The sequence below is a fragment of the Streptomyces sp. NPDC048600 genome (assembly GCF_055587025.1).
In genome coordinates, this window is sequence record NZ_JBVJGZ010000010.1 from 132,939 (window position 1) to 248,281 (window position 115,343).

89 protein-coding genes and 1 riboswitch (1 of these 90 only partly in view) are annotated in these 115,343 nt (G+C 71.7%); of the genes, 29 read left to right on the forward strand and 60 right to left on the reverse strand.

Features of this window, described 5'->3' with window-relative positions; all coding sequences use genetic code 11:
- Nucleotides 1-165: 165 nt before the first annotated feature.
- Complete coding sequence (locus ACZ6SQ_RS16385; RefSeq protein ID WP_469561964.1) at nt 166-1,920, forward strand: DUF5691 domain-containing protein; 1,755 nt, start codon at nt 166-168, stop codon at nt 1,918-1,920.
- Nucleotides 1,921-2,081: 161 nt separating this feature from the next.
- On the opposite strand, the gene ACZ6SQ_RS16390 is transcribed toward ACZ6SQ_RS16385, so the two are convergent.
- Complete coding sequence (locus tag ACZ6SQ_RS16390; protein WP_386377400.1) at nt 2,082-2,498, reverse strand: cobalamin B12-binding domain-containing protein; 417 nt, start codon at nt 2,496-2,498, stop codon at nt 2,082-2,084.
- A gap of 529 nt (nt 2,499-3,027) precedes the next feature.
- On the opposite strand from ACZ6SQ_RS16390, the gene ACZ6SQ_RS16395 reads away from it, so the two are divergent.
- Both ACZ6SQ_RS16395 and ACZ6SQ_RS16400 read left to right on the forward strand, forming a co-directional pair.
- Nucleotides 3,028-3,915 (forward strand): esterase/lipase family protein, encoded by an 888-nt coding sequence (locus ACZ6SQ_RS16395; protein WP_469561968.1) that lies wholly within the window; start codon nt 3,028-3,030, stop codon nt 3,913-3,915.
- Between the two features lie 312 nt (nt 3,916-4,227).
- Entirely contained in the window at nt 4,228-5,793 is a 1,566-nt protein-coding gene (locus ACZ6SQ_RS16400; RefSeq protein ID WP_469561971.1) for a M23 family metallopeptidase, read from the forward strand.
- Between the two features lie 119 nt (nt 5,794-5,912).
- Here ACZ6SQ_RS16400 and pcrA read toward each other — a convergent pair whose 3' ends face one another.
- Nucleotides 5,913-8,393 (reverse strand): DNA helicase PcrA, encoded by a 2,481-nt coding sequence (gene pcrA / locus ACZ6SQ_RS16405; protein ID WP_469561973.1) that lies wholly within the window; start codon nt 8,391-8,393, stop codon nt 5,913-5,915.
- A gap of 229 nt (nt 8,394-8,622) precedes the next feature.
- Nucleotides 8,623-8,792: riboswitch (cyclic di-AMP (ydaO/yuaA leader) on the forward strand.
- Nucleotides 8,793-8,799: 7 nt separating this feature from the next.
- Here pcrA and ACZ6SQ_RS16410 point away from each other — a divergent pair.
- On the forward strand, nt 8,800-9,996 hold the full coding sequence (locus ACZ6SQ_RS16410; protein WP_469561975.1) for a C40 family peptidase: 1,197 nt from the start codon (nt 8,800-8,802) through the stop codon (nt 9,994-9,996).
- Nucleotides 9,997-10,230: 234 nt separating this feature from the next.
- Nucleotides 10,231-11,247 carry a tellurite resistance/C4-dicarboxylate transporter family protein gene (locus ACZ6SQ_RS16415; RefSeq protein WP_469561978.1) on the forward strand — a complete coding sequence of 339 codons (1,017 nt, stop codon included), beginning with the start codon at nt 10,231-10,233 and terminating at the stop codon, nt 11,245-11,247.
- On the opposite strand, the gene ACZ6SQ_RS16420 is transcribed toward ACZ6SQ_RS16415, so the two are convergent.
- Complete coding sequence (locus tag ACZ6SQ_RS16420) at nt 11,225-11,578, reverse strand: hypothetical protein (RefSeq protein WP_386377394.1); 354 nt, start codon at nt 11,576-11,578, stop codon at nt 11,225-11,227. The genes ACZ6SQ_RS16415 and ACZ6SQ_RS16420 overlap by 23 nt on opposite strands.
- Before the next feature lie 460 nt (nt 11,579-12,038).
- On the opposite strand from ACZ6SQ_RS16420, the gene ACZ6SQ_RS16425 reads away from it, so the two are divergent.
- Nucleotides 12,039-13,112: a C40 family peptidase gene (locus ACZ6SQ_RS16425; RefSeq protein ID WP_469561981.1), complete on the forward strand. Its 1,074-nt coding sequence runs from the start codon at nt 12,039-12,041 to the stop codon at nt 13,110-13,112.
- A 43-nt stretch (nt 13,113-13,155) separates the two neighbouring features.
- On the opposite strand, the gene ACZ6SQ_RS16430 is transcribed toward ACZ6SQ_RS16425, so the two are convergent.
- The 5 genes from ACZ6SQ_RS16430 to ACZ6SQ_RS16450 form a co-directional block, all read right to left on the reverse strand.
- A complete protein-coding gene (locus ACZ6SQ_RS16430) occupies nt 13,156-13,941 on the reverse strand; it encodes a M48 family metallopeptidase (protein WP_469561983.1) in 786 nt (261 codons plus the stop codon).
- A gap of 5 nt (nt 13,942-13,946) precedes the next feature.
- The gene (locus tag ACZ6SQ_RS16435; RefSeq protein ID WP_469561987.1) at nt 13,947-17,612 is read right to left on the reverse strand and encodes a type I restriction endonuclease subunit R; all 3,666 of its coding nucleotides are present in this window, start codon (nt 17,610-17,612) and stop codon (nt 13,947-13,949) included.
- A gap of 115 nt (nt 17,613-17,727) precedes the next feature.
- The gene (locus tag ACZ6SQ_RS16440) at nt 17,728-18,693 is read right to left on the reverse strand and encodes a MarR family transcriptional regulator (RefSeq protein ID WP_469561990.1); all 966 of its coding nucleotides are present in this window, start codon (nt 18,691-18,693) and stop codon (nt 17,728-17,730) included.
- A 311-nt stretch (nt 18,694-19,004) separates the two neighbouring features.
- Nucleotides 19,005-19,253 carry a DUF397 domain-containing protein gene (locus ACZ6SQ_RS16445; protein WP_469561993.1) on the reverse strand — a complete coding sequence of 83 codons (249 nt, stop codon included), beginning with the start codon at nt 19,251-19,253 and terminating at the stop codon, nt 19,005-19,007.
- A complete protein-coding gene (locus ACZ6SQ_RS16450; RefSeq protein WP_469561996.1) occupies nt 19,250-20,068 on the reverse strand; it encodes a helix-turn-helix domain-containing protein in 819 nt (272 codons plus the stop codon). The genes ACZ6SQ_RS16445 and ACZ6SQ_RS16450 overlap by 4 nt, the downstream gene beginning before the upstream one ends.
- Nucleotides 20,069-20,213: 145 nt before the next feature.
- Here ACZ6SQ_RS16450 and ACZ6SQ_RS16455 point away from each other — a divergent pair, with 145 nt between their 5' ends.
- Nucleotides 20,214-20,633 (forward strand): ATP-binding protein, encoded by a 420-nt coding sequence (locus ACZ6SQ_RS16455; RefSeq protein WP_469561999.1) that lies wholly within the window; start codon nt 20,214-20,216, stop codon nt 20,631-20,633.
- On the opposite strand, the gene ACZ6SQ_RS16460 is transcribed toward ACZ6SQ_RS16455, so the two are convergent.
- The 6 genes from ACZ6SQ_RS16460 to ACZ6SQ_RS16485 all read right to left on the reverse strand — a co-directional run bounded on the left by ACZ6SQ_RS16460 (nt 20,612) and on the right by ACZ6SQ_RS16485 (nt 28,841).
- Entirely contained in the window at nt 20,612-21,841 is a 1,230-nt protein-coding gene (locus ACZ6SQ_RS16460) for a restriction endonuclease subunit S (protein WP_469562001.1), read from the reverse strand. The genes ACZ6SQ_RS16455 and ACZ6SQ_RS16460 overlap by 22 nt on opposite strands.
- Nucleotides 21,831-24,596, reverse strand: coding sequence for a type I restriction-modification system subunit M (locus ACZ6SQ_RS16465; protein ID WP_469562004.1), 2,766 nt, complete (start codon nt 24,594-24,596; stop codon nt 21,831-21,833). Before ACZ6SQ_RS16465 ends, ACZ6SQ_RS16460 begins: the two co-directional genes overlap by 11 nt.
- Before the next feature lie 187 nt (nt 24,597-24,783).
- Nucleotides 24,784-25,497, reverse strand: a complete 714-nt coding sequence (locus tag ACZ6SQ_RS16470) for an RloB family protein (protein ID WP_469562008.1) — start codon at nt 25,495-25,497, stop codon at nt 24,784-24,786.
- Entirely contained in the window at nt 25,497-26,756 is a 1,260-nt protein-coding gene (locus ACZ6SQ_RS16475; RefSeq protein WP_469562010.1) for an AAA family ATPase, read from the reverse strand. Before ACZ6SQ_RS16475 ends, ACZ6SQ_RS16470 begins: the two co-directional genes overlap by 1 nt.
- A gap of 61 nt (nt 26,757-26,817) precedes the next feature.
- Nucleotides 26,818-27,552 (reverse strand): LuxR C-terminal-related transcriptional regulator, encoded by a 735-nt coding sequence (locus tag ACZ6SQ_RS16480; RefSeq protein WP_469562013.1) that lies wholly within the window; start codon nt 27,550-27,552, stop codon nt 26,818-26,820.
- The gene (locus ACZ6SQ_RS16485) at nt 27,549-28,841 is read right to left on the reverse strand and encodes an ATP-binding protein (protein WP_386377391.1); all 1,293 of its coding nucleotides are present in this window, start codon (nt 28,839-28,841) and stop codon (nt 27,549-27,551) included. The genes ACZ6SQ_RS16480 and ACZ6SQ_RS16485 overlap by 4 nt, the downstream gene beginning before the upstream one ends.
- A gap of 180 nt (nt 28,842-29,021) precedes the next feature.
- On the opposite strand from ACZ6SQ_RS16485, the gene ACZ6SQ_RS16490 reads away from it, so the two are divergent.
- Nucleotides 29,022-30,635, forward strand: coding sequence for a PspC domain-containing protein (locus ACZ6SQ_RS16490; RefSeq protein ID WP_469562017.1), 1,614 nt, complete (start codon nt 29,022-29,024; stop codon nt 30,633-30,635).
- Nucleotides 30,622-30,849 carry a hypothetical protein gene (locus tag ACZ6SQ_RS16495; RefSeq protein WP_469562019.1) on the forward strand — a complete coding sequence of 76 codons (228 nt, stop codon included), beginning with the start codon at nt 30,622-30,624 and terminating at the stop codon, nt 30,847-30,849. The genes ACZ6SQ_RS16490 and ACZ6SQ_RS16495 overlap by 14 nt, the downstream gene beginning before the upstream one ends.
- Nucleotides 30,850-30,869: 20 nt before the next feature.
- On the opposite strand, the gene ACZ6SQ_RS16500 is transcribed toward ACZ6SQ_RS16495, so the two are convergent.
- Nucleotides 30,870-31,385 (reverse strand): DoxX family protein, encoded by a 516-nt coding sequence (locus ACZ6SQ_RS16500; RefSeq protein ID WP_386377388.1) that lies wholly within the window; start codon nt 31,383-31,385, stop codon nt 30,870-30,872.
- A gap of 217 nt (nt 31,386-31,602) precedes the next feature.
- The gene (locus tag ACZ6SQ_RS16505) at nt 31,603-32,406 is read right to left on the reverse strand and encodes a class II aldolase/adducin family protein (RefSeq protein WP_469562022.1); all 804 of its coding nucleotides are present in this window, start codon (nt 32,404-32,406) and stop codon (nt 31,603-31,605) included.
- A gap of 189 nt (nt 32,407-32,595) precedes the next feature.
- Here ACZ6SQ_RS16505 and ACZ6SQ_RS16510 point away from each other — a divergent pair, with 189 nt between their 5' ends.
- Both ACZ6SQ_RS16510 and ACZ6SQ_RS16515 read left to right on the forward strand, forming a co-directional pair.
- The gene (locus ACZ6SQ_RS16510) at nt 32,596-33,222 is read left to right on the forward strand and encodes a hypothetical protein (RefSeq protein ID WP_469562025.1); all 627 of its coding nucleotides are present in this window, start codon (nt 32,596-32,598) and stop codon (nt 33,220-33,222) included.
- Between the two features lie 142 nt (nt 33,223-33,364).
- Entirely contained in the window at nt 33,365-33,838 is a 474-nt protein-coding gene (locus ACZ6SQ_RS16515) for a pyridoxamine 5'-phosphate oxidase family protein (RefSeq protein WP_469562027.1), read from the forward strand.
- A gap of 30 nt (nt 33,839-33,868) precedes the next feature.
- On the opposite strand, the gene guaA is transcribed toward ACZ6SQ_RS16515, so the two are convergent.
- Nucleotides 33,869-35,449 carry a glutamine-hydrolyzing GMP synthase gene (guaA, locus tag ACZ6SQ_RS16520; RefSeq protein WP_386377384.1) on the reverse strand — a complete coding sequence of 527 codons (1,581 nt, stop codon included), beginning with the start codon at nt 35,447-35,449 and terminating at the stop codon, nt 33,869-33,871.
- 410 nt (nt 35,450-35,859) lie between these two features.
- Here guaA and ACZ6SQ_RS16525 point away from each other — a divergent pair, with 410 nt between their 5' ends.
- Both ACZ6SQ_RS16525 and ACZ6SQ_RS16530 read left to right on the forward strand, forming a co-directional pair.
- On the forward strand, nt 35,860-36,213 hold the full coding sequence (locus ACZ6SQ_RS16525) for a chorismate mutase (protein WP_469562030.1): 354 nt from the start codon (nt 35,860-35,862) through the stop codon (nt 36,211-36,213).
- Nucleotides 36,214-36,615: 402 nt separating this feature from the next.
- Nucleotides 36,616-37,650, forward strand: a complete 1,035-nt coding sequence (locus ACZ6SQ_RS16530; RefSeq protein ID WP_469562033.1) for an LAETG motif-containing sortase-dependent surface protein — start codon at nt 36,616-36,618, stop codon at nt 37,648-37,650.
- Between the two features lie 105 nt (nt 37,651-37,755).
- Here the strand turns inward: ACZ6SQ_RS16530 and ACZ6SQ_RS16535 are convergent, their stop codons facing one another.
- The 8 genes from ACZ6SQ_RS16535 to ACZ6SQ_RS16570 form a co-directional block, all read right to left on the reverse strand.
- The gene (locus ACZ6SQ_RS16535; RefSeq protein ID WP_469562036.1) at nt 37,756-39,534 is read right to left on the reverse strand and encodes a GMC oxidoreductase; all 1,779 of its coding nucleotides are present in this window, start codon (nt 39,532-39,534) and stop codon (nt 37,756-37,758) included.
- A 95-nt stretch (nt 39,535-39,629) separates the two neighbouring features.
- The gene (locus ACZ6SQ_RS16540) at nt 39,630-41,249 is read right to left on the reverse strand and encodes a succinic semialdehyde dehydrogenase (RefSeq protein WP_469562039.1); all 1,620 of its coding nucleotides are present in this window, start codon (nt 41,247-41,249) and stop codon (nt 39,630-39,632) included.
- Between the two features lie 137 nt (nt 41,250-41,386).
- Entirely contained in the window at nt 41,387-43,072 is a 1,686-nt protein-coding gene (locus tag ACZ6SQ_RS16545) for a serine/threonine-protein kinase (RefSeq protein WP_469562042.1), read from the reverse strand.
- A 105-nt stretch (nt 43,073-43,177) separates the two neighbouring features.
- Nucleotides 43,178-44,224: a serine/threonine-protein kinase gene (locus ACZ6SQ_RS16550; RefSeq protein WP_469562045.1), complete on the reverse strand. Its 1,047-nt coding sequence runs from the start codon at nt 44,222-44,224 to the stop codon at nt 43,178-43,180.
- Nucleotides 44,225-44,312: 88 nt separating this feature from the next.
- Complete coding sequence (locus ACZ6SQ_RS16555; protein ID WP_469562048.1) at nt 44,313-45,917, reverse strand: serine/threonine-protein kinase; 1,605 nt, start codon at nt 45,915-45,917, stop codon at nt 44,313-44,315.
- 146 nt (nt 45,918-46,063) lie between these two features.
- Nucleotides 46,064-48,682, reverse strand: a complete 2,619-nt coding sequence (locus ACZ6SQ_RS16560) for a protein kinase (protein ID WP_469562051.1) — start codon at nt 48,680-48,682, stop codon at nt 46,064-46,066.
- A 189-nt stretch (nt 48,683-48,871) separates the two neighbouring features.
- Nucleotides 48,872-50,875, reverse strand: a complete 2,004-nt coding sequence (locus ACZ6SQ_RS16565; RefSeq protein ID WP_469562054.1) for a serine/threonine-protein kinase — start codon at nt 50,873-50,875, stop codon at nt 48,872-48,874.
- 195 nt (nt 50,876-51,070) lie between these two features.
- Nucleotides 51,071-52,777, reverse strand: coding sequence for a glycerol-3-phosphate dehydrogenase/oxidase (locus ACZ6SQ_RS16570; protein ID WP_469562057.1), 1,707 nt, complete (start codon nt 52,775-52,777; stop codon nt 51,071-51,073).
- Nucleotides 52,778-53,070: 293 nt separating this feature from the next.
- Between ACZ6SQ_RS16570 and ACZ6SQ_RS16575 the strand changes: the two genes are divergently transcribed.
- Entirely contained in the window at nt 53,071-54,279 is a 1,209-nt protein-coding gene (locus tag ACZ6SQ_RS16575; protein ID WP_469562059.1) for a nucleotide sugar dehydrogenase, read from the forward strand.
- A gap of 106 nt (nt 54,280-54,385) precedes the next feature.
- On the opposite strand, the gene ACZ6SQ_RS16580 is transcribed toward ACZ6SQ_RS16575, so the two are convergent.
- The 4 genes from ACZ6SQ_RS16580 to ACZ6SQ_RS16595 form a co-directional block, all read right to left on the reverse strand.
- A complete protein-coding gene (locus ACZ6SQ_RS16580) occupies nt 54,386-55,510 on the reverse strand; it encodes a GuaB3 family IMP dehydrogenase-related protein (protein WP_386377371.1) in 1,125 nt (374 codons plus the stop codon).
- A 106-nt stretch (nt 55,511-55,616) separates the two neighbouring features.
- Complete coding sequence (gene guaB / locus ACZ6SQ_RS16585; protein ID WP_469562062.1) at nt 55,617-57,125, reverse strand: IMP dehydrogenase; 1,509 nt, start codon at nt 57,123-57,125, stop codon at nt 55,617-55,619.
- Between the two features lie 163 nt (nt 57,126-57,288).
- Nucleotides 57,289-57,876: a sigma-70 family RNA polymerase sigma factor gene (locus ACZ6SQ_RS16590; protein ID WP_356693953.1), complete on the reverse strand. Its 588-nt coding sequence runs from the start codon at nt 57,874-57,876 to the stop codon at nt 57,289-57,291.
- Nucleotides 57,877-58,216: 340 nt separating this feature from the next.
- Nucleotides 58,217-58,828 (reverse strand): response regulator transcription factor, encoded by a 612-nt coding sequence (locus ACZ6SQ_RS16595; protein WP_003948568.1) that lies wholly within the window; start codon nt 58,826-58,828, stop codon nt 58,217-58,219.
- Between the two features lie 379 nt (nt 58,829-59,207).
- On the opposite strand from ACZ6SQ_RS16595, the gene ACZ6SQ_RS16600 reads away from it, so the two are divergent.
- Entirely contained in the window at nt 59,208-59,537 is a 330-nt protein-coding gene (locus tag ACZ6SQ_RS16600) for a WhiB family transcriptional regulator (protein WP_356693951.1), read from the forward strand.
- Nucleotides 59,538-59,879: 342 nt separating this feature from the next.
- Here the strand turns inward: ACZ6SQ_RS16600 and ACZ6SQ_RS16605 are convergent, their stop codons facing one another.
- Complete coding sequence (locus ACZ6SQ_RS16605) at nt 59,880-60,782, reverse strand: LysR family transcriptional regulator (protein ID WP_389319765.1); 903 nt, start codon at nt 60,780-60,782, stop codon at nt 59,880-59,882.
- Nucleotides 60,783-60,887: 105 nt separating this feature from the next.
- On the opposite strand from ACZ6SQ_RS16605, the gene ACZ6SQ_RS16610 reads away from it, so the two are divergent.
- From ACZ6SQ_RS16610 to ACZ6SQ_RS16620, 3 genes are all read left to right on the forward strand, one after another.
- Nucleotides 60,888-61,556 carry an MOSC domain-containing protein gene (locus ACZ6SQ_RS16610; RefSeq protein WP_469562066.1) on the forward strand — a complete coding sequence of 223 codons (669 nt, stop codon included), beginning with the start codon at nt 60,888-60,890 and terminating at the stop codon, nt 61,554-61,556.
- An 89-nt stretch (nt 61,557-61,645) separates the two neighbouring features.
- Complete coding sequence (locus ACZ6SQ_RS16615; protein ID WP_469562069.1) at nt 61,646-62,419, forward strand: SDR family NAD(P)-dependent oxidoreductase; 774 nt, start codon at nt 61,646-61,648, stop codon at nt 62,417-62,419.
- Nucleotides 62,420-62,632: 213 nt separating this feature from the next.
- Nucleotides 62,633-63,340: an ester cyclase gene (locus ACZ6SQ_RS16620; protein WP_469562072.1), complete on the forward strand. Its 708-nt coding sequence runs from the start codon at nt 62,633-62,635 to the stop codon at nt 63,338-63,340.
- Nucleotides 63,341-63,425: 85 nt separating this feature from the next.
- Here ACZ6SQ_RS16620 and groL read toward each other — a convergent pair whose 3' ends face one another.
- From groL to ACZ6SQ_RS16640, 4 genes are all read right to left on the reverse strand, one after another.
- A complete protein-coding gene (gene groL / locus ACZ6SQ_RS16625) occupies nt 63,426-65,042 on the reverse strand; it encodes a chaperonin GroEL (RefSeq protein WP_469562074.1) in 1,617 nt (538 codons plus the stop codon).
- 126 nt (nt 65,043-65,168) lie between these two features.
- Nucleotides 65,169-65,477 carry a co-chaperone GroES gene (groES, locus tag ACZ6SQ_RS16630; protein ID WP_356693929.1) on the reverse strand — a complete coding sequence of 103 codons (309 nt, stop codon included), beginning with the start codon at nt 65,475-65,477 and terminating at the stop codon, nt 65,169-65,171.
- A 207-nt stretch (nt 65,478-65,684) separates the two neighbouring features.
- Complete coding sequence (locus ACZ6SQ_RS16635) at nt 65,685-66,536, reverse strand: polysaccharide deacetylase family protein (protein WP_469562078.1); 852 nt, start codon at nt 66,534-66,536, stop codon at nt 65,685-65,687.
- Nucleotides 66,533-67,432 carry a polysaccharide deacetylase family protein gene (locus ACZ6SQ_RS16640; protein WP_469562081.1) on the reverse strand — a complete coding sequence of 300 codons (900 nt, stop codon included), beginning with the start codon at nt 67,430-67,432 and terminating at the stop codon, nt 66,533-66,535. Before ACZ6SQ_RS16640 ends, ACZ6SQ_RS16635 begins: the two co-directional genes overlap by 4 nt.
- 333 nt (nt 67,433-67,765) lie before the next feature.
- Between ACZ6SQ_RS16640 and ACZ6SQ_RS16645 the strand changes: the two genes are divergently transcribed.
- Complete coding sequence (locus ACZ6SQ_RS16645) at nt 67,766-68,929, forward strand: class I SAM-dependent methyltransferase (RefSeq protein ID WP_469562084.1); 1,164 nt, start codon at nt 67,766-67,768, stop codon at nt 68,927-68,929.
- A gap of 64 nt (nt 68,930-68,993) precedes the next feature.
- Here ACZ6SQ_RS16645 and ACZ6SQ_RS16650 read toward each other — a convergent pair whose 3' ends face one another.
- The 8 genes from ACZ6SQ_RS16650 to ACZ6SQ_RS16685 all read right to left on the reverse strand — a co-directional run bounded on the left by ACZ6SQ_RS16650 (nt 68,994) and on the right by ACZ6SQ_RS16685 (nt 86,152).
- Complete coding sequence (locus ACZ6SQ_RS16650; RefSeq protein WP_469562086.1) at nt 68,994-69,488, reverse strand: hypothetical protein; 495 nt, start codon at nt 69,486-69,488, stop codon at nt 68,994-68,996.
- Between the two features lie 13 nt (nt 69,489-69,501).
- Nucleotides 69,502-75,846, reverse strand: coding sequence for an RHS repeat domain-containing protein (locus ACZ6SQ_RS16655; protein ID WP_469562191.1), 6,345 nt, complete (start codon nt 75,844-75,846; stop codon nt 69,502-69,504).
- Between the two features lie 158 nt (nt 75,847-76,004).
- Nucleotides 76,005-80,324: a LamG-like jellyroll fold domain-containing protein gene (locus ACZ6SQ_RS16660; protein WP_469562090.1), complete on the reverse strand. Its 4,320-nt coding sequence runs from the start codon at nt 80,322-80,324 to the stop codon at nt 76,005-76,007.
- Between the two features lie 92 nt (nt 80,325-80,416).
- On the reverse strand, nt 80,417-81,691 hold the full coding sequence (locus ACZ6SQ_RS16665) for an RNA polymerase sigma factor (RefSeq protein WP_469562093.1): 1,275 nt from the start codon (nt 81,689-81,691) through the stop codon (nt 80,417-80,419).
- A 41-nt stretch (nt 81,692-81,732) separates the two neighbouring features.
- Nucleotides 81,733-82,095 (reverse strand): YciI family protein, encoded by a 363-nt coding sequence (locus tag ACZ6SQ_RS16670; protein WP_469562096.1) that lies wholly within the window; start codon nt 82,093-82,095, stop codon nt 81,733-81,735.
- A 180-nt stretch (nt 82,096-82,275) separates the two neighbouring features.
- Nucleotides 82,276-83,346, reverse strand: a complete 1,071-nt coding sequence (locus tag ACZ6SQ_RS16675) for an LCP family protein (protein WP_469562099.1) — start codon at nt 83,344-83,346, stop codon at nt 82,276-82,278.
- Between the two features lie 84 nt (nt 83,347-83,430).
- A complete protein-coding gene (locus tag ACZ6SQ_RS16680; protein ID WP_469562102.1) occupies nt 83,431-84,798 on the reverse strand; it encodes a glycoside hydrolase family 10 protein in 1,368 nt (455 codons plus the stop codon).
- 277 nt (nt 84,799-85,075) lie between these two features.
- Nucleotides 85,076-86,152 carry a LacI family DNA-binding transcriptional regulator gene (locus tag ACZ6SQ_RS16685; protein ID WP_469562105.1) on the reverse strand — a complete coding sequence of 359 codons (1,077 nt, stop codon included), beginning with the start codon at nt 86,150-86,152 and terminating at the stop codon, nt 85,076-85,078.
- A 129-nt stretch (nt 86,153-86,281) separates the two neighbouring features.
- Here ACZ6SQ_RS16685 and ACZ6SQ_RS16690 point away from each other — a divergent pair, with 129 nt between their 5' ends.
- Genes ACZ6SQ_RS16690 through ACZ6SQ_RS16705 form a run of 4 tightly spaced genes read left to right on the forward strand, consistent with a single transcriptional unit; the run spans nt 86,282 to nt 91,835 of the window.
- A complete protein-coding gene (locus tag ACZ6SQ_RS16690) occupies nt 86,282-87,619 on the forward strand; it encodes an ABC transporter substrate-binding protein (RefSeq protein WP_469562108.1) in 1,338 nt (445 codons plus the stop codon).
- Complete coding sequence (locus ACZ6SQ_RS16695; protein ID WP_469562112.1) at nt 87,616-88,587, forward strand: carbohydrate ABC transporter permease; 972 nt, start codon at nt 87,616-87,618, stop codon at nt 88,585-88,587. Before ACZ6SQ_RS16690 ends, ACZ6SQ_RS16695 begins: the two co-directional genes overlap by 4 nt.
- A gap of 4 nt (nt 88,588-88,591) precedes the next feature.
- Nucleotides 88,592-89,497 carry a carbohydrate ABC transporter permease gene (locus tag ACZ6SQ_RS16700; protein WP_469562115.1) on the forward strand — a complete coding sequence of 302 codons (906 nt, stop codon included), beginning with the start codon at nt 88,592-88,594 and terminating at the stop codon, nt 89,495-89,497.
- Nucleotides 89,498-89,522: 25 nt separating this feature from the next.
- Nucleotides 89,523-91,835: a beta-xylosidase/alpha-l-arabinosidase gene (locus ACZ6SQ_RS16705; RefSeq protein ID WP_469562118.1), complete on the forward strand. Its 2,313-nt coding sequence runs from the start codon at nt 89,523-89,525 to the stop codon at nt 91,833-91,835.
- A gap of 69 nt (nt 91,836-91,904) precedes the next feature.
- Here the strand turns inward: ACZ6SQ_RS16705 and ACZ6SQ_RS16710 are convergent, their stop codons facing one another.
- The 5 genes from ACZ6SQ_RS16710 to tsaB form a co-directional block, all read right to left on the reverse strand.
- Complete coding sequence (locus ACZ6SQ_RS16710; protein WP_469562120.1) at nt 91,905-92,387, reverse strand: hypothetical protein; 483 nt, start codon at nt 92,385-92,387, stop codon at nt 91,905-91,907.
- Between the two features lie 273 nt (nt 92,388-92,660).
- The gene (locus tag ACZ6SQ_RS16715; RefSeq protein WP_469562124.1) at nt 92,661-92,918 is read right to left on the reverse strand and encodes a hypothetical protein; all 258 of its coding nucleotides are present in this window, start codon (nt 92,916-92,918) and stop codon (nt 92,661-92,663) included.
- Nucleotides 92,915-94,006 (reverse strand): tRNA (adenosine(37)-N6)-threonylcarbamoyltransferase complex transferase subunit TsaD, encoded by a 1,092-nt coding sequence (gene tsaD, locus ACZ6SQ_RS16720; protein WP_386377342.1) that lies wholly within the window; start codon nt 94,004-94,006, stop codon nt 92,915-92,917. The genes ACZ6SQ_RS16715 and tsaD overlap by 4 nt, the downstream gene beginning before the upstream one ends.
- Entirely contained in the window at nt 93,999-94,526 is a 528-nt protein-coding gene (gene rimI / locus ACZ6SQ_RS16725) for a ribosomal protein S18-alanine N-acetyltransferase (protein WP_469562128.1), read from the reverse strand. The genes tsaD and rimI overlap by 8 nt, the downstream gene beginning before the upstream one ends.
- Nucleotides 94,523-95,176 carry a tRNA (adenosine(37)-N6)-threonylcarbamoyltransferase complex dimerization subunit type 1 TsaB gene (gene tsaB / locus ACZ6SQ_RS16730; RefSeq protein WP_469562130.1) on the reverse strand — a complete coding sequence of 218 codons (654 nt, stop codon included), beginning with the start codon at nt 95,174-95,176 and terminating at the stop codon, nt 94,523-94,525. Before tsaB ends, rimI begins: the two co-directional genes overlap by 4 nt.
- Nucleotides 95,177-95,284: 108 nt before the next feature.
- On the opposite strand from tsaB, the gene ACZ6SQ_RS16735 reads away from it, so the two are divergent.
- Nucleotides 95,285-95,839 carry a hypothetical protein gene (locus tag ACZ6SQ_RS16735; RefSeq protein ID WP_469562134.1) on the forward strand — a complete coding sequence of 185 codons (555 nt, stop codon included), beginning with the start codon at nt 95,285-95,287 and terminating at the stop codon, nt 95,837-95,839.
- A 24-nt stretch (nt 95,840-95,863) separates the two neighbouring features.
- On the opposite strand, the gene ACZ6SQ_RS16740 is transcribed toward ACZ6SQ_RS16735, so the two are convergent.
- From ACZ6SQ_RS16740 to ACZ6SQ_RS16760, 5 genes are all read right to left on the reverse strand, one after another.
- Nucleotides 95,864-96,016 carry a hypothetical protein gene (locus ACZ6SQ_RS16740; RefSeq protein WP_469562198.1) on the reverse strand — a complete coding sequence of 51 codons (153 nt, stop codon included), beginning with the start codon at nt 96,014-96,016 and terminating at the stop codon, nt 95,864-95,866.
- 228 nt (nt 96,017-96,244) lie between these two features.
- The gene (tsaE, locus tag ACZ6SQ_RS16745; protein WP_469562137.1) at nt 96,245-96,754 is read right to left on the reverse strand and encodes a tRNA (adenosine(37)-N6)-threonylcarbamoyltransferase complex ATPase subunit type 1 TsaE; all 510 of its coding nucleotides are present in this window, start codon (nt 96,752-96,754) and stop codon (nt 96,245-96,247) included.
- The gene (locus ACZ6SQ_RS16750) at nt 96,723-97,955 is read right to left on the reverse strand and encodes an alpha/beta fold hydrolase (RefSeq protein WP_469562140.1); all 1,233 of its coding nucleotides are present in this window, start codon (nt 97,953-97,955) and stop codon (nt 96,723-96,725) included. The genes tsaE and ACZ6SQ_RS16750 overlap by 32 nt, the downstream gene beginning before the upstream one ends.
- A 122-nt stretch (nt 97,956-98,077) precedes the next feature.
- Complete coding sequence (gene alr / locus ACZ6SQ_RS16755; protein ID WP_469562143.1) at nt 98,078-99,304, reverse strand: alanine racemase; 1,227 nt, start codon at nt 99,302-99,304, stop codon at nt 98,078-98,080.
- Between the two features lie 38 nt (nt 99,305-99,342).
- The gene (locus ACZ6SQ_RS16760) at nt 99,343-100,164 is read right to left on the reverse strand and encodes a L,D-transpeptidase family protein (RefSeq protein WP_469562193.1); all 822 of its coding nucleotides are present in this window, start codon (nt 100,162-100,164) and stop codon (nt 99,343-99,345) included.
- A gap of 184 nt (nt 100,165-100,348) precedes the next feature.
- Between ACZ6SQ_RS16760 and ACZ6SQ_RS16765 the strand changes: the two genes are divergently transcribed.
- Together ACZ6SQ_RS16765 and ACZ6SQ_RS16770 are read left to right on the forward strand one after the other, a co-directional pair.
- Nucleotides 100,349-100,720, forward strand: coding sequence for a holo-ACP synthase (locus ACZ6SQ_RS16765; RefSeq protein ID WP_386377333.1), 372 nt, complete (start codon nt 100,349-100,351; stop codon nt 100,718-100,720).
- Nucleotides 100,721-101,109: 389 nt separating this feature from the next.
- Nucleotides 101,110-102,537, forward strand: a complete 1,428-nt coding sequence (locus ACZ6SQ_RS16770; RefSeq protein WP_469562146.1) for an NAD(P)H-hydrate dehydratase — start codon at nt 101,110-101,112, stop codon at nt 102,535-102,537.
- 67 nt (nt 102,538-102,604) lie between these two features.
- On the opposite strand, the gene glmS is transcribed toward ACZ6SQ_RS16770, so the two are convergent.
- Nucleotides 102,605-104,452 (reverse strand): glutamine--fructose-6-phosphate transaminase (isomerizing), encoded by a 1,848-nt coding sequence (glmS, locus tag ACZ6SQ_RS16775; RefSeq protein WP_469562149.1) that lies wholly within the window; start codon nt 104,450-104,452, stop codon nt 102,605-102,607.
- 202 nt (nt 104,453-104,654) lie between these two features.
- Between glmS and coaA the strand changes: the two genes are divergently transcribed.
- The gene (gene coaA, locus ACZ6SQ_RS16780; RefSeq protein ID WP_469562195.1) at nt 104,655-105,623 is read left to right on the forward strand and encodes a type I pantothenate kinase; all 969 of its coding nucleotides are present in this window, start codon (nt 104,655-104,657) and stop codon (nt 105,621-105,623) included.
- 23 nt (nt 105,624-105,646) lie between these two features.
- Complete coding sequence (locus ACZ6SQ_RS16785; RefSeq protein WP_469562152.1) at nt 105,647-106,585, forward strand: DUF389 domain-containing protein; 939 nt, start codon at nt 105,647-105,649, stop codon at nt 106,583-106,585.
- A gap of 231 nt (nt 106,586-106,816) precedes the next feature.
- Here the strand turns inward: ACZ6SQ_RS16785 and glmM are convergent, their stop codons facing one another.
- The 3 genes from glmM to rplM form a co-directional block, all read right to left on the reverse strand.
- Nucleotides 106,817-108,175, reverse strand: coding sequence for a phosphoglucosamine mutase (gene glmM / locus ACZ6SQ_RS16790; RefSeq protein ID WP_469562156.1), 1,359 nt, complete (start codon nt 108,173-108,175; stop codon nt 106,817-106,819).
- A gap of 260 nt (nt 108,176-108,435) precedes the next feature.
- Nucleotides 108,436-108,948, reverse strand: coding sequence for a 30S ribosomal protein S9 (gene rpsI, locus ACZ6SQ_RS16795; RefSeq protein WP_103812805.1), 513 nt, complete (start codon nt 108,946-108,948; stop codon nt 108,436-108,438).
- A 42-nt stretch (nt 108,949-108,990) separates the two neighbouring features.
- Nucleotides 108,991-109,434 (reverse strand): 50S ribosomal protein L13, encoded by a 444-nt coding sequence (gene rplM / locus ACZ6SQ_RS16800; protein WP_019526965.1) that lies wholly within the window; start codon nt 109,432-109,434, stop codon nt 108,991-108,993.
- 295 nt (nt 109,435-109,729) lie between these two features.
- Between rplM and ACZ6SQ_RS16805 the strand changes: the two genes are divergently transcribed.
- Complete coding sequence (locus ACZ6SQ_RS16805; protein WP_469562159.1) at nt 109,730-110,611, forward strand: hypothetical protein; 882 nt, start codon at nt 109,730-109,732, stop codon at nt 110,609-110,611.
- A gap of 42 nt (nt 110,612-110,653) precedes the next feature.
- Here ACZ6SQ_RS16805 and ACZ6SQ_RS16810 read toward each other — a convergent pair whose 3' ends face one another.
- The 4 genes in view from ACZ6SQ_RS16810 to ACZ6SQ_RS16825 are tightly spaced (at most 56 nt apart) and all read right to left on the reverse strand, a layout consistent with a single transcriptional unit that may run on beyond the window.
- A complete protein-coding gene (locus ACZ6SQ_RS16810; protein ID WP_469562162.1) occupies nt 110,654-111,400 on the reverse strand; it encodes a polyprenol monophosphomannose synthase in 747 nt (248 codons plus the stop codon).
- 56 nt (nt 111,401-111,456) lie between these two features.
- Nucleotides 111,457-113,445, reverse strand: coding sequence for an ArnT family glycosyltransferase (locus tag ACZ6SQ_RS16815; RefSeq protein ID WP_469562164.1), 1,989 nt, complete (start codon nt 113,443-113,445; stop codon nt 111,457-111,459).
- The gene (locus tag ACZ6SQ_RS16820) at nt 113,445-114,485 is read right to left on the reverse strand and encodes a glycoside hydrolase family 26 protein (RefSeq protein WP_469562167.1); all 1,041 of its coding nucleotides are present in this window, start codon (nt 114,483-114,485) and stop codon (nt 113,445-113,447) included. Before ACZ6SQ_RS16820 ends, ACZ6SQ_RS16815 begins: the two co-directional genes overlap by 1 nt.
- Nucleotides 114,485-115,343, reverse strand: the 3' portion of a protein-coding gene (locus tag ACZ6SQ_RS16825) for a glycosyltransferase family 2 protein (RefSeq protein WP_469562170.1). 755 nt of this gene lie beyond the right edge of the window; only the last 859 of its 1,614 coding nucleotides appear in the window; its start codon lies beyond the right edge, outside the window — the gene reads right to left on this strand; its stop codon occupies nt 114,485-114,487. The genes ACZ6SQ_RS16820 and ACZ6SQ_RS16825 overlap by 1 nt, the downstream gene beginning before the upstream one ends.

Genomic DNA, 115,343 nt, shown 5'->3' on the forward strand with positions numbered 1-115,343 from the left:
CCCCGGCCCCGCCCAGGGCGCGGGGGCTTGCCGGGGGCGCCGAGCCCGCGTCCGCCTCTCACCCAGCCCTGGCGCACCCCCAGCCGTCCCCGGACCCGGCTCGCGCCCGCCCGAGCCCACTCCCACGCCCCACAAGCCCACCGGCCCGACGGAAGGAAGCAGCCCATGACCAGGCCTCCCGCTCCCGCGGACACGCCCGAGCCGGGTGTCTGGGAGGAGCTCGTCACCACGGCCCTGCTCGGCACGGACCGCCGTAGCCCGCCCGCCGAACCCGGCGACGACCGCCGTACACCCACGGCCGGACCCCGCGGCACCGGCCTTACACCCGCCGGAACCGGCGAAGACGGCCACGTGCCGACAGCCGGCCCCGGCGGCGACGGCCGTCCCGCCGTCTCCGCCCCGGCCGTCCTCCTGGACACGGCCGCCCGCGAGACCGTACGGCGACGTGCGGGGCTGCGGCCCGCGCGGGCGGCTCGGCGGCCGGAACCGGCTCCGGCGGACCCGCGCCCGGCGCTGCCCGCCGCCGCGGCCCGGCGGCTGGCGACGCTGCTGGCGGACCGGGCCGGCGCGGCGGGCGGCGGACGGCGGGGCGCGGCGCCCGACCTCATGGAACTGCTCCCCCAGTGGCTCACCCTGGCGAACGCCCACGGCTACGCGGCGCCCCCGGAGCTTCTGCCCGCCCTGCTGGACGCGGCGCGGGGCCGTACGGACCTGCGGCCCGCGGCGCTGGTCCTCGCCGGCGGGCGTGCCCTGTGGCTGGCGCGGCTCAATCCCGACTGGCGGTTCGCCCTGCGGGCGACGCCCGGAGGCGGCACCGCGACGGCCCGTACCGAGGACCCGGACCGTCTGCGGAGGCTGTGGCAGGAGGGGCTGTTCGCCGAGCGGGTGGCGCTGCTGGCGGCGATCAGGTCGCGGGAACCGGCCGCGGCGCGCGAGCTGCTCGCCTCGACCTGGGCGACGGAGCGGGCCGAGGACCGGCTGATGTTCCTGGACTCGCTGCGGGTCGGACTGGACGCGCGGGACGAGCCGTTCCTGGAGCGGGCGCTGGACGACCGGAGCCGCAATGTGCGGTCGACGGCGGCGGAGTTGCTGTCGGCACTGCCCCTGTCGGCGCTCGCCGCGCGGATGGCGGTGAGAGCCGCCGCGTGTGTGGCGCTGGACCACACGCTCCAGCCCGCCACGATCAGCGTTGAAGCGCCTCACGAGTGCGATCCGAGCATGGAGCGGGACGGTGTCGTGGCCAGACCTCCGGCGGGACGGGGTGAACGCTCATGGTGGTTGGGCCAGTTGGTGGAGGCCGCGCCGCTCGGCACCTGGCCGGGGCGGCTCGGCGGGCGCGCCCCGCGCGAGATCGTGGCGCTGCCGGTCGCGGACGACTGGCAGGGGGAGCTGCACGCGGCCTGGTGCCGGGCGGCGGTACGGCAGCGCGACGCGGCCTGGTCGCGGGCGCTGCTCGGCGCGCCGGGCGCACCCGAGGCGGGCGGCCCCGGAGCGGTGTCGCTGGCCGAGCGCGCGAGACTGCTGAGCACCCTGGACGCCGGCGAACGGGCCGACTGGGTGGCCGGGTTCATCGCGACGCACGGGCTGTCGGAGGCGTTCCAGCTGCTCGGCGTGTGTGCGGTGCCGTGGGCGCCTGCGCTGGGGCGGGCGGTGGTGGACGCGCTCGACATCGCGCGGGACGCGGGGAGCTACCCCTGGAGTTTCAGCGGTGTCATGGGCCTGGCCGAGCGCTGTCTGGACCCGGCGGAGGCGAGCCGTTTCGATGCCCTGCTGGCGACACCGGAGGAACCGGAGGACGCCTCGCCCGGCGCGGGCGGCTACTGGTCCGAGGCCTTCCAGCGCCTGGTCTCCACCCTGCGGCTGCGCGCGGCGATGACGCGGGAGCTGATGCCGCCGCCCGGCCCGGAACCCGGAGCCTGACAGCGCACGGCCCCGCGACCGGACCGTCCGACGGCACCCGGCCGTACGGCCACCGGGCGGGACCGCGGTCCGCCCCGGTGGCTCACCTCACCGCACAGACCGGAGCGGATCGCCTCACCGTACGGACCGGAGCGGCTCACCTCACCGCACGGACCGGAGCTCTACGCCCCGGCCGGCTGGCGGACGTTCGCGCGGACCCAGTCCACGACGGACGCGGTCGTGGCGCCCGGGGTGAAGATCTCGGCGACGCCCTGCTCCTTGAGCGGCGCGATGTCCGCCTCCGGGATGATGCCGCCGCCGAACACCAGGATGTCCTCGGCCTCACGCTCGCGCAGGAGCCTGATCACGGCGGAGAAGAGCGTGTTGTGGGCGCCCGAGAGGATGGACAGCCCGATCGCGTCGGCGTCCTCCTGGATCGCCGTGTCGACGATCTGCTCGGGGGTCTGGTGGAGGCCGGTGTAGATGACCTCCATACCGGCGTCGCGCAGCGCCCGCGCGATCACCTTGGCGCCGCGGTCGTGGCCGTCGAGCCCCGGCTTGGCCACCACCACGCGGATCGGACCGGCTGCCACACCCATCACTGCCTCCATGAAGCGACTGCATCCATCCGTATCGACAAGTACCGCACACATCCGACACCTCACGCATGTGATGCAGATCACACGTGGGTGGGGCGGACGCCTCGCCGGTCCCGCCGTCGACCGAGGGCGGCGCCGCCGCGGCACGGACGCCGGGGGCCACACCGGCCGGAGAAGTGAACGCACGTTATCGCCGACATCCCGCAACCGGCTGTTTCGCGGAGGAACCGAGGGGGAAATCACACGTGGGACATATTCGCCGCGCACACTTCCGAGCCATCGCGGCCCACGCGCCGCGGCACCCAGCGGCCGAAGGACCGCGCACCCGGCCGGAACACGCGCCAGGAGAGCCGCGACGAGGCCGCCGCACCGGCGGAGAACCTCACCAGACCACCGGCGCCGCCCGCGCCACCTCCCGCGCACCGGGCACGCACTCCGTCCGGGCCCGGCCCACCACACTCGCCATGGCTCTCCACACAGGCTCACGGGGGACAGAGCCGTTCTTCCGTGTGCCGAGGGGAGGTCGGTCATGAGGGTCCTGGATCTGTTGCGCCTTCAGTCGCTGTACAGGCTCCTCCTGCCCGGCAGACTCACCGGTCTGTCCGTGGCCCTGCTGAAGGCGACCGCCCTGGAGATAGCCATCCTCGGCGGCCATCTGCTCCTCTACCCTTCCGGAATCACCTCGGAGCGCCGCCCCGAGCCCACCTCGGCCCCGTCCCGCGGCGCGGGCACCGAGGACCCGCCCCGGCTCCCCACGCGGGAGCGGACACCGGTCGTGCTGCTGCACGGCTTCATGGACAACCGCTCGGTGTTCCTGCTGCTGCGCCGCTCCCTGGCCCAGCACGGCCACCCGCGGGTCGAGTCGCTCAACTACTCTCCGCTCACCTGCGACATCCGCGCGGCCGCGGAGCTGCTCGGCCGGCACATCGAGGAGATCTGCGAGCGCACCGGCAGCGGCCGGGTCGACATCGTCGGGCACAGCCTCGGCGGACTGATCGCCCGCTACTACGCGCAGCGGCTCGGCGGCGATCTGCGGGTGCGCACCCTGGTCACACTGGGCACTCCGCACTCCGGCACCCGGGTGGCGCCGCTGGCGGACGCGCATCCGATCGTGCGCCAGATGCGCCCGGGTTCGCGCGTCATAGAGGAGCTGTCCCGGCCGGCCCCGGGCTGCCGTACGCGGTTCGTCAGCTTCTGGAGCGACCTCGACCATGTGATGGACCCGCTGGAGGCCGCCCGGATCGACCATCCCGACCTGCTGGCGCACAACGTCCTGGTGACCGGGATCGGCCACCTCGCGCTGCCGGTGCACCCGGCCGTGGCCGACGGGATACGGCGAGCCCTGGAGAGCGCGGACACCGCGGACTCCCCTGCCGCGCCGGCCGGCGCCGGGGCCGGCGGACTGACCGTGGCCTGACGGCGACCCGTACACCGATCGGCAACCACTGGTTCACTCAGGCAACTTGACGCGTCGGCCGAACGGACAACCGCCCTCCGGAAGCCGCTCGAAGTGCTCCGGAGGGCCGCCCAAGAGGTACTCGACGGGGGCCAGAAGTCGAACGGTTATCGAACACAAGGCCAAAGTCGTGCCCACAGTCCGCCGAAAGGCGGCCGAATGCCCGTTTCCTGCGCGCGTGAAACCTGAGGAAGATTGTCGTGCCCGCATACCGCCGGGTACAGTCACCGCACTGCTCTGGCAGCCCCTGTTGTCGAGGCGAAAGAGAAGTTGGTGAACGACCGTCACCCGTCGGGGACCATGACCACCCCGGCTCCGGCTTCCGACGCCGACTCGGCGCACTACGCGTCGTACGGCACCCAGGAAGCCCCGTACGGCGACTTCACCACATACGGCGCCTACGACGCGAACGGTTTTGCGGCCGGCGGCCACGCCACCGGGACCTACACCGCGGACCCCCTCTTCGGCGCCATGCCCACAGGCCATGACACCGGCGCCTACGACGCCACGCAGTGGAACTCCGGCAGTCACCAGACCGCGCACTACGACACGTACGCGGCCCAGCAGCACGCCACCTACGGCACGGGCTCCTACGACGCCACGGCCTGGGCCACCGGCGACCAGCAACTGCCGCTCGTGCCGCCGCAGGCCACCGCCGCGGACGCCAGTGGCCAGTGGGACGCGAGCGCCTGGCTCCAGCCCGACCAGTCCGCCGTCCCGGCAGCCGACCAGACCCAGCAGTGGTACTGGGGCACCCACGGCTCCGACACCGGCGCCTACGACGCCACGCAGTGGAACTCCGACGGCACGGCCGCCGCCGAGTACGAGCTGCCCTTCGACCAGCAGGCCACTGCCACCTTCGACCAGGTCGCCCACGACGGGCAGACCGCGTACGAGGAGCACACGGCCCACGACACGCACGCGGCGTACGACGAACACGCCGGGTACGAGACGCACGACGAACAGACCGCGTACGACGGTGAGGCCGGGTACGAGCACGGCGACCCCGGCGACACCGGGGAACTGCCCGCGGTGGACCTCCTGGACGGCCAGGAGGAGGCCACGCCCCTGCCCGCGCCCCGCGTCGCCTCCCGCGGAGCGGCCCGCTCCCGCCGCCGTACCCCTGCCAAGCGTTCCGCGCTGCTGACGATCGCCGTGCCCTCCGCCTGCGTGATGGGCGTCGCCGGGATCGCCGCGGCCTCCGTGGGCAACCTGACCGGCGGCGACAGCAAGGACGCCACGACGACCGCCGCGGACGCCGCGCCCGTCAAGCCGTCCGCCGCCAACAACAAGCTGGACACCCAGCTGGCGAGCCTGAGCGCCGAGGCCGACGACTTCGCCGACCGCGCGAGCCGCACCCAGGAGCGCATCGACCTCAAGGCGCAGCAGGAGCTCGAGCGGAAGCTGGCGGCGGAGGAGGCGGCCCGCAAGGAGCGGCTGCGCCCCAAGTTCGCGCTGCCGGTCGCCCAGCACGGACTGAGCGCCTACTACGGCCAGTCCGGCGTCAACTGGATGTCCATGCACACCGGCATCGACTTCCCCGTCTCGTACGGCACTCCCGTGATGGCCGCGACCGACGGCACCGTGCGCACGCAGTGGAACAGCGCCTACGGCAACATGGTGATCGTGACGGCGATGGACGGCACGGAGACGTGGTACTGCCACCTCTCCAGCTACCAGGTGCCCTTCGGGGCGACCGTGAAGGCCGGCGACACGATCGCCTACTCCGGCAACTCGGGCAACTCCACCGGCCCGCATCTGCACTTCGAGGTGCGTCCCGGCGGCGGTTCGTCGATCGACCCGCTGTCCTGGCTGCGCAGCCACGGCCTCGAGCCCTAGTAGCCCCTGCCCCCTGGTGCACCCTGCGTCTTGACGGGCCCTGCCTTCTGGTGAGCCCTGCCCTCTCTTGTCGAAGCCCCGCCGGACGTCGTCCGCCGGGGCTTTCGCCGTCCGTCCCCCTACAGCTTCTCGACCGGGGCGTACCGCAGCAGCAGCCGCTTCGGCTTGGCGTCGCCGAAGTCGATCGTCGCCTCGGCGTTGGAGCCGGTGCCCTTGACGGCCATCACCGTGCCGAGCCCGAACTGGTCGTGGGTGACGCGGTCGCCGACCGCCAGCCCGACGACCGGCTGCTCCGCGGTGCGGCGGGTGGCGAAGCCCGAGGCGCCCGACGCCGAGGAGCGCGAACGCGAGGAGGACAGCGAGGCGGCGATCCCGGAGGCCGGGCCGGAGGAGACGGGCGCGGTCGCGCCCGTGCGCTTCCACTCCAGGTGCGTGGGCGGGATCTCCTCCAGGAAGCGGGAGGGCGGGTTGTACGAGGGCTGTCCCCAGGCGCTGCGCATCGTCGAGCGCGTGAGATAGAGCCGCTCACGCGCGCGGGTGATGCCGACGTAGGCGAGGCGGCGCTCCTCCTCCAGCTCCTTGGTCTGGCCGAGGGCCCGCATGTGCGGGAAGACGCCGTCCTCCATGCCCGTGAGGAAGACGACCGGGAACTCCAGGCCCTTGGCGGTGTGCAGGGTCATCAGGGTGATGACGCCGGAGCCTTCCTCGTCCTCGTCGGGGATCTGGTCGGAGTCGGCGACCAGCGCGACCCGCTCCAGGAAGTCCGACAGCCCGCCCGGGGCCTCCTCCGACTCCTGCTCGAACTCCAGCGCCACGGCGGCGAGTTCCTGGAGGTTCTCGATGCGGGTCTCGTCCTGCGGGTCGGTGGAGGCCTGCAACTCGGCCAGATAACCGGTGCGTTCGAGGACGGCCTCCAGGACCGTGGCCGGTCCCGCGCCGGACTCCACGATCGTCCGCAGCTCCTCCATCAGCGTGTTGAACCGCTTGACGGCGTTGGTCGACCGGGCGGCCATGCCGTACGCCTCGTCGACGCGCTTGAGCGCCTGCGGGAAGCTGATCCTCTCCCGCTGGGACAGGGCGTCGATCATCGCCTCGGCGCGCTCACCGATGCCGCGCTTGGGCACGTTCAGGATGCGGCGCAGCGGGACGGAGTCCTCCGGGTTGGCCAGCACCCGCAGGTAGGCCAGGACGTCCCGGACCTCCTTGCGCTCGTAGAAGCGGACGCCGCCGACGACCTTGTAGGGCAGGCCGACGCGGATGAAGACCTCTTCGAAGACCCGGGACTGGGCGTTGGTGCGGTAGAAGACGGCGACGTCGCCTGCCTTCGCGTCGCCCGAGTCCGTGAGGCGGTCTATCTCGTCGGCGACGAACTGCGCCTCATCGTGCTCGGTGTCGGCCACGTAGCCGGTGATCTGCGCGCCCGCGCCCGCGTTGGTCCACAGGTTCTTGGGACGGCGGGACTCGTTGCGCTCGATGACCGCGTTGGCCGCGGAGAGGATCGTCTGGGTGGAGCGGTAGTTCTGCTCCAGCAGGATCGTCGTCGCGTCCGGGTAGTCCTCCTCGAACTGGAGGATGTTGCGGATGGTCGCGCCGCGGAAGGCGTAGATCGACTGGTCGGCGTCACCCACCACGCAGAGCTCGGCGGGCGGCACGTCGTACTCGCTGGGCGGTACGTCGACCGGGTGCTCCCTGGTGCCCACCAGCTCGCGCACCAGGGCGTACTGGGCGTGGTTGGTGTCCTGGTACTCGTCGACCAGGACGTGGCGGAAGCGGCGGCGGTAGTGCTCGGCGACGTCGGGGAAGGCGCGCAGCAGATTGACCGTCGTCATGATCAGGTCGTCGAAGTCGAGGGCGTTCGCCTCACGCAGCCGCGACTGGTACATCGCGTAGGCCTGGGCGAGGGTCTTCTCGAAGCCGTCGGACGCCTGGGCGGCGAAGTCCTCCTCGTCGATCAGCTCGTTCTTCAGGTTGCTGATCTTGGCGCTGAAGGACTTCGGCGGGAAGCGCTTGGGGTCGAGGTCCAGGTCGCGGCAGACCAGGGCCATCAGGCGCTTGGAGTCGGCGGCGTCGTAGATCGAGAAGGACGACGTGAAGCCGAGCTTCTTGGACTCGCGGCGCAGGATGCGCACGCACGCGCTGTGGAAGGTCATCACCCACATCGCGTTCGCCCGCGGGCCGACGAGCTGCTCGACGCGCTCCTTCATCTCGCCCGCGGCCTTGTTGGTGAAGGTGATCGCGAGGATCTGGCCCGGGTGCACATGGCGCTCGCCCAGCAGATGCGCGATGCGGTGGGTGAGCACACGGGTCTTGCCGGAGCCGGCGCCGGCCACGATCAGCAGCGGGGAGCCGGAGTGGACGACCGCGGCACGCTGGTTGTCGTTGAGACCGTCCAGCAGGGCCGCCGCGTCGATCACCGGCCGCGGGGCGCCGTCGCGGTAGTAGTCGTCCCGGTCCGGGGGCACGTCGAACTTCCCGCCGAACAGATCCTCCGGAACGCGCTCCGGAGCATGCTCGTCCTCGGGCGGCGGCGGGTGCTCCTCCTCGTGCCCGCGAGGGGCCTGGAGGTCCGCCAGGAAGCTGTCGTCAAAGAGGCTGCTCATCGCTCTCCGAGTCTAGGGGCCCCCACCGACAACCGGCCGCCGTCCGGAGAACTCCCCGCCACCACCCTAAGTAGCGCCGGTGACACAGCCTGCGGCACAGCAAGCGCGTGCGCGACAAGGTCACAAAAATGTATCGGGCATATCGCCCATCAACCTTCACACGCACCACACGAGTTGGCTACGGTTCCGGGCAGGCCGTACGACCCCCACCGGCGAACGACGCCGGGCCGTACCGCCTCCGCCGAGTCCGGTGCGCCCGAACGCCCGCCGGAGCCGGGGACCCACAGATCCCGGGGTGAATCGGCTCACTTCCTCGCGGGAGCGAGCCGTAGGGCAACCCTTCCGAACCACCCGCCCGAACCCGACAGCTAACTCGGTAGGCGGCCGATGGAAGGAGTCGCCTCTCTTGGCGTCGCACCGCAAGCCGCGTCCCGCCGGGACGCGTGTCGCAGGCATACGGACCCCCGCCCTGGCCACGGCGGCCCTCACCTCCGTGGCCCTGCTGTCCCAGACGGCCAACGCCACCCCCTCGGACGACGACCGGCCGAGCCTGGAGGAGGTCGAGAAGAAGGTCGACGATCTCTACCGCCAGGCGGAGTCGGCGACCGAGAAGTACAACTCCGCCAAGGAGCGGACCACCAAGCAGCGCAAGCAGGTCGACACCCTCCTGGACGACGTCGCCAAGCGCACCCAGAAGCTCAACGACGCGCGCGAGGAACTCGGTTCCTTCGCCGCGGCCCAGTACCGCACCGGCTCCGCCGCGCCGGACACGGCGACCTTCCTCCTCGCCGACGACCCGCAGGACTACTTCGACCAGAACCAGCTGATGGACCGGCTGACCGGCCGTCAGAAGGACGCGGTCGACGACTACGTCACCCAGCAGTCCGAGACCATGGAGAAGCGCCGCGAGGCCACCGAGAGCCTCGCGACGCTGACCGACTCCCAGACCGAGCTGAGGACGGCCAAGGCGACCGTCCAGAAGAAGCTCTCCGACGCGCGCGAGCTGCTGTCGCAGCTGACCGCCGAGGAGAAGGCCAGGCTCGCTCAGATCGAGGAGCAGAAGCGCGAGGAGGCCGCCCGCAAGGCCGCCGAGCTCGCCGCGCAGCAGGCCGAGGCGCAGCGCGAGCGGGAGGCGGCCGCCGCCGAGGCCGCTGCCCGGGAGGCGGCGCAGCCCGACCCGGCTCCGTCGCCCTCCACCGGCACCACCGAGACGCCGTCCACGCCCGCGCCGGACACCTCGACCTCCACCAAGGGCGACAAGGCGGTCGCCTTCGCCCGCACCCAGATCGGCAAGCCGTACGTGTGGGGCGCCACGGGGCCCGACTCCTACGACTGCTCCGGCCTCACCGGGGCCGCGTGGAAGGCCGCCGGCGTCACCCTCCCGCGCACCACGTGGGACCAGGTCAACGCGGGCACCACGGTCTCCCTCACCGACGCCCGGCCCGGTGACCTCGTCTTCTTCTACGACGACATCAGCCACGTCGGCCTCTACATCGGCAACGGCATGATGATCCACGCCCCCAAGCCGGGCGCCTACGTCCGCGAGGAGTCGATCTACTACGACGGCGAGGGCTCGATCCACAGCGTCGTGCGGCCGGGCTGACGCGAGAACGCGGCACGCGCGCGTGAGGGTCCTACGCGGCTCGTACGCGCGCGTGGGTGCGTGAGGGGCCGTACGCGCCCCCGGGCCCGGGGTCCTCGCGCTGCTCGGCCCGCCACGCGCGCAGGTGCGCCCGGGGGCGGCGCTGTGGGCTGTTCGGCGGGCGACGGCGTGGTTTCGGCCGTGCCCGCGCGTGGCCCGCGTGCGCGGCACGGGCTGGTTCCTAGCATCGGGCGCATGCCCGCTACCACCACTTCCCCGAGCGCCTGGTGGGCGCAGCGTCCGCCCGCGGCCGGGGCCGCCGTGATGGCGACCGGCATCCTGTCGGTCGGTCTGCATCTGTCCGGCCACGAGGTGCTGTCGCGGATCCTGCTCGTGCTCGCCTGCCTCGCGTGGCTGGGCCTGGCGGCGGACTTCGTCCTACGGCTGCTGCGGGAGCGGGGGCGGTGGCTCGAGGAGGCGGGGTCACCGGCCGCCCTGACGGCGGTGGCCGCGACGACCGTGCTGGGCACGCGTTTCTCGGTGCTGGGCTGGCAGTCCCTGGCCTACGCGCTGCTGGCGCTCGCCACGGTGCTGTGGCCGGTGCTGATGGTCGATGTGGTCGGGCGCTGGAAGCAGCGGATGCCCGGGGCGGTGTTCCTGGGCTGTGTGGCCACGCAGGGGCTCGCGGTGCTCGGGGCGACCCTGGCCGGGGCGGAGGAGGTGGCCTGGCTCGCGCGCGCGGCCATGGTGCTGTTCTGGCTCGGCCTCGTCGTCTACGGCTTCGCGCTGGCCCGTTTCGATCTGCGTCAGGTGGCCAGGGGCGCCGGTGACCAGTGGATCGCGGGCGGCGCGCTCGCGATCTCCGCCCTGGCCGGATCGAAGCTGATCGCCGCCGACAGCCCGCAGCTCTACCTGTGGAACCAGGACGACTACGACGTCCTGCGCTCGGTCACCCTCACCCTGCTCCTGCTCGACGTCGCCTGCTACGTCGTCCTGCTCGCCGCCGAGGCCGGATGGCCGCGGCCGGGCTACGACGTCCGGCGCTGGTCCACCGTCTTCCCCATGGGCATGACGGCGGCGGCGATGCTGTCCGTGTCCACCGCCCTGGACGTCCCGTGGCTGAAGGGCCCGGGTCAGGTGCTGCTGTGGATCGCCGTGGCCGCCTGGCTGGCGGTGGCCGCCCTGGCCGTCGCGGCGGCCCGCGCGGAGCTGCGGGGCGAGCGGGCCCCGCGGCACTCGGCGGAGGGCGTCAGGTCCAGAGCACGGCGATGAAGACGTTCACCGTGGTCAGCAGGCCGACCAGCCCGAACAGGCGCTTGTCCACCGTCTCCTCGTCCCGCTTCACATAGACGAGGCCCAGGATCACGATCAGCAGGGCCAGCTTCACACCGACCTTGATGTTGTTCACCGACTGGTCGTCGGCCTGATTGAGGCCGACCAGGATCACACCGGTGACCAGCATCGTCAGGGCGCCGTGCAGCATCGCCGGGACGAAGCGCGCGGTGCCCTGGCCCATCGCTTTCATCTGGGTGAGGAAGCCGCCCAGGAGCGAGGCGATGCCGATGATGTGCAGGCCCACGAAGAGATGGATGAGTACGTCCATGGGGCCGGAGCCTAATCAGGGCCCGGCGGCCCCCTCACACCGCCCCTACCCGCCCTGCATATATGCGCCCCATAGCACCCGGCCCGCCCCTCGACCCCCGGAACAGCCGGTTCGGTCATCGCACTCCGTGAAGTCGACCGCCCCGGTCCCAGACCCTGGTCATATGCGGTCACCTATCGACCTGCTCCCGGCATTTCCGCACATCGCGTTACCAAGTCGTCACTATCGGGTCTAGCGTCCAGCTCCAGGTGACCGGCTCCCCACCGCCGCCCGGGCCAGGGGCGGCAGCCGGACACCACCGCCGAGAAGGTCCGGCGGCACCGGCTCCCCCTGTGCGGGCGCCGCCGGACCCGCGGGACGTCACCCGGCGACCCGCACGCCGCTCCCCCTGGCGGCCGAACCGTCCCCGCACCCCCCGCGGGGACACCCGGCGGGCCCAGGAAAGGACGTACAGGTCCACGTGGCAGCGCACCGCAAGTCCAGACAGAGTTTCGTCGGCGGCAGCACCGTCCGTAAGGCAGCCACCCTCGCCCTCGCGGGAGCCGCCGGCGCGACCGCCTTCGAGGGCGTCGGGCAGGCCGCCCCGGAACTGACCCCGGCACAGGTCAAGGCCCGGGTGGGCAAGCTGTATCAGGAGGCCGAGGTGGCCACCGAGAAGTACAACGGCGCCAAGGAGAAGGCCGACGCCGCCGAACAGCACCTGAAAGAACTGCGCGACGAGGCCGCCCGCAAGGAGGACCGCCTCAACTCGGCCCGTGACTCGCTGGGTTCGATCGCCGCGGCCCAGTACCGCGAGGGCGGCCTCGACCCCGCCCTGCGCCTCGCCCTGTCCGACGACCCCGACACCTTCCTCAACCACGCGGCCTTCGCCGAACGCGCCGGCGACCGCCAGTCCGCCGCCGTGCACCGCGTCCGCGACCAGCTCCGCGAGATCGAGCAGCTGCGTGGCGCCGCCAAGATCCAGCTGACCTCCCTGAAGTCGCGCCAGGAGGAGCTGAAACGGCACCGCGCGACCGTCACCGGCAAACTGACCACGGCCCGCCGGCTGCTCGCCCGGCTCACCACCGAGGAACGGCACCGCCTCGCCGCCACCAGCGCGGACCAGGACCGCGCCTCGCGCGACACCGCGACCGCCCGCGACCCCCTGCGGGCAGCCGGCCCGGCCGCCGCGCCCGCCGCCCCCACCTCACGCGCCGCGGCCGCCGTCTCCTACGCCTACAGCAAGCTCGGCAGCCCCTACGTCTGGGGCGCCACCGGTCCCGACGCCTTCGACTGCTCCGGCCTCGTCCAGGCCGCCTACCGCTCCGCGGGCGTCGAACTGCCCCGCACCACCTACGCCCAGATCGGCGCCGGCCGCCGCGTCTCCCGCTCCGAACTCCAGCCCGGCGACCTGGTGTTCTTCTACTCCGCCATCAGCCACGTCGGCATCTACGTCGGCAACGGGCAGATGGTCCACGCCCCCAACCCGTCCGCCCCGGTCCGGGTCGCCCCGATCGACGAGATGCCCTTCGCGGGGGCGACGCGGGTGGCGTGAGCGGGACCTCGACAGACAGGTCCGCAGAGGGCTCGAGGTAGGGTCAGCGCCTCTCCCGGACCTCTCCCAGCCACAGCCGTCGCCCGAGATCGTCAAGCTCTTCCTTGCGTTCCTCGCACTCAGGGATGGCTTGCCGGAGAAGGGCCCAGTAGTCCGAGCTGTGCCCGGAGATCCTGATGTGGGCGAGTTCATGGGCGATGACGTAGTCGACCACATGTGAGGGCAACTGGAACAGCGCCCAGTGCAGCGCCATGGTCCCGCGAGCGCCGTCGCCAGGACGATACGTTCCCCATCGGTTGCCGACATCACGAACGACGACGTCGGGTTCGCTGACCTCCATGCGGGCGGCCCACGGCTGAAGCCTGCCCTGCGCCCAGCGCTGTCCGGTCCTGCGATACCACCCGATGAGGGCACGACGGGCCGCGACCGGGTCCCGCACAAGCTCTTCAGCCATCACTATCCGCCCGGCGACGAACCGGACGTCACCTTGCGCTTCACCGTCGATCTGAAGGCGGTACGCGCGGCCGAGATAGCTGAACGTCTCACCGTCCTGGAAGCCCCGTACGGGGTGGGCAGGCGGGTGCTCCTCCCGCAGACGCAGCTTGTCTGCCAGCCACGCCTGACCGTCCCGCAGAAACGACTCTGCCCGTTCGGCATCGCAACCAGGCGGCACTCTCAGCACGAGGGATCCGTCGCGTTCGACCGTGAGCCCGAGGCGTCGGCGGCGTTCGCTGACGACCACGCGGAACTCCCGGCCCGCCACGGCGATCACCTGACCGTCCTCCAGGACGGTCAGGCAGGGGCCGGGCGGGTCGGCAGTCGTCGGCACGCCGCCTATTGTCCCCGAGCCGCCGCCCGGAACGCCGCCGCGTGCCGCTGGGCGTGCCCGGTCAGGACCTGTGACAGGTGCTCCAGGGGCTCCTTGGCCCGCTCCCTCGGCCTGACGCCCGCCCGTCGCAGTCCCCGCCAGATCTCGCTCTGCAGCGAGTCCAGGCTGGCCTCGCTGTCCGACCAGGCGGCACTCGACACATGCCGCTCTATGATCGCGGCGAGTTCGACCGTCACACTCCTGAGTACGGCGGGATCGGGCAGCTCGAAGGCCGCATCCTCGTCCATCCGGTCGGACAGCTTCATGTACAGCTGCTGCTCGGCCGGCGACAGGTCGGCGACCTCGGGATCGACTTCCTCCGCCTTCCGGGCCTTGTCGATCAGGGGACCGAGGCGCACCTTGATCTCGTCCCAGCGGCCCGCGAACTCCTCCAGGATCGCCTCCAACTCCTCGGAGAGCGTCCGCAGCACGGGCCGGTCCTCCGACTGCCGCTTCTCCTCCAGGTGGTAGCGCAGCGCCTGTACCTGCTCCGCCGCCGACTCCCGCACGTCCGGGATGCGCGCCAGCACCTCGTCGAAGTCGGGGGCCAGGATGGAGACAGGAGCGATGACCTCCTCGATCTCAGGCATTTCCAGGTGCTCCGCCACCATGGCCCGCACCTTGCGTCCGTACGCCCGCACGGAGAAGGTTCCGCCCTCGGCATCGCGGTAGTGCCGCCGAACCCGCTTCTGCAACAAGGTCCAGTTGCGGGCCTCGGGCACCAGCTTCAGCGCCGCCTCGTGCGGCAGGACTCGCTCCAGCGCGGAGGTGAAGCGGCTCATACGGGTGTCGAATTCGGATCGCGCGTCCTCGTCTCCGAGCGTGAGCATGCCCTGGGCGATGCCCCCAGGCGTGTCGAGGCCGGTGATCCCCAGATCCGTGAGGAAGGCGCGCAGCGCGTCCGCGGCCTTCTGCATCTCCGGGACCTCGACCTCATCGAGGCTCTGGACGGTCTGGAGCGTGGGCCCGTCACCCTTGTACGCGGGCAGGGCGACCGCCAGGTCGCTCAGCACGCCGTAGTAGTCCACGACACGGCCCTCGTACTTGGCACGGCGCGGACGGTTCACCCGGGCGATGGCCTGGAGCAGTTCGGCGTCCTGGATCGGACGGTCGAGGTACAGGGCCTGCTCGATGGGCGCGTCGAAACCGGTGAGCAGCATCGACTTCACGATCAGGAACGCGACCGGTCTGGGGTCCTCGACGTCGGGAGCGGCCATCCCGCTCCAGGGGTTCCGGCCGATACCGCCCGCCGGTACGGGATCGTCCTCGGGGATGTGCCGAGTCACCCAGGGGTTGTCGGGCGGAAGCTGCGGGAACGGCTCAAGGAACCGCTCGACGTGTTCCTGCTGGGCCACAGGGTCGGTCCACTCACGCCACTGCCCGCGCTTCTTCTCGTTCCCCGCGGAGATGACGGGCACGAAGTCGATCCGGCGCAGGACCTCCTGATACTGCCACGCCCGCAGCAGCACCAGATCGTCCCAGGTGTAGTCGGCGAGGTTCTTGTGCCGCAGGGACTCGGGGTCGAAGCTCCGCACCCTGGCGAGGAGCTCCACCCGGGCGTCGTTGAGCATGTGCCGGTACAGCACCGCCGCGTTGCGGCTCACCGCCGCGACCTGGGCCTTGAAGCCTCCGGTCAGCGGACCGGTGACGTAGTGCTCCAGCATGTCCTTGGCCTTGGCGCGGATCACGGGAAGCGACTCGGCGACGGTACGGCTCGTCGGCTTGAGCTGCCTGCGCGTCTTCGCCTGCTGACCGCTCTGGAGATGGGCGATCAGGTTCTCGAACTTCCCGTTCAGCTGATCCTTGTCGCGGACGCCGGCCGAACCCGTACGGCCCTCGTAGCGGACGGGCACGACGACCTTGTCCCGCTCCGCCTCGTCCATGAGGTACGAGTCGAGGAACGTCCCGTCCGGCTCCAGTCCGAAGATGCGTCCGGTGTCCGTCAGACGCCCCTTCATGATCGGCGTACCCGTGAAGCCCACACGGGCCGCCTTGGGCACGGAGTCGCGCAGGCAGGCGTGCAGCACGGAGGTGTGGGACCGGTGCGCCTCGTCGACGAGCACGAGAATGTTCGGCTTGTCGCTGCATTCGGAGAAACGCCGCCGCACCACGTCGACGGCCGCGTCGGTGGGCGTGGGATCGGACGCCTCTTCGGCCGAGGCGCCGTCGGCCTGGCGCTCCTGCACAGCTTCGAACTCGGCCACCGGGTCACGGTCGTCGCTCGACTCGCCCTCTCCGGTGCCGACGACGCCGGGAATCCGCCCCAGGTACTTCTGGATCATCGTGAAGATGACGGCGCGACCTCCGTGCTTTCCCGCGCGCTCCAGCATGCCCTCGACATCCGAGCGGGAGCGGGCGACCCGCACCTCGCTTCCGCTGATCCGGACCGCGGCGGCCAACTGCTGCTCCAGTTGCGTACGGTCGGTGACGACGAGCAGGGTGAAGCGATTGAGCGCCGGATCACGGCTGGTCTGGAGCCTGCGCGCGAGGAAGGCCATCGTGAGGCTCTTGCCGGAGCCCTGGGTGTGCCAGATGACCCCGCCGCGCTCGTCCCGCGTCGCGGCGGGGTCGTCCACGGTGCGACCGGTGCGCAGCTTGCGCACGATCTTCTCGACAGCGCGGTACTGCTGATGGCGGCAGACGGCCTTGACGGTGACGGGCGGCTCCCCCGCCTTCGTCTTCACGGGCATCTCGAACACGTAGTGCCGCACGATGTTCAGCAAGTTGCGGGGCTTGAGCACGATGCCGACGAGGCGCTGGAGGTCCGTGGGCGCCCCGCCCGGTTCGAGCAGCCGAGTCCCGTCGCCCCGCCGCACCTCCTGCAAGGCGCGGCCGAAGTCCTTGTCGCCCGTGTAGTCCGGCGTCACGCTGCGCCACGCGGCGAAATGGTTCTCGTCAGACGTGATGGTGCCGAGTGCCGCGTGCTCACCGGCGGCGGCGATGAGCAACTGCACGGGAGTGAAGAACTCGGGCACCTGGGAGCGCGGGTCGCGGCGGTCCCGTCCGGTGTCGTCGTCGAGCGGCACCCCCGCGTATCCCCGAAGGTCGCGGATGGCCTCGCCGATGGCGTCCTTGACATCCGGTCCCTTGCACTCGATGACGGCGAGGGGAACGCCGTTCACGAACAGTACGAGGTCGAGGATGATCTCCGCCCCGTCGAAGGTCCGTACGCGCAGCTGGTCGGCGACGAGGAAATCGTTCCTCTTGAGGATCTCAGCGTCGTCCAGCCCCTCCAGGTCCCAGTCGATGAACTGGGCGTGCACGGTCGAGCCGTTGTAGTGCTCCTCGTCGCCGGTGACCGGTGTTCCCTTGATCAGTCGGCTGGTCACCTCGCCGTTGACCGCGACGAGCGAGGTGGTGGCGACGTTTCGGGCGGTGCGGCGCAGGTCGTCGATGACGGCGTCGGCGTCCGTGTCCGTCATCCAGGAGCCACCACCGCCGGGCAGCCGGTTCACGCGCCGCACTGCGGAGCGCAGGCGCTTCAGCAGCAGCAGATCGCCGTACGCCCGTTCGTCGCCGTCAGGGTCGGCCTTGCTGAGGTCGGGCCCGTGGGCGTGCCGCCATCCCATCGCCTTCAACTGGTCGATGATCGGCAGTTCCGTCTCGTCCCGCTCGGCCGTGCCCCGCGTCATGAACCCCGCACCCCTCCCCGTGCCCAGCCCCACTGCTCGGACAACGGTTCTACGACCGTCGGCCGTTCCCCATTCTGCGGCGTGTGGGGCGCGGGTGACACGAGTCTTCGGGCGGTTACGACCGCGAGATCACGACAGGACGGGATTTGGCCGGTTCTCGACGGTCGCGGGGGCGGGCGGCGAGGGCTGCGCGTGCAAGGGAGACGGCGGTCTGGCGTTCCGCTTCCGCGTTGCGCACGGAGGGCGCGTTCGCGTCCCGGGCGGTGACGGTACGGCAGCCACGGCACAGGCCACCGTCGAAGGCCGCGGGGTGTCCGGGGACGCCGCAGTCGGTGCACTCCGGCATGAGGCGAAGGGGGCGCGCAGGCCTGAGCTCGTCGGGAGTCTCCTCCGCTGCGGCGACTGCGGGCATGGGCGGCAGCTTGTCCCGCAGTCGCCGGGCGACGAACCCACACGGAGCGTGGACGGTGTCGGGCAGGCCGCCGGTCAGGGCCTGGATCAGGGAAACCGTGCTCGCACCGCGCTCCAGCCAGGGGACGACCAGGTCGACCAGGGCCTCGCAGTCGGCGGCGGACAGGGCGAGCCGGGGTTCATGGCTGCCGAGCCGGGCGAGGACGCCGTAGGCGGCGGTGGCGTGAGGCTGAGCGGGCGCGGGCGGGGCATTCGTGGATGAGGTGGAGGGGGCGGGGGGCGGGTTGACGGGCTCGATGGGTGAGCTGTCGGCAGCCTCACCGGCTCCCAGGAAGCCGGCCCACCAGGCGTCGTCCTGTGCGATGCGGGACCAGTACGTGCGGTAGACCCAGCGGGTGCCGCTCTCGCCGGTGGCGGCCAGCGCCCGGGCACGGTGCAGGTGACCAGCGCGTGAGAGGGCATTGAGGGCGCTGCGGACCGCCTGCTGGCCGTACAGCGGCAGAACCTTGGCGAGGCTCTTGATGTCCACGGCGGCGCCGTCGGGCAGCCGGTCGATGAACGCTGCGATGCACGCCTCGCGGGCAGGGAGGTGCGAGAAGTCGGCCGCCGCGCGGGGCGGGCTGCCGGGTTCGGCCGGGACGGACCGCTTTCCGTAGCCGGGGTTCGCCATGGGGTGAGCGGGGGGCGGGCAGGGCGGCGATAGAGTCTTCACAAGCCACGAGATCGCTCTTTTCGATCTTGAGGTCAGACCCCGGCGGGTGTTGGTAGCACCCGACCGGGGTTGTTTGTTGTCGCGAACGCTAGACGGTGACGACGGCGTGTCGCAAGCCGGTCACGAGAAGTCACGAAGGCTGGTAGAGCGGGGAGTCCAGCGCCGGCCGACGCACGGCCCCGCCGCGCGGAAGGGTGGGTGGGTGGGTTCAACCCAACCACCCATTCCTCACAAACGCCGCTCGGATCTCGGCCCTTGGCGCTCGAAGCTCAAGCGCCGGTACGGGCGTGGGCGACGAACGCCGTCCAGGCCGCCCCGGGGACAGCGAACCGGGGACTCCGGGACCCGAGCTTCGAGTCCCGGACGTGGACGGTGTGGGGGCAGGGGGCGACTTCGAGGCAGTTACCGCCCTGGCTGTCGCTGTAGCTGGACTTGCGCCAGTCGAGGGCGACTTCGAGGCAGGCTCCGCCCTGGTCATCGCTGTAGCTGGACTTGAACCACACCAAGCTGTCGCTCATAGCTCCTCCGCCACTCCTCTGATGAACTCGCCTGACTCCTCAATACTGAGGGCATGCATGCGGATCATGACATGCCTTTGGTTCAGCGCACTCACCTTGTCCGGACTGGCGTGCAACACGCTCACCTCTGGCCCCTCAACGTAGGCGAAGGCGTCATGTTCCGGTGATTCCAGCAGAACCATTGGTCCAGCGAGGGCAACGCCGTTGCAACGGCCGACAGGCAGCACTTGGACAGACACATTACGCATCTGACCGACCTTCAGTAGGTGCAGGAGCTGTGCCCTCATGACGCCCCTGCCACCGATACCCGTCCGCAACGCGGCCTCATAGATGAGAAAGCCGTAGAGCACGCCGATCCGTCGAGACAGTGCTTCTTGACGGCGCAGCCTTGCAGTCACACGCTCGGTGACCGTCTCGTCATCCAAAGGAGGACAACTACCCCCGATCAGCGCCCGCGCATACTCCTCCGTCTGCAACAAGCCCGGGATGAGCAGCGGTTCATACCAAGAAACCGCGATCGCCTCAGCCTCAAGTGCCATGAACTCTTGCGACCGCGCGGGAAACGGCTCCGGCTTCAGGTACTCCTGAGCCGCGACCAGCTTCCCACCCGCTCCGCACACCTGGTCGGCGATCTGGAGGAGCCGCAGGGTCGGCCTCCGCCGCCCGTTCTCCATCGACTTGACGTACTCGTAGTCGTAGCCGGCCTCCTTGGCCAGCGCCTCTCGGCCGACACCGGCATCCGTACGCCACATCTTGATCTGGCTGCCGCAGTACCGCCAGGCGATCGGCGGCTGGGAGTTCACCTCGGTCGACACGCACACCTCCGCGGGGTCCACGACAGGTACAACCACCCGCTGTACCCACGCCGTTACTCGTGAGACTACGCGCGCCCCGGGACGGTGATCTGGCCGAACGCCAGAACTTCGACGCAAGGGATGAACAGAGCGCATGCACACCCCCATGACGGCCACCCCGAAGGACATCGAGTGGCGCCTACCGCGTCACGCCCGCAGCGCGGGCAGGGCACGCGCGCTGTTCCGCGAACAGGCGGCGTCCTGGGAGCTACCGCAGGACGTAACGGACACAGCGGAACTCCTCCTGAGCGAGCTGATGACGAACGCGTACCGCCACGCAAAGGTCCCGGCTGGCCGCGAGATCTGGGCCCGCTGCGAGGTCACAGAGGACCGAGTACGCGTGACGGTGACAGACGCGAACGACACGTTGCCAAATCCGGGCACGCCATCCCCGGACGACGAGTCGGGTCGAGGGCTCGCACTGGTCGCGGCACTGGCGGACAACTGGGGCACGGAGAGGAGGAAGTGCGGCACCGGCAAGGAGGTGTGGTTCGAGCTGCGGCGCTACCCCACAGGAACTGGCTGACCTGTCCGGCCCTCCAAGAGGTCATCGATCAGCCCTGCTTTGAGTTTCGCCAGCTTTTCCTGCTCTCGGCACTGCTCCTCGATGCGCACATCGAATGCATCCAGCGCGTCTATCACTCTGCTCTGCTGCATCAGATCGATAGGCACATCGATTTCCAGCTCGCGAAGACGTGTTGGATTCACGTTCACCTGCTGAACAGCCACTGTTGCGATCGCCCGTACGCGCTGCCGGATTAGAGGATGCTGCAACCATTCGACCAAATATCTCGGAAGCAGCGTCCTCCGATCCGGCACCAATCGAACCAGATATGACGCAAAGGTTGCTTGCGGCAGCTCGTCTCGCCACAACGCCGACTTACCGACATGATCGATACTGTTCGTGCGATTAAATAGGACATCTCCCGCGCGAAGACGCAGACGTGCGGGAACCATACCAGGATGAAAGCGCAAGTCATCCACGACCACACGGCCGTCAAGGAGATTGTTCATGCGGAGAACCGGCATTCCTGCCGGATCAGCGCTTAGCGCTGTCGAGATCCCGTACTCCACAACAGGCACGTAGTCCTTTAGAGGGCCGCGCGCAAACTCCTCGGCCGGTCCAGCAGTCCCTACAGACGGCATCAGCGACATCAACGCTCCACGCCGCACAGTCCGGAGCTTTGCGATCGTTGCCTCGATCGCTCGCTCCTGCTCACCCAACGCTTCAAGTACTTCAACGATGCCGCGCTGACGTTCGGGGGAAGTCACGGGGAAAAGGAGCTGAGCAAAGCGTTCCGCTCCCAAGTGAGCGATACTCGTTGTCTGCTTGGCAATGCGCGCAAAGACGCCACTGTTGAGCCAATAGGAAAAGACGGCTTGCGCATACTCGGAGATCAGATCACCTGTTGGCCTGAAGCGCACGAGAGTGTTCTGAAAGAACATCTCAGCCACTTCATCGCGGAAAATTGCGCTCCGGCCAACTAGCTCCAAGCTCTGCCCCTCATTGAGGAGGATGTCGCCCGCCCTCAGCGCGTAGGCCGCCTGTTCGGTTTCCGAGAAACCCATGAGCTTAACGTCGGAATAGTCGATTCGACCATCCAGAACGTTTGCAACGCGCAGATAGGGAAACTGCCTTCCAGCTGCTCTGCTAGACGGCGAAAGCTGTTTCCCCATTCGCACCTCGCCAACCTGACCGACTGGCATCCAACAGATCTCGTTTTCAGCCGACATAGCCCAGCTTCCTCAAAAAGCCCTCCAGCGCATCCGCAGCCGCTACGCGTCGCCTCTCGATCTCCCGCAGCGAAACCCCGTACTTCTGCTCCCACACCCGATACGCCTCCGCCAACTCCCGTCGGCGGCGCAACACATGCCCATCGAGCTTGCCCGAAAGGTCGGCACGGAGGATGTCGAGGACCACACCCCGTTCGCCGTCCCGCTCGGCGAGCTCACGGCGGGCTTTCGTGAGGCCCTCTTCCGACGGCCCGGAGGGGACAGGCGTCTCTGCCTCAACGGCGACCGGCAGCTCAAGCAGCGCACCTTGGCCAGCCCCGTCCGCTGCCGCAACCGCCTTCTTCCTGGCAGGCGCGGCCTTCTTCTTCGCAGCTCTCTCCCGCTCCGCCTCCCGCCGAAGGCGAATCGCGGCCACGGGCCAGAACCCGTCCTCCAAGTCCTCGACCAGCCGCTTCGCCTCCGCACGCCGCTTGACTAGGTCCTGCTTCTCGGTCTTGCTCAGAACCGCCTCAGCCAACGCCGGGTCGATGCCCTGCTTCCCGTCCGCCCCGGACTCGGCGTCGGAGTCGTCGCCGTCCAGGGCGGCCTGCTGCGCCTCGGCCAGCGCGGCCTCCGCCTCCTGCGCGGCCTTCACTTTCGCGTCCAGGTCGGCGTGGGTGCGCTCCGCCGACGCCAGGTCCTCCAGGAACTTCGGCGCGATCGCGGCGATCACCTTGTGGTCGTAAGCCTGCCGCCGCTCCGCCGCCGTACGTTCCCGTCGGCCACCCGTGCGCGGGTCTGGCTCGGGAGCCAGCATGGTCTCGACCGTCTCGACCCAGCCGTCGACGACGCCCGAGAAGCCGTTCACCGAGAGCGCCTTCAGTTCGTTCTTCGCGTCGTGCCACCAGCCGGCCACCGCGCCCGCCAGCGCGTACCGGTCGAGCAGGCCGACCCCGAGCAGGCGCTCGCGGAAGCTGCCGATCAGGTCCGCCCGCAGCCGCGCCAGCTGAGCCTTGCGCTCCTGCTCGGTTCGGTCGTCACCGTCGACCGGCTCAAGCGCCGCGATCTGCTCCGTCTCGGACGCCCACCAATCTTCGAAGGCATCCCACAGCTTGCGTTCCCGGCCGCTCGCCAACTCAGCGAGGCGTGCCGCGTCCGGACGTCGCTCCGGCTCGGGGAAGTCGACGTACGCCGGATCGTCGGCCCGTACGTCGAACAGGTCCGCCAGCTCAATGCCGTACGCGTCCAGCAGCGGCTTCTTGGCCTCGACCTCCGCCACCGGCACACCCCCCACCAAGTGCGCCCGCACGTCCTGCGGTTCCGGGGGCGGGGTGTTGTCGACGTAGCGGCGGATGTTGAAGTTGAAGTCGTTGCCCGACAGTTCGTCTCTCGTCACGGCGCGGGCGAAGCCGGGCACGTCCTGGAAGACCTCACCGTCCTGCCAGGAGTGGAACGTCGAGACGATCTTCTCGATGTGCTCGGGGAGCAGGATGTTCTGTGCACGCTCGGCGTGGAACTCACGGTCGGCGTTGATGAAGAGCACCTTGCCGCGACGGTCGGGGCGGCGGCGGCTCGGCGGGCGCAGGACCAGCACGCAGGCGGGGATGCCGGTGCCGTAGAACAGATTCGGTGCAAGGCCGATCACGGCCTCGATCAGGTCGTGCTCCATGAGGAGCCTCGCCCGGATCTTCTGCTCCTCGCCGCCGCGGAAGAGCACACCGTGCGGCATGACCGTGAAGACCGTGCCGGACCGCTGCTTCACCATGTCCAGCATGTGCTGGAGGAACATCAGGTCCGCCTTGCCGCGCTCGGACGTCTCGCCGTGCGGCATGCGCTCCTTCAGGCGCGGGACCTCGTCCTTCTTGTAGTCCATCGAGAAGGGCGGGTTACTGAGGACCAGATCGAAGCCGCCCTCGGGATGGAGGGGGTTGGTCAGGGTGTCGCCCGTGCGCAGGGAGAACTTCTTCGCACCGTGGAAGAGCATGTTCATCGTGGCCATCACCCAGGAGCCGCTGTTGGCGTCCTGGCCGGCGAGACCCAGGTTGCGGGAGTCGCCACCGTGCTCGTCCACGTACTCCATGGCGTGGATGAGCATGCCGCCCGACCCCACGCAGGGGTCGTACACCCGCATGTCACCGTGCGGGCGAGCCAGTTCCACCATCATGCGCACGACGGCACGCGGGGTGTAGAACTCACCGCCCTTGCTGCCCGCCGAGTCGGCGAAGTCCTTGATCAAGTACTCGTACGCGGCACCGATCATGTCGGGGAACTCGAAGTCCTCCCCGCGCAGCCGGACGCTGCCGAAGTGGTCGATCAGAGCGGCGAGACGCTTGTCCGCCAGTTCGGCGGCCGACTTCCGCGCGCTGCCGCCGCCGATGCGGTTGAAGTTGACGTGCGCGAAGAGACCGCGCAGCTCGCTGTTGCCGGGTTGGCGTTCGAGTGCGTCCAGGGCGGGCTGGAGATACTCGCCGGCGACGTTGTCGACCGCGCCCGCCAGGTAGTCCCAGCGGGCGGCCTCCGGGACGAAGATCGCACCGTGGGCGTCGTACCACTGGTACGACTCGGCCTCGTCCTCCGCGTCCTCCTGGGTGTCACCCTCCGCGAGGCGCTCCTTGATGATCGCCTCGCGGGCGGCCTCGAACTCGTCATTGACCCGCTTGAGGAACAGCAACACGAAGATGAAGTCGCGGTACTCGGCGGCGTCCATCGTGCCGCGCAGGATGTCCGCCGCCGCGAAGAGATGGCGTTCCAACTGCGCGAGCGTGAGCTTGGCCACGTACGGCTCTCCCCTGGTGACTGATCGACTTCCACTGGCGACCCGGCATCGCGGCGCGAGGACGCACCAGGAAGCCTACGGTCTTCCGGACGGCCACCTTCACCGTGTACGCACGGCGACCGAAAGTGGCCCCGAACCGAAAGGAACTCCGCGCAGGCCCGAAGCTCCCTGGCCCTCGACTGTCCGATCAGTAGTCGGAGACGTCCAGGCCGTCCTCGACGAACCGCCACACATCCGTGTAGGGGTCCCAGCTGTTCTGATCCGCACGGCCCTCATGGCGGCGGGCGAGGCCCTGCGCGTACCGCTGCGCCGTCTTGTACCGGCCGCTCAGCTGCCCGGGCATGACGTGCTTCGCCTGTTCCTCGGAGACGGAACGGATCGTCGGCCCATAAGTCTGCGCGAAGCCCGGCTGCTGCTTCAGCAGGTTCGCCGCGCTGTCGCAGACTCCGCCGAACGTGCTCGTGTAGTTCTGGTGATGCAGCAGACGCCACAGCTCGAAGCACGGGTGGGAGTAGGCGACGTGCAGGCCTCCTCTCCGAGCCTCGGAGAAGGCCGTGGGGATGTCCTCGTGCTGATCACGGTCGAAGAGGCACCAGACCTGGGGCCAGCTCCAGTCGTCGGGCCCGATTCCGGCCTTCTCGGCTGCACGCCGGACCTCGCGCCACTTGGCCGCGGCATCTCTTACCAGCGGCAGCGGCTTGCGACGCTTCGTCGGGGCACTGCGGTTCTCGACCTTGCAGACGATCTCGTGGCCGGGCTCCTTACGGGTGCCGTTCTCCGTCACGAAGGTGACGAAGCCCGGTTCCGTGACCGCGCCCTCCGTGAAGACATACACCTCGCGCCGCAGCTTCCGCTGTCGCTTCGCGCGTGCCGGATTGTCCCGCCCCCTGTCCCTCGCCATCAGGAACGCTCTGCCTCCCCCGCCAGTGCCGTGAGCACCTTGCGTCCGATCTGTCCCTGGTCGACGTTCGGTACGCCGCCGTAGGCACCGGCCAGGTATGAGTCCTCAAGGTCCTCTTCGGGCCTGGGGGCGAAGTCGCTGAGCGGATAGAGCTCGGTGGCTCCGCGCTTGTCCTTCTCTGTCAGCCAGATCTGGCCTGGTTCGAGAAGCCTGCCGCCTCTCGGACTCTTCAGAAGGGAAGCGTCGTGCGACGTGAAGAGCAACTGAGCGCCCTTCTTGTTCGACCAAGGTGCCTGGAACAGCCTGACCACCTCGGACGCGAACTTGGGGTGCAGGCTCGCGTCGAGTTCGTCGATGAGCAACACCGCGCCGCTGTCCAGCGCCAGCAGAAGCGGGCCGATGAGCGCGAACCAGGATCGGGTGCCGAACGACTCCTTCGCCCAATCGAGAGCCACCGCGCTGTCTCGGTCGCTGCCGTGCAGCAGTCTCACCTTGGGGGCTCTGTCCCCCGACTGACGCTCCACCTCTGCGCCCTGGATGCCGAGGTCAGCCACTCGCAGCAGCTCCCGAACCCGCTCGCTGTTCCTGTCGTCGAGAAGTTGCTCGGCCGTGTAGCCTTCCCGGTCCTTCAACTCGGTCTCAGGAGTGATGTCCCAGAGGTTCGACCGGAACCAGTGGTAGATGCGGGCCAGTTGCGGATGGTTGTCGCTCGCGGCACGACTGAGGAGCAGCGCGTTGGGGCGCGTGGAGCGGGCCAGTCGTGCCCGGTCCTGAATTCGGTCGCCCGGGAAGTCATAGACGGTGTCTCTCGTGGCGTCCCGATCCAGCCAGACCTGCCGACGGCCTTTGGGGTAGGAGTGGAGCCATTCCGACTCGACCCGCCGATCCCCCAGCTCGAACCCGTAGGTCCACCGCACCCCGTCGTCGAGGAGGAAGTCCGCCTCGTAGAAGGTGCTCACTTTCGCCGACTCGGCGTCAAGGGCGAAAGGCTCCCGATCAGGAACACCAGTGTAGGAGGTCCACGGACCGTAGGAGTCCAGGACCGCGCTCCTCATCTTCTTCAACGCGGTGATGACGTTCGACTTGCCCGAGGCGTTGGCGCCGAAGACCCCGAGGACCGGATAGATCTCCAACTGCTTGCCGTCAGAGAGCGGGACCGTGCGTCCCGCGTCGGATTCCTCACCGGGTGGAACGACGAAAGGCAGCTCCTGCTCGTCGCGCAGTGACCGTACGTTCGCTGTACGGAAACGCAGCAGCATGAAGCCCTCCTCTCGTCGGCCTCAGCGTAACGGCGTGATCGCAGGCGTGCCTACCAGACCGTCAGACCAGCCGTCGCGCCGTCGCCCAGCGCGTCAGCTCGTGCCGGTTGGACAGCTGCAACTTCCGCAGCACCGCCGAGACATGGGACTCGACCGTCTTCACGGAGATGAACAGCTGCTTGGCGATCTCCTTGTACGCGTACCCCCGCGCGATCAGCCGCAGCACCTCGCGCTCGCGCTGCGTGAGCCTGTCGAGGTCCTCGTCGACCGGCGGGGCGTCGGTGGAGGCGAAGGCGTCGAGCACGAACCCGGCCAGCCGGGGCGAGAAGACGGCGTCGCCCTCCTGGACCCGGAAGATGGAGCCGATCAGGTCGGACCCGGTGATCGTCTTGGTCACATAGCCGCGGGCACCGCCGCGGATCACCCCGATCACGTCCTCGGCCGCGTCCGACACGGACAGAGCCAGAAAACGCACCGGCTCCTCGGCGTCCGCCATCAGCGGCGCGCACCTGCGCAGCACCTCGACACCGCCGCCGCCCGGCAGGTGCACGTCCAGCAGGACCACCTCGGGCCGGGTCGCCGTGATGACGGTGACCGCCTGGTCGACGTCCGCCGCCTCGCCGACCACCTCGACACCGGTCTGCGCGGTCTGGCCGATCTCGGCCTGCACGCCGGTACGGAACATCCGGTGGTCGTCGACCAGGACCACCCGCACCCGACGCCCGCCGGACGCCTCCGCGCCGTCGTCCGCCTCCGCGGCTCCCGCGCCGCCGTTCGTCTCGGTCGGGTCGCTCATGACGTCTTCTCCGCCCTCTCCATCTCCAGCTCGACCTCCGTGCCGCCGTCGGGCACCGCGCGCAGCCGCGCCGTGCCGCCGTTGCGCTCCATGCGGCCGATGATCGATTCTCTGACGCCCATGCGGTCGGCGGGTATCGAGTCCAGGTCGAAACCGGGGCCACGGTCCCGGACGGACACGAACACCGACCTGTCCTCGACCTCGGCGTAGACCTGCACGGCACCGCCCTCGCCACCGTACTTGGCGGCGTTCACCATTGCCTCGCGCGCGGCCTGCATCTGTGCCCCCAGTCTGTCGTCCAGCGGGCAGTCGCCCACGACGACCACCTCTATCGGGACGCCGTGCTTGTCCTCGACCTCCGCGGCGTTGCGCCGCACCGCGTCGGCGACCGCGGTCGGCTCGTCAGCCTCGTCCTTGCCGGTGCCCTCCGGTTTGTAGAGCCAGGTGCGCAGGTCGCGCTCCTGGGCGCGGGCGAGACGGCGTACCTCGCCCGCGTTCTCCGCGTTGCGCTGGATCAGGGTCAGGGTGTGCAGCACCGAGTCGTGGACATGGGCCGCGACCTCCGCTCTCTCCTGGGCCCGGATGCGCATCAGACGTTCCTCGGAGAGGTCCTGTGTCATGCGCACCAGGTACGGCCCGGCCAGGAGCGTTATCCCGACGAGGACCGCGAGGGCGGCCTGGAGGACCGAGCCGAGGTGGGACGCGGAGCCCTTGAGGACGAAGACTCCCGAGACACCCGCGGTGACCAGCAGGACGCCGGCGCCCGCGCGCAGCAGGGTGAGGGTGCGCCGGCGCCGGCCGACCTCGACCCAGCGGGCCCGCCGGGCGTTGTCCGCCTGCCGCCAGACGAGGGCGACGCCAGCGCCCACCAGGACGGTCGGCCAGAGATAGGCCTTGGCGCCGTTGCCCAGGTTCACATTGCCCACGAAGACCATGGCCACGACGACCATGAGGAGCAGGGCGACGATCTGGCCCTTGTCCGGCTTGCGCGCGACGAGTCTTCGCCGGCCGTCGGGCGCGGTCTCCGCGGTGACCAGGGAGGGGGGCCGCTCCGCGTCGACCCCGCCGAAGCCGAGGGGCACGAAGAACCAGAAGGCGGCGTACAGCAGCGCGCCGAGGCCGTCCGCCATGAACAGGCCGACGAAGACGAGCCGCACCCAGATCACGGGCAGTCCGAGATGCCCGGCGAGCCCCCGCGCCACGCCACCCAGCCAGCGTCCGTCGCTGCTGCGGTAGAGCTTGCGCGGCGGCCGCGGTTCGGCGATGGGTGCTGCTGCGGCTTCCGGCATGCCATCGATGGTCACACGGCCGGGCGCGGCGGGGCATCAGGGTTGTCCCCCGAGACGCCCCTGATCTTCGGCCGGCGCGTCCGTCGAACACCTCCCGCCCGCCGTCTCAGGGGCGATATCAGGGTCCGGCCAGGGTCGTTCCGACTGCCGCCGCGCCGACCGGACCGTCACCATGGACGCATGACAGATCACCAGCACGCCGCGGACGCCGGCGCCGACCCGGGCGGCTCGTCCGGCCCGCCCTCGGCCTCGGCGGGCGGGCAGCCGCCCGCGAGCGGCGGCGTGGGCGCGCACGCGGGCCCACGGGCCCACGCGGGCGGGCACGCGGGCGCGCACGGGCGGGCGGGCACGCGGACGAAGGGGACGGCGGGCGCCGGGCCCGCGGACTCCGCCGGCTCCGCCTCCGCTGGTGAGCCCGCCGACGCCCGTCCGCCCGGCGGGCCCGGCAAGGCCGGTGGGCCCGGCAAGACCGGTGCGACCGACGGGACCGCCGCGGCCGGGACCGGCGACGAGCTCGAGCCGCCGCACCGACGGCTGCGCCGCGAGCGGGAGCACAAGATGCTCGCGGGCGTGTGCTCGGGTCTGGGCCGCCAGTGCGACATGGACCCGGTGATATTTCGCATCACGCTCGCCGTGCTGGCCGCGACCGGCGGCATCGGCCTGATCTTCTACGGCTTCGCCTGGCTCTTCCTGCCGGACGAGGACGAGGACGAGAACGAGGTACGCAGGCTGCTGACCGGCAGGGTCGACGGCCAGGCCCTCGCCGCGGTGCTGTTCGCGCTGGTCGGCTGCGGGGTCTTCCTGACGATGATGAACAACGGCGGGGTGCTCAGCTTCGCCGTCATACTGTCCCTGCTGCTGGCGGGCGCGGGGTACTGGTCCCAGCGGCGCGGGGCACCCGACCCAGATCCGCTCGCCGCCCAGGCCGTCGCGGACGCCCCGCCGGAGGCGAAGGCACCGCCGGTGCCCGCCTCCCACCCGTCCTGGTGGCGCGACCCCATCGTCAAGGACGGCAAGCACGTCGGCGGCACCGGATATCTGTGGGGGCCGCGCGACTCCCGCGACCGGGACATCGCGGCCGCCGTCACCATCGGCCGTGAGGCCTACGAGCCGGGCGCCCAGGCGCCCCGCACCACCCGCCCCGAGCCGCGAAGAGCACGGGACCAGCGCTGGATCGGTGGCTGGGTCTGTCTGCTCGCCCTGCTCGCGGGCGCCCTGACCACTCGGCTGACCTGGGAGGAACACCCGCTGGGGACCAGTGTGCAGGCGGGACTGGCCTGCACACTGATCGTCCTCGGCGTGGGTATATCGGTGAGCGCGTTTCTGGGGCGTACGGGCGCCGGGTCGGTGTTCCTCGCTGTGCTCACGGCCGGGCTGCTGGCCGCGGCGACGGCCCTGCCCAAGGACATCAGCACCCAGTGGACCAGGACGACCTGGCGGCCGGCCGCCGTGGCGGACGTACGGCCCCACTACGAACTCGGCACCGGCGTCGGCACGCTGGATCTGTCCCGGCTCGACCTCCGCCGGGGCGGGCTGATCAGCACCAGCGCCGAGGTCGGGGTCGGCCGGCTGCTGATCGTCGTGCCGCCGGACGTGACCGTGAAGGCGAACATCGAGGTGGGTGTCGGTGACATCCAGCTGCCGGGTGAGGACAAGCAGGACGTGGACGTGGCCGCGGGCAGAACGAAGGAGACGACCCTGGCCCCGGCCGAGGGCACCGAGGCCCGGGGCGTCATCGAGATCGACCTTCAGGTCGGTGTGGGACAGGCGGAGGTGAGCCGTGCTGCGTCATGAGTTCCGGCCGGGAAAGCTGGTGGCCGGTCTGTCCGTCGCCGCCGCGGGCGTGCTGTACGCGGGTGACGCGGGCGGCGCGTGGGAGACACCGTGGTTCGTGGTGATCCCCGTCGTCGTGGGCGGTCTGTGCCTGGCAGGCGTGGCCGGACTGATCGGCCGAGGCATACGCCGCCGCAGGGGCGACCCCTCCGCGGCCGGCCCGGTCACCGGCTAGGGCTCTTCATCAGAAAGGCCCTAGGTGTGCCGTCGTCGGGCGTGCAGTACGGCGTCCAGCGAGAGATAGGGCGTGCCCGCCAGCACCAGGGGGAGCCAGGCCATCAGGTAGGCGAGGTCGTTGCCGTAGTAGTACGGGTCGGAGGCCCAGCTCACCGTGAGCCACAGGCTCAGGGAGATCAGGGCCCCGCCCAGCGCGGCGAGACGGCCGAAGAGCCCGAACAGGGTGCCCAGCCCGACGGCGAGTTCCCCGAAGGCGATGGCGTAGCCGAAGCCGACGGGACTCTTCAGTGCCAGGTCGACCATCGCGGGGATGGCGGCGGAGTCCCGGACGCCGCGCATCATCTCGCCGATGGAACCGGCGCCGGAGTCCTTCATGAAGGAGCTGTCGGTGAGTTTGTCCAGACCGGCGTAGATGAAGGTGACGCCCAGGAAGACGCGGAGCGGAAGGAGCGCGTACTGCGAGGCGGTCTCGCGCCAACCGCGGGGACCGCCGGGGTAAGGAGTGTGCGTGTTGGGATGGAAACCGTGAGTCATCGCTGCCAGCCACCTCTCGCCCACGTGACGTGACCCCTCGGTCGACGATACGTAGGAAAGGCGGGCGGCGCTCAGTACCTGGACGCCGGATTTTCCGCGGGGTGTCCTGGCGGGGCCGGTGGGACGCGAGGGAGGAGGGACCGGGCGTGGGCAGCCCGGCAGCCCGGCAGCCCCCAGTGCCCCCGGCCGCGACGCCACGGAGATCCGCCGGAAGGCCCTAGCTCAGCAGATCCGGTTCGGTGCGGCTGATGTCCCGCCACAAGGGCTGGTAGTTGATCCAGGCCACGAGGTCGCCGCCGAGCTGTTCGCGGGTGGCGACGGCCATGCGGTGGTCGATGAGGACGGGACGGCCGGCCGCGCGGGCGGTGAGCTGGACCTGGGCGGAGCGCTCCATGGACATGAACCACCAGGCGGCGGCGTCGACCGAGTCGCCGACGGTGAGCAGCCCGTGGTTGCGCAGGACGAGGGCCTTGTGGGAGTCCAGGGCGGCGGCGATACGGCGGCCTTCCTCGGTGTCGACGGTGACGCCGGTGTAGGCGTCGTAGAGGGCGTGGTCCTCGTAGAAGGCGCAGCTCTCCTGGGTGATGGGGTCGAGGAGGTCGCCGAGGGCGGCCAGTGCACGGCCGTGCACGGAGTGGCAGTGAGCGACGGCGACGACGTCGGGGCGGGCGGCGTGCACCTGGGCGTGGACGGTGAAGGCGGCCTGGTTGACGTGGTAGCGGCCCTCGACGACCTGTCCGTCGGAGTTGGCGAGGACGAGGTCGCTGACGGTGACATGACGGAAGGGCATGCCGAAGGGGTTCACCCAGAAGCAGTCGCTGTACTCGGGGTCGCGGGCGGTGATGTGCCCGGAGACACCGTCCTCGAAGCCGAGCCGGCCGAAGATCCGCAGGGCGCCCGCGAGCCGTTCCTTGCGGTGCCGGCGCTCGTCCTCGACCGAGTCGTGCATGGGCGGCATGGCGAACCGCAGCCTGTCCGTCGGGAGGGCGGGGGGCGGCGTCGGCCGGGGCGTCCCGTGCATCGGGCCTCCAGAAAAGGGTTGCTGTACGGGGCGGAAGTTACCGCCGGTCCGTCCAGGAGGACAGGCCGTTGCGCAAAGATGACGTACGCGAAGGGACGAGTGCACAACCAAACCCGGGGTTCACCTGTCTGGGATCCGGAATCAGAAGTTCAGCGCCGGTTTTCGGCCACTCGCATGTCAGGAGCCCTCGTGAGCCTCGCCGAGCAGCACATCAACGCCGTCATGCGGCAGGTCGCGACCCAGGACGTCGTCGAGATCCACCATCCCTACGCGAAGCGGCAGACGGTCGCGTCGCTGGCCTACATCGCCGAGGCGTACGGGTTCCGGTACGCGGACGCCCGGGTCGAGGGCGAGCAGAAGACGCTGCACGTGTACCTCGTACGGGACCACGACGAGCGGGCGCCGCACCGGGCGGCGGCCAACGCGGCGGCGTTCCCGCAGGCCGGGGCGGGCGGTGCGGTGCCGGGCATGCAGCCGGGCACGCTCACCCCGCTGCCGCAGGCGCAGGCCGAGGTGGACGTTCTCGGGGCGCTCATCCGGTACGACGCCTTCGGCTCGGCCGTGGACCGCAAGAAGTTCGTCCTGATGTCCTGGTCGTTCCCGCTCGTGCTGCTGCTGTTGGCCGTGGTGACCGGCAAGTACGCCGTGCTGGTGCCGCTGGCCGCGCTGCCGCCGGTCGTCCTGCTGGGCGCCCTGCGGGTGAACACCGCCCGCCGCGCGAAGCTGGCCGAGCAGCTCACGGCGGCGGGCTGCACACCGGTGCGGGACCAGCAGGGCCGGGAGCGGTACGTCCGCCCGGTGCCGCAGGGCGCCTGACGCGTGACCCGCGACGCGCGGGACACGCCCCCCGGCGCGCGCCCCGCGTCCGGGCTCGCGACGCCCGCCCCGCCCCGGGCCGGTCGCACGACCACCCGGATACCCGACGGCGGATGTCCGGTATCCGCGCCACACTCGCCGTATGGCAGCGAACTGGGACACCTTCACCACCGCCGAACCCGAGCTCGCCCGGACCGTCGAGGAGCGGTTCGGGGCGTTCACGCACCACGTCCTCGCCACGCTCCGCAAGGACGGCTCGCCGCGCACGACGGGCCTGGAGGTCCGCTTCCTCGGCGGTGAGCTGTGGCTCGGCATGATGCCGGACTCGCTCAAGGCGCTCGACCTGCGCCGGGACCCCCGTTTCGCGCTCCAGGCCAACCCGGGCGAGGGGACGGGCATGGGCGGCGGGGACGTACGGATCAGCGGGCGGGCCGTCGAGGTGGACGACCCGGGGACGAAGGCGGTGTACATGAAAGAGGTGGAACCGCCGGAGCCGTTCCACCTCTTCCGCACCGAGCTGACGGAGGTCGTGCGGACCTCGGTCGAGGACGACAAGTACCTCGTCGTCCAGGTCTGGAAGCCCGGAGAGCCGGTGCGCACGCTCAAGCGGACCTAGTGTCCTGTGGCCACTGGGCCCCGGGGAGTCCTACTCCCACTCGATCGTGCCCGGGGGCTTGCTGGTCACGTCGACGACGACGCGGTTGACGTCGCGCACCTCGTTGGTGATCCGCGTGGAGATCCGGGCGAGGACGTCGTACGGCAGGCGCGACCAGTCGGCGGTCATGGCGTCCTCGCTGGACACCGGACGCAGGACGATCGGGTGGCCGTAGGTACGGCCGTCGCCCTGGACGCCGACGCTGCGGACGTCCGCCAGCAGGACCACCGGGCACTGCCAGATCTCGCGGTCGAGACCGGCGGCCGTGAGCTCCTCGCGGGCGATGGCGTCGGCGTCGCGCAGCAGGTCGAGACGGTCCTTGGTGACCTCGCCGACGATACGGATGCCGAGGCCGGGGCCGGGGAACGGCTGCCGCTGGACGATCTCCTCCGGCAGGCCGAGCTCCTGGCCGACCATGCGGACCTCGTCCTTGAACAGCTGGCGCAGCGGCTCGATCAGCTTGAACTCGAGGTCCTCGGGCAGGCCGCCGACGTTGTGGTGCGACTTGATGTTCGCCGTGCCGGTGCCGCCGCCGGACTCGACGACGTCCGGGTACAGGGTGCCCTGCACGAGGAACTCCACCGCCGGGCCCTCGTCAGCGATGATCTCGGCCTGCGCCTGCTCGAAGACGCGGATGAACTCGCGGCCGATGATCTTCCGCTTCTCCTCCGGGTCGGAGACGCCGGCGAGGGCCGTCAGGAACCGCTCCTCCGCGTCGACGACCTTCAGGTGCACGCCGGTGGCCGCGACGAAGTCCTTCTCGACCTGCTCGGTCTCGCCCTTGCGCATCAGGCCGTGGTCGACGTAGACACAGGTCAGCTGGGAGCCGATGGCCTTCTGGACGAGGGCGGCGGCGACGGCGGAGTCCACACCGCCGGACAGACCGCAGATCGCGCGGCGGTCGCCGACCAGCTCGCGGATCGCGGTGACCTGCTCCTCGATGACGTTGCCGGTGGTCCACGTCGGCTTCAGGCCCGCGCCCCGGTACAGGAAGTGCTCCAGCACCTGCTGGCCGTGCGTGGAGTGCATGACCTCGGGGTGGTACTGGACGCCGTAGAGCTTCTTCTCGTCGTTCTCGAACGCGGCGACCGGGACGACGTCCGTGGAGGCCGTGACGGCGAAGCCCTCGGGGGCGGCGGAGCAGGCGTCGCCGTGCGACATCCACACGTGCTGCTCGGCGGGCGTGCCCTCGAACAGCGTGGAGGACGACTTCGAGACGTGCAGGTCGGTACGGCCGTACTCGCGGGCGCCGGTGTTGTCGACGGTGCCGCCCAGGCTCTGGGCCATGAGCTGGAAGCCGTAGCACATGCCGAAGACGGGGACGCCGGCCTCGAAGAGCGCGCGGTCGAGACGGGGAGCGCCTTCCTCGTAAACGGACGAGGGGCCGCCGGAGAGGATGATCGCCGCCGGGTTCTTGGCGAGCATCTCCTGGACCGGCATGGTGCTCGGCACGATCTCGCTGTAGACCCGGGCCTCGCGGACTCGACGGGCGATGAGCTGGGCGTACTGCGCACCGAAGTCGACGACCAGGACGGTGTCGGGGGCGGCGGCAGCGGGAGTCGCTGATGACACGGGGTGCCTTCTGGTGGTCGGGCGGGGGCTGTGTGGCTGATTCTACCGACGCGCGGGTGCGGCTGGTCCGGCCGCCGGTGAGCACACCCCGGAGCCTCGCCCTCCGCCGTCGGCGAGCACACCCCGGAGCCGCCGCCTCCGCCGCCGGTGCACGCCCCTCGGAGCCCCGCGCCCGTCTCAGCATCCGAACCGCTTTGGCCCGACCCCCCACGCGCGGCATACTGGCCCCATGCTCACGCAGACGACCTTCCTGTTTACCTATGGCAACCGGCCCGCCGGCTGCCATGGTCGTGCTGCTTGAGCTGACGCCAAGCGACTTCCCAGGCGCCCCGGGCCGACAAGGCCCGGGGCGTCTGACGTTTTCCGGGTCCTGTCGTCCCGGGGCGGCCCTTCCCCGACAAGGAGCCCCCGTGACCACCACCGCAGCCCAGAAGACCGCCACCACCGCGATCCCCGCCCCCCAGAAGACCGCCGCCCCCGCGATCCCCGCCGCCGAGCGGACCGGCGCCCGCACCCCCGAGGCCGCCGATGTGATCAGCGGGGCCAGGGAGCGCATCGACGCCCTGGACGACCGGATCATCGGGCTGATCCAGGAACGTATGGCCGTGTCGGCCGTCATCCAGGAGGCCCGGATCACCTCCGGCGGGCGCCGGGTGAACCTCTCCCGCGAGATGGAGGTCCTCGGCCACTACAGCGAGGCCCTGGGCAGGCCGGGCACCACGCTCGCCATGAAGCTGCTCGAGCTGTGCCGGGGTCGGATCTGAGTTCGACCCCCGACTCACCCGTACGGCGCGTGACGGCACGCGAACCGCTTCGTTGCTCTGATTGTCCGTGTCAGCCAGACGCGGGCCCGAGAGAACCACGCGTGGCTCGCTGGAGCGATGAGACGTGCGGAACGTGCCGTGCGTCGTGGGACCTCGCTCCAGGGTCGTGACCGGACGGCAGGGGACAGCAGCCCGGTCACCCAAGAGAACGGCCGGCTCCGGGGACGCCCGGGGCCGGCCGGCGGGAACCGTCCCCCTCTCCCGCCGCCGCCCCTCCCCGCCCCACACCTCCCAGCAAGTGACCCAGATCACATAGAAATCGGGTAAGCGGAGGACAACCCTTCACAGGCCTCACCGATCCAACCGGGCAAACCACAGCTCGCCCGTGATCCAGAGGTCCGCATGAAGCTCAGCCGTGCCGTGGCGGCGGCCGCCGCCACGGCGGTCGTGACGCCGCTCGTGCTGCTGTCCGCCTCTGTCGCCTTCGCGGACCCGGCCGACCCGGCGACCGTCTCGGACACGACGACCGCCACGGCGACGCCGGCCGGCACCGGGACTCCGACCGGCACGGCCACCCCGGCCGACGCGGGAACTTCGAGCGCCACCAGCACCCCCACCGGCACCGCGACGGCCACCGCGACGTCCTCGCCCTCGGCCACCGAGAGCTCCTCGGGGCAGCCCGAGCCGACCGCGGACCCGTCGGAGTCCGCCGACTCCTCCGGGCCGCCCGCGTCCCCCGCGCCGTCCGAGCCGGACGTCCCCTTCTGCGAGGACGTCGACGCGGGACACGACGCCAAGATCTCCGCGGACATCAAGGGCCTGCCCGGCAAGATCGTCGCGGGCGACGGCCACCACGCCTTCCGGCTGGTCGTCACCAACGACTCCGACGCCCCGATCGAGGACGTCCACCTCTACGCCGAGGTCGAGAACTACGAGCTGGAGGAGTCGGCGTTCCTCAGCCCGTACGCCGAGCTGGAGTTCAAGGACGGCGACGGCTGGACCCGGATCGGCGACGGCGACTGGGCGGGCGACGACTTCCTCGACACCACGCTCGCCGCGCACGCCTCCCGGTCGGTCGAACTGCGGCTGAGCATCGACGCCGGGGCGCGGGCCGGTGACGCGTACTCCTTCGGCTCCGGCGCCTATCTCGACCGGGTCGGCGACGAGGACTGCATCGCCGAGGGCTGGGCCCAGTACGACTTCGAGGTCCTGAGGGCGGGCTCCGCCAACCCCGACCCGGGTACGGCCACGCCGAGCGACTCGGACGACAAGGCGCAGGGCGGCGCCGGTGCCCCCGCGGCCGGGGACGGCAACCTCGCGCACACCGGCTCCAGCTCCGCGCTGCCGGTGATCGCCCTCGTCGGCGGGGTCGCGGTGGTGGCGGGCGCGGGCGCGGTGCTCGCCGTACGGCGGCGCAAGGGCGGTACCGACACCTGAGACGTGGCGTGAGCGGCCCGGTGATCCGGGCGGCACACGCCGTAGAGACAGCCAGAGGGACCTGCGCTCGGAGGGGGGCGCAGGTCCCTCTGGCTGTTCACCGGGTCACTTCTTCGGCGGCACCGCCGGCATCCCCAGGAACGGCAGCCGCAGCGCGCCGAAAGCGTCCGCGGGCACGGCCGGGGACTTCGGCTCGACCGGCTGGACGCGCTCGTAGGCGGAGCCCTGCTCGGGGCGCGGGTCGGCCTCGCCCTTGTTCGGCCAGAAGGACATCGCCCGCTCGGCCTGCGCGGTGATCGTCAGCGACGGGTTCACGCCCAGGTTCGCCGAGACGGCGGCGCCGTCGACGACCGAGATGCCGGGGTGGCCGTACAGCCGGTGGTACGGGTCGAGGACGCCGGTCTCGCGGGAGGGGCCGATGGGGCAGCCGCCCAGGAAGTGGGCGGTCAGCGGGGTGCCCATCAGTTCACCGACGTTGGACCCGGCGAAGCCGTTGATCTCGGCGGCGAGCGCGTTCGCGCCCTCGTGCGCGGCCCGGATCTGCTTGGGGTTGGGCGCGCCGTGGCCCTGGCGGGCGGTGAGCAGGCCCTTGCCGACGCCGTCCGGCTTCAGATACGTCGTCAGGGAGTTGTCCAGCGACTGCATCACCAGGCCGATGATCGTCCGCTCCGACCACTTGCGGTTGGACAGCGAACGCAGCACCAGGACTGGGTGCCTGGCCGCGTTGGTCAGCCAGCCGAGCACCCGGGAGGAGTTCTCGGCGTAGGGGACCTGGAGGATGGACAGGCCGCCCATCGAGTTGGAGCCCTTGCCGTAGCGCACCGGCTCGATGTGGGTGTCGGCGTCCGGGTGGACGGAGGACGTGATGGCGACGCCGCGGGTGAAGTCGGCCCGCTTCTGCCCGGTGGCCTTGCGGTAGCGCCGGTCGGTGGTCTGGGCGCCGACCAGGGCCTCGGAGTTGGTCCGGGTCAGTTCGCCGAGCCGGTCGGAGAGATACGGCAGCCTGCCGCCGGCCTTCATGCGGTGCAGCAGGGTCTGGGTGCCGTAGGTGCCGGCGGCGAGGACGACCCGGCGGGCCTTGAAGGTGCGGCCCTCGCCCTTCCCGCGCCTGTCGGTGGGCAGGGTGGTGAGGGCGTAGCCGCCCTGGGAGTCCTCGGTGACCGCCACGACCGTCGTCATCGGGTGGACGACCGCGCCCGCCTTCTCGGCGAGGTACAGGTAGTTCTCGTTGAGGGTGTTCTTCGCGCCGTGCCGGCAGCCGGTCATGCACTCGCCGCACTCGGTGCAGGCGTTGCGGGAGGGGCCCGCGCCGCCGAAGTAGGGGTCGTCGACCTGCTGGCCCGCTTTGGCCTTCGTGCCGCCGTCGGCGTCCTCGCCGTCGCCGAAGAAGACGCCGACCGGCGCCATGTGGAACGTGTCACCGACGCCCATCCGCTGCGCGGCCGCCTTCAGATGGACGTCCGAGGGGGTCATCGTCGGGTTGAGCCGGACGCCGAGCATGCGCCGGGCCTGGTCGTAGAAGGGCTTCAGCTCCTCCTGCCAGTCCGTGATGTCGCGCCACTGGGGGTCGTCGAAGAACGGCTTCGGCGGGACGTAGAGGGTGTTGGCGTAGTTGAGGGAGCCGCCGCCGACGCCCGCGCCGGCCAGGACCATGACGTTGCCGAGCAGATGGATGCGCTGGATGCCGTACAGGCCGAGCTTGGGCGCCCAGAGGTAGTTCTTGATGTCCCAGGAGTTCTTCGGGAGGGAGTCGCGGGTCCAGCGGCGGCCCGCCTCCAGGACGCCGACGGAGTAGCCCTTCTCGGTGAGGCGCAGGGCGGTGACGGATCCGCCGAATCCTGAGCCGACGACGATGACGTCGTAGTCGTAGGTGTCCTGGGGCACGTGTGCGCTCCTCGTCGAGTGTCCGTGCGGGGTGAGGGTGGGGCCGGTGGCGCTCGCCGGGCGGGGCCGCACGACGGTACGGCCCCGCGCTCCGGCTACCTGAGCCGGAACGCCTTCATCAGGCGGAGGCTGCGGCTCATGAAGGCCGCGTACTTCTCGTCGTCCATGCCCAGCGCGGGGGCCATGGGGAGCACGCGCTGGTGGGCGACGGTCTGGGCCTCCGTGTACTTGAGGATGCCCTCGGAGCCGTGGCGGCGGCCGAGGCCGGAGTCCTTCATGCCGCCCATCGGGGACTGGACCGAGCCGTAGGCGGAGGCGTAGCCCTCGTTGACGTTGACCGTGCCGGTGGTCAGCCGGGCGGCGATCCCGCGGCCGCGGCGGCCGTCCTTCGTCCAGACGGAGGAGTTGAGTCCGTACGGCGTGGAGTTGGCGCGCTCGATCGCCTCCTCCTCCGTCGTGAACCGGTAGACGGAGACGACCGGGCCGAACGTCTCCTCGGCGCAGACGGACATGGGCTCGGTGACGCCGTCGAGGATGGTCGGCTCGAAGAAGTACGGGCCGATGTCCGGGCGGGCGACCCCGCCGGCGAGGACCTTCGCGCCCTGGGCGACGGCCTCCTCGACATGCCGGGTGACGGTCTCCAGCTGGCGCTCGCCGACCAGGGATCCCATGTCGGCGCCGTAGGCGAGGGAGGTGCCGAGACGCATGGCCCGGGTGCGGGCGGCGAAGCGCTCCAGGAAGGCGCCGGCGACCGACTCGTGGACGTACAGCCGCTCGATGGAGATGCACAGCTGTCCGGCGGAGGAGAAGCAGGAGCGGACCGCGCCCGCGGCGGCCTTGTCGAGGTCGGCGTCCTCGAGGACGAGCATGGCGTTCTTGCCGCCGAGTTCGAGGGAGACCCCGACGAGGCGGGCCGCGGCGCCCTGGGCGACCTCGCGGCCGGTACGGGTGGAGCCGGTGAAGGAGACGTAGTCGGCGTGCTTGACGACCTCGGGGCCGACGACCGGGCCGTCGCCGATGACGACCTGGAAGACGTCGGCGGGCAGTCCGGCCTCGAGGAGCAGGTCGCGGGCCCACAGGGCGGTCAGACAGGTCTCGGTGTCGGGTTTCATCACGACGGCGTTGCCCGCGACGAAGGCGGGTATCGCGTCGCCGACGGAGAGTTCGAGGGGGTAGTTCCAGGGGGCGATCTGGCCGACGACCCCGCGCGGGTGGCGCAGTTCGGTGACCTTGGTCAGGGTCGGGATGGCGCCCGTGTGCCGCTTGGGCCTGAGGTACGCGGCCGCCCGGCGTCCGTAGTGACGGGCGGCGACCGCGACGGCCTGGACCTCCTCGTGGGCGTGCAGCCGGGCCTTGCCGGTCTCCAGCTGGATGAGGTCGAGGACCTCGGCCTGGCGTTCCAGGACGAGGTCGTGGAAGCGGAGCAGGACGGCGGCGCGCTCCCGTACGGGCACCTGGGCCCAGACGGCCTGGGCGGCGCGGGCGGCCTCGAAGGCCCGGGCGACGTCCTCGGGCGTCGACTCGGGCAGGTCGGCCAGCTTCTCGCCGGTGAACGGCGTGTGGTTGGCCGTCAGGCCGGAGCCCGTGACGCCCTTGCTCAGCCGGGCCACGAGGTCCGGCGTCACCACGTCGGCGGCAGTGCGGACCCCCGCCGGGGCGGGGGCGACGGGATTGGTGCCAGGAGCGGCCTTCTCGGGTGCCTGCGCTTCGGTCATGAGGCGCAGGGTATGCCGCGTCGGAGGCTTTGTGTACCCGTCGGTAATGGGGATTCACCGGGCGCGCACAAACCGCCAGCGATCACTGGCAACAAACCGCCTGATCAGGGGCTTGTTCCCCGACTCGGACCACAGCGTCAGTTTTTCGCGGGCGCCTCGGCCTCGTCGACCACGAACTCGGCGATCGCGCGGTCGGCCACCTCGCGGCCCCGTTCGGTGAGGTCTCCCTCGCCCGGGTAGGAGACGGACAGCCGGTACATGTCCTCACCCACGCTCCGGTAGTAGAGGATCTTCACCTCCTTGGGCACGAGGAACTGGCTGTCCTTGTCGTCGCTGTAGGTGAAGGTGCTCTCCGCGGCCTCGTGCCCCTGGAAGGTGGTCGCCTTCGTCACGACCTTCTTCGGCTCGTCGTCCGAGATGTTGAACGCCGAGCTGGAACCGCCCTCCAGCTCCTTCTTCTCGTCGTAGGCCTCGCCCATCGAGGAGCTGGCGATGTAGCCGAGCGAGTCCTCGCTCTTCTTCAGCAGCTCCAGGCGGATGTAGATCACGCCGCTGGGGTCCGACCAGTGCACCCAGTGCTCGCCCTGGTCCGTCTCCCCGGGCAGGTAGCGGTCGTAGCCCTTGGGCACGCTCAGCGTCGCGGCGAGGTCCTTGTGCTCGTGCTTCTCCCAGACACCGCCCGAGTCCTCGTCGCCCTTGAACGGCTGGGCGACCGCCAGTACGGCCGTCAGCACGGAGGCCACCACCACCGCGCCGAGCGCGGTCAGCGCCTTGCGGCCGAGCCGGACACCGCCCCGGTCGTCGCCGCGGTCGCCGCCCGCCAGCGTCACCACCTGGGTCGGCGCGGGGGCGGGCGGGTTCGCGGCCGCCTCCAGCAGGGCGCGGACCTGGCCGGCGCCCGGACGGTGGGCCGGGTCCTTCTGGAGCAGTCCGTTGATGACGTCGGCGAGCGGCCCCTGCGCGGAGGCGGGCGGGGCCGGGGTGGCGTTGAGGACGGACTGGAGAGTGGCCGGGGTGTTGCTGCGGCGGAACGGCGAGACGCCCTCGGTCGCCGCGTACAGGACCACGCCCAGCGACCAGAGGTCGGAGGCCGGGCCGGGGCGCTGGCCGAGCACCCGCTCGGGCGCGATGTACTCCGGCGAGCCGACGAAGCCGCCCGTGTCGGTCAGGTTGGTCTCGCCCTCGATCTGGGCGATCCCGAAGTCGGTGAGGACGACCCGGTCGTGCCGGCCGAGCAGCACGTTGTCCGGCTTGACGTCCCGGTGCAGGATGCCCGCCGCGTGGGCCGCCTCCAGCGCGCCGAGCACGTCCAGGCCGACCTTGGCGGCCTCCCGGGCGCTCAGCGTGCCCTCCTGGAGCGCGGCGCCGAGCGAACGTCCCTGCACCAGCTCCATGACGATCCAGGGCTGCCCGTCCACCACGGCGACGTCGTGCACATTGACGACCGCCGGGTGGTCGAGCCGCGCGGCCGCGCGGGCCTCACGACGCATCCGCTCGAAGGCGTTGGCCCGTTCGCGCTCGGGAAGGTGGTCGGGGACACGCGGTTCCTTGACCGCGACCTCCCGGTCCACCGTCTCGTCCTTGGCCCGCCACACCGTGCCCATGCCGCCGTGGCCGAGCTTGGACAGCAGCCGGTACCGCCCGGCGACCAGGCGTCCCGTGCCCGGCTCCGGCACGGCCTGCTGCTGCGGCACGACCTGAGTGGGCGTCGCGTACGGGTTGCCCGGCTGCGGCACGCCCGTGGGCGGGTTCGGGTTCGGTGGTTGCAGGCCGAAACTCGTCGGCTCGTCGGCCCCGTAGCGGGCTCCCCCGTTGTTGCTCATGGTTCATCCATATCGTGCCGGGCGCTCGCGTATCCACTTCGGCGGAACACGCGGTACAGACCCGTGACCCCCGGCATCGCCCGGCTTCCGTCCGCGCGGGCGGTTTCAGCCCGTTGCGCCCTCTTCGCCGGACGGTGTCGGCGTCGCCCGCGGGGTGCTGACGGAGGTGGACGGGGAGGGCGTCGCCGGTGGACCGCCGCCGTCGCCGTCCCCGTCGAGGAGCAGCACCGCGGCCGACACGCCCGCCGCCGCCGTCACCGCCACCAGCGCGGCCACCAACAGCCGTGAGCGCGGGGCCTGTCGCTCGGGCTCGGGGGTGCGGCCGGTGTCCAGGAAGCCGCGCAGCATCCGCTCGGCCCCGGTCGCGTCCAGCCGCCGCTGCGGATCGCGCTCCAGCAGTCCCCGTACGACGGGCAGCAACGGCGCGGCCTGGGCGGGCAGTCGGAGGTCGTCGGACAGCACCGCGTGCACGACCGCGCCCAGCGACTCGCGCCGGAACGGCGATTCACCGCTCACGGCCGCGCACAGCAGCGCCCCGAGCGACCACAGGTCGGAGGCGGCCCCGGTGCCGGCCCCGGACATCCGCTCCGGCGCGGTGTACTCGGGCGAGCCGACGAAGGAGCCGCTCTCCGTGAGCGTGGTGGCCCCGGCGACCTGGGCGACCCCGAAGTCGGTGAGGACGACCCGGCCGGTGCCGTTCTCCACCAGCACGTTGGCGGGCTTGAGATCCCGGTGCAGCACCCCGGCGGCGTGCGCGGTGCGCAGGGCACCCAGCAGCGCCACACCGATCCTGGCCGCCTCGTGGGCGTCGACGGGGCCGTGCGCGGCGATGCGCTCGGCGAGGGAGCCGCCGTCGACGAACTCCATCACCAGGTACGGGCGTTCGTCGTGGGCCACGACGTCGTGCACGACGATCACCTGCGGATGCCGCAACTGCGCCACCGCACGGGCCTCCCGCAGCGTGCGGTCCCGCTGTCTGCGGGCCTCGTCCGCCGACAGCGAGTCGTCCAGGGCGAGTTCCTTGACCGCGACGGCCCGGCCGAGCAACTCGTCGGTGGCACGCCAGACCACGCCCATGCCGCCGCGCCCGAGCACCGTCTCCAGCCGGTAACGGCCCGCTATCACACGCCCGCCCGTCCGCTCGGTCCCCATGCGCCCCATCATGCATCAGCCGGAGCGGCGCCCTCCGAGTGGCGCGGCCGCGGGTGGCCGACAACAGACGCTCGACGACGGGAAGTCGTCAGGAGCCGGTGGTCCGCCAGCTGCGCAGCAGGATGTCGAACCGCTCGCGCATGGCGGGCCAGTCCGCGACCGGGGCCGAGGCGTAGACGGCGTACTCGACGCCGTCGCGGGAGATGTACATGTGGTCGATCGCGCGGCGCGGACCCGGCAGGGTGTTCGCGTTCGCCAGCGCGGTCCAGGTGTACTCCCAGAGGGCACCCGGCCGGTCCCGGTAGGTGATCTTCTCCAGGCTCACGCGCTCGTACTGGGCCAGCCGCTGCACCTGCGGCTCCAGCTCCAGCTGATGCTCGTAGGGGTCGTCGTAGTCGGGCCTGCGGTCGACGGCGATGCGGAAGAAGTTCTCCCCGCCGTCGGGCGAGTAGTCGACCTGGCCCGTGGCCTCGTCGTACACCGTGCGCCGCCACTCCGGTCCGGGCACCGCGATGCTGAAGCCGAAGGGGTCGTTGCGGCGCTCCCAGCCCTCGGGGAGGGTGCCGGCGCTTCCCGGGGGACCGGCCGAGTCGCTCGGCGAAGGGCTCGGGCTGCGGCCGCCCGGGGTCCGGTCGCCCGCCTGCTGCTGTCCGTGGTCCCGCCACTGCTGGATGCCCACGGCGGCGCCGCCGCCGACGATCGCCGCGAGGACGACCACCAGGGCGAGCGTCCGCCGCCGCCGGGGCCGGCGGGGCGTGGACGGGGTGGGTCCGTCGGACTGCTGCGGGTACGGCGTCGTGCTGGACGTGGGCGACGCGCCGCCCGCGCCGCCCCGGGAGACCACCTGCGTCGGGACGTACGGCTGGGGCACGGTCGGCGGGCGGCCCTGCGCCACCTCCACGAGCATCCGTTCGGCCTCGGCGGCGCTCGGACGACTGGCCGGATCCTTGCGCAGCAGGGCGGTGATGACGGGCCCGAGCGCACCGGCGTTGACCGCGGCGTCGGCCTCCTCCTCGACCACGGCCTGCATGGTGGAGATGGGAGAGGTGCGGCGGAACGGCGAACGGCCCTCCACCGCGGTGTAGAGCGTCGCCCCGAGCGCCCACAGGTCGGAGGCCGGACCGGGGTCGTGGCCGCGCACGCGCTCGGGGGCGAGGTAGTCGACGGAGCCGACGACCTCTCCGGTCCGGGTGATGGTGGAGTCGCCCTCGATCTGCGCGATGCCGAAGTCGGTGAGCAGCACCCGGTCTTCACCGCCCAGCAGCACATTGCCGGGCTTGACGTCCCGGTGCAGCACACCGGCCGTGTGCGCGGCGCCCAGCGCGCGCAGCACCCAGATGCCGATCCGTGCCACCTCGGCCGGCTCCAGCCGGCCCTCCTCCTTGACCGCGTCGGCCAGCGAGCGGCCCTCGACCAACTCCATGACGATCCACGGCCGGCCGTCGTGCTCCAGCACGTCGTGCACGGTGACCACGGCCGAGTGGTTGATCCGGGCGGCCGCCCGCGCCTCGGCCCGGGTGCGCGCCAGCAGCACCGCCTGGTCACTCTCCGACACATAGAGCGCGGCCGTCAGCTCCTTGATCGCGACGGTCCGGTGGAGCACCTCGTCGTGCGCCCGCCACACCCGGCCCATGCCGCCGCGGCCGATCGATTCGGCCAACCGGTAACGGGCCGCGATGAGCTGGCCCTGCATCTGATTCACGTTGCCCCGCTTTGATATTGACAGGGTCAGGGTAAGTACGGTTGACCCGACGGGGAACAAGCGGGGCGGCTCGGATACCGCACTGTGACGGTTGTCGCTTTGAGTGACGACGGGGAACCGGACCGCCCCCGCCGGATTCAGCCGGTGGGCTGGTAGGTGGAGGACGCCTGTTCGTACAGGCGGGTCACCTCGTCCCGTTCGGCCTCCGGGCCGCGTACCTGCACCACGTGGTAGCGGCCGTCGAGGAGAATCGCGACATTGCGCACGAACAGCTCGCGCCCGTCGGCACCGGTCCAGGTGAACTGGCCCTCGGCCATGGTCCGTCCGCCCACCGAGATCGTCTTCAGCCCGGTGGCCGTGGCCCAGCTGGAGTCGCGGTACGGCTGCAGCTCCGCCTCCCGCTCCCGCTGGTAGACCATCGGGTCGCTGCCGAACTCCCCGGCGCTGTCCCGGCCGGCCACGACGATCAGCTCGAACGAGCCGTGCGCGTACCGCACCTGGCCGCGGCCGTTCTCGCCACCGCGCTCCCAGCCGTCGGCCACGGCGATCCGGAAGCCCGCCGGGTCGGAGCGGACGGTGAAGCCGTCGGCGGCGCCCGGCCCGGACGGCTGCGTGTCCTCGGAACCGGCCGACTGGGACGGGTCGTTGCCGCCCTCGTCGCCCGGCGTGGTCTGGTCGGGCCGCGGCTCGCTGCTGGCCTGCGGCGAGCTCTCGGGCGCCTGTCCGGCCTGCCCGGCCGCGCCGGTACGGTCCGCCTGCGGCGAGCCGGAGCCGGACTCCTCCGACTCGGGCATGAACAGCACGGCGTACGCGACCGCCGCCGCCATCGCCAGCAGCACCGTCACCAGCAGGGTCCGGCCGAGGCTGCGCGGCGAACGCTCCTCCTGCCGGGCCCGCTTGTGCCGTCCGTGCGCCGCGGGCAGCCCGGCGCGCCGCTTGCGCACCAGTTCGCCGCGCCGTCGTACGACCGGCAGCCGGCCCGTGTCGGCGGGCGGCGCGGCGACCACGTGCACCCCGGCCTCCGGCTCGGGCGCCGAGCGCACGAGGGAGCGCAGCCAGCCGCGCAGTTCCTCGAAGTCGGGCCGCTCGGTGGGGTCCTGGCGCAGCAGGGACTCCACGACCGGCCGCAGCGGGCCGCACTCCTCGGCGAACGCGGGCGGCTCCGCGCACACCATCTGCACCAGCTCGGCCGTCGACTCCTCCGGGTAGGGCGCGTGGCCCTGCACGGCCCGGAACAGCAGCGCGCCGAGCGCCCACAGGTCGGTGGCGGGGCCGATCGGCGCGGCGAGCTGCCAGTTCTCGTGCACGGGCCCGGCCTGTTCGGGGGCCCACCGCTCGGTGACCGCGCCGACCACGGCCATCCGTGCCTGCCGCGCGCGCTCGGCGGCGAGCGCGGTGGCGGGACCGCGCCGTCCGGGGACGGCGGGGGCCGGCTCGTCCCAGCGGCCGGCCGGCGGGGAGGCGGGTGCGGGAAGGGCGGCGGGGCTCAGCTGCACGGGGGACATGCCCGGCGTGCGGCCCGCCGCGGGGAGGGCCTGGCGGTGCGGGTCGGCCGGGGGGATCCCGAGCGGCGCGTCGCCCGGCCGCGGGGCACCGGGGGCGGTGCGCGGGGCGGCACCGTGCCAGGGGCGGGCGTGCACCCCGTACGGGTCGGCTATCTGGCCCGGTGGGTTGCCGTCCGCACGGCCGCGGGAGTCCTGCTCCGGCAGCTGGGGCGAGGGCGCGCCGGGGGCCGGCCGGGCGCCGGGCAGCAGGGCCTGCCCATCGGGCAGCGAGGGGTCGGGGCCGAGGCCGGGGGCGCCCTGCCGGGTCTCCTGGACGCGGGCGGCGGCGCGGGCTCCCTCGCGGTAGGCGGCGATCGCCCCGGCGCGGGCCGCCCGGATGTCGTCGCCTCGCCCCGGTTCCCCGCGCTCGGGGGCGTCCGGCGCGCCGGACGGGGCCGGGCCGTAGGGGCCCGGGCCGGGCGGGGCCTCTCCGCCGGGCGGACGGCCGGCGCCCCGTGCCTCGATGGCGGCCCGCCGCGCGGCCTCCAGGTCACCGGCCGTGGCTCCCGCCCGGCCGGGCGACAGGGCCGCGGCGCCGCCCGAGGGGCCGCCGGAGCCCTGGTGGGGCAGGGCGGGGTGGGTGCCGCTGTCCTCACCGGCCGGTACCGGGTCGTAGCCGCACAGCGCCTCCTCCGCCGCGCCGACGGCGAGGCCGGTGAGCAGGACGCGCCCGTCGTCGCAGACGAGCACCGTGCGGGCGGTGATGTTGCGGTGCACCCAGCCGTGCGTGTGCAGCACGCGCAGCGCCGTGAGGACGTCGGAGGCGACCTCGGCCGCCCGGTACGGCGTCAGCGGCCGCTCGGTGAGCAGCGCGGCGAGCGGCCGCGCGGCCACCAGCTCGCTGACGATCCACAGCGAACCGCCCTCGGCGAACACGTCGAAGACCTGGTCGAGCCGCGGGTGGTCGGGAAGGGCCGCGGCGGCCTGGGCGGCCTCCACGGCACGCCGTACCGCCGGATCGGCGGGCCGTCGCGCGGTGCCGGGCGCGGCGGGCCGCCGTACGCCGCGGTCCCGCGCGGTGAATCCCTCCGGCAGCCCGTCCGCGTCGAGCACCTCGGCCTCGACGACCTCGGGCAACGGCACCTGGCGGACCAGGACCTCCTGCCCGCTGTAGGTGTCGAAGGCGCGCGACTCGGTGAGTTCGTACTCGTCGGAGGGCGGCAGCGGCAGGCGGTAGCGGTCGGCCAGCACCCGTCCCGCATAGTCGTCCACGTTGCCTCCCCCGGCCGCCCGGCTGGTCAATTCCGTTCGTACGGCGTCCCGTTCCGGATGCGTACGGTTCGCAAGCACTCACGATACGTGCCGTGGGCAACCCGCACCGAGGGGATGGGAGATCTCACCCCGCCTCGGCCGCGGGAAACCCGGCCCGGACGCCGGGGCCGCCCCCGGCCGGGGCCGGGCTCAACCCTTCGGCCGGAACGTCTTCGTGAGCGTCTGCCAGGTGTCCCGGCGCAGTTCCCCGCGCCACTTGTCGGCCTTGGCCGTGTACATCAGGGCGTAGCCCTGGTGGTCGTTGACGACGAACCCGCGGTCGATGCTCCGGTAGCGCGTGCCGTCCTCGGCGTAGGTGAACTCCCAGTCGGCCGTGTTCCAGCCGCGGTAGCCCACCGCTTCTATGCGGATGCGCTGGTACTGCGAGCGCTGCATCGCGCGTTCCTGGTTGCGCCAGTCGGCGACCGGGTCGTCCTTCGGGGTGCTGGTCCAGCCGATGAGCAGCTTCTGCCCGTCGGGGCCGGTGAAACGGTCCCCCGCGTCACCGGTGGACTGGTACTTCCAGCCCTTGGGCAGCCCGATCGAGTAGCCCTGGCCGCCCCGGTGGGTCCTGGCCACGGCGTCGTCGCCGGAGCCGCCCGCGGTGTCGCCCTTGTCGTCCTCGTCGCCGTCCTCGCCCTGGCCGGCCGCCGCGCCCGCGGTCGCGGTCGGGCTCGCGCCCTTGCCGGCGGACTCGGACGCCCGGCCGTCGGGGCGCGTGCCGCCCTGGTCGTCGCCCTTGGTGTCGGCGCCGGGCGTGACGTCGCCCGAGGCCTTGGTGCCCCCGCCGGTGTTCGAGGAGCCGGAGTCGTCGTCGAGGTTGAGGGCGATCACGGTGCCGAGCACGGCGAGCACCAGGGCCACCGCGATGATCACCAGGGTCCGCCGGGGCACCACGTCGGTCAGCGGCGCACGCCGCGCCGGGCGCGCCGGCAGATCCGGCGGCGGCACCACGGGCCACCCGGAAACCTGCCCGGCCGTGCCGGCGGCTCTCCCGCCCTGCCCCGCGGTCCCCTCCGGGCGCCCGGGCCCGGCGGCGGCCGGAGAAGCGGCACCGGCCGACGCGGAGGTGGCACTCGAAGCTCCCGCCGCCCCCGCGGCGCCCGCGGACCCGCTCGAGCCCGCGGCCCGCGCGGACACGGCGGACCCCGCCGACCCGGCGGCCTTGCGCACCGAACGCAGGGCCCCGCGCAGCCGGTCGGCCGCTTCCTCGCCGCGTCGGCCGCCCGTGCCGGACCCGCCCGGCTGCTCGGGCAGCGGTACGACCTTGGTCGCCTCCAGCGCCTCCGCCGAGGAGGCGTCCGGCGCGCTCAGCACGGCGGTGAGCATCCTGCGCGCGCCCGCGTCGTCGAGCCGTTCGTCGGGGTCCTTGGTGAGCAGGCCGTGGATGACGTCCTTCAGCGGCCCGGCGTTCTTCGGGTCGTCCAGCGGCTCGGTCATCACGGCGGTGAGGGTGGCGATCGCCGACCCCTTGTCGTACGGCGGCACGCCCTCGACCGCCGCGTAGAGCAGACCGCCGAGCGACCACAGGTCGGCCGCGGGCCCCGGCTTGTGGCCACGGGCGCGCTCGGGGGCGATGTAGGAGGGGGCGCCGACGAGCATGCCGGTCGAGGTGATGGACGGGTCGCCCTCGACCTGGGCGATGCCGAAGTCGGTGAGCACGACCCGGCCGTCGTCGGCGATCAGCACGTTGGACGGCTTCACGTCGCGGTGCAGGATGCCCTGGCGGTGGGCGGAACGCAGCACGTCGAGGACCGCGAGGGCGACCTCGGCGGCGCGCCGGGGTTCGAGCAGGCCGTCCTCGCGGATGGCCTCGGCGAGCGACTTGCCCTCGACGAGCTCCATCACGATCCACGGCCGGTCGTCCTCGTCGACCACGTCGAAGACCGTCACCGCGCTGGTGTTCCTGATCCGGGCGATGGCCTTTGCCTCACGCAAGGTGCGCGTGATGAGCCGTCGCTTCTCCTCCTCGTCGATGTTCGACGGGAACCGCAGCTCCTTGACGGCCACCGTGCGGCCGAGGGTCTCGTCCTCGGCCCGCCACACCGTGCCCATGCCGCCGCGGCCGAGCACGTCTCCCAGCCGGTAGCGCCCGGCGAGGAGACGTGCGCTCTTGTCCTGACGGGATGTCCCCGCCCGCTCCGCCTCCGACATGCGTCCCCTCGTGCAACCCGCCCTGACAGAGGCTCCATTGTCCCTCACCCGACAAGTGCCCGGTTCCCCGGGGGGCCCTGGGGCCCGGCGGGTGCGCTGACGTCCGCGTGCGGTCTGAATCGCCCCTTCCGCACCCCTGGATGACGCTCTGTGAGACGCTCGCGTAACGCCCTGTGACATGCACCCCCCGCGCCCTCACAACGGCACGATGTCCGGCGCCCCCAGCCGTGCCGCGTCCGCCGTGAGGTCGTCGGGCTGGCGCTGGGACTCCCGCTCGGCCTCCACTCTCTTCTCGTAGTGCTGCACCTCCCGCTCGATCTGGTCCGCGTCCCAGCCGAGCACCGGGGCCATCAGCTCGGCGGCCTCCCGCGCACAGCGCGTGCCGCGGTCGAAGGTCTCGATGGAGATACGGGTGCGCCGGGTCAGCACGTCGTCCAGATGGCGCGCGCCCTCGTGCGAGGCGGCGTAGACGACCTCGGCGCGCAGATAGTCCTCGGCGCCCTGGAGCGGGTCGGCCAGCGAGGGGTCGGCGGCGATGAGTTCGAGGAGTTCCTCGGTGAGCGAGCCGTAGCGGTTGAGCAGGTGCTCGACGCGGACCACGTGCAGTCCGGCGCCGGCGGCGATACGCGCCCGGGTGTTCCACAGCGCCCGGTAGCCCTCGGCGCCGACCAGCGGGATGTCCTCGGTGACGCACTCCGCGACCCGCCGGTCGAGGCCGTGGACCGCCTCGTCGACGGCGTCCTTGGCCATCACCCGGTACGTCGTGTACTTGCCGCCGGCCACCACGACCAGGCCCGGCACCGGGTGGGCCACGGTGTGCTCGCGCGAGAGCTTGCTGGTGGCGTCCGACTCGCCGGCCAGCAGCGGGCGCAGCCCGGCGTAGACGCCCTCGACGTCGTCACGGGTGAGGGGCACGGCCAGCACGGAGTTCACATTCTCCAGCAGGTAGTCGATGTCGGCGCTGGAGGCGGCCGGGTGGGCCTTGTCGAGGTCCCAGTCGGTGTCGGTGGTGCCGATGATCCAGTGCCTGCCCCAGGGGATGACGAACAGCACGGACTTCTCGGTGCGCAGGATCAGTCCGGTGCTGGAGTGGACGCGGTCCTTGGGCACCACCAGATGGATGCCCTTGGACGCGCGGACGTGGAACTGCCCGCGTTCGCCCACCATGGCCTGCGTGTCGTCGGTCCACACGCCCGTGGCGTTGACGATCTGCTTGGCGTGGATCTCGTACTCCCCGCCCGCCTCGACGTCCTGCACACGCGCGCCGACCACGCGTTCGCCCTCGCGCAGGAAACCGGTGACCCGCGCGCGGTTGGCGGCCTGGGCGCTGTAGGCCGCGGCGGTGCGCACCAGGGTGGTCACATAGCGGGCGTCGTCCATCTGGGCGTCGTAGTACTGAAGGGCGCCGACCAGGGCGTCCTTCTTGAGGCAGGGGGCGACCCGCAGCGCGTGACGGCGGCTCAGATGGCGGTGCACCGGCAGCCCCCGGCCGTGTCCGCGAGCCGTCGACATGGCGTCGTAGAGCGCGACGCCAGAGCCGGCGTAGAGCCGCTCCCAGCCCTTGTGCTGGAGCGGGTACAGGAACGGCACCGGCTTCACCAGATGCGGGGCGAGCCGCTCCAGCAGCAGTCCGCGCTCCTTCAGCGCCTCCCGCACCAGGGCGAAGTCGAGCATCTCCAGATAGCGCAGGCCGCCGTGGATCAGCTTGCTGGATCTGCTGGACGTGCCCGACGCCCAGTCGCGCGCCTCGACCAGTCCGGTGGACAGGCCGCGCGTGGCGGAGTCGAGGGCGATACCGGCACCGACCACGCCACCGCCCACGACGAGGAGGTCCAGTTCGTGCTCGGCCATGGCCGCCAGTGCCTCGGCACGCTGTTCCGGCCCCAGTGTCGCTGTCCTCACCGCTGCCTCCCGCTGCTCGGTCGCGCCGGCCGCACCCGTCGGGCGAAGCCCCGTCCGTGTCCCCCTGCCCAGAATTCTGACCGGCTTGCCCGACTTCAGCCACCACGCACCGGCGACCTGTGGACAACTCCGGCGGACCTGGACGCGTCCTCCGCCACCGGACCGGGCGACACAAGGAAACAATGCAGCATATCGGTCATATTTACGCCTAGTCTGACATTGCGCTCGCTCGTTCTGTCCACCGGGCTTGCGCACCTGTCCCGCTTCGGTTACTGGGAAGGACGGCCCACTCCATGCCCGCAGATCTCGCCGTGATCGGACTCGGCCCGCTCGGCCTGCCGCTGGCCCAGGCCGCGGTGGCCGCCGGCATCCCCACGGTCGGCTATCGCACCGGGACCGAGGCCGGGTCCCTCAGCCCCGCCGAACTGCGCCGGATGCACTCGGAGGGCTTCCGGCCGGCCGACGGGCCCGCCGAACTCGGCCGCGTCCGCACGGCGGTCATCTGCGCCCCCACCCCGCGCGCCGCGGACGGCGGCCTCGACCTCGGCCAGGTGGAGACGGCCGCCCGCACGCTCGCGGCCAGGCTGCGTCCCCACACCACGGTCATCCTGGAGTCCCCGGTCCTCCCCGGCACCACGGAGGACGTCCTGCGCCCCCTGCTCGAGGAGGGCTCCGGCCTTCGCGCGGGACGCGACTTCCACCTCGCCCACTCCCCCAGCCGCGTCGACCCCGGCAACCGCGTGTTCACCCCCGCCAACACGCCCAAGGTCATCGGCGGCCTCACCCCCGCCTGCACGGAGTCCGCCGCCGCCTTCTACAGCCGCATCACCGACAAGGTCGTCCGCGCGCGCGGACTGCGCGAGGCGGAGACGGTGCATCTGCTGGAGACCACCTACCGGCACGTGAACATCGCCCTCGTCAACGAAATGGCCGTCCTCTGCCACGACTTGGGCGTCGACCTCTGGGACGTCATCCGCTGCGCGGAGACCAAGCCCTTCGGTTTCCAGGCCTTCCGCCCCGGCCCCGGCGTGGGCGGCCACACCGTCCCCCAGGACCTCATCGGCCACCCCGGCCGCGGCCTGCGCATGGTCGAACTGGCACGCCAGGTCAACGAACAGATGCCGCGCTACGTCGTCCAGCGCGCGGCCGCCCTGCTGAACGAGCACGGCAAGTCGGCGCGAGGCGCCCGCGTCCTCCTGCTGGGCGTCGCCTACAAGCCCGACCTCGCCGACGAACAGGCCACCCCCGCCCACGAGATCGCCTTCCGCCTGATGTCCCTGGGCGCGGCGGTCAGCTACCACGACCCGCACATCCCCTCGTGGACCGTCCTCGACCGCCCGATCCCCCGCGTCGACTCCTTCTACGAGGCCGCCGCCGAGGCCGACCTCACGATCCTCCTCCAGCCCCACCGCACCTACGACCTCCAGGGCCTGTCGGTCAAGGCCCAACTCCTCCTGGACACCCGAGGAACAACCCCCACAGGGGTGGCGCACCGCCTGTGACGGGGGCGCACGCCCCACGACAGCCCGGAGGAGGTCCGGCCGCCGCACACGCCGAAGGGCCCGCCCACCTGCTGGTGAGCGGGCCCTTCGGCGTGTGCGGGTGGGGTCAGCGCTTGTGCTGGGAGTCCGCGACCGTGACCTCGACGCGCTGGAACTCCTTGAGCTCGCTGTAGCCGGTGGTGGCCATGGCGCGGCGCAGGGCGCCGAAGAGGTTCATGGAGCCGTCCGGGGTGTGGGACGGGCCGGTGAGGACCTCCTCGATGGTGCCGACCGTGCCGAGGTCGACCTTCTTGCCGCGCGGCAGCTCCTCGTTGACCGCCTCCATGCCCCAGTGGTGGCCCTTGCCGGGCGCGTCCGTGGCACGGGCCAGCGGGGAGCCCATCATCACGGCGTCGGCGCCGCAGGCGACGGCCTTGGGCAGGTCGCCGGACCAGCCGACGCCGCCGTCGGCGATGACGTGCACGTACCGGCCGCCGGACTCGTCCATGTAGTCACGGCGGGCCGCCGCCACGTCCGCGACGGCCGTGGCCATCGGGACCTGGATGCCCAGCACGTTGCGGGTGGTGTGCGCGGCGCCGCCGCCGAAGCCGACCAGCACACCCGCGGCGCCCGAGCGCATCAGGTGCAGGGCCGCGGTGTACGTGGCGCAGCCGCCGACGATCACCGGGACGTCCAGCTCGTAGATGAACTGCTTCAGGTTCAGCGGCTCGGCGGCGCCGGAGACGTGCTCGGCCGAGACCGTCGTACCGCGGATGACGAAGATGTCCACGCCCGCGTCGACGACGGCCTTGGAGAACTGGGCCGTGCGCTGCGGGGAGAGCGCCGCGGCGGTGACCACGCCGGAGTCGCGCACCTCCTTGATCCGCGCGCCGATCAGCTCCTCCTTGATCGGGGCGGCGTAGATCTCCTGGAGGCGGCGGGTCGCGGTCTCCGAGGGCAGCCCGGCGATCTCGTCGAGCAGCGGCTGCGGGTCCTCGTAGCGCGTCCACAGGCCTTCGAGGTTGAGCACGCCGAGACCGCCGAGCTCGCCGATCCGGATCGCGGTGGCCGGCGAGACGACCGAGTCCATGGGGGCGGCCAGGAAGGGCAGCTCGAAGCGGTAGGCGTCGATCTGCCAGGCGATCGAGACCTCCTTCGGGTCCCGCGTACGGCGGCTGGGGACGACGGCGATGTCGTCGAAGGCGTACGCCCGGCGGCCGCGCTTGCCGCGCCCGATCTCGATCTCAGTCACGATGTGTGGCCTTTCCCTGATGCGTTTCAGCGTCTTCCAGTATCGCCGACGGGCACCACAAGGGCGGCCCCGGTGCTTGCGGGGCCGCCCTTGTCGGAGCTGGTGACTACTTGTGGCGGCTGTAGTTCGGCGCCTCGACCGTCATCTGGATGTCGTGCGGGTGGCTCTCCTTCAGGCCCGCCGAGGTGATCCGGACGAACCGGCCGTTGGCCTGGAGGTCCGGCACGGTCTTGCCGCCGACGTAGAACATCGACTGGCGCAGGCCGCCGACCAGCTGGTGCACGACCGAGGCGAGCGGGCCGCGGTAGGGCACCTGGCCCTCGATGCCCTCGGGGATCAGCTGCTCGTCGGAGGCGACGCCCTCCTGGAAGTAGCGGTCCTTGGAGAACGACTTGCGGTCGCCGCGGGTCTGCATGGCCCCGAGGGAGCCCATGCCGCGGTACGACTTGAACTGCTTGCCGTTGATGAACAGCAGCTCGCCCGGCGACTCCTCGCAGCCCGCGAGCAGCGAGCCGAGCATCACCGTGTCGGCGCCCGCGACCAGGGCCTTGGCGATGTCGCCGGAGTACTGCAGGCCACCGTCGCCGATGACCGGGACACCGGCCTCGCGGGCGGCGAGCGCGGCCTCGTAGATCGCGGTGACCTGCGGGACGCCGACACCGGCGACCACGCGGGTGGTGCAGATCGAGCCCGGGCCGACACCGACCTTGATGCCGTCGGCGCCCGCGTCGACCAGCGCCTGGGCGCCGTCGCGGGTGGCGACGTTGCCGCCGACGACGTCGACGCCGGACGAGTTGGACTTGATCTTGGCGATCATGTCGCCGACCAGCCGGGAGTGACCGTGGGCGGTGTCCACGACGATGAAGTCGACGCCCGCCTCGATCAGCGCCTGGGCGCGCTCGAAGGAGTCACCGGCGACACCGACGGCCGCGCCGACGAGCAGCCGGCCGCCCGCGTCCTTGGCGGCGTTCGGGTACTTCTCCGCCTTGACGAAGTCCTTGACCGTGATCAGGCCCTTGAGGACGCCCTGGTCGTCGACCAGCGGCAGCTTCTCGATCTTGTGCCGGCGCAGCAGCTCGATGGCGTCCACGCCGGAGATGCCGACCTTGCCGGTGACCAGCGGCATCGGCGTCATGACCTCGCGCACGCGGCGGGTGCGGTCGCTCTCGAAGGCCATGTCACGGTTGGTGACGATGCCCAGCAGCTTCTTGTCGCCGTCGGTGACCGGGACGCCGCTGATGCGGAACTTGGCGCAGAGCGCGTCGGCCTCGGCGAGCGTGGCGTCCGGGTGGATCGTGATCGGGTCGGTGACCATGCCCGACTCGGAGCGCTTGACCAGGTCGACCTGGTTGGCCTGGTCCTCGATGGACAGGTTGCGGTGCAGTACGCCGACGCCGCCCTGGCGGGCCATCGCGATCGCCATGCGCGACTCGGTGACCTTGTCCATGGCGGCGGACAGCAGCGGGATGTTCACCCGCACGTTCCTGGAGACGTACGAGGCGGTGTCGATCTCGTCGGGTGCCATGTCCGACGAGCCCGGCAGCAGCAGCACGTCGTCGTAGGTCAGCCCGAGTGTCGCGAATTTACCGGGCACTCCGTCGACGTTTGCAGTCATGACACCTTCCCCAATGGCCTTGATCGGTGCGGATGTCCATGCTAACGGGAAGAGGACCCGTCTCATTCCACGGTTCCGAACCCCGGGCGGCTTCGTATGTTCGTACGGAAAGTGGTCGCCGCCTGTTCAACCAAGGCGCGGACACCGCTCCACGGCTGGGCCGTTACTGCTCCGCCAGTGCCCGCAGCCGGCTCAGCGCACGGTGCTGGGCGACCCGGACCGCGCCGGGTGACATTCCCAACATTTGACCCGTCTCCTCCGCCGTGAGGCCGACCGCGATCCGCAGCAGGAGCAGTTCGCGCTGGTTCTCGGGCAGGTTGGCCAGCAGTTTCTTGGCCCATTCGGCGTCGCTGCTGAGCAGTGCCCGCTCTTCGGGGCCGAGGGAGTCGTCGGGCCGCTCGGGCATCTCGTCCGAGGGGACGGCCGTGGAGCCCGGGTGGCGCATCGCGGCCCGCTGAAGGTCGGCGACCTTGTGGGAGGCGATGGCGAAGACGAACGCCTCGAAGGGCCTGCCGGTGTCCCGGTAGCGCGGCAGCGCCAGCAGGACGGCGACACAGACCTCCTGGGCGAGGTCCTCGACGAAGTGGCGCGCGTCGCCGGGAAGCCGGGACAGCCGGGTGCGGCAGTAGCGCAGCGCCAGGGGGTGGACATGGGCGAGCAGGTCGTGTGTGGCCTGCTCGTCCCCGTCGACCGCGCGATGCACGAGCGCGCCGATCGCACCCTGGGCACGGGTCGGCTCGTCGTCGCGCATCGGTCCATCGTGCCCTGAGCCCGTTCGGCCCGTGGCACCGCGTCCATCGTTGTGCACCGAAGCGTTATGAGCAGGTGCGCCGGAAGTCATCCCTTGCGCCCTCCCCTTCCGCTCGACCGACTCGTCCCCGAGGAACTCCACACCTCAAGGATGCGGCATCCGCGCCGAAACGAGCAGCGGGCATCTGGAGGGCGGTCCACACCCGCGCCCCGTCAGGGCGCGGGGCTGTATCGACGCAAGGCTCCGCCGCATGGGCGCGACCGGCCGACACTGCCCGCGCGGGGACCGCCCACGGACGACGGCGGACGGGTGACAGCAGGCCACTCGCCCGAGTGGGGCTCTAGCGGACCAGTCCCCACCGGAAGCCCAGGGCCACCGCGTGGGCCCGGTCCGAGGCGCCCAGCTTCTTGAACAGACGCCGGGCGTGGGTCTTGACCGTGTCCTCGGAGAGGAACAGCTCCCGCCCGATCTCCGCGTTGGAGCGGCCGTGGCTCATGCCCTCCAGCACCTGGATCTCACGCGCGGTGAGCGTCGGCGCCGCACCCATCTCGGCCGACCGCAGCCGCCGCGGCGCGAGCCGCCAGGTGGGGTCGGCGAGCGCCTGCGTCACGGTCGCCCGCAGCTCCGCGCGCGAGGCGTCCTTGTGGAGGTACCCGCGCGCACCCGCGGCGACCGCGAGGGCGACGCCGTCGAGGTCCTCCGCGACGGTGAGCATGATGATGCGGGCACCCGGGTCGGCGGACAGCAGCCGCCGCACGGTCTCGACGCCGCCCAGTCCGGGCATGCGTACGTCCATCAGAATCAGGTCCGAGCGGTCGGCACCCCAGCGGCGGAGGACTTCCTCGCCGTTGGCCGCCGTCGTCACGCGCTCGACACCGGGCACGGTCGCGACCGCGCGGCGGAGCGCCTCTCGGGCAAGCGGGGAGTCGTCGCAGACGAGGACGGAAGTCATGGCCGCCCTCCGCAGCTGATGCGCGTCACCTTGAGCCTCCAGGCTGGTACGAATCGTCACCTGTGCGGTCGACCGTCTCGGACGCCTGCCCGAGCGCTTTTGTTTTCAACCGCCTCCGCACTCTCAACGACGGTCACTCGAAAGAGTTACGGGGCTGTCTGCCATCTTCGGCACTCTACGTGAGGGGGCGGACACGGGGCAGACATAGCCGCCGGACCCTCAACGTTTCATCACAAGCGCGCCCCATTCGGCCCATTTTCTTCCCTTTTGCTGGTGTCCGAGGCTAGATTCGCAATGAGTCATATTTTCATCTCCTTAGATCGTAGTTGTACGGTCGTGGGCACCGTATCCGCTCTGAACGGCTACAAGGGGTCACGCAATGGCAGATTTCTCCCGCCTTCCCGGACCGAACGCGGACTTGTGGGACTGGCAGCTGCTCGCTGCCTGTCGCGGGGTGGACAGCTCGCTCTTCTTTCATCCGGAGGGTGAGCGCGGGGCGGCCAGGAGCGCTCGCGAGAACTCGGCCAAGGAGGTCTGCATGAGGTGCCCGGTCCGCGCGCAGTGCGCGGCTCACGCGCTGGCGGTGCGCGAACCGTACGGCGTGTGGGGCGGGTTGACCGAGGACGAGCGCGAGGAGCTCATGGGCCGGGCGCGCCATCGCCTGGTGACGGCTTCGACGTCCGGCGGCGACGCCGGTTCGAACACCTGAAGGAACGTTTCTTCGGATCTCTGGGGGCTGAACGGGTGAGGGCTCGCGGTGCGCGCGCCTGGGCTTTGTCGTGCCCTGTCCCTGGCCGGGGGGTGCCGCGGGGTCTTACTGAGGGTGATCCCGTGCCCGCCGGGTGCGGGGCGGGCGTGGCTGGTCGCGGTCCGCCGGGTGCGGGGGGCGGATAGGGCTGGTCGCGGTCCGCCGGGTGCGGGTCGGGTGTGGCTGGTCGCGCAGTTCCCCGCGCCCCTTGAGGGGCGTGCACGACGGGCGCCTGTGGGGCACGGGGAGTCGCGCGGGCAAGTCACGCCCACCCGCACCCGGCGGTCACAGGTGGGGCTCTTTCTAGCGCCGCGTCGCCCTGGCCAATTGGTCGAGCGTCGCCGTCACCGCCGGGACCTGGGCCAGGTCGGGGAGGGTGAGGGCGACGATGTCCCGGCGCACCGCGGGCTCCAGGGTCACCGCACGTGCCCCTCGGGGCCGTACGGACTCGATGGCCAGCTGGGGCAGCACGGCGACGCCGAGACCGGCGCCGACCAGGCCCACCACGGCCGGGTAGTCGTCGGTGGCGAAGTCGATGCGGGGCGTGAAGCCGGCGCCCTCGCACACCTCCACGAGCTGGCCGCGGCAGCGCGGGCAGCCCGCGATCCAGGGCTCCTCGGCGAGTTCGCCGATGGCGACGGAACCGGCCCGGGCCAGCCGGTGGCGTTCGGGCACGAGCGCGACCAGACGGTCCGTCAGCAGCGGCCGTACGACGAGGTCGTCCCACTCCGCGTCCTGCGCGCCCGCGCTCCCCGCGTAGCGGAAGGCGAGGGCGATGTCGCAGTCCCCCTCGCGGAGCATCTCCACGCTGCGCGGCGGCTCGGCCTCCACCAGGGAGACCCTGGTGCCGGGGTGCGCCGCGCGCAGGGCGGCGAGGGCGGTGGGGACGAGGGTGGAACTGCCGCTGGGGAAGGAGACCAGCCGGACCCGGCCGGCGCGCAGCCCGGCGATCGCCGCGACCTCCTCCTCCGCGGCGGTGAGCCCGGCGAGGATGCCGGCGGCGTGCCGGACCAGGGCCTCGCCGGCCTGGGTCAGCCGCATCTCACGGCCGCCGCGCACCAGCAACGGAGTGCCGACGGAGGCCTCCAGGGCCTTCATCTGCTGGCTCACCGCGGGCTGTGTGCAGCCCAGCTCGCGCCCCGCCGCGGAGAAGGAACCGGTGGCGGCGACGGCGCGCAGCACACGGAGATGTCGTGCCTCGATCACGCCCTGAGCATAAGTCTTGCTTGGGTGCGGAGGCGAATAGTGCATCGATGCTTTGGCTCCGGTAATGCGTCGACGCTTTGGCTCCGGGCGGCCTACCGTGCGCTCATGATGCTTCTGTCGCTGAATCTGGGCCGTGCGACGGCCGTGCCCTACACCGACCAGCCGGAAGGGCTGACCGGTATCGACAAGCGGCCCGTCGAGGGCCCGGTGCGGGTGGCGGCGCCCGGCCCCAAGGGGGTCGGGGCGAGCGGGCTGGCCGGGGACGCGGTGTGCGACACCCGGCACCACGGCGGCGACGACCAGGCCGTCTACGCCGTCGCGCGGGAGGACCTAGACGACTGGGAGGCCGAGCTGGGCCGGGAGCTGCGCAACGGCTGCTTCGGCGAGAACCTCACCACGAGCGGTCTGGACGTCTCCGGCGCCCTCATCGGCGAACGCTGGCGCGTCGGCCCCGACCTGGTCCTCGAGGTGACCTGCGGCCGTATCCCCTGCCGGACCTTCCAGGGCCACCTCGGCGAGGAGCGCTGGGTCAAGCGCTTCACGCAGCGCGCGGCGCCGGGGGCGTACCTCCGGGTGATCGAGCCGGGGGAGATCCGCGCGGGCGACCCGATCGAGATCGTGCACCGTCCCGCCCACGAGGTGACGGTGGCGCTCGCCTTCCAGGCGGAGACGACCCGGCGGTCGCTGCTGCCCGAGATCCTCGCGGCGGGTGAGGCGCTGCACCCCGAGCTGCTGGCCGCGGCCCGCAAGTACACGGCGGCGAACGGGAGCTGATCGCCGGTCGGCCGAATCCTCACGCGCGGTACCCGAATCCCCCACCTGCCGGGCCGGATCCCCCGTCTCCGGGTCATTAACCTTGCGCCATGACAACGGCTCTCATTACGGGATCGACGGCGGGCATCGGTGCCGCGTTCGCGCGGCGGCTGGCCGCGGACGGGCAGAACCTCGTCCTGGTGGCACGGGACGGCAAGCGGCTGGCGGAGCAGGCGACCGAGCTGCACGACCGGCACGGCATCGAGGCGGAGGTGCTGGTGGCCGACCTGGCGACGGACGCCGGGATCGATGCCGTGGCGGCCCGGCTGGCGGACCGGCGGAGCGCCGTCGACCTGCTGGTGAACAACGCCGGGTTCGGCAACAGGGGCCGTTTTCTGGAGGTGTCCGCCGAGGACGAGCTGCGGATGCTGAAGGTGCACTGCGAGGCGGTGCTGCGGCTGACGGCGGCGGCGACGGAGGCGATGCGCGAGCGCGGGCGCGGCGGGGTCGTGAACGTGGCCTCGGTCGCGGCGTTCGTGCCGCGCGGCACCTACGGGGCGTCGAAGGCGTGGGTCGTGCAGTTCACGCAGGGCGTGGCGCGCGATCTGGCGGGCAGCGGCGTGCGGCTGATGGCGCTGTGCCCGGGGTTCGTGCGCACCGAGTTCCACGAGCGGGCCGGCATGGGCACCGACAACATCCCGGGCTGGATGTGGCTCGACGCCGACAAGCTGGTCGCGGCGGCCCTGGCCGACCTGGCCCGCGGCCGGACCGTGTCGATTCCGGACCCGCGGTACAAGGCGCTGATGGGCGTGGTCAAGGTGATCCCCCGGGGCATGCTGGGCGGGGTCACCTCCAGAACCGGGCGGAAGTACGGCCCGCAGTAGGGCCGGGCGGAGGTACGGGCCTCAGCGGACCGACTGCGGACCGGCGTCGCCGGGGCCGGGCGGGCCGGAGGCCGCGAGGGCGGGGCCGGGGTTCTGGGCGGCGACCCGGCACGCGGGGCGGAGGCCGCGGGCACGGGGCGGAGGCCGCCGGGGCGGGGCGGTGGAACAATGGAGCTGTCCGGACGGACCCCTCGGGGGACCGGAGGCGGCGCCATGACGTTCGTACAGATCATCGACTGCAAGACCAGCCGGTTCGACGAGATGAACCGGCTGATGGACACCTGGGTCGAACAGACCAAAGGCAAGCGGACCGCGACGCACAACGTGATCGGCAAGGACCGGTCCGACGCGTCGCACTACATCGAGATCGTGGAGTTCCCCTCGTACGAGGAGGCGATGCGGAACTCGAACCTCCCCGAGACCGACAGGATCTTCCGGGACATGGTCGCGCTCTGCGACGAGATGCCGACGTTCACGGACCTGGACGTCGTACGGGACGAGCAGCTGTACGCGGCCAATGTGCGGCGGCTGCTCCAGACGATGGGCACGCCGGGCGAGCTCCCGCCGCTCAACGACCTGATCGCCGAGCACTACCACGACCACGACCCCTCCAACGAGCAGGACAACCTCGGGCTGGACGCCATCCGGCGCGAGATGGAGATGTGGCGCGGGGCGTTCGACTTCGCGTTCACCGTGGAGGACCTGATCTGCGAGGGTGACCGGGTCTGTGTGCGCTGGTTCTGGAAGGGCACCAACAAGGGCGACTTCCTCGGCATCCCGGCCACCGGCAAGGAATGCACCATGACCGGCACGACGGTCTTCCGCTGCGGCGGCGACGGCAAGATCGCGGAGGCCTGGTGGGAGTACGACCGCCTGGGCCTGATGTCCCAGCTGGGCGTGCTGGACGCACTGGAGCAGTAGGACTCGCGGCAGGCCCCGCTGCCTGACAGCCGGAAGGCCCGGCGCCCCCAACCGGGTGCCGGGCCTTCTGGTGGTGCGTGGTGCGTCAGTGCGAGTGGCCGTGGCCCGCCTCGGCCGGCTCCTCTTCCTTCTTCTCGACGACCAGGGTCTCGGTCGTCAGGAGGAGGGAGGCGATGGAGGCGGCGTTCTCCAGGGCGGAGCGGGTGACCTTGACCGGGTCGATGACGCCCTGCTTGACCAGGTCGCCGTACTCGCCGGTGGCGGCGTTGTAGCCGTTGCCCTTCTCCAGGTCGGCGACCTTGGAGACGATGACGTAGCCCTCGAGGCCGGCGTTCTCGGCGATCCAGCGCAGCGGCTCGACGGCGGCGCGGCGGACGACGGAGACACCGGTGGCCTCGTCGCCGGTCTTGCCGAGGTTGCCCTCGAGGACCTTCACGGCGTGGACGAGCGCGGAGCCACCACCGGAGACGATGCCCTCCTCGACCGCGGCGCGGGTCGCGGAGATGGCGTCCTCCAGACGGTGCTTCTTCTCCTTCAGCTCCACCTCGGTGGCGGCGCCGACCTTGATCACGCACACGCCGCCGGCCAGCTTCGCGAGGCGCTCCTGGAGCTTCTCGCGGTCCCAGTCGGAGTCGGTGTTCTCGATCTCGGCCTTGATCTGGTTGACGCGGCCCGCGACGTCCTCGGAGTTGCCCGCGCCGTCGACCAGCGTGGTGTCGTCCTTGGTGACGGTCACGCGGCGGGCACTGCCCAGCACGTCCAGACCGGCCTGGTCGAGCTTGAGGCCGACCTCCTCGGAGATGACCGTGGCGCCGGTGAGGACCGCCATGTCCTGGAGCATCGCCTTGCGGCGGTCGCCGAAGCCGGGGGCCTTGACCGCGACCGCGTTGAAGGTGCCGCGGATCTTGTTCACCACGAGGGTGGACAGGGCCTCGCCCTCGACGTCCTCGGCGATGATCAGCAGCGGGCGGGAGCCACCGGACTGGATGACCTTCTCCAGCAGCGGCAGCAGGTCCTGGATCGAGGAGATCTTGCCCTGGTTGATGAGGATGTAGGGCTCCTCCAGGACCGCCTCCATGCGCTCCTGGTCCGTCACGAAGTACGGCGACAGGTAGCCCTTGTCGAAGGCCATGCCCTCGGTGAAGTCCAGCTCCAGACCGAAGGTGTTGGACTCCTCGACGGTGATGACACCGTCCTTGCCGACCTTGTCCATCGCCTCGGCGATGAGCTCGCCGACCTGCTGGTCCTGGGCGGACAGCGCGGCGACGGCGGCGATGTCGGACTTCTCCTCGATCGGCCGGGCGGTCGCGAGCAGGTCCTCGGAGACGGCGGCGACGGCCGCGTCGATGCCCTTCTTCAGGGCGGCCGGGGAGGCGCCGGCGGCGACGTTCTTCAGGCCCTCGCGGACGAGCGCCTGGGCCAGCACGGTGGCGGTGGTCGTACCGTCACCCGCGATGTCGTTGGTCTTGGTCGCCACCTCCTTCACCAGCTGCGCGCCGAGGTTCTCGTACGGGTCCTCGACCTCGACCTCGCGGGCGATGGTCACACCGTCGTTGGTGATGGTGGGGGCGCCGAACTTCTTGTCGATCACGACGTTGCGGCCCTTGGGACCGATCGTCACCTTGACCGTGTCCGCAAGCTTGTTGACGCCACGCTCAAGGGCGCGACGGGCGTCCTCGTCGAACTTCAGGATCTTCGCCATGGCAGCGGTAGCCCTCTCGGAAAAGTCTGGGGTAAAGAAACTGCGCCCCGGGCGCCCGGCTACTCATCGGTCGCGGGGGCCAGGGGCGCAGTGGAAAGCAAAGGTGCTTCGCGGGAAGCGAGGTGCTTACTTCTCGATGATCGCGAGAACGTCGCGAGCCGAGAGAACGAGGTACTCCTCGTTGTTGTACTTCACCTCGGTGCCGCCGTACTTGCTGTAGAGGACCACGTCGCCGACCTGGACGTCGAGCGGCAGACGGTTGCCGTCCTCGAAGCGGCCCGGGCCCACGGCGAGGACGACGCCCTCCTGGGGCTTCTCCTTCGCGGTGTCCGGGATGACCAGGCCGGAGGCCGTGGTCTGCTCGGCGTCGAGCGGCTGGACCACGATGCGGTCCTCGAGCGGCTTGATGGCAACCTTGGAGCTGGTGGTCGTCACGATCCGACCTCCCCCTTCGGAGATCTCACGGGGTTAACTGTCTGAGGTGGCGACCAGGTGGATCCGTCGTCGCGGGTGCCGGACCTGCCCGTCGCGTGTTTGGCACTCTCCAGTGGGGAGTGCCAGAGCCGAGACTATGACCGGGGTTAGCACTCGGTCAAGCGGAGTGCCAATTGACGTCCGGCGCGGCGCGTTCTCTCCAGTCGCTCACAGGTAGTCCTCCAGCCTCCCCACCGTCAGCCCGAGCCGCTGGATCTCCCGCAGCACGGCGGCCGTACGGTCGCGCAGAGGCGGGTCGGTGGGGTCGTGGGAGGGCAGCGAGACGATCGCGCCGGGGGCGAGCCCGGCGGGGGCCCGGGTGCCGGCGACGGTCGCGCTCCAGCGGACGACCGCCGCGATGCCGCAGTCGGCGGCGGCCCGCAGCGTGGCGGTGTCGTAGGCGCCGTGCGGCGGGCGGAACAGGCGCGGGCGCAGGCCGAAGCGGGACCGGAGCTTGTCCTGCTGCCCGCAGATCGCCGCGCGCTGTCCGGCGTACGGCAGTCCGCGCAGGTAGGTGTGGTCGAGGGTGTGGTTCTGCACGTCCGCGCCGACCGCGCGCAGCCGCGCGAAGTGCGCGTAGCCCGGCCCCACGACATGGCCGGTGAGGAACAGGCTGACCGGGAGCCGCAGTTCGCGGACCAGGTCGACGAACCGGGGGTCGCGCTCGGCCCCGTCGTCGTAGGTCAGGAAGACGACCGGGTCGCGGGTCGGCACCCGGTCGACGACGGGCGGCCGCGCGCCGGGGGCGGCCGGCCGGGGCCGGTGTGCGGGGTCCGGCGGGGCGGGCAGGGGCGCGGCGAGACCCCAGCGGCGGTACGGCGGCTGCGGCGCGCGGGAGTCAACGGCGGGGGCGTGCGGGGGCGCGGAGGGGGCTGTTGCGGGGGCCCGTGCGGCGCCGGTCTCGTGCACCCGTTCGGCCGCCTTGCCGCCCGGCCGTTCGACCGGGTCGCCGGACCGGGCGCAGCCCGCGAGGAGGGCGGTGAGGGCGAGCGCGGCCGCGATCGGGTACCGCACCCTCACAGATAGTCCTCCAGCCGCGCGACCGCGTAGCCCTCGTCCGTCACCTTGCGCAGGAACCGGCGGATCATGTCGGACATGGTGCCCTTCCACTGGTCCTTGCCGCGGAAGTGGCTGAGGACGATGTCGCCGGGGTGCAGGGCGTGGTCCGGCTCGCGGTACTCCCAGCGGTCGACGAAGACCTCCTGGTTCCACAGGGGGGCGTACTTCACGCCGCAGGCCTTCGCGGCGCGCAGGGTGTCCCGGTTGTAACCGCCGAAGGGCGGCCGGAACAGCACGGGGCGCTTGCCGTAGCGCTTCTCGATGACGTCCTGCATGCCGCAGATCTCGTGCTTCTGGCGGGCGTAGGACAGGGCGCGCATGTACGGGTGGTGCAGGGTGTGATTGTTCAGGACCACACCCCGGTCCTGCATCCGCCCGAAGTACCCGTAGTCCTCCTTGACCAGGTAGTCGCTGAGGAAGGCGGTGTACGGGATCTTCAGATCGCTCATCATCCGCAGGAAGGCGGGGTCCTTCTCGGCGCCGTCGTCGATGGTGAGGAAGACGACCTTGTCCCTGGTGGGGACGGTGGTGAAGACCGGGGGGAGGCCCAGCTCCTCGTGGCCGTCGACCTCGAAGCCCTTGCGGGTGCCGATCACCGGCTTCCGTGCGGGCGGGGCCGGGGGCGTCAGCGGCATGCGGGTCAGCCCCCAGCGCCTGGTGGCGGCCGCGCGGGCGGTGTGGTCGGCGCGCAGGCGGTCGGCGTAGGAGTCCAGGGCGCGCGCCGGGGGCGCCTCGAGGTGCGGCTGCTGCCCGGGGGCGGGCCGCGCCGCGGAGGCCTCGGGGCGGGCGCCCTCGGCGCATCCGGAGACGATGGCGGAGGCGACGAGCACGGCGAGCGCGGCACGGACGCGCGGCACGCGAGGTGCGGGTCCCCGCCGGCGCCCCGCGGAACGCCCCCGGCGACCGGAGGCACCCCGGCCGCCGCCCCCTGCGTCGTCGCGGAACCGCTCCGCCCGTGCCCCGTCCGAGCCGTCCCCGGAGAGACCGCCCGCTCCCCCGGACCCCGGGCCGTCCGTTCCGCCGGACCTCGGGCCGTCCGCCGCCCCTTCGGGCGCGACCCCCCGCGCCCGGCTTTTGTCGTTTTGTCGTACTGCTCGCATGGAGCCGGATCCTCGCAGCAGCCCGCCCCGGACCCCCGCCGACACCGCCACCGCGGGCGAACCGTCCTCCGACTGGCCCACAATGAGCCGGTGAACGAGCTCGACGCCCTGCTGACGCCCGAAGGCCGTGCCCTCCTCGACGAGGTGCGTGACACCGATCCCGCGCAGGAGCTGGCCGTGGCCACGCGGCTGCGCCGCGAGCACCCCGCGGAGCTGGTGTCCGCCGCGCTGGGACAGGCACGGCTGCGGCAGCGCGCGGCGGCGAAGTTCGCGGCCGGGGACGCCGCGCGGATGTTCTTCACGCCCAACGGCGTCGAGCAGTCGACCCGGGCGAGCGTGGCCACGTACCGCGCGCGGCGGTTCGAGGAGCTCGGCGTGGCCTCCGTAGCCGACCTGTGCTGCGGCATCGGCGGGGACGCGATCGCGCTGGCCCGCGCGGGCATCCGGGTCCTCGCGGTCGACCGCGACCCGCTCACCGCGCGGGTGGCCCGCGCCAACGCCGAGGCGCTCGGGCTCGCGGACCTGATCGAGGTGCGCGAGGCGGACGTCACCGAGGTCGACACCTCCGGGTACGACGCCGTGTTCGTGGACCCGGCCCGGCGCGGCGGACGCGGCCGGATCTTCGACCCGGAGGCCTACTCGCCGCCGCTCTCCTGGGCCGTGCAGGCTGCGGCGAAGGCCCCGCACGCCGCCCTGAAGATCGCCCCCGGCGTCCCCCACGAGGCGATCCCCGCCGAGGCCGAGGCCGAGTGGATCTCCGACGGCGGGGACGTGAAGGAGGCCGTGCTGTGGTTCGGCACGGAGCCGGGTGCCGTGCGCGCGACCCTGCTCCCCGGCCCGCACACCCTGCTCGGCACCGGCCTGCCCAACCCGGCCGTCCGCCCCCTCGGCCGCTACCTCTACGAGCCCGACGGCGCCGTCATCCGCGCCCACCTGGTAGCCGACGCCGCCGCCGCGCTGGACGGCGGCCTCGTCGACGAGACCATCGCCTACGTCACCTCCGACGCGCTGCGCCCCACCCCGTACGCCACCGCCTACGAGATCACCGACCAGCTCCCGTTCAACGTCAAGAGGCTCAAGGCGTTGCTGCGCGAGCGGGAGGTCGGCGTGCTGACGGTGAAGAAGCGCGGCTCGGCCGTCGAGCCGGAGGAACTGCGCAGGAAGGTCAAGCCGCAGGGGCGGAACGCGGCGACGGTGTTCCTGACGCGGGTGGCGGGCACGCCGACGATGCTCGTGGGGCATCCCGCCGGGTGAGAACGCGGAACGGGCAGGACACCGCCTCCTCGGCGGGTGTCCTGCCCGTTGCCCATGCGGCCGGTCAGTCCATGCGCAGGTCCTCCGGCAGCAGGTGCCGGGCCGTCTCCAGGAGTCTCTCCCGGCGCGCCGGGACGGACTCCGCCTCGTACAGGACCCAGTAGGCGAGCAGGGCGGTGCCCGGAGCCCGGCCGGAGAGCACCTCCTCGTACAGGGTCCAGATCCCGGCCCGCGCCGCGTCCCTGCACGCCTCCGCGATGTCCTCGTCATCCACGACGACGAACGAGGAGAGCAGGTCGAGGAACTGGTGCCGGGCCGCCGGAGCGACCCGGGGATCGGCCAGCCCGGCCATCAGCGCCCGGGCGACGGGGACGGCGGTCTCCGTCGCCCAGCTGTCCTGGATCACATGGAACTCGATGTCCCTCGGCACGGCGTCCTCGGGCGTTCGCGCTCGGGCGATCCGCAGCAGTTCCCCGGGAACGTGCGACGCGGATGCGCAGCTGCGGCAGGGCAGCCGGGCCCAGTCGTGCAGGCCCAGCTCCAACTCCATGGCGTCCATCGCTCGCGTCTCCCTAGAAGAACTGGTGGAACCAGATGCCGCCCTCTTGCGGAACGGCGCCCGATTCAAACTGGAACGGGGACCCGTAGTCCACCTGACATTTCCTGCACACCTCCTTCATCACCGCCACCAGGTGGCCGCCGGCCTCCTCCTTCACCGTGTAGGCGATGGTGAACCGCACCTTCGTGGGATCGCCGCCGAGCGCGTGCACGACGTTGCCCTCGGCGCAGTAGCTGGGGCCGGGCTTGCATCCGCCGGACTGGGCGAGGGCGATGTCCCCCGTCTCGGTGTTGTAGCCGCCGACGTAGGTCTTGCCCTTCTTGGTCCTGGAGTAGTTCCTGAGGGCGAAGCCGGCGACCTGGGACGACGCCTTCTCCATCTGCCCGGCGTGCGTCCAGCCTTCGGGGGCCTTCTGGACCTCCACCACGGGCGCGCTCTTGCCGCCCGCGCCGCGCGAGCTGACCCGCGGCGGCGGAGTGACCCGCGGCGCCACCCTCGGCTGCTCCGACTTCTTCGCCGCGCCCGAGAACAGCCTCCCGAGCGCTCCCTTGACGACCTTCGCCACGGTGCCGGGCTTGGAGGCCACCTTCGCCGCGCCGCCCGCGCCGGAGGCACCCGGCATGAACGGGACGAGGAACTTCCCGATCCAGTGCGCGACGCCGTACCAGGCCCCGCTGTACTCCGGCCCGCGCACCGCCTTGTAGACGCTGAAGGGACCCTTGCCCGCGCGGTCGTTCTTGACCTTCTGGGCGTTGTTGTCGGTCCAGCCGAGCCGGTCGGTGACGGTGTAGACGCTCTCGGAGAGGTCGTAGTAGCCGTCGACCGCGCCGTTCCAGAAGCCGGAGGTGACCTTCTTGCCCTTGTCGAGGACGTCGTCCAGCCACTTCCACTGGCCGTTGGCGTCGCTGAAGGTGACGGGCGAGTTCTCGGCGTACGCGTAGCCGTTGAGCTGCTGCGGGTCCGTGAGGTCCATGACCGGGTCGACGCTGATGAAGCGGCCGGTCGCGCTGTCGTACTCACGGGCGCCGAGATGGGTCAGGCCGGTGTCGGCCGAGTCGTCGGTGCCGCCGACGAACGCCTTGCCGCCGGGCCAGGCCGCCGCCGCCGTGCCGCGGGCGCCGCCGAAGGGCAGCGTGCGGCGCTGGGTCAGCCGCTGGGTGGCGGCGTCGACCGCGAGCTGGCCGGTGCCCTGGTGGTCGGCGATGGTGAAGGCCACCGAGCCGTCGTCGGACTTGACGGCCTGGTGGCCGCCGCCGAGCGGGAAGTAGCGGGTCGCCTTCGGCTTGTCGGCGCCCTTGGTGAGGGTCAGCTCGGTGTGACCGAGGTACAGCGTGGTCCGGGAGCCGGTACGGGCGATCAGGCGGCTGCCCTCGGCGCCGTACAGGTACTCGGTGACCTTGCCGGACTCGGTGACCTTGGCCAGGTGTCCCTCCGCGTCCCACTCCAGCGACTGGCCGGGGCGGACCGTGGTGTTGCCGGTCTCGTCGTAGTCGAACGACTCCTTCGCGGACGTGCCGTCGGGGCGGCGGGTGGTGACCGAGTCCAGGCCGTGCGGGTGGGCGCTGCCGGGCGCCGGGTAGGCGTAGGCGCGCTCGGTGTCCTTGGCGCTGTCGCCCGAGAGATCGTGCCGGGTCTCGGTGAGACGGTTGCCGGACTTGTCGTAGCCGTAGGACTGCCAGTACGGCGCGGGACCGCCGACCGTGGCGCCGGACGGGGCGGCGGCGCAGGTCTTGGTGCCCTGCGTCCATGCCTCGGTCAGGCGCTGGAGGTGGTCCAGGCGGAAGCACTGGGTGTCGGTGCCGGAGCGGGAGGTGTCCGAGACGGACAGGATGTTGCCCGACTCGTCGTACCGGTAGGTGTTGAACCGGTCGACGCCCGCCACGTCCTGGCGGTCCACCCGCGAGGTCGCCAGGCGCTGGGTGCCCCACTCGTAGGTGTTGGTGACCTGAAGCGGCTTCGCACCGGCCGCGTTGCCGTACATCTTGTGCTGGAGCGGCTTGCCGGTGCTGGAGTAGCTGGTGTCGGCCGTGAAGCCGTCACCGAGCACCGAGACGGGCCGCAGCGTGTCCGCCTCGTAGGAGTACGAGTAGCCGCCGCCCGGCAGTGAGCCGGCCGCGGACCAGCTCACGCCCTTGACCAGGCCGGACGGGTTGTAGGCGGTGCCGGTCTGGTACGTGCCGGCGAGGGCGCCCTCCTTCTCGGGGACCACGAGCGCGGTGCGCACCGGGCGGTAGAGCTGGTCGTACTGGGTGACCTTGGAGGTGTACGCGGCGCCGCCGGCGTAGCGCGTGGCCTCGGCGAGCAGGCCCTTGGCGCCGCTGACGGTGTCGTACGTCCACTTGGCGCGCAGGGCGCCGGCGGCGGAGCCGTCGCGCAGCTCGGTCTGCCGGTCGAGGCCGTCGTAGACGTGCGCCAGGACCGTGTCGCGGGAGTCCTTGGTCGTGGTGAGCAGGCCGCGGTCGTCGTAGGTGCGGATGGTGGTGCCCCGGTCGGGGTCCTCCGCGCGGGTCTCCCGGCCGCGCTGGTCGTAGCCGTACTTCCAGACGTTGCCGGCCGGGTCGGTGACCGTCTCCAGCTGGCCCTTGGCGGTGTAGGCGTAGCGTGTGGTGTCGTAGGGGGCGTCGGCGCTGCGGGTGTGGTGCTGGCGCAGCTCGGTGACCTGGCCGCCGGCGTCGGCGATCGCGGTCGTGGCGGTGCCGCCCTCCGGCGGGATCACGGTGGTGCGGTCGCCGCCGTAGATCCGCCGGGTGATGGCGAGGACCGCGCCGCCGTCACCGTTGCCGGCGACGTCCCGGGTCTCCGTCTCGCGGCCGAGCCCGTCGTAGGTGTGCCATGTCTGGGTCTCGACGGTGAGCGCGTCGGCCGGCTTGAACAGGCCGCGGTTCGGGGCCTCCTGGTCGTTGTAGTAGGGCGCGAACGACCGCGCGGCGAGGCCCCGCTCGTCGTAGAAGACGTCCGTGAGGACGCGGCCGCCGTTCGGGCCGGGGCTCTGGGTCTGGCGTTCGCGCAGGAAGCCGTCGTAGAGGACGTACGAGGCGCGCTGGCCGCCGTTGTCGTCGAGGGTCTGGGTGCGGATGGCGACCGGCTTGCCCTCGTCGACGAAGTAGCCGAACTCGTAGTTGGGGGTCTGGCCGGTGCGCCGGTCGGGCAGCCAGATCCTGTGCGAGCGGCCGAGGGCGTCGTACGCGAACTCGGAGCGCTTGCCGTTGGGGTCGACCTGGGCGGACGGGCGGCCGCGCAGCGGCTCGAACTCCGTCACCGTGGACTGGGCCGTGGAGGCGACGCCCGGCGTGGCCGGCGGGGTCGTCTCGGTGAGCTTCGCCGGGATGCCGGTGGCCGGGCTGTACGCCGTGGTCGTCGTGCGGCCGTCCTTGCGGGCGGTGCGGACGGGGGCGCCGGTGCCGGTGAACTTCACGTCGGCCGTGAGGTCGGTGGTCGTCAGACGGCGGCCGTAGGAGTCGAAGGTGGCCTTGGACTCGAGGTAAGCGGCCGTGGTGCCGTCGTGGCTCTTGAGGGTCGCGGACGCGGTGGCGTCGCCCTTGGTCGCCGCGGCGCCGTACTCGCCGCCGTCGTAGGCGGTCCGGACGTCGGAGACGACGTCCTTGGCACGGTCGGGCGTGCGGGAGCAGTTGCCGAGGACGGTCTCGGTGCGGGCGACCAGGTCGAGGTCGCCGGGCACATAAGTGGTGCGGGTGCAGCGGTCGTCGCCCGCGGTGGTGGTGTCACCGAGGTCGTCGACCCGGGTGACCCGGCCGGTCGCGTCGTCGTACTCCGTCTCCGTCGCGGTCGTCTTCCACGAGGAGCCCGCGCCTGCGTCCAGGGAGGTCCAGGACGAGGTCCGCGCGATGCCGGAGTAATTCGCGGTGACGGTGCCCCAGTCGCGGGTCTTCTTGGCGGTCTGGTGGTACCAGGGCCTGCTGACGGTCCTGGACAGGACCTTGCCGCCGACGCCCGAGTACTGCACGGTCTTGTAGGCGAAGCCCGCCGTCGACTCGTGGTCGGCGATGGTGTCGCCCTCACCGGCGCCGAGCGCGACGGACACGTCCTTGGTGCCGCCGGAGGTGTTCTCCCGGTCGCCGTCCATGCCACGCAGGAAGTACGTGTCCGCCTGCGACTTCATGGCGCCGCCCTGGCCGCCGGACCTGACCCGCACCTGGCCGTAGCCGCGCCACTGCGACCACGTCTTGTGCTTCTGCTTGGTGAGGCCGTCGTCGGTGTCGAAGTGCCAGGCCGCGCCGCCCAGGTACTCGTACTGGGTCACCGCGTCGGGCGCGCCGCCCGTGCGGTCGGTCTTGGTCGTGGAGGTGACGACGTACTTGTTGAACCACTGCTTCTCCGGCGCGTCGTCGGCGTCGCCGCCGATGAACTGGGGGAAGCAGCGGGTGGTGTTCTTCTCCGGGACCGGCAGCTCGTCGAAGGAGCAGACGGGCGCCGAGTAGTTGATGTCGACCTGGCCGCCGTACTCGTCGGCGACGGTGGACAGCCGGGACTTGATGAACGGCGCGTAGCCGTCACCGATCCGGTCGAGCCGGTTGGCGAGCTGGGTGTAGCCGAAGGTGGTCTTCGGCAGGGTGATCGCCGGGGTCGCGCTGTGCCCGGTGTGCTGGATGGAGTCCAGCAGCAGCTGGTAGTCGATGTCGGCCTTGCCCCAGCGGTGGCCCAGCGTCCATGAGTCGACCTTGGCGAAGGCGTCGCCCTTGAGCACCTCGGTGGCGATGCCGGTCAGCCGCTTGCGGGTGAAGAAGACCGGGGACAGCCGCCCCTTGTCGCACTCCTTGCCCTCGTCGCAGTTGAGGTCCCAGGGCGTGTCGTACCAGTAGAAGGCGTCCTTGCCGATGTCGGCGCAGGTGGTCTTCGAGTCCGGCAGACAGCGCTCGGAGGTGCTGAGGTCGACCCGGGCGAGCGCCTTGGCCGCGTACGCGTCCGAGGACTTCAGGCCGTACTCGACGCGGTCCAGGGAGCCGCCGCGCACATAGCGGGTGTCGTCCTTGGCCTTGAGGTTGCGGCCGTAGGAGTTCTTCTCCTGGTCGTAGTAGTAGGCGATCGCGTTGCCGTGCGGGTCCTCGACGTGGTCGAGGTTCCAGCGCCAGGCCTGCTGGCACCAGGAGTCCGCGAAGGCCGCCTTGTGGCAGGGCTCGTCGGCGTCGTCGCCGAAGACCGGGACCGTCCAGGTGGAGTCGGTGGTCTCCTTGCCGGTGGCCCAGCCGGGCAGCCGGTTGTACCCGAAGTAGTAGCGGACGCCGTCGGGGGCGGTCAGCCGCCAGTACTCGCCGTCGTTGTCGCCGTTGCCCCGGTCGGCGGAGCGCAGGCGCTTGACGCGGGTGCCGTCGTCCTGCTTGAAGCGGAAGTCGTCGGCGCCGGTGGGGACGAGTTCGCCGCCCTTGCCGTTGAAGGTGATGAAGGCGTTGTCGTAGCCCCAGCACAGGTCGCCCGGCTTGTTGACGCCGTCGGCCGCCTTCTGCCCGTCGTCGGCGCACGGCTTGTAGCGCCGCTCGATGTAGCCGGACCACAGGTCGAAGCCGTCACCGACCCAGGAGGACTGGTTGTTGGTGGTGCCGGTCCGTCCGTCGATCCGGCCCGACTGGTACGACACCCCGAGGTCGGGGGACAGCCCGCCCGGGACGTCCGGCACGGGGATGTCGTAGGACCAGCTGAAGTCACCGGTGTTGAGATCGGTGTCCCAGGTCGCCGACGGGGACAGCTGGGTGGCGGTGTAGTCGCCCTTGCCCGCGGTCTCCTCGGCGGCCGCGACGGCCGCGAAGAGGGTCGGACCGGAGGACTGCAGGGCCAGCTTCGGGGCGGTCAGGGTGCGCCGCTCGGTGTCGTTGACCGTCTCGACGGGCGTCGCCGTACCGCACTTGGCCCTGATCCCCTTGCCGGCCCGGTCGAGGGCGCAGCCGGGGAGCCGGACCAGGGTGAGACGGGAGCCGAAGCCGCCGCCGTAGGCCTCGGCGAAGGAGGAGTAGTTCAGGCTCGCCCCGACCGAGGCGGGCGTACGGCCCTTGCCGCCAGCCGCGTCGAGCGTGAACAGCACGCCGTTCACCCCGGCGCGCTTCGCCGCGGCACGGCCCAGGACACGGGCGGTGACGGAGGCGGGAGCGGCCGCGGCGGCGGAGCGCGCGAGGCGGCCGCTCGTGCGCGGGCCGGTCACGTCGACCAGGTCCGCGCCCTCCTTCGGCCAGGCCGCGCTGGGCCTGGTCCGGGGCGTCCTCGGTTCCTCGGTGAGCGCGCGGGGCTCGGCCCTCAGGATGTCCTCGCCCTTGACGGGCTTCTCGGCCGAGGGCAGGCCGGGCAGGTCATGCCGTGCGTCGGGGGTGGTCGCGGAAGCGGCGGCGGTCTGTAGGACCGTGCCCACCATGACGGCGGACAGGGTCAGCGCCACCCTTCGTCGGACCGCGTTACGCAGTCGCGATCTGGATGTTCCAGACATGAGTGATCGTCAATCCTCGTGGGAGGTCACCGGCCCGCCCCGAGCGGGGCGAGCCGGTGAAGGAAGAGAAGGAAGTGCAGGCGGCGTCAGGCGCCCGGTACCTCGGTCGGCAGGTCGAACCACGTGGCGGCGAGCTTCTCGACCTGTTCGTCGGTCAGCGCGCCCTGGAAGGCCCACACGTCGTCGACCAGACCCGGGAAGTACTCGCCGTAGCCCGTACCGGACTTGGCGCGGCCGATCTGGAAGGACTTGGCCGCCTTGAAGGCCAGCGTGTTCTCCGCCCAGGAGACCCGCTCGGCGCAGCCGCCCTGGTCGGCCTCGCCGTCGCCGTCGGCGTCGCCGCAGGAGACCGCCTGGAGGTTGCCGTTGACGTACAGCCGCGCCTGCTTGGCGAAGCCGTCGTAGACCACGGCGAGGTGGTTCCAGTCGCGTACGTCGAAGAACTCGCTGTTCTCCACGCGCACCACGGTCGCGTCCGCGCCGTCCTGGTCGGCCACCGCCAGCTCCCAGCGGCCGGGGCCGTCGGGCTTCGCGTCCGGCACGAACCGGACGGCGAACGCGCTCTGGGCCGAGCCCTCCGCGCTGAGCAGGGTGACCCCGCCCTTGGGCACGGCCGCGGCCTGCGCCCAGCCGGTCACGGTGTAGCTGGCGCCGGTGTCGACGGGGACCGCGGTGGTCGCCGCGTGGCCCGTGACGCCGTCCAGGTCCAGGCTCCCGGAGTCGATGAAGGCGGAGTCCGACTTCTTCGCGCCGCCGCCCAGGGTGAGCGCGCCGCCCCCGGTCACCGCGTTGGGCGTGGTGACGGTGGAGGTGCCGGCCGTCTCCTCGAAGTTCCAGCGGCTCTTGACGAGGGGCCGCTGCTGGAAGATCTGGCGGACCTCGTCGTCGGCGACGGGCCGGTCGAAGAGCCGTACGTCGTCGATCGATCCGGGGAAGTGGTCGACGATCTTGCCCGTCCAGACGGCCCGCCCGATCTGGAGGGCCCCCTGTGCCTCCCAGGTCTTCGGCGCGCTGTCGGTGCCCTGGAGCCGCCCGTTGACGTAGAGGCGGATCTGCTGGGCGGTGGCGTCGTGGACGGCCACCAGGTGGGTCCACTCGCCCGGCCGCGCGGGCTGGGTGCCCCGCACCACCTGCTCGGTGATGTTGCCCGCCTGGACGTCCTCCAGCGAGGTGCGCAGGCTCCAGGTGTTCGGCGAGGCCTCGTAGGACAGATAGAACGGGCTGTAGTACGTGCCGTTCTGGCTCACCACCGTGCGGTTGCCGGTCACGCCCGAGTTGAGCTTCGCCCAGGCGGAGACCGCGTAGGAACCGGCGGTGTTGAGCACCGGCCGGTCGGTGGCGGCGTAGCCGGTGCTTCCGTTCAGGGTCAGGGCACGGCCCGCGACCCCTTCGGCGCCCGCCGTGGCACCGCCGTTCAGCGTCAGCGGCTGCTCGGGAGCGGCGCCGGCGGTCTCGGTGGCGCCGGCGGCCTCGTCGAGCGGGAAGACCGCCCGGGCGGGGCGTCCGCCGGTGAGCTCCTGGTCCTGCTGGAGCCGTGCCGCCTCGGCGGCGCTCAGGGCGCGGTCGAAGATCTTCAGGTCGTCGACCGTGCCCGGGAAGTAGGCGCCCGGCTTGCCGTTGTAGCTGCCCGCGCCGATCCGCAGGCCCCGGCGGGCCTCCCAGGCGGTGCTGTACGCGGTGGAGCCGGAGAGCTTGCCGTTGACGTACAGCCGCAGCTGCTTGGCCTTGCCGTCGTAGACCCCCGTCAGATGGGTCCACTCCCCCGCCTTGGCGTCCCCGGGCGCGGCCGCCATGGCGCGGGCGACGGAGGCGTCGGCCGTGTCGGCGGTGTACTGGTTGAACACCCAGCGGTCGTAGTACTGGGAGTAGTACAGCTCGAAGCCCGGCGAGTGGTTGCCCGGCTGGGCGGCGATGATCGCCGCGGCCGGGGGCATCCTGTCGAGCCGGGCCCAGGCCGCGACGGAGAAGCTGTCCGAGGTGTCGACGACGGTGAGGTCGGAGTCGGCGTACCCGGACTTGCCGTCGGTGTGCAGGGCGGTGCCCTTGCGGCCCTCGGCGCCGAGGGCCGCGCCGCCGGTCAGGCGTACGGTCCGCGGGGCCGTCGTGCCGGCCGCCTTCGCGGCACCGGCGCCTTCGTCGAGCCGCCAGGCGGCGCGGTCGGGCTGACCCGCCTTGACCCGGAACTGGTAGGTGCGGATCTCGGAGCCGTTGCCCGCCGCGTCGAAGGCCTGGGCGGTGACGAAGTTCAGGCCCGGCTTGGACGGCAGCAGCTGCACGGACTTCCCGGCGCCGCCGCTGGTGGTGATCTGCGTCGAGCCGGACGGGTCGGTGTTGAACCCGTAGCGGTAGCGGACCACGTCCGTCTCGGGCGAGTCGAGGGCGAAGCCGCCGTACTGGCCCACGCCGTCGTACCAGGGGTCCTCCGGGTCCTCCGGGTCGGAGGCCGGGTAGTGGCCCGAGGAGATCGAGGGCGCCTTGGGCACGCTGGTGTCCTGGACGAAGTAGCAGCCCGTCGCGGTGCCGGAGTGCGACCACGGGGAGAACTGCGCCCCGTCGTAGGACCGGACGGACCAGCTCACCCGCTTGTTCTTCGGGATCGAGGACGGCAGCGCGATCGAGAAGCCGGAGCCGGACTTCTTGTACGAGGTCAGGGCGGGCTTCCAGCGGGCGGTCCAGCCCTTGCCGTCACCGGCGTCCCAGGCCGCCTCGAACTCGACCGCGATGTTGTCGCCGTCGGGGTCGGTGATGCCGTTGGCGTAGATCTTGCCCAGGGTGCGCACCCGGGGCTCGCTGGTGTGGGGCTTGCAGGTGCCGCCGTACTCCATGGTCAGCTGCGACATCTTCACCTGCGGCGGCGGGCGGTTGTACTTCACCCGCAGGAACGCCTTGTCGGAGAAGCGCTTCCAGCCGTACCGGTCGCTCTCGCTGCCGGCCCGAAGGCCGAAGGTCATCGACGACCACTTGCCGTTCGCGGCCTCCTGCACCGCCGACTTCACGTCGAACTCGGCGTCCTTGGCGGCGCAGCCGCTGAAGCCGTACGCGAAGGACGACGAGCGCAGCTGCTTGATCCAGAAGCCGGACTCGGTCTGCGAGTTCCAGGTGGTCGAGGAGGAGATGCCCTTCGTCCGCCACAGCTCGACCTCGCGGTCCGAGCAGGACGCCGACCAGGTGTTGCGGACCACGAACTCGGCGGACAGGATCGTCCGGCCCGCGTACGCGGAGGTGGGCACCTGGTAGAAGAGCCGCTTGGTGTCGTTCGGGGCGCAGTAGTCCCAGTTGCAGTAGCCCATGCCGGCGTCCGGCTTGCCGTTGAACTTCCACTGCGGGGAGGACGCCCAGTACTTCGACGCCATCGTCCACGAGGTCGCGCGCGGCGAGTACCACTGCGGGTCGATGAACACCGGGTACTCGGTGTTCCTGCCCTTGAGGACGTCGGCGTCGGGCGTGAGCACCAACTCGCGTCCGCCAGGTGGCAGTTCCACGCCGACCGGGGCGAGCTTGGCGGTCTCGCCGGGGCCGGGGTCGGTGTCGGCCGGGGCCGGGCCGGCCGCCGCCCGCGGTCCGGCGGTGAGGCGCTGCGGCGCGGTGGCCGACGTGGCGGCCTTGGCCGTCCGGCGGGTGGCCGAGGCCGTTCCGGTGGCGGGCGGGCCGCCGCTGGAGTCCCACATCAGCGGCTTCGGCGCCTCGAACACCGCGTTCCCGGCGCCCTTGTCGACCGCGGCCAGGCCGCCGCCCGCGGTCTCCTTCACGTCCATGCCGTCGGCGGCCAGCTTCAGCCGCAGTTCGGCGAGCGCCGGACTGGCCGCGGCCTCGGCGGTGTTGACGACGAGCAGCTGGGTGAACCCGTCCTCCTGCGCGCCCATCCGCAGATCGACGTCCGGCAGGACGTCGCGGTACGTCGCCGTGGCGCCGTCCAGCCGGGGCGCGGGCAGCGTGCCGGGCCAGGACAACGCCAGCCGCCGGCCGGCCTTGTCCATCCGGACCAGCGGCACCTCGGTGCCACCGGCGGAGAACTCCAGCCCGATCGTCGCCACCTTCGGCGCGACCGTGCCGTGGCCGGTCGGCGCCAGCTCCGTGTCGACCGGCTTCCATTCGCCGTCGACCCGGGCCCGGACGGGACGCAGGTGCTCCCGTCTCTCCAGATCCCCTTCGGGGGTTACGAACACCTCGGTGCTCTCACCGCGCAGTGCGGTGACCTCCACGCTTCGGCCGGTACGTACGGCCTGCTCCCGCGCCTGCTGTTCGGTCAGCGGAGCGTTCCCGGAAGTGGTCAGCTTCCGGGTGTCCGTCGCCGGCGAGTCGGCGGCCGCGCTCGCGGTGGCGGGCAGCAGCCCGACCGCGAGTGCGGAGCTGAGAGCGATTGCGATGGTTCCCCCGACGCCGCGCATGAGCGCATGCGTCTGCATCTTCACGTTCCCCCACATCATGAAAAACGTATGAAATTATTGTGGTCGGGGGGAACTTAACATGATCTACGGAATGTCCCGCGAGGTCCCCTCTACGGCAACTCCCCCGCCCGGCGCAGCAACAGCTCGCGCTCCCGCTCGTTGCGCGCGAGCCCCGCTGCCCGTTCGAACTCGGCCCGCGCCTCGGCGGTGCGGCCGAGGCGTCCCAGCAGGTCACCGCGGACGCTGGGCAGCAAGTGGTAGCCGCGCAGGGCGGGTTCGGCGGCCAGGGCGTCGACGATCCGCAGCGCCTCGGCGGGGCCCTCGGCCATCGACACGGCCACGGCCCGGTTCAGCTCGACCACCGGTGAGGGGGCGCGGGTGGCGAGCATCCCGTAGAGCGCGGCGATCCGCGCCCAGTCGGTCTCCTCGTAGGCCGCGGCCCGTGCGTGGCAGGCGGCGATGGCGGCCTGGAGGGCGTACGGCCCGAGGGCGCCGCCCTGTTCGACGGCGCGCTCCAGGGCGGCGAAACCGCGCCGGATCAGCAGCCGGTTCCACAGCCGCCGGTTCTGGTCGGCGAGCAGCACCGGCTCCCCGTCGGGGCCGGTCCGCGCCGCCGTGCGCGAGGCCTGGAACTCCAGCAGGGCGGCCAGGCCGTGCGCCTCGGCCTCCTTGGGCATCAGCGCGGCCAGCACCCGGGCGAGCCGCAGCGCGTCCTCGCACAGCGCGGGGCGCAGCAGGTCGTCGCCCGCGGTGGCCGCGTAGCCCTCGTTGAAGATCAGGTAGATGACCTCCAGGACCGAGCCGAGGCGGGCCGCCCGGTCCTCGCCGTACGGCACCTCGAAGGGCACCCCGGCCTTCGCCAAGGTGCGCTTGGCCCGCACGATCCGCTGCGCGACGGTCGGCTCCGGCACCAGGAAGGCGCGGGCGATCTCGTCCGTGCGCAGACCGCCGACGAGCCGCAGGGTCAGCGCCGTGCGGGCCTCGGCGGACAGCAGCGGATGGCAGGCGGTGAAGATCAGCCGCAGCACGTCGTCGTCGATGTCCCCGGGGCCCGAGGGCTCGGGGTCGTGCGACTCCTCGGTCAGCTCGCGGCCGGCCTCCGCCAGCTTGCGGGCGTACGTCTCGCGCCGCCGCACCAGGTCGACCGCGCGATGCTTGGCGGTGGCCGTCAGCCAGGCGCCCGGCCGGTCCGGGACGCCCTCCTCGGGCCACTGCTCCAGTGCCGCCACCAGCGCGTCCTGGGCGATCTCCTCGGCGATGCCGACGTCCCGGACGATCCGCGCGACCGTGGCGATGATCCGCGCGGACTCCAGCCGGAAGACGGTGTCGAGGGTCCGGGCGACCGAGCCCGGCGGACGGGCCCCGTCCGTGCTGTGTGCCGTCACATCTCACATGACAGCACACGGCACCGACAACGGCCGTGGGCTCAGAGCCCGGGCTCCTCGACCTCGCGGACCTCCAGGCCCACCAGCCACTCCTTGGGGTGGACCTCCAGGAAGCGCTTCCCCCACTCGACCGCCTCGGCCATGTCCTTGCACTGCATCAGCGCGTAGCCGCCGACGACCTCCTTGGTCTCGGTGAACGGGCCGTCGGTGTAGGAGAGCTTGCCGTCCGACCAGGTGATCCGGGTGGACTCGGCGGTCGGCTTGAGCCCGGCGGTGTCCAGCATCACGCCCGCCTTGGTGATCTCCTCGAACAGGGCGCCCATGCGCTGCTCGAAGCCGGGGTCGGCGGACGCCATGTCGATGGTGCCCTCCTGGATACGGACCATGGACAGGTAGCGGGGCATGGTGACTCCTCGTGTTTCCGGGCGGGGTCCGTCCCCGCTCTCACCCATGCGTCGAACGGGAGACGGCCGGATCGACATCGTCGCCAGAATTCTTTTCGCGCGCCTGTCGAGCGGGCCCGCACGCGCCTGCGGGGAGGACGCGCGCGCCACCCGGAGCCAGGCTTTTCAGGAAGCGCTTTCTCAGCGCAGGGACTCCCACAGCCGCCCCGCCTCGGGTTCGTCCGCAACCACCCGGTTGCGGTCCCAGGGCGCCGGGACGACCGGCATGGTGACCGTCTCGACCGTGTCCGCCGACAGTCCCGCGAGGCTGCGGCCGAGACCCGTCAGCTCGGTGAGCGAGTCGAGGCCGGTGTCGGTGGTCAGGCTGCCGGTCACCGTGTCGGCGACCCGGTAGAGCCGGGCGGGGTCGGTGAACAGCCCGCCCTCGGAGATACGCGCCAGCAGGGCCGTGACCAGCTGCTGCTGGAGGCCTATGCGGCCGAGGTCGCTGCCGTCGCCGATGCCGTGCCGGGTGCGGGCCAGGGCGAGGGCCCGCTCGCCGTCCAGCAGATGGGTGCCCGCTGCCAGCTCCAGATGGCTGTCCTCGTCGTCGATGTCCTCGTCGGTGGTGACGGTGACCCCGCCGACCGCGTCGACCAGCGCCGCGAACCCGGCGAAGTCCAGCTCGACGTAGTGGTCCATCCGGACCTCGGTGAGCTGCTCGACGGTCTTCACCGCGCACACCGGCCCGCCCACCTCGTAGGCGGAGTTGAACATCGCCGCCTCGCGGGGCGCGCTCTCGCCGCCGGACGGCAGCGGACAGGACGGGCGGGCGACGAGCGTGTCGCGCGGGATGCTGACCACCGTGGCCGACGTACGGCCGGGGTCGACATGGACGATCATCGCGGTGTCGGAGCGGCCGCCGCCGTCCTCCCCGCCCCCGAGTCGCCGGTTCTCCGCGCCCGTGCGGGTGTCCGAGCCGAGGACCAGGATGTTCAGGGCGCCGCTCGGCACGGGCGGGCCGGACGGTGACACGGACGGGGTCGTCATGGGTCTGGGCGGGCGGTCGTCGCCGAGGGCCTGGTCGATGTCGACGCCGGTGATGTTGTCGCTCAGCCGCCAGTACGCCCAGGCGGCCGTGGCGCCGGCCAGCAGCAGCGCTCCCGCCAGGGTGAGGCCGGCGGTCCTCAGCAGTGCCGACCGCCGGCCCGCTCTCGCGCCTTCGTTCTCGTCCTCGTTCCCGGTGGTTCCGTTCTCCTGGTGACCCGTCACATACAGGAACGTACGTCCGAAATATTACGGGCGGGAACGTCACTCCGGTTTTCTAGGGAGAATCTCATCTTCCGGGGCGGGGGTTCAGCCCAGAGTCACCACGGGCACCGGATTGCTGCCGTTCCAGGAGGCGTTGAACCCGAACGTCACCGAACCGCCGTCGGGGACCGTGCCGTTGTACGAGGCGTTCGTACAGGTGACGGCCGCGCCCGACTGGGTGCAGTTGGCGCTCCAGGCCTGGGTGAGGGCCTGGCCGGCGCCGAAGGTCCAGGTCGCCTTCCAGGAGGACAGCGCGGCACCGGCGCAGGAGATCTTCACCTGGCCGGTGAAGCCGGAGTTCCACTGGTTGACCACGCTGTAGGCCGCCGTGCAGCCGTTGCCGGGGTCCGGAGGCGTGGTGGTGCCGCCCAGTGAGCCGGCGATGGCGTGGTAGGCGGGCTTCGGCGCGAAGGCCTCGTCGTACGGCGTCGCCGCGCCGTACCCGGGGAACACGTCCGGGACCCAGGAGTCGGAGTCGGTGAAGCCCCACACGGTCACCCCGACGCACCGGGCGACGGCCACACAGGCGTCCGTCACGGCCTTGTAGTCGGCGGCCTGCTGGGTGAGCTTGGCCGAGGTCGACGGCAGCTGCATCCGCACGTCCAGCTCGGTGATCGCCACGTCCACGCCGAGGTCGGCGAAGCGCTGGATGTTCTGCTGGAGGGTGGAGGGCACCTGACCGAGGATCAGATGGGCCTGCAGACCCACGCCGTCGATCGGGACGCCCCGCTGCTTGAGCGACCTGACCAGGTTGTACAGGGCGGTGGACTTCGCGTTGACGCCTTCGACGTTGTAGTCGTTGATGTAGAGCTCGGCGCCGGGGTCGGCGGCCCGCGCCCAGGTCAGGGCGTTCGCGATGTAGTCCTGGCCGAGGCCGTTGTACCAGATGCTCGACCGGTAGGTGCCGTCCTCGTTGAACGGCTCGTTGACCACGTCCCAGGCGGCGATCCTGCCCTTGTAACGGCCCGCCTCGGCGGCGATGTGGTCCTGGAGGACGGTGCTCAGCTGGGCCGGCGTCCAGCTGCCGTTCGCCAGCCAGCCCGGGTTCTGGCTGTGCCAGACCAGGGTGTGGCCGCGCACCTGCTGGCCGTGGGCGGCGGCGAAGGCGACGACCTGGTCGGCCGGGCCCCAGTTGTAGGTGCCGCGGCTGGGCTCGACCGACTCCCACTTCATGGCGTTGTCGGGCGTGACCGTGTTGAACTCGCGGCCGGCGATGCCGCCGTAGGTGCCGGTGAGCTTGGCGGGGTTCACCGCCGAGCCGATGAGCTTGCCCTTGGCGGCGGCGAGGTCGCGCAACGGGGTGTCGACGGCCTGCGCGCCCGGCGCGGCGAACAGCAGCGCGCCGAGCGCGGTGAGGCCGGTCAGGGCGGATACGAGGCCTGATCTCAGAAATCGCGGTCGGGTGGAGCGCATTGCGGGTGCCTCCGAAAGTGTCGAATGTTTCGGTGGTACAACCGATTGGCTTCGGTGGAGTGTGGAGGGCAGGACCCCACCCGTCAATACGTCAACTTCCGGCCACCCGGGTCCCGGCCGTACCGGCCGGCTCCCCGTGCGGTGCATCCCGCGGCGCACCTCGGGCCCCCGGCGCCCCACCCCCGCGCGGTACGCCCCGCCACGCGCCTAAAGCCCCGTCGCGCGCCTCAGGCCCCGTCGCCCCACCACCCGCGCGCGGTGCATCCCGCCCCGCGCCTCAGGCCCCCGCCGCCCCGCTCCCGGCCCCGACCGGCCCGGCCGTGCTGCTGCGCACCACGAGGCTGGTCGCCAGCTCCACCCGGGTGGCCGCCGGGGCCATGTCGTCGCCGCGGCCCAGCTCCAGCACCAGCCGGGCCGCCGCCTCGGCCATCTCGGTCAGCGGCTGCCGCACGGTCGTCAGCGGCGGCCCCACCCAGCGGGCCACCGGCAGGTCGTCGAAACCGACCACGCTGAGGTCCTCCGGGACCCGGAGCCCCAGCTCACGGGCGGCCTCGTACAGGCCGAGCGCCTGGAGGTCGTTGCCCGCGAAGACGGCGGTGGGCCGGTCGGGGCGGCGCAGCAGCTCAAGCCCCAGCCGGTAGCCGGACTCGTGGTGGAAGTCGCCGGTGACGATCAGCTCCGGGTCCACCGGCAGCCCGGCGGTCTCCAGCGCGGCCCGGTAGCCGTCGACCCGGGCACGGCTGCACATCATCCGCGAGGGCCCGCTGATCGCGCCGATCCGCGTGTGGCCGAGTTCCACCAGGTGCCGGGTGGCGGCGAGGCCGCCCTGCCAGTTGGTGGCCCCGATCGAGGGCACGTCGGCGCCCGGGTCGCCCGCCGGGTCCATCACCACGAACGGGATCGAGCGGCTGGTGAGCAGCGCGCGCTGGGACTCGTCCAGCTCGGACAGCACCAGGATCACGCCGTGCGGGCGGCGGGCGGCGACCTGGTCGGCCCAGGTCCGGCCGGGGGTGAGCCGCCCGGCGATCTCGGAGAGGACCACGCTCAGCCCGGCGTCGCGGGCCACGTTCTCCACCCCCCGGATGACCTCCAGCGCCCACGCGCTCTCCAGCTCGTGGAAGACCAGGTCGATCAGCGGGGAGCGGCTCGCCTCGGCGCGGCGGCGCCGGTAGCCGTGGGTGCGCAGCAGTTCCTCGACACGCAGCCGGGTCGCCGGGGCCACATCGGCCCGGCCGTTGAGGACCTTCGAAACAGTCGGGGCGGACACACCGGCCTCGCGGGCGATCTCGGCGAGGGTCGCGGTCTGCGTCGAACGAGCTGCTGTCTGGGTTTCAGCGGATTCCGGAGCTGTCATGCCGGCGATCGTATCTCTGCGCGCGGTCTTGACGGACCCCTCCTGTCGCCATACGTTCCCGGAACATTCGTGATTCGGCTCGAATCTTTCGCCATTCCTTTCGTTCGACTCTCCGGGAGAGGTGCTGTCATGGGGTCCACCACGCCGTCCCACGGCGGACGCACGTTCAGCAGGCGCCGAGTGCTCGGCGCGGGTGCCGCAGCGCTGCTCGGCTCCGCCCTGGCCGCCTGCGGCGACGGCGACGGCGGTGCGGGCGGGGGCGGCGACACGCTCACCGCCTTCGTCTACGGCGACGACGCGGTCAAGGTGCAGCAGGCCGCCGTCGACCGGTTCAACGCCTCGGCCGCGGCGAAGAGGGCGGGCGGCAGGGTCAGGCTGGAGAAGGTGCCCGGCTCGGACTACTCGCCCAAGCTGCGCACGGCCATGGGCTCGCCCGGCGCCCCCGACCTGTTCTTCAACTGGGGCGGCGGCTCGATCAAGGCGTACGAGGAGGCCGGCAAGCTGGTCGACCTCACCGGCACCATCGAGTCCGACCCGGTCCTCAAGGACGGCTTCCTGCCCGCCGTGCTCGCCGCGGGCGACCTCGAGGGCCGCCACTACGGCATCCCGATGCGCGGTATGCAGCCGGTGATCCTCTTCTACAACAAGGCGGTCTTCGCCGAGCACGGGCTCCGGCCGCCCACCACCTGGGACCAGTTGCTCGACAACAACGCCAAGCTCAAGAAGGCCGGCATCACCCCCTTCGCGCTCGGCGGCTCCGACGTATGGCCGGAACTGATGTGGCTGGAGTACCTGGTGGACCGCATCGGCGGCCCGGAGGTCTTCCGGCGTATCCAGGACGGCGACGCCGAGGGCTGGGGCGACCCGGCCGTCCTCAGGGCCGCCGAACTGGTCGAGGAGCTGATCGACGACGGTGCCTTCGGCTCCAGGTTCACCTCGGTGTCGTACGTCAACGGCGGTGCCCCGGCCGTCTTCGCCAAGGGCAGGGCCGCCATGCACCTGATGGGCTCCTGGGAGTACTCCACGCAGCTCGGCAAGTTCCCCGACTTCGCCAGGAACGACCTGGGCTGGGCGCCCTTCCCCCAGGTCGACGGCGGCACCGGGGACGTGCGCAACGTCGTCGGCAACCCCACCAACTACTGGTCCGTCAACTCCCGTGCCCGCAACAAGGACGCCGCGATCGCCTTCCTCAAGGAGTGCGCCTCCGAGGCGTACGCCAAGGACCTGATCGCCAACGGCGACGTGCCGACCACCTCCGGCGCCTCGGCGCTGCTGGCCTCCGCGCCCAACCCCGAGTACGCCCGCTTCCAGTACGAGATGGTCCGGCAGGCACCCGCCTTCACGCTCTCCTGGGACCAGGCGCTCGGCGACGAGCTCGGCACCCGGATGCACACAGAGATCGGCAAGCTGTTCGCGGGCAAGTCCTCGCCCGACCGGTTCGTGTCCGCCTGCAAGGGCCTGAAGTGACCGCCACGAAAGCGGACTTCCCCGGGACGGGCGCCTCCACGGCGGACGCCGCCGGTCCGGGCGCCCCCGGCGCGGACGCCTCCCGGGCCGGTGCCGCGCGGACGAGGGCCCACCGCCCCGCCCGCGCGGGCCGCCCGCACGCCGCCTGGGCCCTGCCCGGCGTGCTGTTCTTCGCCTTCTTCGCCGTGGTCCCGATGGCCCTCGCCTTCTATCTGTCCTTCACGTCCTGGGACGGCCTCGGTGACCCGGTCCCGGTCGGCCTGGACAACTGGCGCAAGCTCCTCGACGACCCCCGCCTCGGCCAGTCCCTGAAGCTCACCGTGCTGCTCACCGTGGCCAGCTGGCTGTTCCAGACGGTCGTCTCGCTGCTGCTCGGCGTCTGGGCGGCCGGCCCGCAGCGCAACCGGGCGGTGCTGTCGGCGGTGTTCTTCGTGCCGCTGCTGCTGTCCTCGACCGCGGTCGCGGTGCTGTTCCACGCCCTGCTCGACCCGAACTTCGGCGTCGTCCGGCAGGACACCCTCGGCTCGTCCTCGGGCGCCTTCCTGGCGATCGTGTTCGTCGGCGGCTGGCAGTTCATCCCGCTGCACACGCTGATCTACCAGGGCGGCGCCAAGCAGATCCCGCAGGTCCTCTACCAGGCCGCGGCCATCGACGGGGCCGGCCGCTACCGCCAGTTCTTCTCCATCACGCTGCCGCAACTGCGCCACACCTTCACGACCTCCACGGTCCTGATCGTCGTGGGCTCCCTGACGTACTTCGAGACCGTCCTGATCCTCACCAGGGGCGGCCCCGGCACGGACACCGCGATCCTGCCGTACCTGATGTACGAGGCGGGCTTCCGGACGTACGACTTCGGCTACGCCAGCGCCATCGCCTCCTTCCTGGTGCTGGCCGCCACCGGACTGTCCCTGCTGCTGGTCGGGCTGACCGGCTTCGGCGGCATGCGCAGCACCCGCGAAGGGATGTGACGAGATGTCCCACGACACGCTGCCGCGCCCGGCGAAGACCACGGGTCCCGCGCCGCCGCCCCCGCGCGGACCGCGCCGCGGGCGCCGCCACTGGACCCGCCGCGCCAACCCGGTCGCCGGCGCGGGCGCGCTGATCTGGCTGGTGATCGTGCTGATCCCGGTCTACGCGATGCTCTCCGCGTCCCTGACCGGCCCCGAGCAGGCCCTCACCGGCAACCCCCTCGCCCCGCCCGCCGAGCCCACCCTCGACAACTACAACACCGTCCTGAACAGCGGTTTCGGCCATCTGCTGGCCAACACCGCGATCGTCGCGGTGAGCGTGGTCGGCATCGTCCTCGGCCTGTGCGTGCCGCTCGCCTACACCGCCGTGCGCACCCGGACACGCTGGTCGGGCGCCGCCTTCCGGCTGTTCCTGATGGGCGTGGCGATCCCCGCGCAGGCCGTGGTCGTGCCGCTGTACCTGCTGATCGCCGAACTCGGCCTGTACGACAGCCTGCTCGCGGTGATCCTGCCGACGGCCGCGTTCGCCATGCCGGTCTCGGTACTGGTCCTCGTCGGCACGCTGCGGGACATCTCGGAGGAGCTGTACGAGGCGATGGCCCTGGACGGGGCGAGCCCGCTCAGGATGCTGTTCCAGCTCACGGTCCCGCTGGCCAGGGGCGGTATCAGCACGGTCGTCATCTACTCGGCGCTCCAGGCCTGGAACGGCTTCCTCTTCCCGCTGATCTTCACCCAGTCCGACGGCCCCCGGGTCCTCACGCTCGGACTCTTCACCTACGTCAGCCAGTTCGGGGTCGACGTCCCCGCGCTGCTCGCCTCGGTCGTCCTCTCCGGCATCCCGGTCTTCGCCGTCTATCTGGTGGCGCGCCGCGCGCTGGTCAGCGGCCTGATGGGCGTAGGCGGCAAGTGAACCACTCGACCCCGACAGGAGTCTCATGACCACCGCCGCATGGCGTGACGCCGCCCTGCCTCCCGCCGACCGCGTCACCGACCTGCTCTCCCGGATGACCCTGGAGGAGAAGACCGCCCAGCTGTACGGCGTCTGGGTGGGCGCCGGGACCGACGGCGACGGTGTCGCCCCGCTCCAGGACCAGATGGGCGCCGGCCTCACCGACGAGGACTGGGCCGAGCTGATCACCCGCGGCCTCGGCCAGCTCACCCGCCCCTTCGGCACCGCCCCCGTCGAGCCGGTGGCGGGCGCCCGCTCGCTCGCCGCCGCCCAGCGCCGGATCGCCGCCGCGGGCCGCTTCGGCATCCCCGCCCTGGCGCACGAGGAGTGCCTCGCCGGGTTCACCGCCTGGGGCGCGACGGCCTACCCGGTGCCGCTCGCCTGGGGCGCCACCTTCGACCCCGCCCTGGTGGCGGAGATGGCCCGGCGCATCGGGCACGACCTGCGCTCGGTCGGGGTGCACCAGGGTCTCGCGCCGGTCCTGGACGTCGTACGCGATCCGCGCTGGGGCCGGGTCGAGGAGACCATCGGCGAGGACCCTTACCTGGTCGGCACGATCGGCGCCGCCTATGTCGGGGGCCTGGAGTCGGCGGGCGTCGTGGCCACGCTCAAGCACTTCGCCGGGTACGCCTCCTCGGCGGGGGCGCGCAACCTCGCCCCGGTGCGGGCGGGGGTGCGGGAGTTCGGCGATGTGACGCTGCCGCCCTTCGAGACGGCCCTGCGCGAGGGCGGGGCGCGGTCGGTGATGGCCGCGTACAACGAGACGGACGGGGTGCCCGCCACCGCAGACGCCCGGCTGCTGACCGAACTCCTGCGGGAGGAATGGGGGTTCACCGGCACGGTCGTCTCCGACTACTTCGGTGTCGACTTCCTGCGCACCCTGCACCGGGTGGCCGCCGACCCGGCCCAGGCCGCGCACGCGGCCCTCGCCGCGGGCGTCGACGTCGAACTGCCCACCCTGAACTGCTTCGGGGCGCCGCTCGCCGAGGCCGTGCGCGCGGGCACGGTCCCGGCGGAGCTGGTGGACCGCGCGGCCCGCCGGGTGCTGCTCCAGAAGTGCGAACTCGGCCTGCTGGACGAGGACTGGCGGCCGGAGCAGGCCGGACCGGTCGACCTCGACTCGGCGGCCAACCGCGCACTGGCCCGCCGGCTCGCGGAGGAGTCGGTGATCCTGCTCGCCAACCCGGACGGGGTGCTGCCGCTCTCCCCGGACACCCGGATCGCGGTCGTCGGCCCCCGGGCGACGGACCCGCTGGCGATGCTCGGCTGCTACTCCTTCCCCTCCCATGTGGGCGTGCAGCACCCCGAGGTGCCGATGGGCATCGCCGTCCCGACGGTCCTCCAGGCGCTGCGCGGCGAACTCCCGGACGCCAAGGTGACGTTCACCGAGGGCTGCGGGGTCGACGACCCGGACACCGGCGGCTTCGAGGAGGCGGTCGCGCGGGCGGCCGAGGCCGACGTCTGTGTGGCGGTGCTCGGCGACCGCTCGGGCCTGTTCGGACGCGGCACCTCGGGCGAGGGCTGCGACGTGGCGGATCTGCGACTGCCGGGGGTGCAGGGCGAGTTGCTGGACGCACTGCTGGCGACCGGCGTCCCGGTGGTCCTGGTGCTGCTCACCGGGCGCCCCTACGCGCTGGGCCGCTGGCAGGGCCGGCTGGCGGCGGCCGTGCAGGCCCACTTCCCCGGCGAGGAGGGCGGCCCGGCCGTCGCGGGTGTGCTCTCCGGCCGCGTCAACCCCTCGGGCCGCCTCCCGGTCAGCGTCCCGCGCGGTCCCGGCGGACAGCCCTGGACCTACCTCCAGCCTCCGTTGGGGCTGGCCGGTGAGGTCAGCAGCCTGGACCCGACCCCGCTGTACGCCTTCGGGCACGGCTGCTCGTACACGTCGTTCGACTGGAGCGACTTCGCCGACGGCACGGACCTGGCCACGGACGGCGGTTGCGAGCTGTCGCTGACCGTCCGCAACACGGGAGACCGGGCCGGCGCCGAGGTCGTCCAGCTCTATCTGCACGACCCGGTGGCCTCGGTCACCCGCCCCGACGTCCGTCTGGTCGGCTACCGGCGGCTGGAGCTGGAGCCGGGCGCGGCGGCCCGGGTGACCTTCCGCTTCCACGCCGATCTGTCCTCCTTCACGGACGCCCGGGGGCGGCGGATCGTCGAGCCCGGCGAGCTGGAGCTGCGGCTGGGCAGGTCGAGCGCGGAGACCGTCCATCGCGCCCGGCTGCGACTGACCGGCCCCGAGCGGCAGTTGGGCCCGGACCGTCAACTGCTGTGCGGGACAGAGGTGTCGGAGGCGTCCTGACCCGCGCGTACGACTGCCCGGCCGGAGCCGTCCGGCCGGGCAGGGTGTTCTCCTCAGCGCTGTGCGGGATCAGATCTGGAAGAAGACCCGGGAGAACGTGCCGGGGATGCTCTGGCTGGCACCGGAGGCGGAAACCGCCACGTTGGTGTAGCTGACGGCAACGAGGACCACGCGCTGCCCACCCGGGCAGGTGAGGTTGCTCGTCGGCGGCGACAGCGTCAGCGAGCCGGTGACCTGGCCGTTCTTGCCGGACGTGAAGTCACCGCTGGCACTGACGGGGCCGCTGGCCTGCGTCTTCTTGGGATCGCTCGGGAAGTTGCCGCCGTTGTTCTGGCAGGCATAGGTGGCGGTGGCGTCGGCGGAAGCCGTGACGGTCGTCGTCACGGTGTCACCGAGCCCCGCGATCTTGAAGTTGACCGAGAGTGTGCCGCTGCCGCTCGGGCCACTGGCACTGGCACGCACGAAGTGGGCGCTCGCCGCAAGGGCGAGTCCTCCGAACACGCCTATGAACAGTGCGGCGATGAGCGCGACGATGCTACGACGTCGAAGCATGGCTGATAAGCCTCCTCCAAGTCGGCAGACATGGATTAGGGGTGGTGAACCTCCTGTGGGGTCTCGTGGTTGCGTTCCACGCTATGCACATTTGGGGTAAAATGCCAAACTTTACGCTTAGTTGACTGTTCAACGCAGCGCTTGCCCACCACCCGCGCGGCGACCGTCCGGGTACGTGCCACGACAGTGCGTCAGATGTACACCACAGCGGCCCGGAGTCGCGGAACCCGCCTCAGACGCGCACCGCAGCGGCCGGAGCCGCGGAACCCCGCGTCAGCCCTCGTCGGCCGACTCGAAGCGCCACCGGTGCACCGCCCGGGTCACCAGGTCCGCGTCCGGTTCCGGCAGCTCGGGCAGCTCGGCGTCGTACGCCGCCTCCCACCAGGTGATCACCAGCACCCGGTCCTGGGGCGCGCGGAGCGTCTCACGGCGCAGGGGCTCGGCCGGGAGCACCTGGGCGCGGGCCCAGTCGAGCAGCTCCGGGCCCCGGCCGGGCAGGGCCCGCGCCTCCCACATCAGGGCGACCGTCACGGGTACAGGTTCTCCTTGCTCACCTCGTGCACATGATCATGACCGTGCCCGGGGACATGGGTGTCGGTCACCGGCAGGGAGGAGTCCGCCGAGAGGTCCCAGTCGGAGGCGGCCCGGCCCCGGGCGACCATCTCGGCGCCGAGGGCGGCCACCATCGCGCCGTTGTCGGTGCACAGCTTCGGCCGCGGCACCCGCAGCCGGATGCCGGCCCGCTCGCAGCGCTCCTGGGCGAGTGCGCGCAGCCGGGAGTTGGCGGCCACGCCACCGCCGATCATCAGGTGGTCGACGCCCTCGTCCTGGCAGGCCCGTACGGCCTTGCGGGTCAGCACGTCCACGACCGCCTCCTGGAAGGACGCCGCCACGTCACGCACCGGCACCTCCTCGCCCGCGGCCCGCTTCGCCTCGATCCAGCGCGCCACGGCCGTCTTCAGACCGGAGAAGGAGAAGTCGTACGCCGGGTCGCGCGGCCCGGTCAGCCCGCGCGGGAACGCTATGGCCCGCGGGTCGCCCTCCCTGGCGTAGCGGTCGATGACCGGGCCGCCGGGGAAGCCCAGGTTCAGCACCCGGGCGATCTTGTCGAAGGCCTCGCCGGCCGCGTCGTCGATGGTGGCGCCCATCGGACGGACGTCGGAAGTGATGTCCGAGGACAGCAGCAGCGAGGAGTGACCGCCGCTGACCAGCAGGGCCATCGTCGGCTCGGGCAGCGGGCCGTGCTCCAGCTGGTCGACGCAGATGTGCGAGGCGAGGTGGTTGACGCCGTAGAGCGGCTTGCCGAGGGCGTAGGCGTACGCCTTGGCGGCCGAGACGCCGACCAGCAGCGCGCCCGCGAGACCCGGACCCGCGGTGACCGCGATGCCGTCGAGGTCCCTGGCGCTGACCCCGGCCTCCTTCAGGGCGCGGTCGATGGTCGGCACCATCGCCTCCAGATGGGCGCGCGAGGCCACCTCGGGCACGACGCCGCCGAAGCGGGCGTGCTCGTCGACGCTGGAGGCGATCGCGTCGGCCAGCAGGGTGGTGCCGCGCACGATGCCCACACCGGTCTCGTCGCAGGAGGTCTCGATCCCCAGCACCAGGGGTTCGTCAGTCATGGTTCTCGGTTCCTTGTACGGAGGCCGCGCCCGCTGCGGGGCCGCTGTCGGACGCGGTGGTCAGGCGCATCACCAGGGCGTCCACGTTCCCCGGCTGGTAGTAGCCGCGCCTGAACCCGATGGGTTCGAAGCCGAAGCGTTCGTAGAGCCGCTGCGCGCGGACGTTGTCCACCCGGCACTCGAGCATGACCTCGGCGCACTCGAAGGCGGTCGCCGCCCTCAGCAGCTCGGCCAGCAGCCGCGCCCCGAGGCCGGTGCCCCAGTGGTCGTGGGCCACGGCGATGGTCTGCACGTCCCCGAGCCCGCCGGCGGCGGCCAGGCCCGCGTAGCCGACGAGCCGGTCCCCCTCCTCGGCGACCACATAGCGACGGGTCGACCCGGGCCCGCGCGCGTGGGCCAGCTCGGACCAGAACATCCCGCGGGACCACGCGTCCTCCGGGAACAGTTCCTTCTCCAGGACCAGCACGGGATCGATGTCCCACCAGCGCATCTCGCGCACGGTCGTCACGGGTGCGGTCACTTCGGGGTGACCACCTTGTAGTTCTTGGGGACCTGGGCGTCCGGCCGGCGCAGATACAGCGGGCGCGGCTCGGGCAGCTCGACGCCTGCCGCGAGCCGCTCCGCGGCCAGCCGGGCCAGGGCGGCGGCGGACACGTGCTCGGGCTCGTGGACGCGGGGGAAGGTGTCGGGGTAGAGCAGCGCGCCCGCCCCGACCGCGGGCAGGTCCTTGACCTCGGCGGCGATGTCGGCGGGCCGGTCGACGGCCGGATCGGTGACCCGGGTCCGCGAGTCGGCGTACCGGGCCCAGTAGACCTCCTTGCGCCGGGCGTCGGTCGCCACGACGAAGGGGCCATGCAGGTCGGCGGCGTAGGCGAGGCCGTCGAGCGTGCACACACCGTGCACGGGCACCCCGAGCGCGAGCCCGAAGGTGTCGGCGGTCATGAGCCCGACGCGCAGACCCGTGTAGGGGCCGGGACCGATGCCGACGACGATGCCGGTGACGGCGTCGAGCCGCAGCCCGGCCTGGGCCAGGACGCGGTCGACGGCGGGCAGCAGCAGCTCGCCGTGCCGGCGCGCGTCGACCTGGCTCGACGAGGCGATGACATCCGTGCCGTCGTGCAGGGCGACGGTCACGGCGGGGGTGGCGGTATCCAGAGCGAGCAAGAGCACGCAAACAGCCTACGGCCACCACGCTGCGGGCACGGCCGTCCCGTTGGGCCGGACGGTGACTGCTAACGTCACCACGAATCAGGACGTACGACGCAGAGGTGGACGACCGTGACAAGTTCTGGCCCGGGGTTCGTGCTCGGTCTCACCGCGGCGGCCCTGGCGACGGTCGGCTTCCTCGCCTACCAGGCCTCCGCGAACATCCCCCCGGAGCTGGACCCCGCGCACCTGGACTCCCCCGCCGGCGTCTCGTTCACCAAGGCCCCGCGCGACAAACGGCACCCCGCCGCCCTGCCGTCCGGGTCCGGGACGGGACAGCGCGTCGTGTACTCGCTGGACGACGACCGGGTCTGGCTGGTCGGCTCCGGGAACAAGGTCCGCCGCACCTTCGCCGTCGCCCCCGGCAGCGTCGATCCCGCGCCCGGGACCTACCGCGTCACCTCGCGGTCCAACAAGGTCACCGGAACGGACGGCACGCCCATCGAGCACGTCGTCCGTTTCGCGAGCGTGGACCAAGTGGCGATCGGCTTCAGCGCGGCCCTGGACGGCGCCACCCCGCGGCCGGACATGCGGGTGAAGTCGGGCGGCATCCGCGGGTCGCGCGCGGACGGCGACGCCATGTGGGCCTTCGCGACGGTCGGCCACAAGGTCGTCGTCATCCGCTAGCCGCCCGGCACCGGCCACGGGGGCCTAGGCCGCCTCGGGGCGCTCCGCGGGCAGGGGCGCGGGCTCGCGCGGCGGTGTGGAGACCTCCGCCGCGGCGGCACAGGCCGCGAGCAGGTCGCGCATGGACACCGCGGGCATCGCGCGGGGCGCGTTCTCGTCACGTTCGATGGCCTGCACGGACGCCTCCTGGAACTGGGGGCGGGCGTGGTTAGGCAGACCTAACCACGGACTGGCTACCATGTGACCACGCCGATGACCGGGGGCGCAATATGTTCCCGACGCTTTGTCGGAAAGCCCGGGTGAACTCAGCGGGGGCGCCACCTTTGACGCGCCCGCGCCGGGCACGACGGACCGCGGCGGTCTCACGCGGCCGGAGGAGCGGCTCTCACACGGCCGGAACGAAGGTCAGGCGGCCAGGACGGTGAGGTCCACCGGGGCCCAGCGCTCGCCGAGCCCGGTCAGCGTCACCTGCCGCACCTCGTCGGTCGTCTCCCCCACCGCCCGGTGGATGGTCACCTGGAGGCGGTCGTCGGTCAGCTCCTCGACCTTCCCCTCGCCCCACTCCACGACGACCACGGACTCCGGCAGCGAGACGTCGAGATCGAGGTCCTCCATCTCGTCCAGACCGCCACCGAGACGGTACGCGTCCACGTGCACGAGCGGCGGCCCCTCCCCGAGCGCGGGGTGCACCCGGGCGATGACGAACGTCGGCGAGGTGACGGCCCCCCGCACCCCGAGCCCCTCCCCGAGACCGCGGGTCAGGGTCGTCTTGCCGGCCCCCAGCTCCCCGCTGAGCATGACGAGGTCCCCGGCGCGCAGCACCTTGGCCAGGCGCCGCCCGAGCTCACGCATCTGGTCGGGAGAAGTGACGGTTAGCCGGGCCTCAGCCGGGCTGTGCGGTGCTGCTGCTTCCATAGCCACCCACGGTAGCCCCTGCCGGGACGGCCCCCGCACGGGTGAGCAGGTCGGCGAGCCGGTCGGTGACCACTTCCGGGTGCTCCAGCATCACCAGGTGCCCGGCGTCCGGGACGAGCACCAGTTCCGCGTCCGGCAGCCGGCCGGCGATCGCCTCGCTGTGCTCGCTCGGCGTGACCAGGTCCCGCACGCCCGCCAGCACCAGCACCGGCAGGTCCCGGAAGTGCGCGAGCGCCTCGGCCTTGTCGTGCTCGGTGAAGGCCGGGTAGAACTCCGCGACCACGTCGATCGGGGTGCCCTCGATCATCCGCTCGGCGAACCGGGCGATCGCCGGGTCGACGTCCCGGGTCGCGAACGAGTACCGCTTGATGACCCCGGCGAACAGGTCGGCCGTCGCCCGCCGTCCCCTCTCCACCAGTTCGGCCTGCTGCCCGAGCGCCTTCAGCACGCCCGGCAGCACCCGCCGTACCGCGTTCACCCCGGCGACCGGCAGTCCGAAGTTCACCTCGCCGAGCCGCCCCGAGGACGTCCCCACCAGCGCCACGGCGACCACCCGGTCCCGCACCAGCTCCGGGAACTGCGCGGCCAGCGCCATCACCGTCATCCCGCCCATGGAGTGCCCGACCAGCACGATCGGCCCCTCCGGCACGGCCGCGTCGATCACGGTCCGCAGATCGCGCCCGAGCCGGTCGATGGTCACCGGCTCGTCCCGCTCGATCTGCGCGTGCCCGCGCCCGGACCGGCCGTGGCTGCGCTGGTCCCAGTGCACGGTCCGTACGACACCCCGCAGCGCGGCCCGCTGGAAGTGCCAGGAGTCCTGGTTGAGGCAGTAGCCGTGGCTGAAGACGACCGTGACGGGGGCGGGTGCCTTGCGGCCGAACAGCCGCCGCCGGCGCGGCGCGGTGCCGCCCTCCGGCTCCACGTCGTCGACCTCGTAGTACAGCTCGGTGCCGTCGTCGGCGTACGCCCTGCCGGGGGTGCCGCGCAGCGCCCCGTACGGGCCGGCGGAGTCCAGGGCGAGACGTGCCTTCTGGCGCATGCCGCGCCCCACGGTCATCCGCTCCAGGGCGACACCGGCCGCCGCGCCCGCCGCGACGACGCCTATCGCGACGCCCGCGATCCCGGTGGCCCGGCGCCAGTTCCCGGCCGCCCCCGCGGCGGAGGCGGCGGCCACGACGGCCTCCGCGCTGCTCTCGCTCACGTACCGCTCCTCACTCGGTGTGCCGCTGTCCGTGCCGGGGTGCTGCTGCCGTTCTACCCGCCCGCTGTTGCCGTGGTGTTGCCGTCGTGCCGTGCGCCGCGCGGGTCAGGCGTGCGTCCGCCTCATCCGTCCTGACCGTCGGCGTCCGCTTCCGCGTCTGCGTCCGCTTCGGCGTCTGGTCCTGCGTCCGCTTCCGCGTCGACGTAGACGCGCGGGACGCGGGCGCCGATCCGGGTGACGATCTCGTAGGCGATGGTGCCCGCGGCGTTCGCCCAGTCCTGCGCGGTGGGCTCGCCGCGGTCGCCGGGGCCGAAGAGGACCGCCTCGGCGCCCGCCTCCGGCTCGTCCCCGCCGAGGTCCACGACGAACTGGTCCATCGCGATCCGCCCCGCCGCCGTACGCCACTTGCCGCCGACGAGGACGGGTCCGGCGCCGGAGGCCTGGCGCGGGATGCCGTCCGCGTAGCCGACCGGGATCAGCGCGAGGGTGGTGTCGCCGGCGGTGGTGTAGTGGTGGCCGTAGCTCACGCCGTGGCCGCCGGGCACGTGCTTGACCAGGGCCAGGGACGCCGACAGCGTCATCACCGGGCGCAGGCCCAGCTCGGCCGGGGTGCCCAGCTCGGGGCTGGGCGAGACGCCGTAGAGCGCGATGCCCGCGCGGACCAGGTCGAAGTGGGACTCGGGAAGGGTGAGCGCGGCGGGCGAGTTGGCGATGTGCCGCACCTCGGGGCGCGCTCCCCGGCCCTCGGCGTGGGCCACCATCTCGCGGAAGCCGGTGAGCTGGGCGGCGATGGAGGGGTGGCCGGGCTCGTCGGCGCAGGCGAAGTGCGACCACAGACCCGTGATCCGGATCAGCCCCGCGCGCTCGGCGTTCAGCGCCTCGGCGACCAGCTCCGCCCAGTCGCCCGGCTGGCAGCCGCCGCGCCCGAGCCCGGTGTCGGCCTTGAGCTGCACCCGCGCGGGGCGGCCCGTCGCACGGGCGGCCGCGACGACCTCGCGCAGGGCCCACATGCCGCTGACGGACACGTCCAGCTCGGCCTCGATCGCCTCGCGCCAGGGCCCGCCGGGCACCCACAGCCAGCACATGATCCGGACGTCGCGCAGCCCGGCCGCGCGCAGCGCGAGGGCCTCCTCCGGCGTCGCCGTGCCCAGCCAGGTCGCCCCCGCCGCCAGCGCCGCCCGGGCGCAGCGCAGCGCGCCGTGGCCGTAGGCGTCGGACTTCACCACGGCCATCACGGCCGCGCCGGACGCCTTCGCGCGCACCGTGCGCACGTTGGCCCGCAGCGCGGCCAGGTCGATCTCGGCGCGGGCGCGCAGCGGGGCGGAGGGCGGGCTTGCAGTCTCAGTCATCCCGCCCAGTGTCTCAGAGGCCCCGCGCGGGCCCCCGCTCACGTGCCCGGCCGTCGCCCCCACACGTACACCCGGTCCCCCTTCTTCAACACGCCCCACAGCTTCTTCGCGTCCCCGAGCCGGAGGTTGACGCAGCCCATCGAACCGACGGTGGTGAAGATCGTCCCGTACACGGCGTGGAAGGCCTGGCCGCCGCTGAAGAACTGGGAGTACGGCATGGGCTGGCCGTAGAGCGTGGACACATGGTTCTGGTGCCGCCAGTAGACGGTGTGCCAGCCGGTCCGCGTCCGGTAGCCGGCCCGGCCGCTGCGCATCGGCACCGGGCCGTGGACGACCTTCTTCCCCTTCTGCACCCACAACAGCTGACGGTTCAGGTCCACGCAGGCGACCCGGTGGGCGCGCACCGGGCACTTCCCGGCCGCGTTGGGGTTCCGGCCCGCGCCGACGAGCTGCATCCGCGCCCAGGTCACCGGGCCGGCGAAGCCGATCGCCGGGGTGATCCGGTGCTTCAGCTGGAACGCCCGGATGGCCCTGCAGTCGGCGGCCGACTGTCTACCGTCCGCCTTCAGCCTCAGCCACTTCTCGACCTGCCGCTGATAGGGCCCCGTCTGCTTGCTGCACTTCACCCGGGCGACCGCCTCGCCGAGGGGGACGTACTCGACGAGGTCGTAGGCCCCGGCGGCCGCCGCCCTGGGCTCCACGGCCTCCTCGTGGGCGGAGAGGGCGCGGACGCGGGGCGCCAGCGCCTGGTCCGGTGTGTCCCGGGGCCAGACCTGCGCCGCGCCGGGCACGAGCGCGCTCCGTTCCCCGGGGGCGGGCGGCGGGTGCACGGCCGCGGTGGCCGTGGCGACGGGGAGCAGGACCGTACCGGCGAGAAGGACGGCGACGCTCCGGCACGCGAGCGATCCACGGTCCCCACGAGAGCTGCGCTGCACACGACTGGTCACACGATCAGCAAAACCGCCGCCCGTTGCGGCCCGGGGCAGCCGCGCGGCGGGGTCACCCGGACGTACGCGGCACCCCGGCCCCCTTAGGGTGCTCGGCATGAGCATCATCGGGGTCGGTATCGACGTGGCGGAGATCGACCGGTTCGCCGCGGCCATGGAACGCACGCCCGCACTCGCCCAACGCCTCTTCGACGACAACGAGTTGCTGCTGCCCAGCGGGGAGCGCCGGGGCATCGCCTCGCTGGCCGCCCGGTTCGCGGCGAAGGAGGCCCTGGCCAAGGCCCTCGGTGCGCCGCCCGGACTGCTGTGGACGGACGCGGAGGTCTACGTCGAGGACAGCGGGCGGCCACGGCTGCGGGTGACCGGCACGGTGGCCGCCCGTGCCGCCGAACTCGGCGTGCGCTCCTGGCATGTGTCCCTGAGCCATGACGCGGGGGTGGCGTCGGCGGTGGTGATCGCGGAGGGGTGAGGGTTCGGTGGCCCGGGCCAGGCGGGGGCGGTTCGTGGGCGGGTTCGGTGGCCCGGGCCAGGCGGGGGCGGTTCGTGGGCGGCCGCGGGTTCGTCGTGGGCGGGCGCGCAGTTCCCCGCGCCCCTTGGGGCGGTTGTGTGCGGGGCGTCCGGTTGCCCGGGCCCTAACGTCCGGTTTGTGGGCGGCCGCGGGTTCGTCGTGGGCGGGCGCGCAGTTCCCCGCGCCCCTTGGGGCGGTTGTGTGCGGGGCTTCCGGTTGCCCGGGCCCTAACGTCCGGTTTGTGAGCGGCCGCGGGTTCGTCGTGGGCGGGCGCGCAGTTCCCCGCGCCCCTTGGGGCGGTTGTGTGCGGGCGGTGGTGGGTGTCGTGGGGGCACGGCAGACTCGTCGTCATGCGTACTGCGTACAGCGTGGAGTCGGTGCGGGTCGCCGAGCGGGACCTGATGGCGCGTCTCCCGGAGGGCGCCCTGATGCAGCGGGCCGCCGCCGGACTGGCCGCCGCCTGCGCCGGACTGCTCGGCCGGGTCTACGGCAGCCGCGTCGTCCTCCTGGTCGGCTCCGGCGACAACGGCGGGGACGCCCTGTACGCCGGTGCCCGGCTGGCCCGCAGGGGCGCGGGCGTCACGGCGGTGCTGCTCTCCCCCGAACGGGCGCACGCACAGGGGCTGGCGGCCCTGCGCCGGGCGGGCGGCACGGTGACGGACCCGGCCGCGGCCGACGCACTGATCGAGCAGGCCGATCTGGTCGTCGACGGCATCGTGGGCATCGGCGGCAAGGGCGGGCTGCGGCCGCAGGCCGAGCACCTCGCCGAGGCGGCGGCCCGTGCGCGGGCCGCCGTCGTCGCCGTGGACCTGCCGAGCGGGGTGGACGCCGACACGGGCGAGGTGCGGGGCGCTGCGGTCCGCGCCGATCTGACGGTCACCTTCGGCACCCACAAGCCGGGCCTGCTGATCGACCCGGCGCGCGACCACGCCGGTTCCGTACGGCTCGTGGACATCGGCCTCGAACTGCCCGAGGAGGCCGAACTGGAGGCCCTTCAGCACGAGGACGTGGCCCGGCTGCTGCCACTGCCCACCTCAGGGAGCGACAAGTACCGGCGCGGCGTCGTCGGCATCGCGGCCGGTTCCGCCCGCTACCCGGGGGCGGCCGTCCTCGCGGTGGCGGGCGCCCTGCGGGGCGGCGCGGGCGCGGTCCGCTACGTCGGCCCGGCCGGCGAGTCGGTGCTCGCGCGCTACCCCGAGACACTGGTGTCGGAACGCGGCCCGGCCAAGGCGGGACGCGTCCAGGCCTGGGTCGTCGGCCCCGGCGTGGCCGACGACGCGGACACGGTCGCCGAGGTCCTGGCCTCCGACGTCGCCGTGCTGATCGACGCGGACGGCCTGCGCCTGGCGGACCGGGCCACCGTGGCCGCACGCCGGGCCCCGACCCTGATGACCCCGCACGCCGGAGAGGCCGCCGCGCTGCTCGGAGTGACCCGCGAGGAGGTCGAGGGCGCCCGGCTGAGGTCGGCCCGCGAACTGGCGGACAGCTACGGGGCGACCGTCCTGCTGAAGGGCTCGACCACGCTGGTCGCCGAGGCGACGGGCCCTGTCCGGGTGAACCCCACCGGCACCCCCTGGCTCGCCACCGCGGGCAGCGGCGATGTCCTCTCGGGCCTGGCGGGCTCCCTGCTGGCGGCGGGGCTCGCGCCCCGGGACGCCGGAAGCGTGGCCGCGTACCTGCACGGTCTGGCGGGCCGGTACGCGGCCGACGGCGCCCCTGTCGGCGCCCACGACGTGGCCGACGCCCTCCCGGAGGCCTGGCGCGACACCCGCGACTGAGCCCCGCGCCGGGCGGCCGGCCGTGTCCCGCCACGGCATCGCCGAACCGCCGGGCGGGCACACCGTCCTACTCCACCGTCACCGACTTCGCCAGGTTCCTCGGCTGGTCCACCTCGTTGCCCCGGGCCGTTGCCAGCTCGCAGGCGAAGACCTGGAGCGGGACCGTGGCCACCAGGGGCTGAAGGAGCGTCGGCGTCGCGGGGATACGGATCAGATGGTCGGCGTACGGCACGACCGCCTCGTCCCCCTCCTCGGCGATCACGATGGTGCGGGCACCGCGGGCCCGGATCTCCTGGATGTTGGAGACGATCTTGTCGTGCAGCACGGAACGTCCGCGCGGCGACGGCACGACCACCACCACCGGCACGCCCTCCTCGATCAGCGCGATGGGGCCGTGCTTGAGCTCGCCCGCCGCGAAGCCCTCGGCGTGCATATAGGCGAGTTCCTTCAGCTTGAGCGCGCCCTCCAGGGCGACCGGGTGGCCCACGTGCCGGCCGAGGAACAGCACGGTGTCGCGGTCGGCCAGGGAACGGGCCAGCGCGCGGACCGGCTCCATGGTCCGCAGGACCTCCTCGACCTCCGAGGAGATCCTCGCCAGGTCCCGTACGACGGCCCGGATCTCGTCGCCCCACTTGGTGCCGCGCACCTGGCCCAGATACAGGGCGACCAGATAGCAGGCGACCAGCTGCGTCAGGAACGCCTTCGTCGAGGCGACCGCCACCTCCGGCCCGGCGTGCGTGTAGAGCACGGCGTCCGACTCGCGCGGGATCGTGGAGCCGTTGGTGTTGCAGATGGCCAGCACCTTGGAGCCCTGCTCACGGGCGTGCCGCAGGGCCATCAGCGTGTCCATGGTCTCGCCGGACTGGGAGATCGCGATCACCAGCGAGCGGGAGTCCAGGATCGGGTCCCGGTAGCGGAACTCGCTGGCCAGCTCCACCTCGCAGGGGATGCGCGTCCAGTGCTCGATGGCGTACTTGGCGATCAGCCCCGCGTGGTACGCCGTGCCGCACGCGACGAGGACGACCTTGTCCACCTCGCGCAGCTCGGCCGCGCCGATCCGCACCTCGTCGAGGGTGAGCGAACCGGCCGCGTCGATCCGGCCCAGCAGGGTGTCGGCGACCGCCTTGGGCTGCTCGGCGATCTCCTTGAGCATGAAGTAGTCGTAGCCGCCCTTCTCCGCCGCCGACACGTCCCAGTCGACGTGGTACGAGCGCACTTCGGCCGGGGCGCCGTCGAAGCCGGTGACCGTGACACCGTCCCGGCGCAGCTCCACCACCTGGTCCTGGCCCAGCTCGATCGCCGAGCGGGTGTGGGCGATGAAGGCGGCGACGTCCGAGGCGAGGAAGGCCTCGCCCTCGCCGACGCCCACCACCAGCGGCGAGTTCCGCCGCGCGCCCACCACCACGTCCGGCGCGTCGGCGTGCACCGCGACCAGCGTGAACGCGCCCTCCAGCCGACGGCACACCAGCCGCATCGCCGCGGCCAGGTCGGCGGTCGCGGAGAACTCCTCCGCCAGCAGATGGGCCACCACCTCGGTGTCCGTCTCCGAGGCCGGCCGGTGACCGCGCTCGGCGAGTTCGGCGCGCAGCAGGGCGAAGTTCTCGATGATCCCGTTGTGCACGACGGCCACCCGGCCGGCGTTGTCCAGGTGAGGGTGGGCGTTGGCGTCGGTCGGGCCGCCGTGCGTGGCCCAGCGGGTGTGCCCGATACCGGTCGAGCCGGCCGGCAACGGGTGCTCGGCCAGCTCCTTCTCCAGATTGACCAGCTTGCCGGCCTTCTTCGCGGCGGCCAGTCCGCCGTCCGCGAGCACGGCCACACCCCCCGAGTCGTAGCCCCGGTACTCCAGACGCTTCAGCCCGGCCATCACGACGTCCAGCGCCGACTGCGGCCCTACGTATCCCACGATTCCGCACATGTGCCGCAGCCTACGGTCGGATCCACGCCCGAACACGGCGCCGCGTGCCCGATTTCGGAAATAATCAGGCCTGTTCGGCCCCTCAGGACACGACTTCCGCCCCATCGGCCACCGACCGGGCCCGGGCGCAAGGTGACGGAGCACACCCACCACGCCGTTCAAACTCCGTTAACAATGGACTGTGATCTCTCCGGTCTCCTCGATGCCCCGGAGCGCCCACCGGCCCAGGCCGGAGGCGACTCCCTACGTCGACCTCACCCGAGCCGAGTGGAGCGCGCTGCGCGACAAGACGCCGCTCCCCCTCAGTGCCGAGGAGGTCGAGAAACTGCGCGGCCTCGGCGATGTCATCGACCTCGACGAGGTGCGTGACATCTACCTGCCGCTGTCCCGGCTGCTCAATCTCTACGTCGGCGCCACCGACGGACTGCGCGGCGCGCTGAACACCTTCCTCGGGGAACAGGGCTCGCAGTCCGGCACGCCCTTCGTCATAGGGGTCGCCGGTTCGGTCGCGGTCGGCAAGTCGACCGTGGCCCGTCTGCTCGCGGCCCTGCTGTCCCGCTGGCCGGAGCACCCGCGCGTCGAGCTGGTCACCACCGACGGCTTCCTGCTGCCCACCCATGTGCTCCAGGAACGCGGCCTGATGTCCCGCAAGGGCTTCCCGGAGTCCTACGACCGCCGGGCGCTGACCCGGTTCGTCGCCGACATCAAGGCCGGCAAGGGCGAGGTGACCGCGCCGGTCTACTCCCACCTGATCTACGACATCGTCCCCGGCGAGAAGCTCACCGTGCGCCGCCCGGACATCCTGATCGTCGAGGGCCTGAACGTCCTCCAGCCCGCCATGCCCGGCAAGGACGGCCGCACCCGCGTCGGCCTCGCCGACTACTTCGACTTCAGCGTGTACGTCGACGCCCGGGTCGAGGACATCGAGCGCTGGTACCTCAACCGCTTCAAGCGGCTGCGCGAGACGGCGTTCCAGAACCCGTCCTCGTACTTCCGCAAGTACACCCAGGTCTCCGAGGACGAGGCCCTGGACTACGCCCGCACGATGTGGCGCACCATCAACAAGCCCAACCTGGTGGAGAACATCGCCCCCACCCGGGGCAGGGCCACCCTGGTCCTGCGCAAGGGCCCGGACCACAAGGTCCAGAGGCTCTCCCTGCGAAAGCTGTGAACGGGGGCTGCTAGAAAGGGCGCATGCTGCATCTGCGTCTGATCACACCGGCCGGCAAGACCGACGCCGTGGTCCGCCTGATCGAGGGCACGCTCGGCACCACACACCTGGTCGTGGTGCCGGGTGCCGCGCGCAACCCCGCCGGGGACGTGGTCATGTGCGACGTGGCCCGCGAGGCCGGCGACGAACTCATCGGCAGGCTCCAGGAACTGGGGCTCGACACGACGGGCTCGATCGCCGTCGAGAACATCGACCTGTCCCTCTCCACGCGGGCCGACAAGGCCGAGGAGGAGGCACCGGGCGAGGCGGCCGACGCGGTCCTGTGGGAGCACCTGACGGACGTGACCCACGAGGAGTCGACGCTCAGCGTCACCTACGTGGCCTTCCTGACGGTGGCCACCATGATCGCCGCCTGCGGTGTGATGCTGGACAACTCGATCCTCATCGTCGGCGCGATGGCCGTCGGCCCGGAGTTCGGCCCGCTGGCCGGCATCTGCACGGCCCTGGTGCAGCGCACCCCGAAGCTGGTGCGGCGCTCGCTGTGGGCGCTGCTCGCCGGGTTCGGCATCGCCATGCTGCTGACCGCCGGATTCGGCTGGCTGATGGACGCCGTCGGCCTGTTCGACAAGGACATGATCGAGGCGGACCGCCCCAACACCGCCTTCATCTGGAAGCCCGACATGATGTCCTTCGTGGTGGCCTTCCTCGCGGGCATCGCCGGAACCCTGTCCCTGACGTCGGCCAAGTCGGGCGCCCTGATCGGCGTCGCCATCTCGGTCACCACGGTCCCCGCCGCCGCCAACGCCGCGATGGCCTTCACCTACGCCGACTACTCCCAGACCTGGGGCTCCACCGCCCAACTCCTCGCCAACCTGGGCGGAATCATCACCGCGGGCACCCTCACGCTGCTGGCCCAGAAATGGTTCTGGGCCAGACACCGCAGAGTGACAGACCTCACCTAGCCCGCCAAGGACTGCTCGGGGGCGCGGGGAACTGCACAATCTTTCCGGGGGCGCGGGGAACTGCGCAATCTTCAGGGGCGCGAGGAACTACGCGACTCTTCAGGGGCGCGGGGAACTGCGCAGTCTTTCAGGGGCGCGGGGAACTGCGCGACGAGCCACGACGAACCCGCAGCCCGCCACGCACAGAACCCGGCACCCCGAACCCGGCAGTCACACCCCGCCAGACCAGCGTCAGCCCAACGTCGACTTCACCACATCGGCCAACCGCCCGGCCACGGACCGAGCCTGGTCGATGTCCGCCGCCTCCACCATCACCCGAACCAACGGCTCCGTCCCGGAGGACCGCAACAGCACCCGCCCCGTCGACCCCAGCTCCCGCTCCGCCTCGGAGACCGCCGCCGCCAGCTCCGCGGAGGTCGACACCCGGGACTTGTCCACGTCGGGCACATTGACGAGCACCTGCGGCAGCCGCTCCATCACACCCGCCAGCTCCCGCAGCGAACGCCCCGTCTCGGCGACCCGCGCGGCCAGCATCAGGCCGGTCAGCGTGCCGTCACCGGTCGTCGCGTGGTCGAGGATGATCACGTGCCCGGACTGCTCACCGCCGAGCGCGTACCCGTGGGCCTTCATCTCCTCCAGGACGTAACGGTCACCGACCGCCGTCTGGAGCAGCCGGATGCCCTCCCGCTCCAGCGCCAGCTTGAAGCCGAGGTTGGACATGACGGTCGCGACCACGGTGTCGGCCCGCAGCGCCCCCCGCTCCCGCATGGCGAGGGCGAGGACGGCGAGGATCTGGTCGCCGTCGATCTCCTCACCGGTGTGGTCCACGGCGAGGCAGCGGTCGGCGTCACCGTCGTGCGCGATGCCGAAGGCGGCCCCGTGCTCGACGACGGCAGCCTTGAGCTTGCCGAGATGGGTGGAACCGCAGCCGTCGTTGATGTTGAGCCCGTCCGGCTCGGCCCCGATCGTGATGATCTCGGCACCGGCCCGGGAGAACGCCTCGGGCGAGACCCGCGCGGCCGCGCCGTGCGCCTCGTCGAGGACGATCTTCAGCCCGTCGAGCCGGTTCGGCAGCACACCGACGAGGTGGGCGACGTACTTGTCGAAGCCCTCGTCGTAGCTGCGCACCCGGCCGACACCCGAACCGGTCGGCCGGTCCCACGGCGCGCCGGTGCGGTGCTCCTCGTAGACGGACTCGATCCGGTTCTCCAGCTCGTCGGCGAGCTTGTGGCCGCCCCGGGCGAAGAACTTGATGCCGTTGTCGGGCATGGCGTTGTGGCTGGCGGAGAGCATGACGCCCAGGTCGGCACCGAGCACGCCGGTCAGATAGGCGACGGCGGGCGTCGGCAGCACGCCGACCCGCAGCACGTCCACCCCGGCACTGGCCAGGCCCGCCACCACGGCGGCCTCCAGGAACTCCCCGGACGCGCGCGGGTCCCGTCCGACCACCGCGGTCGGCCGGTGGCCCTCGAAGGTGCCCGCCTCGGCCAGCACATGAGCCGCCGCGACGGAGAGACCGAGGGCCATCTCGGCCGTCAGATCCGCGTTGGCGACACCGCGCACGCCGTCCGTGCCGAAGAGTCGTCCCACTTGTCCTCCTGAGAAAAGCGTCCGTTCGGGAAGCCGTGCCGGTGCGGCCCGCACGCCTGCCCCTTCCGGGCCCTCGATGCCCGGGACGGGCCCTCGATGCCCGGGGCATCACATCACACAAGCCGTAAAACGTCTCGTGTCGTTATACGCCCATCGCTGGGATAAACGAACGCCCCGACGGCACTGTGGCGTGCCGCCGGGGCGTTCGATGTACGGCGGGCGGGGCAGGGCCCCGCAGTCGTACGAGCAGGCAGCGAAGCTTAACGCTTGCTGTACTGCGGAGCCTTGCGGGCCTTCTTCAGACCGGCCTTCTTGCGCTCGACCGCACGGTCGTCGCGCTTGAGGAAGCCGGCCTTCTTCAGCGGGCCGCGGTTGTTGTCGACGTCGGCCTCGTTCAGCGCGCGGGCGACACCGAGACGGAGCGCACCGGCCTGACCGGAGACGCCGCCACCCGCGATGCGGGCGATGACGTCGTAGCGGCCCTCGAGCTCGAGCACCTTGAAGGGCTCGTTGACTTCCTGCTGGTGCACCTTGTTCGGGAAGTAGTCCTCGAGGGTGCGACCGTTGATCTTCCACTTGCCGGTGCCCGGGACGATCCGGACGCGGGCGATGGCGTTCTTGCGACGGCCCAGGCCGGCGGCCGGCTGGGGCTCACCGAAGCGCGAGGCGAGGGACTCGGAGGTGTACTCACCCTCCACCGGAACCTCGGACTCGGTGGTGTAGCTGTCGATGTCAAGCTCTTCGAGCGGCTGCTCGGCAGTGGTCTCGGCCACGATGCTCCTCAGATTCTGTTCAGTCTTAGGGGGTGGCCGGAACTACTGCGCGACCTGGGTGATCTCGAACGGCACCGGCTGCTGGGCAGCGTGCGGGTGCTGGTCGCCCGAGTAGACCTTCAGCTTCGAGAGCATCTGACGGCCCAGGGTGTTCTTGGGGAGCATGCCCTTGACGGCCTTCTCGATGGCCTTCTCGGGGTTCTTCGCCAGCAGCTCGTCGTAGCGGACGGAGCGCAGACCACCCGGGTAGCCGGAGTGGCGGTACGCCATCTTCTGGGTCCGCTTGTTGCCGGACAGGTGCACCTTGTCGGCGTTGATGATGATGACGAAGTCACCGGTGTCGACGTGAGGGGCGTAGATCGGCTTGTGCTTGCCGCGCAGGATGGAGGCGGCGGTGCTGGCGAGACGGCCGAGGACAACGTCCTGGGCGTCGATGACGTGCCACTGGCGCGTCACATCGCCGGGCTTGGGGCTGTACGTACGCACGGTTCGTAGCCTTCGCTTCTTCAGTGAATGGTCCTGACAGGTCACCGAAGACGATCACGACAGCCGAGACCGCACTGCGGTGACGCAAACCGCGTGCTGGTCGCTGGTCATCGGCCCGGTGGACCGGTGTAAGGGCCCGTCCCGTGAGAATGAGCAAGCCAATACACAACGAACACGCAGGATACCTACGACGCCGCGCCCGGGTCAAAACGAGGCGGGACACCGCTGGTGCCGACTGCGCAAGACACCCACTCTACTGGTCTGGCGGCGCGCCGTCCCCTCTAAGATGCGCCCCATGAGCTATGGGCAGGGGGGACCCCAAGGCCAGTGGGATCCCTGGAAACCGAATTCGCAGCAGCAGACCTGGAGCAGCGGCGGCGACGGCACTCCGGACTGGGCGGCACTGGCGGAGGCGTCCGAAGCACGCAACAAGCGGCGGCGGCTGCTGTTCATCGTCGGGGGCGCGCTGGCCACCGTGGCGGTGGGCACCGCGGTCGCGGTCGCCGTGGTCTCGGCGAACGACGGCGGCGCGGAGGCGGGCCGGCCGTCCTCACGGCTGCCCTCCACGGCGGACATCCCGTCCTCCACCGGCCCGGCGCCCTCCTTCGCGCCCACCACGGCCCCGCCGCCGCTGGACCCGAAGGACTTCATCGCGTCCAAGAACAAGGACACGGCCCCGCTCAGCCCGGACATCCTCTTCCCGGGCACCCAGCTGACCATGGGCGAGACCGTCTACCGCAAGGGCCCGACCTCGGACAGCAAGAACTGCGCCGCGGTCACCCAGGGCACGCTGCCCAAGGTCCTCAAGGACAACGGCTGCCGGCGCGTGCTGCGGGTGACGTACGTCAAGGACGGCGTCGCGGTGACCGTCGGCGTGGCCGTCTTCGACACCGAGGACCAGGCCACCGCGGCCAAGGGCCGGGCCGACGCCAAGAGCCTGGTGCGCGCGCTGCCCGGCAACGGAGTCAAGGACTTCTGCGACGGCGCCGTCTGCCGCTCGACCACGAACAGCTACGGCCGCTACGCCTACTTCACGGTGACCGGTTTCACCAACGGCAAGGACGTCACCACCAAGGACACCCAGGTGTTCGCCCAGGGTGACGACCTGGCGGAGTTCACCTTCCGCCAGATCCGCCGCCGCGGCGAGGCCCAGGCCTCGGCGGCCGCTCAGCAGTAGCGAGGACCGCGGCCGGTACCGGGGGCCCGGCCGCAGCCCCGCTCAGCGGCGCTTCAGACGCAGCCGGATCGGCACGACGGCCGACTCCAGCTGGGTGCGCAGCGTCATCTTCGACGTGCCCTCCGTCCGCTCCTCGAAGCGGATCGGGATCTCCACGGCCCGGTGCCCGGCGCACACGGCCTTGTACTTCAGTTCCACCTGGAAGCTGTAGCCCGCGCTGTCCAGGGCGGTCAGGTCCACGTCCCGCAGGGTGGCGGCCGACCACAGGTTGAACCCGGCGGTGATGTCCCGGATGTCGGTGCCGAGCACCGTGCGGGCGTAGCGGTTGGCGAACCGGGACAGCAGTACCCGGTGCCGGCCCCAGTCCTCGTCCAGGGCGCCGCCCTCGACGTACCGGCTGCCGATCACCAGGCCGAACCCTTCGGTCTCGGCCCGCTCCAGCATGCGCGGGACGGCCTCCACCGGGTGGGAGCCGTCGGCGTCCATCTGGACCACGTACGCGGCGCCCTCGGCGAGCGCGGCGCTCATGCCGGCCATGTAGGCGCGGCCGAGCCCGTCCTTCTCGGTGCGGTGCAGCACGCTCATGCGCGGGCCGTCCGCGTTGTACTTCTCGGCGAGCTCCTCGGCGATCCGCCCGGTGCCGTCCGGGCTGGAGTCGTCGACGATCTTCAGATGCAGCCCGGGCAGCGGCAGCGACAGCACCGCCTCCGCCATGCGCGGCAGATTCCCCGCCTCGTTGTAGGTGGGCATCACCACGGTGACACGCACACCCTCCGGGTCGTACGTCATTCTCTTCCCCTCCCCTACGGGCGCGGACCGTCCCGGCGCCCGGACTGCGGATGCGCTCAGTGGCTCTTGAGCCAGATGCGGTACTCGCTCGTACCGTTCGCGTTGCGGAACGGGATCTCCGCCAGCAGCCGATAGTGCGGGTTGCCCTTGACCGCGGAGGCGATGATGTCGTCCACCCTCGGATTGGTCAGCCCGTCGAGGACGATCACGTCGAACTTGCCGGCTTCGACCGCAGCCTTGTAGGCCTCGTCGCCGCTGTAGTACTTGCCCTTCTCGTCCTTGTACTCCATGCCGAAGAGGCTGTGCCACTGCCGGTGGCTGGATTTGTCATACAGGTAATAGACGGGCACTTCGGGAGTCGAGGCGAGGTACTCGCCCTTGCGGTCCACGTGCGGCGCGATGGCGTTGATCATCTTCGTGGAGTTCGGCCAGATGTCGAAACGCCAGTCCGCCTGCTGGATGCCGAGGCACAGCACGGCCGTCCAGAGCATGATGCCGAGCTGGGGATAGCGGAAATGCGCACCCACCAGGCGGGTCATTCCCACGCCGGCCATCGGCGCCGCGAAGAGCAGACCGAAGCCGACGTGCTTGAACAGCGAGACCACGGTCCCCAGATGAATCTGGTACGCCGGCGCCAGCAGCGCCGTACCACACAGCACCAGCCCGAGCAGGGCGCGCCAGCGCCAGCCGGGGCCACCGAGCCGCAGGGCGAGCGGTGACTCGTTCATCCGGCTGCGCCGGACGTACGACACGGCGCCGCCGACGGCGGCCAGGAACATCAGCCCGCCCCACTTGACGGACTGCTCCAGCAGGAACCCGGTCGTGTCGGTGCCATGGGCACGGTTCGTGGTGGTCTGCTGCACACCGGCCATCAGGCTGGTCGTGTAGACACCGACGGCGAGCAGACCGCCGATACCGAGGGCCAGCAGCACCATCCGCACGAAGGCCTTGCCGCCCTTGTGCGGCCAGGCGGTGAGCAGCGCGAGCACGACGACGGTCGGCAGGTACAGCGCGGACGCGTACTTCACCCCGACGGCCAGCACTCCGACGGGCGCGGCGAGCAGGACGGCGACCACGGGCGCGCGGTCGGTGCGCACGACGATCCACGTGGTCAGGGCCAGCAGGAACACCGCGGCCGCGTCGTAGGTGGCGAAGTAGCCCATGACGACCGTCGACTGGATCACCGCGAACAGCGCGGCGGCCGCCAGCGCCGCCCGCTCGTTGAACAGGCGCCGGGTGAACGAATAGAGCAGCCCGGTGGTGAACAGCATGAAGACAAGGCTCAGAGACCGCGCCCCGGCGAGCCCGAACCGCCCGTCGACGAGCGCTGCGAGCACGGGATACAACTGTGGCGAGCCGGAGAAGTACGCGGCGTAGTCACGGGGCAACTCGGTGCCGTGCAGCATACGGTCCAGCTCGGCATGGCCGGCCGCCAGATAGAGCGCCTCGTCCTGGAACGCGGTGTTGGACAGACGCAGCGACAGCGCCACCTGGATGACCATGATGAACAGCAGCACGGCGCGGCTCACCCAGGCACGGCGCCTGCTCGCCGCCATCTCCCAGCCGACTTCCGGCGTGTCGGGGATGTGGTAGACGGGCGCTCGATCCGGCGTCTGCTGTTCCTGGACCGTACGCAGCAGGGTCGTCGGCTGGTCGGCGGGGCTCTCGTACCCGCCCTGCGGCTGCTGCTGGTACGGGTAGACCTGGTCGTCGTAGCCGTAGTCCTGCTGGTGATAGGCGTGCTCGTACGGCTGCTGGTACGGGTCCGGCTGGGACTGCTGGTAGGTGTCCGGGCCGGGCGGCTGCTGGTACGCCCGGCGCGGGTCCTGGTACCCCTCCTGGTGCTGCTGCGCGTAGCCCTGCTCGTACTGCCCGCCGTACTCCTGCCCGTGCTGCGGCTCGTACTGGTGCCCGTAGTCCTGTTCCTGCCGGCGTTGCGGCTGCTGGGGGATGTACCCGTCGGAGTTGAACCAGACGCCGGTGGGCTCGTCGTCCGCGTAGGGGTCGTACGGCTGGGGCGTGTAGTGCTCGTATCGGGAGGTCATCAGGGCTTCCGTACGTCGAAGCCGAACCGGTCGTCGGCGGCCAGGCGCTTGAACTCCTGCAGCGCCTTCGGGCTCGCCTCCAGCCGCCAGTCGGCACGCTTGTCGTGGTTGAACCAGATGAAGCCGAGCAGATCGTCGTCGGCCGCCACGCCCTCGAAGAGGATGCGGATGTCCGCGCGCCGCCGCTCCCCGGGCATGGCGGCGGTCTCCAGCAGGATCATCGGCTTCTCGGTGAAGGTGCGCACCTGGTCCCGGGTCGGCCCGAAGACGCTGTCGAACGCGTTGGGCTGCTCGATCGTCCAGTAGCCGATCAGCCCGATCCAGTCGACATAGCCGTCGCCCGGGTAGTACGGCTCCAGCTCGACGTCCTCGACCGGGTTGACGATGTTCGGCGACCAGGCCCAGATCACATTGGTGGCACCGGCCTCGATGAACTCCTCGTGGATGTGCCGCCAGGCGGCCACATAGTCCTCGGGGGTCGTGTACTTGGTGCCCCACTTCTCCCAGTGGCCGTTGAACTCGTCGGCGAAGGAGACCACGACGGGCAGGTTCAGCCTGCGGACGGCGGTGGCGTACTCCTTGATGTACGCGTCCGAACGGCCCGCCGCGATGTCCGAGAGGGACACGTCGAACGGCTCCCAGGACACCAGCGTCAGGGCGCCCTCGCCCCACGCCCTGCGCACACCGCTGGCGTCGAAGCCGTCGCCCCAGGCGGCGTAGTACTCGATCAGGTTGGGCTGCTTGCCGACCATGCCGGAGTAGGCCCGGTAACCGTCCAGCGAGTTCGGCGCGCCCTCGACCGCGGCGCCGAAGTACTTCTTCTCCGGCCTGAGCAGGGGCGTGACGTCGTACGGGATGTCCGCGTCGGCGCTGCCGGCGACCTGGCTGCCCGCCTTGTCGCCGCCGTTCGCCGGGCTGTCGCCGTCCTCGCCGAGCAGCGAGCAGCCGCTGAGCGCGAGCAGCAGGGTCAGACAGGCCGAGACGGCCGTCGTACGGGTACGGGTGAGGGTACGGGTGAGGGTACGGGTGAGGATGGACATCAGGCCGTCGCCTCCGCGCGGGGCTGGACCAGGACACGTCCCACGACCAGCGCGTAGAACAGCCCGGAGGACAGGATCAGCGCGAAGTCGGGGGCGTCCATGGTGAAGGTGCGGTAGACCGCGGCGAGGACCCAGACCAGGGCCGTGCCGCCGCTCCAGACCCACATGCCGATCCAGAACCGCCGGGTCTTGTTCTTCTTGGCCCCCGAGGAGCCGGTGGGCTGCCACCCCATGCGGTTCTTGCGCAGGATGTCCCAGATGGCGAAGACATGCGCCCAGCCGTACATCATGCGGGCGGCCCAGGCCTCCAGCCGGTAGGGCGCCTTGTGCCACATGGGGAAGACGATCGTGGTGTAGACGATGCTGGGCGCCACCAGCAGCAGATGCTCCACCATCAGCTTCTCCGGCATGGCCAGCAGCAGCACGATGGGGATCACCGGGGCGGCGAAGGTGAACAGCGCCGTGTGGATGTAGTAGAAGAAGCCGGACATGTAGCAGAGCCGGCTGGACAGCTTGATCTTCGCCTGCCAGAACTTCGAGCTGCCGAGCAGGCTCATGGAGCCCGAGCACCAGCGGTACTGCTGGTTGAAGAAGGCGCCCGCGTTGTCCGGGCACACGCCCGTCGACACCGCGATCGGCACATAGCGCAGGTCCCAGCCGAGGCCCCGCAGGTCGAAGCCGGTGTGCACGTCCTCGGAGTGCTCGATCAGGGTCGTGCCGCCGTTGGTCTCCAGCGCCGTGCGCCGGTAGATCGCGCAGCTGCCGACGCAGATCGCGCCGTCGCTGCCCTGCCGGGAGACCTGCACAGAGCGGTAGAACAGCTCCTGCACGGCTCCGGCACCGCGCTCGATCCAGTTC

Coding starts and splice junctions, on each gene's coding strand:
- ACZ6SQ_RS16385 (WP_469561964.1), top strand. CDS start 166: ATGACCAGGCCTCCCGCTCCCGCGGACACGCCCGAGCCGGGTGTCTGG.
- ACZ6SQ_RS16390 (WP_386377400.1), bottom strand. CDS start 2,498: ATGGGTGTGGCAGCCGGTCCGATCCGCGTGGTGGTGGCCAAGCCGGGG.
- ACZ6SQ_RS16395 (WP_469561968.1), top strand. CDS start 3,028: ATGAGGGTCCTGGATCTGTTGCGCCTTCAGTCGCTGTACAGGCTCCTC.
- pcrA (WP_469561973.1), bottom strand. CDS start 8,393: ATGAGCAGCCTCTTTGACGACAGCTTCCTGGCGGACCTCCAGGCCCCT.
- ACZ6SQ_RS16415 (WP_469561978.1), top strand. CDS start 10,231: ATGCCCGCTACCACCACTTCCCCGAGCGCCTGGTGGGCGCAGCGTCCG.
- ACZ6SQ_RS16420 (WP_386377394.1), bottom strand. CDS start 11,578: ATGGACGTACTCATCCATCTCTTCGTGGGCCTGCACATCATCGGCATC.
- ACZ6SQ_RS16435 (WP_469561987.1), bottom strand. CDS start 17,612: ATGACGCGGGGCACGGCCGAGCGGGACGAGACGGAACTGCCGATCATC.
- ACZ6SQ_RS16440 (WP_469561990.1), bottom strand. CDS start 18,693: ATGGCGAACCCCGGCTACGGAAAGCGGTCCGTCCCGGCCGAACCCGGC.
- ACZ6SQ_RS16445 (WP_469561993.1), bottom strand. CDS start 19,253: ATGAGCGACAGCTTGGTGTGGTTCAAGTCCAGCTACAGCGATGACCAG.
- ACZ6SQ_RS16455 (WP_469561999.1), top strand. CDS start 20,214: ATGACGGCCACCCCGAAGGACATCGAGTGGCGCCTACCGCGTCACGCC.
- ACZ6SQ_RS16460 (WP_469562001.1), bottom strand. CDS start 21,841: ATGTCGGCTGAAAACGAGATCTGTTGGATGCCAGTCGGTCAGGTTGGC.
- ACZ6SQ_RS16470 (WP_469562008.1), bottom strand. CDS start 25,497: ATGGCGAGGGACAGGGGGCGGGACAATCCGGCACGCGCGAAGCGACAG.
- ACZ6SQ_RS16475 (WP_469562010.1), bottom strand. CDS start 26,756: ATGCTGCTGCGTTTCCGTACAGCGAACGTACGGTCACTGCGCGACGAG.
- ACZ6SQ_RS16480 (WP_469562013.1), bottom strand. CDS start 27,552: ATGAGCGACCCGACCGAGACGAACGGCGGCGCGGGAGCCGCGGAGGCG.
- ACZ6SQ_RS16485 (WP_386377391.1), bottom strand. CDS start 28,841: ATGCCGGAAGCCGCAGCAGCACCCATCGCCGAACCGCGGCCGCCGCGC.
- ACZ6SQ_RS16490 (WP_469562017.1), top strand. CDS start 29,022: ATGACAGATCACCAGCACGCCGCGGACGCCGGCGCCGACCCGGGCGGC.
- ACZ6SQ_RS16500 (WP_386377388.1), bottom strand. CDS start 31,385: ATGACTCACGGTTTCCATCCCAACACGCACACTCCTTACCCCGGCGGT.
- ACZ6SQ_RS16505 (WP_469562022.1), bottom strand. CDS start 32,406: ATGCACGGGACGCCCCGGCCGACGCCGCCCCCCGCCCTCCCGACGGAC.
- ACZ6SQ_RS16515 (WP_469562027.1), top strand. CDS start 33,365: ATGGCAGCGAACTGGGACACCTTCACCACCGCCGAACCCGAGCTCGCC.
- ACZ6SQ_RS16530 (WP_469562033.1), top strand. CDS start 36,616: ATGAAGCTCAGCCGTGCCGTGGCGGCGGCCGCCGCCACGGCGGTCGTG.
- ACZ6SQ_RS16540 (WP_469562039.1), bottom strand. CDS start 41,249: ATGACCGAAGCGCAGGCACCCGAGAAGGCCGCTCCTGGCACCAATCCC.
- ACZ6SQ_RS16545 (WP_469562042.1), bottom strand. CDS start 43,072: ATGAGCAACAACGGGGGAGCCCGCTACGGGGCCGACGAGCCGACGAGT.
- ACZ6SQ_RS16550 (WP_469562045.1), bottom strand. CDS start 44,224: ATGGGGACCGAGCGGACGGGCGGGCGTGTGATAGCGGGCCGTTACCGG.
- ACZ6SQ_RS16555 (WP_469562048.1), bottom strand. CDS start 45,917: ATGCAGGGCCAGCTCATCGCGGCCCGTTACCGGTTGGCCGAATCGATC.
- ACZ6SQ_RS16565 (WP_469562054.1), bottom strand. CDS start 50,875: ATGTCGGAGGCGGAGCGGGCGGGGACATCCCGTCAGGACAAGAGCGCA.
- ACZ6SQ_RS16575 (WP_469562059.1), top strand. CDS start 53,071: ATGCCCGCAGATCTCGCCGTGATCGGACTCGGCCCGCTCGGCCTGCCG.
- guaB (WP_469562062.1), bottom strand. CDS start 57,125: ATGACTGCAAACGTCGACGGAGTGCCCGGTAAATTCGCGACACTCGGG.
- ACZ6SQ_RS16590 (WP_356693953.1), bottom strand. CDS start 57,876: ATGCGCGACGACGAGCCGACCCGTGCCCAGGGTGCGATCGGCGCGCTC.
- ACZ6SQ_RS16595 (WP_003948568.1), bottom strand. CDS start 58,828: ATGACTTCCGTCCTCGTCTGCGACGACTCCCCGCTTGCCCGAGAGGCG.
- ACZ6SQ_RS16600 (WP_356693951.1), top strand. CDS start 59,208: ATGGCAGATTTCTCCCGCCTTCCCGGACCGAACGCGGACTTGTGGGAC.
- ACZ6SQ_RS16610 (WP_469562066.1), top strand. CDS start 60,888: ATGATGCTTCTGTCGCTGAATCTGGGCCGTGCGACGGCCGTGCCCTAC.
- ACZ6SQ_RS16615 (WP_469562069.1), top strand. CDS start 61,646: ATGACAACGGCTCTCATTACGGGATCGACGGCGGGCATCGGTGCCGCG.
- ACZ6SQ_RS16620 (WP_469562072.1), top strand. CDS start 62,633: ATGACGTTCGTACAGATCATCGACTGCAAGACCAGCCGGTTCGACGAG.
- groL (WP_469562074.1), bottom strand. CDS start 65,042: ATGGCGAAGATCCTGAAGTTCGACGAGGACGCCCGTCGCGCCCTTGAG.
- ACZ6SQ_RS16650 (WP_469562086.1), bottom strand. CDS start 69,488: ATGGACGCCATGGAGTTGGAGCTGGGCCTGCACGACTGGGCCCGGCTG.
- ACZ6SQ_RS16655 (WP_469562191.1), bottom strand. CDS start 75,846: ATGGTGGGCACGGTCCTACAGACCGCCGCCGCTTCCGCGACCACCCCC.
- ACZ6SQ_RS16660 (WP_469562090.1), bottom strand. CDS start 80,324: ATGCAGACGCATGCGCTCATGCGCGGCGTCGGGGGAACCATCGCAATC.
- ACZ6SQ_RS16670 (WP_469562096.1), bottom strand. CDS start 82,095: ATGCCCCGCTACCTGTCCATGGTCCGTATCCAGGAGGGCACCATCGAC.
- ACZ6SQ_RS16680 (WP_469562102.1), bottom strand. CDS start 84,798: ATGCGCTCCACCCGACCGCGATTTCTGAGATCAGGCCTCGTATCCGCC.
- ACZ6SQ_RS16685 (WP_469562105.1), bottom strand. CDS start 86,152: ATGACAGCTCCGGAATCCGCTGAAACCCAGACAGCAGCTCGTTCGACG.
- ACZ6SQ_RS16690 (WP_469562108.1), top strand. CDS start 86,282: ATGGGGTCCACCACGCCGTCCCACGGCGGACGCACGTTCAGCAGGCGC.
- ACZ6SQ_RS16700 (WP_469562115.1), top strand. CDS start 88,592: ATGTCCCACGACACGCTGCCGCGCCCGGCGAAGACCACGGGTCCCGCG.
- ACZ6SQ_RS16705 (WP_469562118.1), top strand. CDS start 89,523: ATGACCACCGCCGCATGGCGTGACGCCGCCCTGCCTCCCGCCGACCGC.
- ACZ6SQ_RS16710 (WP_469562120.1), bottom strand. CDS start 92,387: ATGCTTCGACGTCGTAGCATCGTCGCGCTCATCGCCGCACTGTTCATA.
- tsaD (WP_386377342.1), bottom strand. CDS start 94,006: ATGACTGACGAACCCCTGGTGCTGGGGATCGAGACCTCCTGCGACGAG.
- tsaE (WP_469562137.1), bottom strand. CDS start 96,754: ATGGAAGCAGCAGCACCGCACAGCCCGGCTGAGGCCCGGCTAACCGTC.
- alr (WP_469562143.1), bottom strand. CDS start 99,304: ATGACTGAGACTGCAAGCCCGCCCTCCGCCCCGCTGCGCGCCCGCGCC.
- ACZ6SQ_RS16765 (WP_386377333.1), top strand. CDS start 100,349: ATGAGCATCATCGGGGTCGGTATCGACGTGGCGGAGATCGACCGGTTC.
- ACZ6SQ_RS16770 (WP_469562146.1), top strand. CDS start 101,110: ATGCGTACTGCGTACAGCGTGGAGTCGGTGCGGGTCGCCGAGCGGGAC.
- glmS (WP_469562149.1), bottom strand. CDS start 104,452: ATGTGCGGAATCGTGGGATACGTAGGGCCGCAGTCGGCGCTGGACGTC.
- coaA (WP_469562195.1), top strand. CDS start 104,655: ATGCCCCGGAGCGCCCACCGGCCCAGGCCGGAGGCGACTCCCTACGTC.
- ACZ6SQ_RS16785 (WP_469562152.1), top strand. CDS start 105,647: ATGCTGCATCTGCGTCTGATCACACCGGCCGGCAAGACCGACGCCGTG.
- ACZ6SQ_RS16805 (WP_469562159.1), top strand. CDS start 109,730: ATGAGCTATGGGCAGGGGGGACCCCAAGGCCAGTGGGATCCCTGGAAA.
- ACZ6SQ_RS16810 (WP_469562162.1), bottom strand. CDS start 111,400: ATGACGTACGACCCGGAGGGTGTGCGTGTCACCGTGGTGATGCCCACC.
- ACZ6SQ_RS16815 (WP_469562164.1), bottom strand. CDS start 113,445: ATGACCTCCCGATACGAGCACTACACGCCCCAGCCGTACGACCCCTAC.
- ACZ6SQ_RS16820 (WP_469562167.1), bottom strand. CDS start 114,485: ATGTCCATCCTCACCCGTACCCTCACCCGTACCCTCACCCGTACCCGT.